Origin of the sequence: Nocardia jejuensis NBRC 103114, assembly GCF_001613145.1 — a bacterium.
Lineage (GTDB): Bacteria > Actinomycetota > Actinomycetes > Mycobacteriales > Mycobacteriaceae > Nocardia > Nocardia jejuensis.
The window spans coordinates 282,973-373,979 of the sequence record NZ_BDBU01000018.1; the positions used below are offsets into that span (position 1 = coordinate 282,973).

Sequence of the window (91,007 nt, forward strand, 5' to 3'; positions counted from 1 at the left end):
GCCGAGGCCGCCCGCCTCGGCGGGCCAGCCGTAGCGCATCCAGCCCGCGTCGTAGAGCGCACCGCGGACGCGGGCCAGCTGCGCGACCTGTCCGTCGAGCGAATGGTCGGGCCCGGGGGTCAGGTCGTTCTCCTCGAGCCAGGTCCGCAGCCCGGTTCGAAATTCGTCGATCGTCATGGGATTCGAACCGCTCATGTCCTCGAACGCTCGAAGGCGTGCGGAATGCCGGAATCGTGGACGCCGCTGCGCCGGATGAAGGTCATCCGGCGGGTCCGGATCCGCCACCCGTCCTCGGTGCGCACGAGCGCGTCGGTGTAGTACCCGATCCGCATGTCATGGGTGCTCTGGTCGACGAAGCACAGCGGCTGCGTGCCCTCGGCGGTGTCGCCGTCGATGTCGAGCACCGGTAATCCGGTGAGGAACAACCCCTTCGGGGCGGCCGCCACCAACTCCGGGAACAGATCGAGGGTGTAGGTGTCCCCGAACGCGCTGTAGGACCCGTCCGGCGTGAACACCGCCAGCAGCCCCGCGATATCGCCCTTGGTGATGGTCACCGCGTACCGGGCCAGCACCTGCTGGATCTCGAGCAGATCCTCAACTCTGGACATGGACCTTGCCGCCTTTCATGACGAACTGCACGCGCTGGGTGACGGTGATGTCCTGCAACGGATCTCCCGGTACCCCGATCACATCCGCCAGCAGCCCCTCGGCCAGCCGGCCCCGATCGGTGACGCCGATCAACTCGGCCGCGCGCACGGTTGCCGCACGGACCACATCGAGGGGAGGGAGCCCTCGCTCGACCAGGGCCACGAGCTCATCGGCATTGCGGCCGTGCGGGATCGCGGGCGCGTCGGTGCCCACCGCGATCTTCACCCCCGCCTGGTAGGCCGCCAGTACCGATGTGCGCGCCTTCGGGAACATCTCGGCGGCCTTGGCCTGTAGCGCCGGAGCCGCCTTGGACACATCCATGGCGTCGGCGAGCCGGGTGGTGGGCACCAGCCAGGTACCGGCGGCCACCATCGCCTTGATGGCTTTGTCGTCGATCAGGAAACCGTGCTCGATGCAGTCGATTCCGGCCTCGACGGCGTGCTCGACCGCCTCCGCGCCGTGGGTGTGCGCGGCCACCTTCAACCCGCGGCGGTGTGCCTCGTCGACGATCGCGCGCAGTTCCTCATCCGAATAGTGCTGTGCACCAGGCGCTCCGGTGAGCGACATGACACCGCCGGAGACACAGATCTTGATCAGCTGGGCGCCGTGCTTGATCTGGTACCGCACCGCCTTGCGCACCTCGTCGACGCCGTTGGCGATACCCTCCTCGAGCGTCAGCTTCAGCACGTCGGGAGCGAAGGCGGAGAACATGGTCGGATCCAGATGCCCGCCGGTGGGGGTGATGGCATGCCCGGCAGGCACGATCCTCGGCCCCTCGATCCAGCCGCCGTCGATGGCCCGCCCGAGCGCGACGTCCAGGAGATAGCCGCCGGTTTTCACGAACAGTCCGAGATTGCGCACGGTGGTGAATCCCGCGCGCAGCGTGCGCCGCGCATTGCCCACCGCGCGCAGCATGCGCAGTGGCGGATCGTCCTGCACGCTCGAGGCCAGGCCGGTTTCACCGCGCCCGCCCATCAGGAGGTTGACCTCCATGTCCATCAGTCCGGGCAGCAGGATCAGCTCGCCGAGATCGAGGATTTCTCCCTCGGGCTCGCCGCCCACGCCGGCGATGCGCTCACCGTCGATGCGCAGAATGCCGGGCCGGACGATTTCACCGGTGTCGACATCGAGCAGTCCCGCTGCCCGCACCGTGATCATGCTTGCGACGCTTCGCGTTTCGGCGCTTCGAAGCCGGCGACGATCACGACGTTGGTCTCGGCCGCCGCCTGACGCAGTTTCGCCGCGCGCTGATACTCCGGCGACTCGTACCACGTGCGCGCCGCCTCGACCGATTCGAATTCGAGGATGACGGTCTGATTGCCGTGCCATTCACCCTCGAGCACGCCGGGTGCGGAATCGACCGCGAGGGGACGCATCCCGCCGCTGGGCGGCACCGTCGCCGCCGCGCGGCCGTACTCGACCATCGCGTCCGGGTCCTTGATGGCCTCGGTGAAAATCACATAGCCCTTGGGCATTTCGTTCTCCTTCTGCTCGCCGGCGACCGGCTCAGACCACCGGCTCGTTGATCAGCACGGCCCAGGCCGCGCCGCTGTCGGGCACGCGCGGCTGCTTCCACACCTCGATCGGGAACGAGGCCATCACCAGCGACTGCATGAGATGGAACAGCGCACGCGCGTCCTCGGGCAGGTCCGGCCACTCGTACTTGTCGCAGTAGTCCAGCGCGGCTTCCAGGCGAGGGAACGCCGTGTCGTAGAACTCCTGCATCTGCGGCATGGTGGAGGCCAGTCGCTTGGCGTAGCGCTCCGCCTCGGTGGCCAGGCACCAGTCCGCGAACGGCTCCAGGTCGGCGAATTCAGCTGGCAGCTGCGGCATCTCGGTACTCCTTGACTTTGTTCTGTGCGATGACGTGCAGATGACGCAGGAGAATCTCCTGATCGTTGAGCGGGAATTCCGAGACCGTGCGGGTCTCGAGCATCGTCTGCGTGGCTTCCAGGGTGTTGGCGTCCTGCAGCGCGTATTCCTTGAAGGTCACCGCGGCCAGTTCCTGGGCCATGCGGTCGCGCGCGTTCTTCGGCGGTGCGAAATACAGGTTCGCCTCGAAGATGTGCTTGTTCACCGCGGTCGGCCAATAGTGATAGGTGAGGTACCAGCCCGGCGCCCAGAACAGCAGCGAGAAGTTCGGGAAGATCTCGAATTCGTCCACGCCCCAGGCTTTGTGCTGGGCGGGATTGAGTCCGGCCGGCAATTCGTCGAGACCGTCGATATCGGGGCGGTCCCACGGGCCGAACAATCCGCTGCGCAGGACCCGCTCGATCGGCTTGACCATGTTCAGGTCCTTGGGCGGGGCCATGCCACCCCAGGACGAGATCATCGAATGCGGCGAGGACAGTTCGTAATGCAGTGCCTCGTAGCCGTATCCGGCGAGCTTGTCGGCCTCGTCCTTGGTCGCCTGCTTCATGTGCAGGATCGGCGCGTGGTAGAACTCGGCGAACGCGTCGATGAACAGCTTCCAGTTGCTGCCGATCTCGGCCTTGTAGGTGTAGACCTCGGTCATCTCGTGGAACGGATAACCCTGCACGCCCTCGAGCATGGGTCCGAGGAATTCGGTGAGCGGCGCGGCGTCGGGATCGAGGTTGACGAAGATGAAGCCCTCCCAGACTTCACAGCGCACATCCTTGAGCCCGTAGTCCTTCTTGTCCAGGTCGAAGAATTCCTTCTCCTGCTGCACGAAGGTGAGCTCGCCCTCGAGGCTGTAGCGCCAGGCGTGGTATTTGCAGGTGAACTGCCGGCACGAGCCCGCGGTCTCCTCGTTCGGGAAATCGCTCCACACCAGCTTGTTCCCGCGGTGGCGGCAGATGTTGTGATATGCCCGGATTTCCTTGTCGGAGCCCCGCGCGATGATGAGAGAGGTGCCTACGCAGGACAATTCGCGGGTGAAGTAGCTGCCCACACGCGGCAGCCGTTCGACGCGGCCGACATTGAGCCAGCTCTTCTTGAAGATGGCGTTGCGCTCGTCCTCGTAGAAGGCGGGATCGATCGAGTCGGTGTAGTCGACAGGGCCGGTGCCGAGCTGTGGATACTGCTCGGTCCAGCTACCCGCTTCGGGCTTGGTGAAATGGGCCACCGGGTTACCTTTCGTTTTCGGGCGTGACGCCGAAGGTGTTGAATGCCATGGCGAGCAGGCTGTACCCGCCCACGGTGAAGACGAGATCCATGCGCTGTCGGTCGCTGAGTTCCTCGCTCAGCGCCGTCCAGGTCTGGTCGGACAGCGTGGACTTCTCGAGCAGCTCATCCGCCGCATTGATGACGACACGGTCGAATTCCGCTGCGGCGGTGCCGTTCTGGACCGCCGCGATATCCGTTTCGGACAATCCCGCTGTCTCCGCGAAGCGCGCGTGGTGTTTCCACTCGTAGGCGCAGTTGGTTCGGTGCGCGACGCGCAGGATCGCCAGTTCGCGGATCCGCGGCGGCAGCGTCGACTGGAACAGCAGGTACACGCTGAAACCCAGGAACGCCTCGGTCAGATCCGGATGGTTGGCCAGCACCGACATCGCGGGGCCCGCGCCCTCGGGATTGCGCCGGGCGACGGGCAGCAGCTGCCCGAACGCGGAGCGGGTGCGGTCGTCCCAACGTTCGGCGGGCAAGGGCGGCAGGCGCATTCGTATCCTCCTCTCATGAGAATGGGATTCTCCTAAACTGGATAACAGGTTTCCATGCCGGTCGGAATTAGTCAACGCGCAGCGGGTTCAGTCCAGGAACATGTCCGGGATCGGGTGGTCCCCACCGCCATAGCCCGACAGATCGGTCACGCCGGACTCGATGAGCAGCGGGGCGTCGACGTAGCAGTTGCCGGTGCTGTGACGCGCTGGGCGCGAGAGGATCTCGGCCGCGGCGTCGCCCATGATCCGCGGATCGCGCGAGGAGGCGAGCAACGCCTGCCCGTCGGGCATATTGGCCACCGCCGACGTCGCGATATAGGTCTGCGGCCACAGACAGTTCACCGCGATGCCCTCCGGGGCGAATTCGGCCGCCCAGCCCAGCGACAGCAGGGTCATGCCGTACTTGGACTGGGTGTAGGCGGGGTGTGCGCCCAGCCACCGCGGACTCGGGTTCAATGGCGGGGCCACGGTCAGCACGTGCGGGTTCGGGGCCCGTCGCAGATGCGGCAGGCAGGCTCGGGTCAGCAGGAACGTGCCGCGAATATTGATCTCCTGCATGAGATCGAACCGCTTGGCGGTCAGCTCGGCGGTGGGTGCGGTGGCGATGGCGCTGGCGTTGTTGACGCAGTAATCGATGCCCCCGAACCGCTCGACGCCGGTCTCGACCGCGCGCCGCACGTCCTCTTCGTTGCGCACATCGCCCACCACCGCGACCGCTTTGCCGCCGGCGGCCTCGAGTGCGGCCACCGCCGTGTGCACAGTGCCAGGCAGTCGCGGATGGGGATCGGCGGTCTTGGCCAGCACCACCACATTGGCGCCCTGCCGTGCGACCGCGTGTGCGATGGCCAGTCCGATGCCCCGGCTGCCGCCGGAGATGACCATGGTGCGGTCCGTGAAAAGTTGCTGCTGACTAGTCATTATTCTCCTCGGGCAGGTCCGTTTGCGCTTGATGGTATTGGCATTCTCTATTTCTGCAAGTACGGTATTCAACAATGAACGACCATGTCACCACCGCATCCGGCATCCCGTTGCGGCCGGTCTACGGACCGGACGATCGGCGCGCCGACCCGCCCGCGCCGGGCGCGTTTCCCTTCACCCGAGGCAACTTCTCCTCCGGCTATCGAGGCCGGCTGTGGACGTTCCGCCAGTACTCCGGTTTCGGCACCGCCGAGGAGTCCAACCGCCGCTACCGGTATCTGCTCGAACAGGGCGGCACCGGATTGTCCGTGGCACTGGACCTGCCGACCCAATGTGGTTACGACTCGGACGATCCCGAGGTGGGGGAGGAGGTGGGCCGGGTCGGCGTCGCGGTGGACACCCTGGCCGACGCCGAGGTGCTCTTCGCGGACATCCCGCTGGAGAAGATCAGCACCAGCTTCACCATCAACGGCACGGCCGCGATCCTGCTGGCGATGTACGTGGCCGCCGCCGAGAAGAAGGGCGTGCCGCGCGAAAAGCTCACCGGCACAATCCAGAACGACATCCTCAAGGAGTACGCCTCGCGCGGCACCTGGATCTGGCCGCCCGAGCCCTCGCTGCGCCTGATCGCGGACACCATCGAGTTCTGCGCGGCGGAGGTGCCGCGCTTCAACGCGATCTCGGTGGCGGGCGCGCACTTTCGCGACGCGGGCGCGAACGCGGTGCAGGAGATGGCGTTCACCCTCGCGGACGGCGTGACCTACTGCGATACCGTGGTCGAACGCGGGCGCATGAGCATCGACCAGTTCGCGCCGCAGATCTCGTTCTTCTTCTACACCCATGGCGACTTCTTCGAGGAGATCGCCAAATACCGTGCGGGACGCCGTCGTTGGGCCACCATCGTGCGTGAGCGCTACGGTGCGCAGGCCGACAAGGCCTCCATGTTCCGGTTCGGCTGTGTGGCCGGGGGCGCATCGTTGTACGCGCCGCAGGCCCAGAACAATCAGGTGCGCGTGGCGTACGAGGCCATGGCCGCGGTCCTGGGCGGTGTGCAATCGATGTTCACCGCCGCGTGGGACGAGCCGTTCGCGCTCCCCAGCGAGGAATCGGCCACCATGGCGCTGCGCACCCAGCAGATCCTCGCCTACGAAACCGGCGTCACCCGGGTCGCGGACCCACTGGGCGGTTCCTACTTCGTCGAGGCGCTCACCGACGCCACCGAGGAACGCATCATCGAGATCATGACCGACCTGGAAAACCATGGCGGCATGGTCCGTTCGATCGAGGACGGCTACCTGCAGGGGATGATCGCCGACGAGGCGTACCAACTGCACCGCGAAGTCGAACGCGGCGAGCGCCCGGTCGTCGGGGTGAACCGCTTCGTCTCGGAGGAACCCGCACCGGAGATCTCCACCTACGAATTGGACGCCGAGGGTCGCGATCTGCAATTGAAGCGGCTGGCGCGAGTGAAAGCCGAACGCGATCCCGGCGCCGTGCGCACCACCCTGGCCGCGTTGTCGCGCGCCGCGGAAGGAACCGAGAACCTCATGCATCCGCTCATCGACTGCGTCAACGCCTACTGCACGGTCGGGGAGATGACCACCGCGCTCAAGGACGTCTGGGGCGAATTCCAGCAGCCGGTGGTGTTCTGATGACCGCGCGCGTACTGGTCGCCAAGCCCGGTCTGGACGGACACGACCGCGGCGCGAAGATCGTCGCCCGCACCCTGCGCGATGCCGGATTCGAGGTGATCTACACCGGAATCCGCCAGCGCATCGAGGACATCGTGTCCATCGCGCTGCAGGAGGACGTCGCGGTCGTGGGCCTCAGCATTCTGTCCGGCGCGCACGTCGCGCTCACCACGCGGGTGGTGAACGCGCTGCGCGAGGCCGGCGCCGGTGACATCGCCGTGGTGGTCGGCGGCACCATCCCGGGCAGCGATGTCCCCAAATTGCTGGAAGCCGGTGCGGCGGCGGTCTTTCCGACCGGGACCGCCCTGGACGTACTCGTCACCGACATACGGGCACTGACCGGGACCACCGAGCCCGGACTTGAACAGGCAGTGGAGGAATCGTGCGCATCGGAGTAATGATCGGACCGGAGAAGGGCGACTCCGCACGCAAACTCTCCCGCATGCTGGCCGATATCGAATGGGCCGAATCAGCGGGGATGGACACCGCCTGGATACCCCAGATCCCCACCGACTTCGACGCCTTGATCACGGTCGCGCTCATGGGATCACGGACCAGCCGGATCGAACTGGGTACCGCCGTGGTGCCGTTGCAGGCCCAGCATCCGGTAGCGCTGGCTCGACAGGCGCTCTCCGCGCACGCCGCGGCGGGCGGACGGCTCGCGCTCGGGGTCGGGCCCTCGCATCACTGGATCGTGCGAGACATGCTCGGTCTGCCGTACGACCGGCCCGCCGCGTACACCCGCGACTACCTCGAGGTCCTGAACGCGGGCCTGAGCGGACCGGGGCAGGTGGACGTGGAGAACGACTCGTTCACCGTCCACAATCCGCAGGATCTGGGACCGGTCGCGCCACTGCCGGTGCTGGTCGCCGCGCTCGGCCCGGTCATGCTGCGCATCGCGGGCGAACAGGCCGACGGCACCATTCTGTGGATGGCCGATGAGCGCGCCATCTCCGACCACGTGGTCCCCAAGATCACCAAGGCCGCCGCCGACGCCGGGCGGCCCGCACCGCGCATCGTCGCCGGACTGCCCGTATGCCTGTGCCGCCCAGCCGAAGTCGACGAGGCCCGCGCTCGCGCCAACCGCATTCTGGGCGAGGCCGAGGTGTCGCCGAACTATCAGCGACTGCTCGAGCAGGGTTCCGCCGCCGATATCGGCGACCTGTGCATCGCGGGCGACGAGGAGTCCATCGCGGCCGGACTGCGCCGCTACGCCGAGGCCGGTGCGACCGATCTCTCGGTGCGGCTGCTGCCGCTCGGAAACGACCGCGACGAGCTGGTGGCCTCCAAGCGCCGCACTCGCGACATGATCGCCACGCTGGCAAAGGAATTGCGGTGACCGGCCCCCTGGCCGGTATCCGCGTGCTCGAGGTCGGCACCATGCTGGCCGGACCGTACGCCACCCTCATGCTGGCCGATCTGGGCGCGGAGGTCATCAAGATCGAACCGGCCTCGGGCGACATCTCCCGGCAGGTCGGCGACACCTATTTCGCCAGTCTCAATCGGGGCAAGCGCAGCGTGCGCGTGGATCTGAACACACCGGCGGGTCAGCAGAGGCTCGGCGCCCTGGCGGCGGAATCGCATGCGCTGCTGGTGAATCTGAAGCCCTCGGCGATCCACCGGCTCGGGCTCACCTACGCGGCGCTGCGAGAGTGGAACGAACGCCTGGTCTGCGTCGCGATCACCGGCTTCGGTCTGGAGGCGGGCGATCATCCCGCCTTCGACTACGTCATCCAGGCGGCCACCGGCGTCGCCGCGCTGACCGGCGATCCGGCGGGACCGCCTACGCTGCCGGGCTATTCGGCGGCCGACAACTCCACCGGGCTGACCGCGGCGCTCGGCCTGCTGGCCCAGATCGTGTCCGGCCGGGGCGGTCAGGTCGAGGTGTCACTGCGAGACGTCATGCTCTCGCAGCTGAACTATCACGCCTCCGCCTACCTGAACACCGGGACCGAGCCGCAGCGCAGGCCGTTCGGCGCGCACTCGTACTACGTTCCCGCGCAACTGTTCCCGACAGCGGACGGCTACCTGGCCCTGTTCATCACGCACGACGGCTTCTGGAAGTCCTTCTCCGGCGAAGCCGGAATCGACGGGTTCACGACCATGAGCGAACGCGTCGCCTCGCGCGCGCAGGTCCTCGACGTCGTCACCACGGCGCTGGCGGGCGACACCGCCGACAGCTGGGAGAAAAGGCTTCGGCCGCTGGGCGTTCCGGCCGCGGCGGTCCGTACGCTCCCCGAGGCGCTGAAGAGCGCGCCCGATGCCGTGGTGACGGCGGGCGACTACCGGCTGATCGGCAGCCCCATTCGAGTCGGCGGTCACAGCCCCGTGTACGGACCGCCGCCGCCCCTGGGCGAGTACGGCGATGCGCTCGCCGAGTAGGGCCGGAACATGAAGGATTCGGTGGCGCTCGCCTTCGAGGAGCGCGAATACACACTGCCCGAACTCGAGGCACTCGCCGGTGGACTCGCCGCGACCCTGCGGGCCCGGGGCGCGCGGCGCGGTGACCGCATCGCACTGATGTCCTCGAATCGGCCGGAATTCGTGATCGCCGTGCGGGCCGTCTGGCGGATCGGCGCGGCGGTCGTGCTGCTGAGCCCGGCCTGGAAGCGCACCGAGGTGGAACACGCGCTGGAGATCACCCGGCCCGCGCACGCGGTGGGCGATCACCCCGTTCTGGCCGACCTGATGCCGATGCTGTCGCTGGATGATCCCATCGTCCCGGCCCGCGGGGTGTACTCGGCGCCCGGTCCCGGAACCGACGCGGTGCTGGTGTTCAGTTCCGGCACAACCGGTTTGCCGAAGGCCGTGCGGCACACCCATGCCTCGCTCGCCGCGGCCGTCGAACAGTGGCGGGAGGCCCTGCGATTCACGGTGCGGGACCGCATTCAGGTGCTCACCCCGCCGTCGCACATTCTGGGACTCCTCAACATCCTGCTGGCGCTGCGGACCGGGGCGTGGATGCGCCTGCATCGCCGGTTCGATCTGGAGCGGATGCTGCGCCACATCGAGAAGGACCGCATCACGGTGGAAATGGCGGTGGCGCCGATCGCGATGGCCCTGGCCGCGCACGACGACCTCGAGTCCTACGACCTGTCGTCACTGCGCTACATCATGTGGGGCGCGACCCCGGTCACCGCGAGCATCGCCGAAACCGTCACGCTGCGAACGGGAGTCGGCTGGTTGCCCGCCTACGGGACCAGCGAACTGCCGGTCATCGCCTGCAATCCGATCGACCGTTCGCGCCTGGACAGCGTGGGTCGCCCGGTGCCGGGCGTGCGGGTGCGCGTGGTGTCCCCGGAGTCCGGACAGGTGCTGGGAACGGACGAGGTCGGTGAGATCCAGGCCCGCTCGGCGGCACTGATGGCGGGGTATCTGCCCGACTCCGCGACCGCGTCGGCCACCAGCGACGGGTGGTATCGCACCGGCGATATCGGCACGGTCGATGCCGGCGGGTGGCTGCGGCTGACCGACCGCCTCAAGGAAATGATCAAGGTGCGCGGTTTCCAGGTCGCACCCGCCGAGGTGGAAACCGTGCTACATGCGCATCCCGCCGTCGCCGACTGCGCGGTGTTCGGAATACCCGATTCCGCCGACGGCGAGTCGATCGTCGCGGCGGTCACGGTGTCGGCGCCGATCGACCCCGGCGAACTCGTCGCCTTCGTCGGCGCACGACTCGCCTCCTACAAACGGCCGCGCCATGTGGTGTTCGTGCCCGAGATTCCCCGTCTTCCCTCCGGCAAGGTTCTGCGCCGGGTTCTGAAGGAGCGCCATGGACGTACGTCTGACGAGTGAGCAGCGACAGCTGCGCGACGCCGCCGCGAAACTGGCCGATGATCTCGGCCCCGGATCCGTTTCGGAGCTCGAGGATCGCGCCCGGATCGCTCGGCTGGAGAAGGCCGTCGACACCGCGGGCTGGCGGGCCCTGCGCTCGGACGGAGCGTCGGGAGTCGAAATCGCGCTGGTGGCAGAGGAATTCGGCCGCCGCCTGGTCGATGTGCCGTTCCTGGGCCCGGTGCTGGCGGACGATCTGCGCGGGCACGGACTCGAGGACGACCGCCGCTGGACGATTTCGGCCGGTGATCGGGCCGTGGACGCTCGCGACTGCCACAGCGCGCTGGTCTTCGACGAACGGCATCTGCTGGCCGGTGAGGTGGGTTCGGCGCTCGAGGGAGCGGACCTCACCCGCGCGGATGCCGAGATCCGCATGCCGTTGCGCCCCATCGGTGAACTCTCCGCGGACCAGCTCGCGCAGTGGCACGCCCTGGCGCTGGTCGCCACCACCGCCGATCTGCTCGGCACCGCGCGCGGTGCGCACACGCTGGCCACCGAGTACGCGAAAGTCCGTGAGCAGTACGGCAGCACGATCGGCTCGTATCAGGCCGTCGCGCATCTGCTCGCGGAGGGGCTCGCCCTGATCGAGGGATCGATCAGCGTGCTGCGTCATGCCGCGTGGGCCGTGGACGAGCTCACCCCGTCCGAGGCGGTGCGTGCGGCGCGCATCGCCAAGCTCTACTGCGCCCGTGCCGCGCGCACGGTCTGCGAGACCGCGATCCAGGTACACGGCGGCATCGGCAATACCTGGGAATGCCTGGCGCACGTCTACCTGCGCCGGGCACTGGTCTCCACCGAACTGTTCCCCGTCCGACTGGAGGAAATCGACTGTGGACTTTCGTGATTCACCGCAGGAGGCGGCGTTCCGGTCCCGGCTGCGGGACTGGCTCGGGGAGGTGGCGGGACGATTCCCCACCTCCGGTGACGAGTACTGGGCCAGGCAGGGCGAGTGGCATCGCGCCCTGTACGAGGCCGGATTCTTCGGTCTGTCGTGGCCGAAACACCTAGGCGGACACGAACTTCCGCCGGTGTACGACGTCATTCTCGACGAGGAACTGGCCGCCGCCGGAGCTCCGCCGCGTCCCAGCCTCGGCTACCTGGTCAGTGGATTGGGTAGGCACGGCAGCGCCGAGATCCAGCAGCGGTTCCTGCCCGGCATGATCAACGGCAGTGAGCGCTGGTGTCAGGGATTCAGCGAGCCCGGCGCCGGTTCGGACCTGGCCTCGCTGCGCACGACGGCCACCCGCGAGGGCGACGAGTACGTCATCCACGGGCACAAGATCTGGACCAGCTACTCCGATATCGCGGACTGGTGCCTGCTGCTGGCCCGCACCGATCCGCACGCGCCTCGGCACAAGGGCATTTCGGCGTTCGTCATCTCGATGAAGCAGCCGGGTGTGCGACAGCGGCCGCTGCGCATGATCAGCGGAATCACCACCGAGTTCGGGCAGGTCGAGTTCGACGGAGCGCGGGTTGCGGCCGATCAGATGGTCGGCGCACCCGGTGAAGGCTGGAAACTGGCCATGACCGTGGTCGGTCACGAACGCGAGCCCGCGACCCTGGGCTATGCCGCGCGCTACGGAAAACTGGTGCGCCAGATGGCATCCCGGGTCGAGGGCGCGGCACCGGCCGAACTCGCCTGGGCGAGTGTGGAAACCGAGATGCTGCGCCTGCACGTGCGCCGGCGACTCTCGGAACAGCTGGACGGCGTCTCGCACGGCCCCGAGGGGTCGCTGGACAAGTTGCTCATGACCTGGGTCGAACAGTCGGTCGGCCATGCCGCGCTGGCCGTCACCGGCACCCGGGACCCCGAGTTGCTCGGCGCGTATCTGTACAGCCGCGCGCAGTCCGTCATGGGCGGCACCTCACAGATTCAGAAGAACATCATCGCCTCGCGCATTCTCGGATTGGAAGTGTGATCGTGTACGACCTGCCTGAAGAAATCACCGTCGACGCCGACGGACCGCTCCGCATCATCACGCTGAACCGGCCGGACGCGCTCAATGCCGTGAACGACGCGCTGCACACCGGGCTGGCGAAACTGTGGCCGCAGCTGTCCGATGATCGCGACGCCCGCGCGGCCGTGCTCACCGGCAGTGGGACCGCGTTCTCCGCCGGTGGCGATTTCACGTATCTCGCTGAGCTGGCCCGTGATTCGCGGCTGCGGTCCAAGACGATCGCGCACGGCCGGGACATCGTGCTGGGTATGGCGCGCTGCCGGGTGCCGATCGTGACGGCGGTCAACGGCCCGGCCGTCGGCCTGGGGTGCAGCCTGGTGGCGTTGAGCGACATCGTCTACATCGCCGAGACCGCGTACCTGAAGGATCCGCACGTGCAGGTGGGACTGGTCGCGGCCGACGGCGGTCCGGTCACCTGGCCGCTGCACACCAGCCTGCTGCTGGCGAAGGAGTACGCGCTCACCGGTGCGCGGATTCCCGCCGAGCGGGCGCGTGAGATGGGTCTGGTCAATCATGTGGTGGCCGACCCGATGTCGGAGGCGCTCGCGTGTGCCAAACGCATTCTGGGACTGCCGCAACAGGCGGTCGAGAGCACCAAGCGGCTGCTGAACCTGCATCTGGAGCGTGCGGTGCTGGCGACGCTGGACTACGCCACCACCGCGGAGGAGATCTCGTTCCAGCATCCGGATTTCCACGCCATCATCGAGCAGCTCAACGCCAAGAAGGGCTGAGCCGCCGCGCGACACAGCTGTCGGATACCTGTGGCCCCGGGATGGATTCCCGGGGCCACAGGCCGTTGTGACGGGTACCGGCCAGGAGAGGGGGCGGTACCCGTCACGCTTGTCGCGGCCAGGGCCGCGGTGGTGTGGAACCGCAGTGTTACTTCGGCGGGAACCGCAGTGCGCCGTCGAGCCGAATCACCTCTCCGTTGAGGTAGTCGTTCTCGACGATCGACTGCACCAGCTGTGCGTACTCGGGTGAGCGGCCCATGCGATGCGGATGCGGAACCTGCTTGCTCCAATAGGCTTCGAGCTGATCGGCCGCCTTGCCGTAGGCGGGAGTGTTGAACGTGCCCGGCGCGATGGTGACCACGCGCACGCCCAGCGGCGACAGATCCCGCGCGGCGACGAGGGTCATGCTCACCACACCGCCCTTGGCGGCGGCATACGGCAGCTGCCCGATCTGCCCCTCGTACGCGGCGATCGATGCGGTATTGATGATGACACCGCGCGAACCCTCCTCCAGCGCATCGGTTCCGGCGATCGCCGCCGCGGAGAGCCGCATGACGTTGAAGACCGCCGTCAGATAGAACTCGACGGTCGTGCGGAAGCCCTCGAGCGGCAGCGGCGAGCCGTCCTTGCCGACCAGGCGGCCACCGGTAGCGGGGCCACCGTGGGTGTCCACCGAAATCCGCAGCGGCGCCAGGGATTCCGCGAGCGCGATGGCGGCCAGTACCGATTCCTCGCTGGTCGCGTCGGTATGGATGTAGTGGATGCCGAGCTCCGCCTCGAGCTCTTTGCCCTTGTCGTCGGCGACATCGGCGACCACCACCTCGGCCCCGGCGGCGTGCAGGCGGCGCACGGTGGCCTCACCCAGACCGCCCGTGCCGCCGACCACCAGCGCCGAGTTTCCTTTGATCTGCATCTCGCGTCCTCTCTTGCAATTAACGCTCTCTGTCGGCGAGAATAGCATTCTCATGAACATCAACATGATTCTCGATATGGCGTCCTCGGGCGGTGACCGCACCGTGGTCACCGCCGCCGGCCGATCCCTGACCGCCACCGAACTGCACAGGCTGGCCCGGCGCGCCGCGGGCCGCTTCCGGGGCCATCCGGCGGTGCTCTACCTGGGCGTGAACCATCTCGCCTATCCGGTGGCGCTGTTCGGATCGGTGCTGGCCGGGGTGCCGTTCGTGCCGCTCAACTACCGGCTCGGCGCGGACCAGCTGGGTGCGCTGGTGGACCGTCATCCCGGTGCGCTGGTGCTGCGGTCCGAGGACCTGGACGCACTGGTCGACGCCCATGGGGGACAGGGCGATTCGGAGGGCGGCGACCTCGACTGGGACGGGGAGAGCGTCGCGGTGATCATCTACACCAGCGGCACCACCTCCGCGCCCAAGGCCGCGCTACTGCGCCACCGGCACCTGATGGCGTACGTGCTGAACACCCTCGAATTCGGTTCCGCCGCGGAGTCGGACGCGACGCTGGTGTCGGTGCCGCCGTATCACATCGCGGGTCTGACGAATCTGCTCTCGAACCTCTACACGGGTCGGCGCATCGTGTATCTCACGGCGTTCGAGGCCACACAGTGGCTCGAGACCGTTCGGGCCGAGCGCGTCACGCACGCCATGCTGGTTCCGACCATGCTCGCGCGGATCGTCGCCGCGGTGGACGGGCCCGATGCGGGCACCCCGAGTCTGCTGAGCCTGGCGTACGGCGGGTCACGCACTCCCCGGCCTGTGCTGGAGCGGGCGCTGCGAGTCTTCCCCGAGACCGGTTTCGTCAATGCGTACGGACTCACCGAGACGGCCTCGTCCATCGCCGTGCTCGGCCCGGAGGATCACCGCACCGCCTTCGCGTCCCAGGATCCGGCGGTGCGGGACCGGCTCGGTTCGGTGGGCCGCACCCTGCCCGGTATCGAGATCCAGATCCGCACGGAGACCGATGAACTCGCCGAGGTGGGCGAGACCGGCCTGGTGTTCGCGCGCGGCGCGCAGATCTCCGGCGAATACGGCGGGCGCAGTGCGCTCGATGCCGAAGGCTGGTTTCCCACAAGGGATCTGGGTCGTCTCGATGCCGAGGGCTACCTGTTCATCGAGGGCCGCGCCGACGACACCATCATCCGGGGCGGGGAGAACATCGCGCCCGCCGAGATCGAGGACGTACTGCTCGACTACCCGGGCATCACCGAGGCCGCCGTCATCGGCGTGCCCGATCCGGAATGGGGTCAGCGACTCGTCGCGGTCCTGGTCGGCGCCGGTGACCCGGAGGCGATCACGGCGTGGGTGAAGGCGCGGCTGCGCTCCTCCAAGACTCCCGACGCCATCGTGTTCCGCCCCGAACTGCCCAAGACAGAGACCGGAAAACTGTTGCGCCGCAACCTGGTCGCAGAAGTGGAGAGCACCAATGCCTGAAGCCGTTATCGTATCCGCGCTGCGCACCCCCATCGGCACCGCCCGCCGGGGAACACTCCGCGACACCAACGCCTTCGACCTCGCCCACCACGTCGTCGCGGCGGCCGCTGCCCACACCGGCGGGCACCCGATCGACGATGTGATCCTGGGCGAAGGCCGCTACGGCGGTGGCGTCCTGGCGCGTCACGCGGCAGTCACCGCGGGGCTCGACACCGTTCCCGGATTGGCCCACAACCGGCACTGTGCCGCGGGCATGGCCGCGGTGCAGAGCGCCGCGGCCTCGATCCGCGCGGGCATGGACGAGGTGATCATCGCCGGCGGCGTCAATTCCGACTCCACCGCACCCAAATCGCGATTCCGGACCGGCGAGGACGAATGGGCCGACCCCTGGGTCTCGCCCTCCCACCCCGACCGGCCCGACGCCCCGAACCTCGACATGTCGATCACGGTCGGCTGGAACACGGCCGTCAAGTACGGCCTGACCCGAGAAGAGATGGACGCCTGGGCATTGCGGTCGCACCGTAACGCGATCACGGCCATCGACGAGGGTCGCTTCGACGCCGAGATCGTGCCCATCGACACCCCGCACGGGCGATTCACCACCGACGAGCACCCGCGTCGCGCCACCAGCGCCGAGAAGCTCGCCTCTCTCAAACCGCTGCATCCGGAGATCGAGGGCTTCAGCATCACCGCCGGCAACGCCTCCGGAGCCAACGACGCCGCGGTCGCCCTGGTGATCGCCGGCGATTCGGTGGGCCTGCCCGCCCTGGCCACCATCCGCTCGTGGGCCTCTGCCGGTATCGATCCGGCCCTGACCGGCCTGGCCCCCATCGCCGCCATCCGCAAAACCCTTGCCCGCGCGGGAGTATCGATCGGCGAAATCGACCTGTTCGAAATCAACGAGGCCTTCACCTCGGTGCCGGTCGCCATGATCAAGGAATTCGGCCTCGACCCCGACCGGGTCAACGTGAACGGCAGCGGTTGCTCGCTCGGGCACCCCGTCGCCGCGACCGGCGCCCGCATGATCGTCACCATGGTGCACGAATTGCGGCGTCGCGGTGGGGGACTGGGCATCACCGCCCTGTGTGCGGGTGGCGGGATGGGCTCGGCAACTCTGATCGAGGTCCCCGCCCGGTGATCCACACGATCCGATGAACATCCCCGAACTGATGGCCGCCGCGCGGGCGGGCTCGATCCGTGCGGCGGGCCGACTGCTCACCCTGGTCGAAAGCCCGCGCCGCGCAGAGGTTCTGGCAGAAATCGCGCACACCCCTGTGCGCGTCGTCGGCGTCACCGGCCCACCCGGTGCGGGCAAGTCCACCACCATCGCGTCCCTGGTCGGTGTCTACCGCCGGCAGGGCCTGCGGGTGGCGGTGCTGGCCGTGGACCCCTCCTCTCCCTACAGCGGCGGCGCTCTGCTGGGCGACCGAATCCGCATGGCCGCCCACATCAACGACCCCGACGTCCTGATTCGCTCCGTGGCCACCCGGGGTCACCTCGGCGGCCTGGCCGAAGCGGTCCCCGCCGCCATCCGCCTGCTGGCAGCCCTGTCCTATGACCTGATCCTGCTCGAGACGGTCGGCGTCGGCCAGTCCGAAATCGAGATCGCCGCCCTCGCGGACCCCACCCTGGTCATTTTGAATCCCGGTGCGGGCGACGCCATTCAAGCCGCCAAGGCGGGCCTGCTGGAAGTAGCGGACCTGATCGTGGTCAACAAGGCCGACCGCGAAGGCGCCGACCAGACGGTCCGCGACCTGCACGCCGAAACCGACGCCCCCGTCCTCACCCTCAGCGCCGTCCGAGGCGACGGTCTCTCCGCCGTGGTGCAAGCCATAGAGGCGCACCACCGCACCGACACCCCCACCCGCCGAACCGCCCGAGCCCGCTCCCAAATCCTCTCGCTGGCGCACACCCGCCTTCGTATCCACCCCGACCTGGACGCCCTCGCCGCCTCGGTGGCCGCAGGCCACATCGACCCCTACACCGCCGCGGAACGACTGCTCCCAACCTCCAACGGTGCGACCCCGGCCCCCTGAATTCCGAATCCTGCCCGCTCAGTCCCAGCCCGCGCCACTGACGATGTGCGCCGCCGCTCCCCAGGGCGACAACCCGTTCCGCTCCATGCCCTGTGTCAGCCCGTCCATGACCGCCAACAGAATCCAGCGCAGGCGCAGCAGCGAGGGATCGAGCAGCCGGAATATTCGCAGGCACTCGACGATATCCTCATCGCTCGTCAGCACGCCGCTGATACCCCGCCGAATTGCCTGTTCCCCTACCTCCCAGCTCTTTTCGTCCTCGCTGGACAGGTCGCGCCACGGCCCGCGATAGGACATGGCCGGCATGAATTGCTCGACCGTTATCCCAATCCTGGCCGCGCACAACGATCCCCACGTCGCGGTCAGCCACAGCAGCCCGTACAGCACCCGGTCCGGATTCCCGGCCGCCAGTCGATCGAAGTCTTGCTCCGCACTTTCCTGGGAGGCGATACCGAACCAGGACCGCACCGACTGCTCGAGCTCGATCAGCTCGGTCGATGCCAGGTACCGCGCCAGCGGACGCGGCACCTCCGCGAAATTCCCGGTCTGTCGGTCCTCGACTCGCACTGTTTCCACGCCGCCCGACTATATCGGCCACGACCGGCGTCGACCGTTCGATTCTCCGGGGATCGGTTACCGCGGGTCCGAACTCAGGGCCGGAAGCGCAGCAGCGCCTCCTGGGCGAAGGAGGCCACGAGGGTGCCGTCGGCGGTGAGGACGTCTCCGCGTCCGAAGCAGCGGCCGTGCGCCAGGATCGGGCTGTGGTGGCGCATGAGGAGCCAGTCGTCCGCGCGGAAGGGCCGGTGGAACCAGATGGTGTGTGAGGTGGTGGCGGAGGTGAAGGCGGTGCCGTTGCCGCGCTGCCCGAACCCTTCCATCGGGCGCAGGGCGGTGCCGATGAGGTTGAGGTCGGTGGCGTAGGCGATCAGGGCTTGGCCGTGTTCGGCGCCGACTTGCGGGGTGCGCATCCACAGGTCGTAGTCGGGCGCGTGCGCGTCGAGCGAGTCCAGGTTCCCAGTGGAGCGAGTCTCCCACGGGATGAGGTCCAGGCGCACTCCGTGTTCGGGAGCCAGGATCGGTGGAACCGCTTCGGCGGTCTGGTGTTCGGGCCCGTCCTCCGCGGCGTGCATGGACACCGTCGCGGTGGCGACGACCTCACCCTTTTGCCGGGCGATGATCGTCAGAGTCGCGAAAGACCTGCCGCGGTGCTGGATTTGGACCACGTAGCGCACCGGCGCGTCGCTCTTGCCCTCGCGCGCGAAGAGCACGTGCATGGACTTGACCGCCTTGTCGGGGCAGGCGATATCGGCCGCGCGCAGGAACTGCGCGAGCAGCTGTCCACCGAACAGGCGGTGATATTCGAGCTGCTGATTGGGCCCCTCGAACGTGGCGAGCGTGCTGTGGCGATCCGCGCCTCGGGCATGCGGATCGCCTTCGCGCGTCGCGGCGGAACTCGGCCGCAGTTCGAGGCAGGCGAGCAGATCGGTCCAGAGGTCGGGCATGAACCGATGTAATCATAATTCGCAATGAATGAGAATAGGATTCTCTTCAGCCGCGTGCGGAGAAGCCTGTCGAGCAGAATTCCCACACCTCACCGGCCGTGATGGGATGCACCGTCTCCTCGTCGGTGCTGCCGCTCGACTGCGCGGTGAACATGACCGTCTGCATGACGATCGCCGCCATGCGCCGCGGCTCGATGCTCTTGCGCAACTTGCCGGCAGCCTCGGCCTCGGTCATCAATTCGGTGAACAGCGCGAGTAGCGGCGCGTGCGCGACCTTGACGTGCGCCGGATGTGAAACCAGCAGGCGCGGCGCGAAATCGGTGAACAGCGGCCGCTGCGCGGTCGGGTCGGGACGGCACAGTTCGAAAAGCAACTCGACCGCCACCTGAAGCCGGTCGAGCGGATCCTTCTTGCCCGCCGCGGCGGCCCGGATCTGGTCGGCGGCCCGGACCAGGGCGTCCTCGAACAGCGCCAGCAGCAATTCGTGTTTGCCGTCGAATTGCAGGTAGAAGCTGCGCAGCGACTGCCGCGAGCGCTCGACGACCTCCTGGACGGTGAAGTCGGTGGTGCCCTTCTCCGTGATGATCGCCTGCGCGGCATCGAGGAAGCGCTGAACCCGCTCTTCGGCCCGCAGTTTCGCACTGCGCAGCGAACGCTCCACGGCGCGCTGCTTCCACGCCGGCTCGTCATTGGGAAGGGTCACGGCGCGACCGGTCCTCTGTCATGTGTGGAGAACATGATTGCACCTTACCGGAAACGCGACTTGTTCCTACTCCTAGGGTGCGTGTCGCGTTCCCGCGCTGAGACGCTTACTTTCCTGAAACGAGAATGCTATTCTCACCCTCAATGTGCGACGAGGCATGGTGAGGAGGCCTGGATGATCTTCGAGTTCGACTCGGATCAGCGGCTGTGGCAGGAGACGGTCCGCGACATCGTCGCGAAACGGTGCCCGCCGACGGTGATCCGCGAGATCGTCGACAAGGGCGCGGATCCTGATCCGGTATGGCGGGCGTACGTCGAGCAGGGCTGGACCGAGCTCACGGATCCGGAGAACGCCGTCGAGTTGGCGATCGTGCTCGAAGAACTGGGGCGCGCCACCGATCCCACGCCGTATCTGGCGACCCTGACCCAATTCGCCCCCCTCGCACCGGACTTCGTGCGTCCCGGCGAGACCGGAGCAGCCGTGTTCGACGGCGTGCTGGCGCGACGCGAGGGCACCGGCTGGCGCTTGGACGGGACGGCCCGGCATGTCCTGGACGGCGATCGCGCCGAGCGCCACGCCGTGGTGACCGCCGCCGGAGTCTTCGTGGTGCCCGCGTCGGCCGTCACCGTCTCCCGCACCGAGATATTCGACCCCGTGGCGCATCTGGCCGAGGTGTCCTTCGACAACGTGCGGGTCGGCGACGCGGACCGAAGCGTCGTGCGGATGCGCGAGGCACGCGGTCTCGCGCTGACCGGGCTGGCTCTGACCACCGTGGGCGCCTGCCAGCGGATCCTGGACCTGGTGCTCGAGCAGGTGCGCACCCGGCAGCAGTTCGGTGTGCCCATCGGCTCGTTCCAGGCGGTCAAGCACAAGGCCGCCGATATGCACGTGGCCGTCGAAAGAGCCCGTGCGCTGGCCTATTACGCCGCTCTGACGATCGCCGAGCGCGATCCCGGCCGCGGACTCGCCGCGTCCATGGCCAAGGCGGCGGCCGGTGAATGCCAGTCGCTGGTGTTCCGTCACGGCGTGCAGCTCTTCGGCGCCATGGGGTTCACCTGGGAAAACGATGTGCAGTTCGCGCTCAAGCGGGCCAAGTTCGGCGAGCTGCTGCTCGGCGGCGCGGCCACCCATCGGGCACTGATCGCCGAGGAGTACCGTGCAGCTCACCTTTGATGCCGAGGTCGAGGCCTTCCGCGCCGAATTCGTCGACTTCCTGACCGAGCACCTGCCCGGTGCCGACGAGGTCGCGCAGCGATCCCGCTCCAGCGCCGACGTTCCCGAGTGGGCCCGCCGCTGGCAGCGCCTGCTTTTCGACAGCGGCTGGCTGCTCCCGGCCAACCCGCCCGAATTCGGCGGCCGGGACGCGACGCTGCTGCAGCAGTACGTCCACCTTCAGGAACTCTCGAAGCGCCGGATCTACCACAGCTTCAATCCGCAGGGCCTCGGCATCATCGCGGCCTCACTGCTGACCTTCGGCACGCCCGAGCAGAAGAAGCGCTGGGCCGCACCGATTCTCCGCGCCGAGATCACCGCCGCTCTCGGTATGAGCGAACCGGGAGCCGGGTCGGATCTGGCCTCGCTGCGCACCCGCGCGGTCCTGGACGGCGAGCACTTCGTCGTGAACGGGCAGAAGGTGTGGACCTCGGGCGCGCACAACGCCGATGTACTGCTCACCTTCGTCCGCACCGATCCGGACGCGCCCAAGCACAAGGGGATCAGCGTCCTGCTGATTCCCACCGACACCCCGGGCGTGACCCGGCGTCCGTTCGCATCCGCCTGCGCCCCGGACGATCTCGATTTCAACGAGGTCTTCTTCGAGGACGTGCGGGTGCCCGCGGCGAACCTGATCGGTGAATTGCACGGTGGCTGGAAGGTGGCCAACGGGTCACTCGGGCACGAGCGCACCCTGCTGTGGCTCAGTTTCGCCGACCGGCTCGAGGACCTGGTCGCGGACTCGCGGCCGCGTACCGAGCTGGACCGGGACCGCTACGCCACGCTCGTCATGGATTTACAGGCGCTGCGACTGCTCGGGTCCGCGGCTCTGGCCCGCGAAGCCCGCGGGCAGCAAGACGTTCCGGCGCTGTCGGTACTCAAACTCCTGGGCTCCGAGGCGGTGCAGTCCGCCTCGGAGGCGGCGCTGAACGCGGCGGGACAGGACGGCCTGCATCATCCCGCGATGACCGGGCCGTACACCCCGATGAGTATCGAGCACTTCACGAGCAGCTGGTTCGAGCGTTATCTGCGCAGTTTCGCCGGAACGATCGCCGGCGGCACCTCCGAGATTCAACGCAACATCATCGCCGAGCGCGTGCTCGGCCTTCCACGAAGCTGAAAAGGGTTCCACCATGCGCACTTCCCTCCGCCACGCCGTTGTCGCGTGCTGTCTCGTGACCCTCACCGCCACGGCGGTCGTCGGCTGCGGCAGCGACGACGACTCCACGGCCGCGACGACCTCCGCGGTCAAGACCTCCGCGAGTTCCGCTGCGGCGAGCGGTGGTTCGACGGCATCGGCCGCCGACACCAAGGCCGTCACCGACGCCTACGTGACGTTCTTCAACGGCCAGACCCCCGCCGCCACCCGCGCCGGACTCGTCGAGAAGGGCGCGGCCTTCCAGCCGGCGCTCGAGGGTATGGCCGTCAACCCGCAGGCCACCGGCACCAGCGTCACGGTCGCCGAGGTGAAGCTCAGCGACGCCACGCACGCCGACGTGAAATACACGCTGCTGCTCAACGGAACTCCGGCCCTGCCGGACCAGTCCGGCCAGGCCGTGAAGGACGCCGGCACCTGGAAGGTCGCGGCCGCCACCTTCTGCGCCCTGCTGTCCATCCAGAGTGGTGGTCAGACCACCGCCTGCTGAGCACCTGCGGCGGGCCGCACTGTGATGACCGCGGCGGGCCGCGGCGTGATGACCGCGGCGGGCCGCGGCGTGATGACCGCGGCGGGCCGCGGCGTGATGACTGCGGCCCGCCGCGTCTACCGATCCCGGAAATCGATTGTGAGAGTGAAGGAACCAGCGTGAAAGCGCAGCGAATACTCGTCGGCCTGGTGGTGGTGCTGCTGCTGGTCACCGGATGTGGCGGCCGCACCGGCCCCGGCACCGAGGAAACGGCGGTGGCCCAGACCGCCACCTCGGGCGACTTCGGCGATCTGAAGGGTGTGTGCGGTACGGGCAAGCCCTCCGGCACGCCCGCGCAGGGCGTCACCGCCACGGAGATCAAGGTCGGCGTCTTCACCGATATGGGGTTCACCAAGAACTCCGAATTCGTCGACGCGGCAAAGGTGTTCACCTCGTGGTGCAACGCGGCGGGCGGTATCAACGGCCGCAAGATCGTCACCGACACCCGCGATGCCAAACTGATGGAAGTCCGCCAGCGCATGCTCGACTCCTGCCGGGAGGATTTCGCGCTAGTGGGCGGCGGTGCGGCATTGGACGGGCTGGGCACGAAGGAACGTCTCTCATGCCTGCTACCCGACTTCCCCGGGCAGATCTCACAGCAGCAGAACGTGCAGTCGGATCTTCAGTACAACGCCTCGGCCAGCGCGTACGTGAACTATTTCCAGTACACCGGCTACTACCACTGGTTGCTGAAGGAGGCGTATCCGGGATCGGCGGGCGCGGTCGGCATGATCAACGGCGATTCCCCCGTCACCAAGGTCCTGGGGGACAAGTTCTCCGAGGCGATGATCGCCGGCGGTGCGAACTTCGTCTACAACGATCTGTACCCGGCCAGCGGCGTCGCGGACTGGACGCCGTACGCCCAGGCGATCAAGAGCAAAGGCGTCAAAGGCCTGATGTTCCTGGGGGACTGGCGGCAGCTGACGAAGCTCGAGGACGTCCTCACCGGCATGGACTACAAGCTGGACTGGATCGACGCGAACAACAACGCCTACAACCGATCCTTCCTCGACACCGCGGGCAAATCGCTCAGCTTCCAGAACAATCTCGCCGACCTCGGCGGCACCGTCCCGGCCGAGAGCCCGACCTCGTCGCCGGCGACGCAGCAATTGCTGGACCTGTACAAGAAGTACGCGCCGCAGGCGGATATCACCATGCCCACCCTGCGCGCCTTCTCCGCCTGGCTGCTGTTCGCGAAATCCGCGGCGAGCTGCGGTGATCAGCTCACCCGCGCCTGCCTCATCGCGGCCGCGGGCAAGGAGACCGCATGGACCGGCGGCGGGCTGAACGCGCCCAATGTCGTCGCCGATCGCGAGGTACCGCCCAAGTGCTTCAACGTGGTTCAGGCATCGGCGCAGGGCTGGAAGCCCGCCGATTTCAAGCCGAACCAGGGTGAGTTCCGTTGCGACGTACCGGCCTTCCGCTACACCGGTAGCTACGACCGCCCGCTCACCCTCGCCGATGTCGGCAAGAGCCTGAGCGACGTCAAGTAATGGAACAGTTCATCACCTTCGGGCTCGTGGGCCTGAGCACCGCGGCCATCTACGCCGTGATCGGCAGTGGTCTGGTGCTCACCTACACCACGACCGGCGTCTTCAATTTCGCGCACGGCGCGGCCGGGATGATGGCGGCCTTCACGTACTGGCAGTTGAGCATCGGCTGGGGCGTTCCGGTCGTGATCGCGCTGCCGCTCGTATTGCTGGTGCTCGCACCGCTTTCCGGGCTGGCGGTGGAGCGGGCGATGCGCTCGGTGCAACGCCTGGGTGAGGCCGAACGCCTGGTGATGACGGTGGCCCTGCTGAGCGGGTTGATCGCCGCGGCACGATGGATCTGGGATCCGAACAAGGCACGCACCCTGCCCGCCTTCTTCGCCGAGGTGACACCGCTGCATCTCGGCTCGGCCACCATCACCTGGCATCAGGCCCTGACCATGGCGGTCGCCGTCGCGGTCGCGATCGGACTGCGGCTCCTGCTGTTTCGCACCCGCACCGGCGCGGAGATGCGCGCCGGCGTGGACGACCGGGCGCTGGTCGGATTGACCGGCGCCGACCCGGTGCGCGCGAATCGGGTGGCCTGGATCCTGGGCATCGAGCTGGCCGCCATCGGTGGAATCCTCATCGCGCCGATGGTGAACCTGGATGCGGCGCAGCTGTCCCTGCTCATCGTGAGTGCCTATACCGCAGCGGTTTTCGGCCGATTGCACAGCTTGCCGATGACCTTCCTCGGTGCGATCGTGGTGGGCTGTCTGGAGAGCTACCTCGCCGGATACCTGCCGCAGAACGCGTATCTGCCCGGTCTGCGGCTGGCCGCGCCCGCGCTGCTGCTGTTCCTCGCGCTGCTGGTGTTCCCACACGGGCGCTTGCGCGGACGGGACCGGCAGCTGAGCCAGGTGCCGACGCCGACCGTGCGCGGCACCCTGCTGTTCGGCGCGGTGACGGTGACGTTCGGCCTCGTCCTGGCCACCGTGCTGGGGGAATCCGATCTGATTTCCTACGGACGGATCTTCGCCTTCGGTGTGATCGCGCTGTCGTTCGTGCCGCTGGCGGGATACGCCGGGCAGCTGTCGCTGTGCCAGTTGAGCATGGCCGGCATCGGGGCCATCGCCTACGCGCATCTCGGCCCGCACGGCCAAGCCTGGGCGCTCCCGGCGGCCGTGCTGATCGCGGCGGCGGCCGGAGCGGTAATAGCCCTTCCGGCACTGCGACTTTCGGGTGTGTACCTGGCGCTCGGCACGGCCGCGTTCGCGGTGGTGCTGGATCGCTGGATCTTCACGCTGCCGTCGTTCGAACTCCTCGGCGTCCGGATCGCACTGTTCGATCAGGGGTCGATCGAGTTGACCGGGCCGGGGATCTTCGGATTTCAGTTGGACACCACCGCGGAGATCACCGTGTTCGCGGCGATCTGCCTGGCGCTGGCCGGACTCGGCGTCGCTCTGCTGCGGCGCGGACGCTTCGGCCGCCGCCTGATCGCGCTGCGCGACAGCGAGGCCGCCTACGCCACACTGGGCGGAAACCCGTTGCTGGCCAAGGTGTCGGTGTTCGCGCTGTCCGCGGGTATCGCCGGACTCGGGGGCGCGCTGTACGGCATGCAACTGCGATCGGTCACCGCCGATCAGTTCAATTTCGTTGCGGGCCTGCCGATCTTCCTGGTCGCTGTCTTCGCCGGGCTGGGCGCGATCGGAACCGGGCTCTTCGTCGGCGTGGCGCTGTTCGGGCCGCTCACGGCGGTGCCGGTGCTGTGGCCCTCGACCCAGAACATCATCGAGGTGGTTCCCGCCCTGGCCGGCATCGCGTTCGGCGGCGGCGTGGTTCGCGCCGGCGCGGTGGCACGCATTCGTGAGGGCTGGAATCCGGCACTGCGCCACCGGCTGTCACTGGGACTGCTGCTGGGCGTACCCGTACTGCTGTGGCTGCTGCGCCTGGCCGAGGTCATCGACGGCTGGATGCTGTTCTTCGGCTCGCTGATCGCCGCGCTGGTCGTTCGCGGCTGGGCGCGCTCGCGGGAGCGACCCGCCGCGGAACCCGATGTGCCCGTGGAGTGGTGGGGTGTGCGCCGTCCGTGGCGCGCACAGGATCGGGAGGTGCTCGACCATGCCGTCACTACTGGAAGTTGAGGGCGTGCGCGTCACCTTCGGTGGCCGTCACGCCCTGGACGGCGCCGGGCTGATCGCCGAGCGTGGCCGCATCACCGGCTTGATCGGACCGAACGGCGCGGGCAAGAGCACGCTGTTCGACGTCGTCTGCGGTCTGCGCCGGCCGTCCGCGGGCACGGTCCGGCTCGACGGCCGGGACATCACCCGGATGGGTCCCACCCGGCGCGCACGTCACGGGCTGGCGCGCACCTTCCAGCGGCTGGAACTGTTCGGCCGTCTGACGGTGCGCGACAATCTGCTCGTCGCAGCCGAATTGGGGCCGAATCGCAGGCAGGCGACGGCCACCGTGACCGGCATCATCGAGCGGCTCGGACTCACCGGCGTCGCGGACACCTGCGCCGATGACCTGCCCACCGGGTCCGCTCGCCTGGTCGAGGTCGGGCGAGCCATGGCCGCGCGGCCCAGCCTGCTGCTGCTCGACGAGCCGGCCGCGGGCCAGGACGGCGCGGAGACCGAGCGTTTCGCGACCCTGCTGCGCGCGCTCGCCGCGGACGGCACCGCGGTCGTGCTCGTGGAGCACGACATGGGATTGGTCATGAGCGTCTGTGACGAGGTGTACGTGCTGGATCTGGGCAAGGTCATCTCCTCGGGCCCGCCCGAGGTGATCCGCCGCGACGACACCGTCCTGGCCGCGTATCTGGGGGACGTATGAGCGCCCTGCTCGAATTACGCGGCGTCCGTGCCGCTTACGACGCGATCACCGTCCTGCACGGTGTCGATCTGAGCGTTGAACCGGGACAGGTGGTGGCGCTGCTCGGCCCCAACGGCGCGGGCAAGACCACCACGTTGCAGGTCGCCGCGGGCGTGCATCCAGTGGCGTCGGGCCACCTGCTGCTGGGCGGGCGCGAGGTCACCGGTGCGAGCCCCCGTGACCTGGCGCGCGCCGGCGTCTGCCTGATACCGGAGGGCCGGGGCGTGTTCCCGAACCTCTCGGTGCGGGACAACCTGCTGATGATGACCTTCACCGGTCACCCGCTCGAGCGGATCGAGGAGATCGCGTACGCGCGGTTCCCGATCCTCGCGCAGCGGGCGAATCAGATCGCGGGCACCATGTCCGGCGGCGAGCAGCAGATGCTCGCGCTGGCCCGTGGTCTGGCCACCGAACCGGCGGTGCTGCTGCTGGACGAATTGTCCATGGGCCTGGCCCCGCTCGTGATCGGGCAGCTCTACGACCAGGTCGCCGAGATCGCGCAGACGGGTGTCGCGGTGCTGATCGTCGAACAGTTCGCGGCCGCCGTTCTCGATATCGCCGACCACGCCGCGGTTCTGGTGCGCGGGCAGATCGAACACCAGGGCAGTCCGGGCGACGGACTGCGCGAGGAATTGGCCGCTCTCTACCTAGGAAGTTCCGTATGACCGAGACACGCGCGGACCGCTTCGTCCGCGAGATAGCCGAACTGAAGATCCCGGATCCGGCCGCCGGCCGCAACGGCCTCTGGTTGCGACTGGGCGTCACTCTGCTGGTGGGTGGGCCGGTACTGGCGCTGCTGGCGTACCTGATGTCGCACAACACCTCCGATCCGCTGGTGCAGCGGGACGCGATCACCATCGCCCTGGCGGGTGTCGCGGTGAGCGTGGTGGGCGCCGCGGTGTTCCTGCGCTATTCGCTGACCGGCGTGCTGCGTTTCTGGATGGCCCGGCAGTCCTTCGATCTGGCCCAGCTCGCGGATCGGTTGCCCGGGAAGGAGATCGAGCATGACGACATCGCCACTGCGGCCCGGTGAGCAGCTCGCCAGCACCGTCTGCGGTACCAGGGTGGTCACCGTGCGGGTGCCCGCCGCCGCGGCTCCCACGCTGACCTGCGGTGGCGCCCCGATGGTTGCGGCCAACGGCGCGCCCAAGGTCCCGGATTCGGACCCGGCGGTGACCCTCATCGGCAAGCGGTATGTCAACGCCGACGAGTCGGTCGAAGTGCTGTGCACCGCACCCGGATCGGGTGCGCTGAGCTGCGACGGCGAACCGATGACCATCAAGGCCGCCAAAGCCCTGCCCGCATCGGACTGATGGCGCGATCGCGAGAATGAAGGAGCCGATATGTCCGGGGGCATGAGTTTCGAGCTGACCGAGGATCAGCAATTGATCCGGAAATCCGTCGGCGAACTGCTCAAGAAGTTCGACGACCACTACTGGTCGGAAAAGGATCGGGCACACGAATTCCCGACCGAGTTCTACGAGACGGTCGCACGCGGCGGCTGGCTCGGCATCACCATTCCCGAGGAGTACGGCGGCCACGGTCTCGGCATCACCGAGGCGTCGCTGCTGGCGGAGGAGGTGTCACGCTCCGGCGGCGGAATGAATGCCGCGAGCTCCATCCATATGTCGATCTTCGGCATGCAGCCGGTGGTGGTGCACGGGTCACCCGAGCTCAAGCAGCGCACGCTGCCTCGCATCGCGCGCGGTGAACTGCATGTGTGTTTCGGAGTGACGGAACCCGGCGCGGGTCTGGATACCACCCGCATCACCACCTTCGCGCGCCGCGACGGCGATCACTATGTGGTGAACGGTCGCAAGGTGTGGATCTCGAAGGCGCTGGAGTCGGAGAAGATCCTGCTGCTGACCCGCACACAGCACTATGACGACGTGGCCAAGAAGACGGACGGCATGACGCTGTTCCTCACCGATCTGAACCGCGACCATATCGATATCCGGCCGATCGCGAAGATGGGCCGCAATGCCGTCAGCTCGAACGAGCTGTTCATCGACGATCTGCGAATTCCGGTGGAGGACAGAATCGGCGAAGAGGGCCGGGGCTTCGAGTACATCCTCGACGGCCTGAATCCGGAGCGCATGCTCATCGCCGCCGAGGCGCTGGGCCTGGGCCGGGTCGCGCTCGACCGCGCCGTGAAATACGCGAACGAGCGCGAGGTCTTCGGCCGGCCCATCGGCATGAACCAGGGCATTCAATTCCCGCTGGCCGATTCGCTGGCCCATCTGGACGCCGCGGAACTCGTACTGCGCAAGGCGACCTGGCTCTACGACAATGGAAAGCCCTGCGGGCGTGAGGCGAACACCGCCAAATACCTCTGCGCCGAAGCCGGATTCACCGCGACAGATCGCGCACTGCAAACACACGGTGGCATGGGCTACGCCGAGGAATACCACGTGGCCCGCTATTTCCGTGAGGCGCGCGTCATGAGAATCGCGCCGATCAGCCAGGAAATGATCCTGAACTACCTGGGATCGCACACTTTGGGAATGCCGAGGAGTTACTGAATGCCAAGCAGGAATGGACTTTTCGATCTGACCGGCCGCGCCGCGCTGGTGACCGGCGCGGCCGGCGGTATCGGCTCGGCCGTCGCGGCGGCGCTGGCGCACGCCGGGGCCGCGGTCCTGGTGACCGATATGAACGGTGCCGGGGCGGCGTCCGTCGCGGAGAAGATCGTCGCGAACGGCGGTGTGGCACAGAGCTTCGCGCTCGATGTGTCCGACCGTGCGGCCGCGGACGCGGCGGCCGCACAGGCCGCCGCCCTGGCCGACGGCACCCTGCACATCGTGGTCAACAACGCGGGCGTGACCGATCCGGCCATGTTCGCCGCCACCACAGCGGATTCGGTGCGGCGGCTACTGGAGATCCACGCGATCGGCACGTTCACCTGTTCGCAGGCCGCCCTGCCCTTCCTGCCGACCGACGGCACCGGTCGCATCATCAATGTGACCTCGTCGGCGGGCATCGTCGGCACGCTGGGTCAGATCAACTATTCCGCGGCCAAGGCCGCCATCATCGGCATCACCAAATCGCTGGCGCGAGAACTGGCGCGCAAGCAGATCCTGGTGAACGCGCTCGCGCCGTTGGCCGCGACTCCGATGACCACCACCATCCGCACCGACGAGAAGTTCGCGGCCCAGATGCTGAATCGAATCCCGTTGCGGCGCTGGGCGGAACCCGAAGAGGTCGCGGGCGCGTTTGTCTTCCTGGCCTCCGATGCCGCGTCCTTCATCACCGGCCAGGTGCTGCCGGTGGACGGCGGCATGGTGATGTGATGGGTGAACCCGACCCCTCGGCCGGGCTTCGGTCACCGCGTTCGGATGCGCGCGGACCACTGGCGGGCGTCACCGTGATCGCCCTGGAGCAGGCGGTGTCCGCGCCGATGTGCACGCGCACCCTCGCCGACTTCGGCGCGCGGGTGATCAAGATCGAGAACCCCGAGGGCGGTGATTTCGCCCGCCACTACGACGACGTGGTGCACGGGCAGGCCGCGCATTTCGTCTGGGTCAACCGTGGCAAGGAATCGGTGACGCTGGATCTGAAATCGACTGCGGGCGTGGATATCCTGCACCGTATGCTGGCGAGTGCGGACGTGCTCGTCTCGAATCTCGCGCCGGGCGCGACAGGTCGTCTGGGCATCGCGCCCGACGAACTGTCCGTGCGGCATCCGCATCTGATCGCCGTCGAGATCGACGGCTTCGGCGCGGGCGGCCCGCTGTCGCACAAGCGCGCCTACGACCTGCTGGTGCAGGCCGAGGCGGGCGTCTGCGCGGTGACGGGTTCCCCGGGCGCTCCCGCCAAACCGGGACCGCCCATCGCGGACGTCACGACGGGACTGTATGCGGCACTGACGATTCTGGCTCAATTGTGCGAGCGCATGCGATCGGGTCCCGGGGTGGGCACGCGCATCGCGGTCAGCCTGTTCGACACCATGGCCGAGGTGATGGGCTATCACCTCACCTATGCCCGGCATACCGGGGTGGATCAGCAGCCGCTCGGCATGAGCTCACCCGCGGTGGCGCCCTACGGCTCCTACGCCACCGCCGACGGGCAGACCGTGGTGCTCGGCACGACGAACGATCGCGAGTGGCAGCGGCTGGCCCGGGAGATCCTGCGCCGTCCCGACCTGGCCGAGGACGACCGCTTCGGGACCAACTCCGGCCGGGTGCGGCACCGCGCCGAACTCGACGCCGCCATCGGCGCATGGTGCGCCCGGCACGATCTGGCCCGGATCCAGAAGGTCGCCGACGCCGCGGGCATCGGCAATTCCCGCTACAACCTGCCCAGCGAAGTCCTCGACCACCCCCAGTTGGTGGAACGAGATCGCTGGCGCACCGTCGACACACCCGGCGGACCGATTCCCTCCCTGCTGCCGCCCGCCATTGTGGAGGGCTTCGCCCCGCCCATGGGCGCGGTGCCCGGGCTCGGCCAGCACACCGACGCCGTCCTGGCCGAATGCGGTTTCGGCAGTGCGGAAATCGAGCAGCTGCGCGCGCAGGGCGCGATCGGCCGCGCTTATCGCTGACGCCGGCGCTCTTCTTCGGGAGGGCGCCACGACGTCACGCGCCGACATCGAGAGTGCGAGAGAAGATCATGACCGATGAACCCGATCTGCTGGTCGGTGACCATGACGGCGTGCGGACCCTGACTCTGAACCGTCCACGCCGCAAGAACGCCGTCACCTGGGACATGTGGGCACGACTGCGGGATGCCCTGATCGCCGCGGGCGATGATCGTGAGGTCCGCGCGCTGGTGATCACCGGAGCGGGTGGCGCGTTCTGCTCCGGAGCGGATGTCTCGGTGCTGACCGCCGGGCACCCGGCGCGAAAGATGCGGTTGCTGACCCAGGTCGCACTGCAACTGCACGAGTTGCCGATGCCCTCGATCGCGAAGGTGAACGGCGTCGCCGTCGGGGCGGGCTGGAACCTCGCGCTGGGATGCGATTTCGTCGTGGCCACACCGGAGTCCACCTTCGCGCAGATCTTCGCGCGCCGCGGTTTGTCGCTGGACCTGGGCGGCTCCTGGCTGCTGCCGCGGCTCGTCGGCCTGCAACAGGCCAAACGTCTTGCACTGCTGGCCGAGACGATCGACGCGAACCAGGCACGCGAGCTGAACCTCGTCACCCGGGTGGTGCCGGGCGCGGAGATCGACAATTACGTCACCGAACTGGCCACCCGTCTGGCCTCTGGCCCACCCGTGGCGCTGGCACAGACCAAGGCCCTGCTGAACGAAGGCGCGTCGGGCAGTCTGCGTGACGCACTCGCCGCCGAGGCCAGAGCCCAGGGCGTCAATTTCGCGACAGTCGATGCGCCGGAGGCGTTTTCGGCCTTCACGCAGAAGCGGGAGCCACGCTTCACCGGCGGCTGGGCTCTGGACGACCTCGCGAGCACCACACAGATTCCGGAACAGGAGAGCACACATGCGTGAAGTAGTCATCGCCGAGGCGGTCCGCACCCCCGTGGGCAAACGCAATGGGGGACTGTCCGCCACGCACGCGGCGGACCTGTCCGCGGTCGTGCTCGGCGCCCTGATCGAACGGACCGGCCTCGACCCGGCAGTGATCGACGACGTGGTGTGGGGCTGCGTCTCGCAGATCGGGGATCAATCCAGCAATATCGGCCGCTACGCGGTGCTGGCCGCCGGTTGGCCCGAGAGCATTCCGGGCACGACCGTGAACCGCGCGTGCGGATCCAGCCAGCAGGCTCTGGATTTCGCGGCGCAGGCGGTCATGTCCGGGCAGCAGGACGTGGTGGTCGCCGGCGGTGTCGAGGTGATGAGCCGGGTGCCACTGGGCGCGGCCAAGGCGGGTGGCAGCCCGTACGGTCCGAAAGCCCTTGCACGGTATGAGGACTTCTCGTTCAACCAGGGCCTGTCCGCCGAACTCATCGTCCGCAAATGGGGATTCACCCGGACACAACTGGACGAGTTCGCGGCCGTGTCGCACGAACGCGCCGCCGCCGCGCAGGACCGGGGCGCGTTCGAGTCCCAGATCGTTCCCGTCACCACCGAGACCGGAACCGTGACGGTGGACGAGGGCATTCGCCGCGGCACCACGGCGGAGAAACTGGCCACACTGAAGCCCGCGTTCGACGACGACGGAACCATCCACGCGGGCAACTCGTCCCAGATCTCGGACGGTGCCGCCGCACTCCTGGTGACCACGCCCGAACGCGCCCGGGAACTCGGCCTGCGACCCCTGGTGCGATATCGCGCGGGCGCCGTGGCGGGCTCGGATCCGGTGCTCATGCTCACCGGGCCGATTCCGGCGACCGAGAAGGTGCTGGCCAAGGCCGGGCTCGCGCTGGGCGAGATCGGCGTCTTCGAAGTCAACGAGGCGTTCGCTCCGGTTCCCCTGGCCTGGCTCGCCGAGACCGGCGCCGACCCGGCCAGATGCAATCCGCTCGGCGGTGCGATCGCGCTCGGGCACCCGCTCGGCGGATCCGGGGCGGTACTCATGACCCGCATGGTCAATCACATGCGCGACAACGGTATTCGCTACGGCTTGCAGACCATGTGCGAGGGCGGCGGCACCGCCAACGCCACCGTCGTCGAGCTCGTGTCCTGAAGGAGACCCCATGCGCAGGGATATCTACACTCCCGATCACGAGGCGTTCCGGCGGCTCGCCCGGGATTTCATCGACAAAGAAGTGGTGCCGAACTATCCGGCGTGGGAGAAGGCGGGGCAGATGCCACGCGAAATCTTCGAACGACTCGGTGCGCTGGGTCTGCTCGGCACCGCGATTCCGGAGGAGTTCGGGGGAGCCGGGCTGCCCGACTACCGCTACAACGCGGTGCTGCAGGAGGAAGCCCAGCGCGCCCTGGTCACCCTCGGCACCGTGCGCACCCAGATCGACGTGATCCTGCCGTACTTCCTCGAGTACGCGAACGCCGAACAGCGGCAACGCTGGTTCCCCGGTCTGGCCACCGGACAACTGCTCACGGCCGTGGCGATGACCGAGCCCGGCACCGGCTCCGATCTGGCGGGGATGCGCAGCACCGCCGTCCGCGACGGGGACGAGTACATCCTCAACGGCGCGAAGACCTTCATCACCGGCGGCCTGCTGGCCGATCTGGTGGTGGTGGTCGCCCGCAGCTCCACCGATCCGGACAACCGTCGCGCCGGACTCACCCTGCTGGTGGTCGAGGACGGCATGCCCGGCTTCGACAAGGGCCGGGTCCTGGAGAAGATGGGCTGCAAGGTGCAGGACACCGTCGAGCTGTCGTTCGACAATGTTCGTGTGCCGGTGGCCAATCGACTGGGCGAGGAGGGCGCGGCCTTCGGCTATCTGGGACACAATCTGCCCCAGGAACGGATGACGGTCGCGGTCGGATCGGTGGCCCAGGCTCGTGCGGCACTCACCGCCACCATCGAATACGTCAAGGAGCGCAAGGCTTTCGGCACGCCGGTGGCCTCGTTCCAGAACACCAAGTTCGAGCTGGCCGCCATGTCCACCGAGATCGAGGCCGCCCAGGCGATGGCCGACAACGCGGTTCTGGAACTGGTCGACGGCCGGCTCTCGGGTCCCGACGCCGCGCGGGTGAAACTCTTCGCGACCGAGGTCCAGGCCCGCACCGTCGACCGCTGCCTGCAACTGTTCGGCGGCTACGGCTACATGATGGAATACCCCATCGCCCGCCTGTACACCGACGCCCGTGTGGCCCGAATCTACGCCGGGACAAGCGAAGTCATGAAGGTCATCATCGCCAAGTCGCTGGGCGTCTGACGCGTGCGAGTGTCCGTGGCTTTCGTGGCCCGGACACCACAGCGCGGCACCTGACTGCGTCTGCCACACACAGGTTCCGTTCCGTGGCGATCCCTCCGCGGACGACGGTCGCCGGAATCGCAGGCGGCGGACCGTACCTCGCAACCGATCTGGGGTTGGTTCACCAGGAGGGCGACGGTCGGCCGTCGGTGTCGATCCGATGTGCGGGCCGCTCGAGTGCGCAGGCGTCGATGAGCGGGTCGAGTGCGCCGAGATCTCCGCCGAGCCGGGCCATGGCGGCGCGCACCTCGGCGACATCCTTGGTGAGGAAATCGGCGACCGCCGAGACGAATTCACCGATCGAGCCGCGCGCGGCAGCGCCGGCGAGGGCGCGACCGCCGGCGCTGCCGTGGGGGAGCGCGCGCAGTACGGTGGCCTCCTCGAGGCCGAGCCGGTCCGCGAGACGTGCGATTTCGGCGACCACGCCGAGTTGCGCCGCGAAGGCGGCGTTGTTGAGCAGTTTCACGCGCTGGCCCGCACCGAGCGGGCCGACATGCAGGATCGGATCGGCGTAGCAGGCCAGCAGCGGCCGGACCCTGCGCACCACGTCCTCGGCGCCGCCCGCGAACACGGTCAGCGTGCCCGCCTCGATATCGTGTGGCCCGCCGCTCACCGGAGCGTCCACGACATCGACGCCGTGATCTGCCGCGCGTTCGGCCACCGCCGTCATCGTGTGCGGTCCGGCAGTCGTGTGCACGATGAGCGTGGAGCCCGGCGGCATGGCCGAGAGCAGATTACCGTCGAGGCATACCGCCCGCACCTGTTCGTCGGTGAACACGCACAGGACGACGGCGTCGGCTCCCGATCCGGTCTCGGACGCCCGAGACACCACCGTCGCTCCCGACTCTGCCAGTGCCGCATGCTTTTCGGGGGTGCGACCGAGCGCCTGAACCGCGTGCCCCGCGGCGATCAGGCGCCGGATCATGGGAACACCCATGCGCCCGGCCCCGACGAATCCGATTCGCGTCACGGCGTCCTTCACTTGCCGAGCAGCCGATCCATGACGGCCAGGGTGTCGTGTGCGGCATCGAATACGATGCCGTCCTTCGTCCCGGCTCGTGCGGCGAGATCGGCGGCCAGGCCGACGTCCTTGCGCAGCAATCCGGACGCATGCGCGGCGATGCTACCCAGTCCGCTGCCCGCGATCACCCGGCCCAGCGCGAAGCTGTTCGCCGTGCCGTGAGAGATCAACTCTCCCAACCGCTTCGGATCGAGACCGAGGCTCTCCCCGAGTTCCAGGGTGCTCACCGCCGTGGCGAGATTGGCGGTGAAGAGCAGATTATTGATGATCTTGGTGACCTGTCCCGCCCCGACCTCGCCGAGACGGACCACCAGCCGCGCATAACTGTCGAACACCGGGCGGCACCGCTCGACGACCGCGTCCTCGCCGCCAACCATGACCAGCAGCGTGCCCTCGGCGGCGGCCGGACCGCCGCCGCTGACCGGGGCGTCGATCAGCGAAACACCGTGGGAGCGGGCAGTTTCGGCGAGTTCCGCGCAGGTGTCCGGATGGATGGTGCTGTGCACGGCGATCACCCCGCCGGGCGCCAGTCCGGCGAGAATGCCGTCGGGCCGGGTGACGATGTCGCGGACATCGTCGTCGGAGACCACGCACAGGCACACCAGATCGCTGGCGGCCGCGAGCTCGGCGGGCGAGCTCGCGAACCCGGCCCCGCTGTCGCGGAACGGCTCCAGCGCCTCCGGCCGGCGTGCCCACAGGGTGGTGGGATGTCCCGCCTCGGCGATCCGGCGCGCCATCGGCCCGCCCTGGATGCCGAGCCCGATGAATCCGACCCGCATCAGTGTTCCTCCGTGATCGACTCGATGTGTGGTGCAACGGATTCGGTGGGGTGCTCGCCCTCGGGCGCGTCCGTCTCGGGCCGCCAGCACACGGCCAGCAGCCCCGCCGTCGCCGCGACGCCGATTCCCAGCGCGAGGGCTCCGCCGCTCCATCCGGTGACCTCGATATCGGCGAGCCGGTCCACGGAGAACCGACCAGGACCCAGCACCGCGATGGCCAGCGCCGCGGTCCCGAGCACCAGCACGTACTCGTATCCCTCACGGAAGACGAAGAATCCGTTGGCCCGGTGCGCGAGCAGTCCCGCGACCAGCATCACCGAGATCACGGCCGCGCACGCCAGGGGAGTCAGCAGCCCGAGCGCCAGCAGTGCGCCCGCGCCGATCTCGGTTATCACGCTGAACCACGCCTGGGCGATCGGGTAGCGCAGCCCGAGTCCGCCGAACCACCTCGCGGTGCCGACGATCCGGCCACCTCCGAGCCAGTGATTGACCCCGTGAGCGGCCATCGTGCCGCCCACCACCAGTCGAACCAGCAGCAGCGCGAGATCCGCCGCCATGGGCTCACCTCCACTCACGCTAGGTATTCCGGCCGCCGTTGACGCCGAGGATCTGCCCGGTGATGTACCCGGCCTCCTCCGAGATGAGGAAGGCGCACGCGGCGGCGATGTCTTCGGGTTGACCGACCCGGCGCACCGGTGTCCGTTTGATGTGGTCCTCGACGCTCCCGCCGAGCAGCCGCTTCTGTTCCGCCCCACGCAACATCGGGGTATCGATGAAGCCCGGCGGTACGGCGTTGACGGTGATGCCGGCCGGGCCGAGCTCCAGAGCGAGCGCTTTGGTCAGTCCGTTCACCGCCGATTTGGCCGAGACGTAGTGCGCCATGAACGGCTGCCCCGAATGTGCGCTGGAGGACGAGATATTGACGATTCGGCCCCAGCCCGCGTCCAGCATATCGGGCAGCACGGACTGGACGCAGTGAAAGACGCCGTGCAGGTTCACATCGATGACGCGCTGCCACTCCTGGAAGGACAGGTCGGCGAACCGCTTGAACCCGTCCAGCCCCGCCGCGTTCACCAGAACCGTGACCGGGCCGAGCTTTTCGCGGACGGCGGCGTGCGCGGCGAGCACCGCGGTGGCGTCGGTGACGTCGGCGGTGAAGGCCAGGTCGTCGTCGTGGACCGGGCGCAGATCCAGTGTGGCGACCGAATAGCCGTCGGCGCGAAGCCGTTTGGCGATGGCCTGGCCGATGCCCGAGCCGCCGCCGGTGACGATCGCGGTCTTGGTCGGAGCCGTCACGCCCAGGCCTCCTCGCCCGCGATGGTGGTGCGGTGCATCGTGCGCTGCGAAGCCGGATCGTAGGGCAGCGCGCGATGCAGCATGCCGGTGTTGTCCCAGACCACCACGTCGTCGACGGCCCATTCGTGGGTGTAGCGGAACCGCTCCTGCGAGGTCCATTCCAGCAATTCGTCCAGCACGGAACGGCTCTCGGCCGCATCCATGCCGACGATGTGATCGGCGGTCGCGCCGATCACGAGCGAGCGGCGGCCGTCACGGCGCTGCCAGACCAGGGAGGTCTCGTGGCTGCGCAGTTGCCGCCACGCCGCCAGCTCCTTCTCCGACGGGTCCGGATGCGTGAGCCGTTGCGCCGCTTCGAAACTGTGCACCACCCGCAGCTGCTCGTAGCGCTTCTGTTCCTGTTCGGGCAGTGCCTCGAACGCGGCATAGGTGCTGGCGAACTCGGTACCGCCCCCGACCATGGCCACGTGCCGGGCGGTGAGCATGGTCGCCTTGGCGGGGACCTCGTTGGTGGTGTCGTCGATGTGCCAGTGGAACGTGCTCTTGAGGTATTCGGCCGAGGGCTGCACGGCCGGGTCGAGCGAGATCTTGAAGATCTCCCGGCCCGCCGGCGCCAGGACCGCGCCGAGTCGCCGGCTGAAGGCCAGTTGCGACTCGTCGTCGAGGTGCAGGCCCCGGATCAACAGGACGCCTCGCCAGGTCAGGGCCTCCAGGCAGCGGCTGATCACGGCTTCGTCGAGCAGGTCCTCGACGCCGGTGACCTCCACGCCCAGAGCTGGGCTGAGCGCTCTCGTCTGAATCACAAGAATCTCCCTTCCATCATAGGAGAACGGTACTCTCGCAAATTGCTCGACGGCAAGTCCCGTCTGGTCCGCTGCGTACCGGCCGGTTGCGAGGGTGGGCGGTGATCGCTCTCGACTGTGATGGGGGTTACGGAAAGTGGGTTCGCTGGCTAGAGTTCCCGAAAGTGATTGTCTGATTCTCCAGCTATGAGAATCTAGTTTTCAGAGATCCAGGAGGCGGGATGCACACGCAGGACCAGGCGCCGTCGGGCACCGGACAGACGGACGACCAGGCGCGGGGTCTGGGGCGGAGACTGCTCATCGACGGGCAGCTCGTGGAAGCGGAGCGCACCTTCGCCTCCCTCAACCCCGCCACCGGTGCGGTCCTCGGCCACGCTCCCGACGCCACCGTGACCGACGCGCGGACCGCCATCGCCGCGGCCCGCCGGGCCTTCGACACCACCGACTGGGCCACGAACACCGAACTGCGCGTGCGCTGCCTGGAACAGCTGCACCGAGCGCTGCTCGATCATCGGGAAGAGTTGCGCGAGTTGACGATCGCGGAGGTCGGCGCGACCCGCACACTCACGCTCGGCAATCAGCTCGACATTCCGATCGGCCTGGTGAGCTACTACGCCGATCTGCTGAAGAACCATGCGCTGACCGAGGAACTCCCCGAGATCGAGGCCCGCGGACAGCGGCACCGGCGCTGGGTCGAGAAGGAGGCGGCCGGCGTCGTCTCGGCGATCGTGGCCTACAACTACCCGAATCAGCTGGCGCTGGCGAAGCTCGCCCCCGCGCTGGCCGCGGGCTGCACCGTCGTACTCAAGGGTGCGCCCGACACCCCGCTGATCACCCAGGCGCTGGGCGAGCTGATCGCCCGCTACACCGAGATTCCCGCGGGCGTGGTGAATGTCCTGTCCTCCTCGGAGGTTTCGGTCGGCGAGGTGATGACCACCCATCCGGACGTGGACATGGTGACCTTCACCGGTTCCACCGTGGTGGGCCGCCGCATCATGGCCGCGGCCGGCGACAGCCTCAAGAAGGTATTCCTCGAACTGGGCGGCAAGTCCGCCATGATCGTGCTCGACGACGCCGACTTCGACACCACCGCGATGTTCGCGGCCTTCAGCGTCGCCACCCACGCCGGGCAGGGCTGCGCGCTCACCACCCGCCTGCTGGTGCCGCGCGAGCGCCACGACGAGATGGTCGCGAAGGTCGCGGCGATGTTCGGCAACGTCCGCTACGGCGATCCCAGCGATTCGAAAACCTATATGGGACCGCTCATCAGCGCGCGTCAGCGCGACAAGGTCGACGGCATGGTGCAGCGCGCCGTCACCACGGGCGCGACCCTGGTGACCGGCGGAACCAAGGTCGACCCGGGCTTCTTCTACACCCCGACCCTGCTGGCCGGTGTGGATCCGGACAGCGAGATCGCGCAGGAGGAGGTCTTCGGACCGGTGCTCGTGGTGATCCCGTTCGAGGACGACGAGGAGGCGGTGCGCATCGCCAACAACTCCATCTACGGACTCTCCGGTGGTGTGTTCAGCGCCAGTGACGAGCGCGCGCTCGCCGTCGCCCGCCGGATCCGCACCGGCACGATGAGCATCAACGGCGGCAACTACTTCGCCGCCGACGCGCCCTTCGGCGGATACAAGCAGTCGGGCATCGGTCGCGAGTCCGGCGTGGCGGGGCTCGAAGAGTTCTTGGAGCGCAAGACTTTCGCGGCGGTGATCCGATGAAGCCGCTGGAGGGTTTCCGGATACTCGAGGTCGCGATGTACGGATTCGTTCCCTCGGCGGGCGCGGTGCTCGCCGAATGGGGCGCGGAGGTGATCAAGATCGAGCACGCGGTGACCGGCGATCCGCAGCGCGGATTGCGGCGCACCGGAGCGTTCGAGGTGCGGGGCGATCCGAATCCCAACTGGGAGCACGCCAATCGAGGCAAACGCAGCGTCGGGCTCGACATGTCCGCACCCGAAGGGCGCGAAGTCCTCTATGAGCTGGTCCGTCGGTCGGATGTCTTCCTGACCAGCTTCCTGCCCGAGCATCGGCGCAAGTTCGGCATCGACGTGGACGATATCCGTGCGGTGAACCCGAACATCGTCTACGCGCGCGGCAGTGCGCTCGGCCCGCGCGGTGCGGAATCGGGCCGCGGCGGGTACGACATGACCGCGTTCTGGGCGCGTGGCGGCATCGCCGCCAGCCTCACGCCCGCCGGGGTGGAGGGCATGGTGCCGCCGCCCGGTCCGGCCTTCGGCGACACCATTTCCGGGACGAATCTCGCCGGGGGCATCACCGCGGCGCTGCTGAAGCGCGAGCGCACCGGCGAACCGTCGATCGTCGATGTGTCCCTGCTGGGCAGTGGCGTGTGGTCGATGGGCCACGGGGTCGCGCTCTCGGTGCATCTGGACAAGCCGATGGTGCCGCCCCCGCTGGGTGCGCACGGATCGCCGACCAATCCGCTGTCGGGGCTGTATGCCACCGCGGACCGGCGCTACCTCTCGTTCGTCATGATGCAGCCCGGCAAGTTCTGGGCCGACGTGTGCAAACACATCGACCGCCCGGAGTTGGCGCAGGATCCGCGCTTCGCGACCGGTGAGCAGTTGGCCGCCAATACCGCCGCGGCCGTGCAGATCCTGCACGAGGTGATCGCCACGCGCACCCTCGCCGAATGGTCCGAGCGCTTCGCCACCCTGGCCGGACCGTGGGCGCCGGTGCAGGATTCGCGGCAGGTGGCCGACGACGCGCAGGTGCGGGCGAACGAATACCTGGTGCGGGCAGGCGAATTGGAGCTGGTCGCCAACCCCGTGCAGTTCGACGTCACCGCCCCGGTCATCGGCCCGGCCCCGGAGTTCGCGGCCCAGACCGAGGAAGTGCTGATCGAGCTCGGTCTGGATTGGGACCGCATCATCGCGTTGAAGACCGCCGGCGCGGTCACCTAGCCGTGCCGGCGCAGTAGGAGAGTGGAGTAGCCCGATGCCGTACATCGCCGCGATGGGAACATATCTGCCGTGCTGGGGGACCGCCGGGCACCGGGTGCCCGGCGACGACGAGGACGCGGTGACGCTGGCCGTGGAGGCCGGGCGGGCCGTCCTCGACGCCGGGGCGGGCGCGGCGCACGTGGTGGTGCTGGTGAGCCGGGACCTGCCACTGCTGGAGGGCGGCAACGCCGCAGCGCTGCTCGCGGGGCTCGGGCTCGATCCCGAATTGGAGGTCGTGGAGCGCCTCGGCGGCGCGCCCGCCGCGCTGGACGCGGTGAGCTCGGCGCGGCCGCGCACACTCGTCATCGGCGTGGATCTGGAACCGGCCGGTGCGGTGGCGGTGCTGACCGCCGATCGCGGCCTGGAAGTGCGTACGGCAGCGCGTATCTCGCGCAGTCTGCCGGTGCGCACCCGCAGCGCCGCCGGTGATGTGCACGACTACGGCGATCCGCGGCTGCTGCACGCGCGGGGGCTGCTGGCCTCGTTCGAGGCGGCCTGGCTGGACGTGCCCGTCGCGGTGGCGGGCGTCGAGCACGAGCGCGCGGTCGCGCTCTGCGCCGGAGATCCGGTGCCGCTGCCCACTTTCGGCGCGAGCGCGGGTCTTTTCGCACTCGCGGCCTTGGCGGAGGCGGGCACGACCGGGCCGCTGGTCGGCGTGGAGCAGGGGAGTCTGTCCGGCGTCGCGGTAGCGGGCGGCACCGCGGTCGTGCACCGCCGTGAACCGGCCGCCCGGCCCAAACCCGAGAGCGTGCAGCGCCCCGGGGCCGAGCTGCTCATCTCCCTGGCGGCCTACGAGCGGGCCTTCGAGGCCAAGGTGCGCTGGGTCGCCGGAAAGCACCAGGACAGTGCGGAATTGGATTTCCCGCCGCGCTATCGCGTGGGGGAGGACGGCGCCCTGAGCACCCATTACACCCTCGAACCGCTGCCCCGCACCGGCACCGTCTACACCGAGGTGACCGTCCACGTCCCGGTCCCCGGCCTCAAGACCCCCTACTCCCTGGTCATCGTCGAACTCGACGAGGTCGGGGTGCGCGCCCTGGCCAAGGTGACGGGCACCGAGCCGGGCACCGTCGATATCGGCGACCGCGGCCGCATGGTGCTGCGCCGGGTGGCGGTGCGCTCGGGTGTTCCGGACTACGGCTACGCCTTCGAACCGGATCAGCGGGTTCCGGCATGACGAGCGCGGGGTGGAACCGCGGGAACACGAGTGGTCGGTGCGCTGGGCGGCGGCAGCGCACCTGTGGCGGAAAGGACACGGTATGAAGAAGGTCGCGATCGTGGGCGCGGGTATGACCGCGTTCGCGGAGCATTTCGCACTGGGAATCAAGGATCTGTTGCCGATGGCGTTCGCCGAGTGCGCAGCCACGGTCGACAAGGGTTTGGCCAAGGCCGACATCCAGGCCGCCTGGTTCGGCGAATGCGGTACCGCGGACGGCTTCCCATCCGGGATTCTGGCCGACACGCTGGGACTGCCGCACATTCCGGTCACGCGCATCGAGAACGCCTGTGCGACCGGGCATGACGCACTGCGGAACGCGCTGTTCGGAATCGCCTCCGGCGCATGTGATGTGGCGCTGGTGCTGGGTGCGGACAAGCTGCGCGAGTCGGCCTCGAAGGACATGCTCTGGGGCTGGGAGGCGATGTCGCGCGACAACGCCTGGGACTACCCGCTGGGGCTGGTGTCGCCCGCCGAATTCGCGCTGCACGTCACCCGGTACCTGCACGAGTCGCCCGCGACCCGGGAGCACCTCGCCATGGTGGCGGTGAAGAACCACCGCTTCGGGGCTCGTAATCGCAAGGCGCGCTTGCAGTTCGAGATCACCATGGAGCAGGCGCTCGCCGCGCCGACGGTGGTGACCCCGTTCGGGCTGTACGACTGCGCGCCCCAGAGCGACGGCGCCGCCGCGCTGGTACTGGCCTCGCAGGACGTGGTGGATCGCTATACGGATCGGCCGGTGTGGGTGCGCGGCGTGGGCTTGGGGCTGGATTCGGTGATGCACCAGCACAAGCGGGACATGACGACGTTCCCGGCCAGTGTGCGGGCCGCCCGGCACGCCTTCGGCATGGCCGGTCTGACTCCCTCGGACGTGGATGTGGCGGAGGTGCACGACTTCTTCACCGGGGTCGAGCTGATGAGCTATGAGGACCTCGGTTTCGCCGAACGGTTCGAGGCGTACAAGCTCGTCGAGTCCGGCGCGACCGGGCCCGGCGGCTCACTCCCCGTGAACACGAGCGGCGGTCTCAAATCCAAGGGACATCCGCCGGGGGCCACCGGCGTCGCACAGTGCGTCGAGCTCTTCGAGCAGCTGCGCGGCACCGCCCGCAACCAGGTGGACGGAGCGCGAATCGGTCTGGCTCACAACGTCGGCGGGCCGACCGCCGTGGCCGCTGTGACCCTGCTCGAGGGACCGGGGCGGTAGCCGTGGGTGAGGTGGTCGCTCTGGTCCGCGGCGGCACGGGCCGGCGGCGTGCGGTACTTCAGCAGGCCGGACGGCACGCCGGTCCCGACGGGTCGGTGCACGTGGTCTGCGACGGCTCGCTGACGGTGAAACTGTCCGGCGCGTTCGCGCTCAGCGGCCTCGTGATCGATGCCGAACACTTGGAGTGCGCGAACTTCGTGCAGACCGCGGACACGCTCGCGCCGTACGGGTGCGGATGGACCTGGTCACATGTGGTGCTGGGAGCGCGGGCCGAAGCGTTCGCGCTGGCGGCGCGGCTCTCCGCGCCGCTGGTGCTGCCCGGTCGATACGGCCTCCGACCCTGGATGCCGAAAGCCTTGTCCGCGAGGCTCGTCGGCTGAGTCCGTGCGCGAGGCTCAGCCACCGATCGCGTCGTCGGCGAAGCCGGATTCGAGGGCTCGCAGGGCCGATTCCAGATAGGTCGTCAGCGGAATCTCGTACTGTTGAATCCAGCATTCGTACGCGGCGCGGCAGGCCGCGAGCGTGGCCCGGCCGACCGTGAGCGGATGAATCGAATCCGCCGGTTGTCCCGTGCGCGCCGCGACGAAGTCGCTGATGGCCCGTTCCCAGGTGTCATAGCGCAGGGCGGCGCTCGCGATCAGGTCCGGAGTGGAGGTCAGCAGCCGAATGCGCTGGCGCAGTTCGGGTTCGTCCTGGGTGCGCGTGTGATTGACCGCCATGACCGCTCTTCGGATGGAGGTCATGATTCCCGCCTCGGGAGTCGTCTGTGCCAGGGCCGCGCGAATGGCCGCGACCTCCCGTTCGAAACCGTGCCAGAGCACATCCGGCTTGGAGTCGAAGTAGCGGAAGAAGGTGCGCCGGCTCACCCCGACCGCCGCGGCGATCTGGTCCACGGTCGTGTGCTCGAACCCCTGCTCGCTGAACAGTCCCAGGGCCACGAGTTCGAGGCGGCGGCCGCTCGTGCCGGGCGGGCGGCCCCTGCGAATAGTGCTTGTCACATCGTAAGAATCACATTATCTTGAGTGAGAACGCAATTATCGTCACGGGGTGCCACAACGCGAACCGTGACAGAACCCGCAGGGAGTTGCCATGAGCAGGAATGTGTCCGACAGCAGCGGCGAGGACTCCGTGCTGGCCGATGAGGTTCTCGTGGAAGAGGTGTCGATCGACGGAATGTGCGGTGTCTACTGACCCGCGGCGGACCTTCGAGCTGGACGTCGCCTGGGGGCTGTCGGAGCAGGTCTCGGTGCGGCCGGAGCGGTTCGGCGCACTGCTGTACCACTTCGGCACCCGGCGACTGTCGTTTCTGAAGAGCCCCATGCTGTTTCAGGTGGTCCGGACGCTGGCCGACTCCGCGTCCGCGCGGCAGGCGTGCGTGCTCGCCGGGGTCACCGAGGCCGAACTTCCCGCCTATCGCAACGCCCTGGCCGGACTGGCCGCCACCGATATGATCCGGAAGAGGGATGCCGCATGACCGCCGCACCACTGCCTCTGGTCGAGCAATTCCAATCCGGCCTCGACGCGCCGATCTGCCTGACCTGGGAACTCACCTACGCCTGCAATCTGTCCTGCGTGCACTGCCTGTCGAGCTCGGGGCGACGAGATCCCCGGGAATTGACCACGGCCGAATGTCTCTCGCTCATAGACGAATTCGAGCGGATGCAGGTGTTCTACGTGAACATCGGCGGCGGCGAGCCGACGGTGCGGCCCGATTTCTGGGAGATCGTCGACTACGCCACCGACCACCACGTCGGGGTGAAGTTCTCCACCAACGGGGTGCGGATCAACCCGGCCGCGGCCGCGCGCGTCGCCACCAACAGCTATGTGGACGTGCAGATCTCGCTGGACGGCGCCACCGAGGCGGTGAACGACGCGGTGCGCGGCACGGGCTCCTACGCCACCGCGATCCGGGCCTTGGAACTGCTCGCCTCCGCGGGCGCGCAGGGTGTCAAGCTCTCGGTCGTGATGACCCGGCACAATGTCGGCCAGCTGGACGGCTTCCTGGCCATCGCCGACCTGTTCGACGCGCAGTTGCGGCTGACTCGTCTGCGGCCCTCGGGGCGGGGCGCGGACAGCTGGGACGATCTGCATCTGCGGCCCGAACAGCAACGCACACTGTACGACTGGCTGCTCGAGCACGGTGATCGAGTCCTCACCGGTGACTCGTTCTTCCACCTCGCCGCCTATGGTGAAGCCCTGCCGGGCCTGAACCTGTGCGGCGCCGGTCGAGTGGTGTGCCTGGTCGATCCGATCGGCGATGTGTACGCCTGCCCGTTCGCCATCCACGACGAGTTCAAGGCCGGGAACATCCGCACCCCGGGCGGTTTCACCCGGATCTGGCGTGAATCGGAGCGATTCGCCGATCTGCGCCGTCCGCAGACAGGTGGCGCGTGCACCTCCTGCTCGGCGTTCGACAGTTGCCGGGGCGGCTGCATGGCCGCGAAGTTCTTCACCGGCCTGCCGCTGGACGGACCCGATCCGGAATGCGTTCGCGGACACGGGGAATCGGCGCTGCTGGCGGCGGACCGCGCCCGCGCCCCGCGCCCGTCGCAGGATCACTCCCGCAAGGGCCGCTCGGTGGCGATCGGCATGCCCGGCCTGCTCGGCAGACCCACGATACCGGCGCGCGCGTGTGACGAGAGCCCGCTGGCCGGGTTGCGCATCCCCGGACGTCCATCGTGACCGCGGTACGGCGACTCGCCGACCTGGCGTGGCCCGAGGTTCACGAGCTGGCCGCGAACGGCGCCCTGCTCGCGATTCCGCTGGGCGCCACCGAGCAACACGGCCCGCACCTGCCGCTGTCCACCGATACCGAGGTGGCGATCGCCCTGTGCGAGGCGCTCGCGCACTCGCGAGACGATGTGGTCATCGCACCTGCCGTACCGTACGGATCGAGCGGCGAGCACATCGGATTCGCGGGCACACTGTCCATCGGCCAGGATGCCACCGAGCTGGTAATCACCGAATTGGGCCGCTCGGCGTGCGAAACCTTCGCCCACGTGCTGTTCGTCTCCGCGCACGGCGGCAACGCCGGACCCCTGACCCGCGCGGTCGCACGCCTGCGCGTCGAATCCCGCGACGTGCGCGCCTACACCCCGGCCTGGGACGGCGACCCGCACGCCGGTCACATCGAGACGGCCATCATGCTGACCCTTCGCCCGACCACCGTTCGCATGGACCGTGCGGAGACCGGCAACACCAGACCGCTGCGGGAACTCATGCCACAGCTGCGCGAGCACGGTCTGCGAGCGGTCACCGAGAACGGAATCCTCGGCGACCCCCTTGGCGCGACCGCGTTCCACGGTGATCTTCTCCTGGGCCGCCTGGCCGCCGCCCTGTCGAGGGAAGTATCGGCTTGGCGTGCAACGGAACCCGCATGACCGGCCGCGTCGCGATCGTCACCGGTGCGGGCCGCGGCATCGGTGCGGCCACCGTCCACCAGCTCGCCGACGCGGGCTGGTCCGTCCTGGCCGTCGACCGGGGAACCCCGGACCCCGACCTGCCATATGAACTCGGTAGCGGCACGGACCTCGAAGCCGTTGTAGCGGAGGCGAACCGGCGGGCGAGTGCGGCGCACGCGGGTGCTGCGGGACGCTCGCGCACCGAGCGGGGCGAACGCGCTGCCGATCGGTTGTCTCCGGCGGGACACCCGGTGCGGGCATGGTTCGCGGATGTCCGCGATCCGAACGCACTGGTCGAGGCCGTGGCCGCCGCGGAATCCGAATGGGGCGGTGTGGACGCCGCCTTCGCGGTGGCCGGGGTGATCGCCGGCGGGGTGCCGTTGTGGGACATGCCGATCGAGCAGGAACGCGCCGTGCTGGACGTCTGCCTCGGCGGGGTGATCAACCTGGCTCGGGCCGCTGTTCCGGCGCTGCTGCGTCGTCCGGAGCCGCGCTCGGGCCGGTTTCTGGCCGTCGCGTCCGCCGCGGCGACCAAGGGGTTGCCGATGCTGGCTGTGTACTGCGCCGCGAAAGCCGGTGTGGCCGGGCTGGTCCGGTCCCTGGGCGCGGAACTGGGCGGCACGGGGATCACCGCGAACGCGGTGAGTCCGGGTTCCACCGACACCGCGCTGCTGACCGAGACCGCCCGGCTGTACGGGCTGCCGACCGCGAAGGGGTTCGCCATGCAGCAGCCGATCGGCCGACTGCTCGAGCCCGGTGAGATCGCCTCGGTGCTGACCTTTCTGGCCGGAGCCGGTGCCGATGCCGTGACGGGTGCGACGGTGGCCGTGGACGGGGGACTGGCGCTGTGACGACCCCACTGCCCGAGGGCTTCCGGATCATCCTCGATGCCGACGTGCGGACGCTCGGCGATCGGCTCTGGTGGGGTGGATCGCCGAGTCGGCTGCTGCGGTTCACCGAGGCGGGATACGGCGCGTGGCAGGAACTTCGGGCCGGAGCGGTACTGACCCCGGCGATGGGAAGGCTGGCACGGCAGCTCACCGACGCGGGCCTGGCGCATCCGCGCCCACCGCGCAGGGCGGCACCGGCCGATATCACCGTGGTGATTCCGGTGCGGGATCGCCCGGAAATGCTCGGCCGCTGCCTGGACGCGCTGGGTGACCGCTATCCGGTCGTGGTGGTCGACGACTGCTCCGCCGATGCCTCGGCGGTGGCGAGGGTCGCGGCCCGGCCGGGTGTGACGCTGCTGCGGCACGAGATCAACCAGGGCCCGGCAGTCGCCCGAAATACCGCTTTGCACAGGGTGCGGACCGATCTGGTGGCGTTCCTCGACAGTGATTGCGTACCGGGCCCGGAGTGGCTCGAACGGCTCGCCGAGCATTTCGCGGATCCGATGGTAGGGGCCGTCGCCCCGCGCGTGACCGCCCTGCACCCAGACGAACGATGCGCACTCGATCGTGGTGTCCGCGCGGCGCGGGTGCTGCCGAACGCGCGCGTGTCCTTCGTTCCCGCCGCGGCCTTGCTGGTCCGCCGAGGCGCACTGTACGACATCTCCACACCCGACGGTGTCTTCGACCCGGATCTGCGCTATGGCGAGGACGTCGATCTGGTGTGGCGACTGCACGCGGCCGACTGGCGGGTGCGCTACGACCCGAGTGTGCGAGTGGCGCACGAGGAACCGATGGGATCGCGGCGATTGCTCGCACGCCGATTCCGCTACGGCGGCTCGGCCGCGCCACTGGCATCGCGACACCCCACCGCGCTCTCGCCGCTGATCGTCTACGGGTGGTCGGCAGCGACGGTGCTCGCGCTGCTGCATGGGCGGCCGGTCGCGGCCCTGGCGCTGTTCGGCGGATGCCTGGCCGGTACCGGCTCGACCCTGCGCCGAGCGGGCGTGCCGACCGGGCACGCGCTGCGACTGACAGCGGGCGACGTGTTCCGCACCTGGACCGGAATCGCCCGGTACAGCACACAATTCACTCTCCCGCTGCTGCTGATCGCCGTCCCCGCACGCGGCCGCCGAGCGCTGTTCTGGTGGTCGATGGGCGCTCTGCTGCTCGGGCGCATCGCGGGCGAACCCACCGCGGGCAACCCGTTGCGGACCACCCCGGCCGTCCTGGCCGACGACCTCGCCTACGGCCTGGGCGTCGTCGCCGGATGCGTACGCGAGAAGACCACGATCCCGCTGCGGCCCACAGTGATTCACCGCTGGCGTCGTACCGAACAACGAACCGTACCGAGGAGTTCCCGATGACCGACAGCTGGATCGAATCCGTCGAGGAGGCGCGGCGCCGCGCCCGCAAACGCCTGCCACCCTCGGTGTACAGCGCCCTGTGGGCCGGATCGGAGAAGGGCGTCACGCTGCGTGACAATGTCGAGGCGTTCGCGGAGATCGGGTACGCCCCGCGCACGGCCGGACTGTCGGACAAGCGTGATCTGGCGACAACCGTGCTGGGCCAGGATATTTCGCTTCCGGTCCTGATCTCACCGACCGGGGTGCAGGCCGTCCATCCCGAGGGGGAGGTCGCCGTCGCGCGCGCCGCCGCCGCCCGGGGCACGGCCCTGGGATTGAGCTCGTTCGCGAGCAAGCCGGTGGAGCAGGTCCTCGAGGCCAACCCCAAGACCTTCTTCCAGATCTACTGGATCGGCACCCGCGACGACATGCTGCGCCGCCTCGAGCGCGTCCGCACCGCCGGTGTCGCCGGAGTGATCCTCACCCTGGACTGGTCCTTCGCGCACAGCCGGGATTGGGGGAGTCCGCACATTCCGGAGAAGGTCACCGTTCGCGAGGCGCTGCGTTTCGCGCCCGAGGCGCTGCGCCGCCCGCGCTGGCTGGCCACCTACGCCCGCAGCGGCGGCGTGCCGGACCTGACCGTCCCGAACATGGCCGACGAGAACGGCACGGTGCCCACGTTCTTCGGCGCGTACGGGCAGTGGATGGGTTCACCACGCCCGACCTGGGAGGACGTGGCCTGGCTCCGTGCGCAGTGGGCGGGGCCCTTCCTGCTCAAGGGCGTCATCCGGGTCGACGAGGCGCGCCGGGCCGTCGATGCCGGAGTCACCGCCATCTCCGTGTCCAACCACGGTGGCAACAATCTCGACGGAACTCCCGCCGCGATCCGCGCACTGCCCGCCATCGCGGAGGCCGTGGGCGATCAGATCGAAGTGCTGCTGGACGGTGGCATCCGGCGAGGCAGCGACGTCGTGAAAGCGGTCGCGCTGGGTGCGCGCGCGGTCATGATCGGCCGGGCCTACCTGTGGGGCCTCGCCGCGAACGGCCAAGCGGGCGTCGAGAACGTGCTCGACATCCTGCACGCCGGAATCGACTCGACGCTACTGGCGCTGGGGCACAGCTCGATTCACGATCTCGGTCGCGACGACGTGCTCCTGCCTCCGGGCTTCGAGCGCGTACTCGGGGCGGAGGCCCGGGGTCGATAGCCCTCCCGCGTCCCTCACCCGCCACGTCGATCACGGCATCGGCTCCTCGACCATCGAGAGGCCGATGCCGTTCGTCGTCGGCGGGGACCTGCTCACCGTGCCGCGAGATACACCGGCCGCCCGCCGACGATGGTGGCGGCGACCAGTTCGGCGCCGGAGGCGGGGTGCGCGGTGATGTCCTGTGGCGACGCGGACAGCAGGGTGAGATCGGCCACCACGCCCGGCGTCAGGGTCCGGGGCACCGCGGGCCGGTCCGGACGTCCGAAGAACATCTGGAGGGCGCGCAGCAGCGGAACTGCCTCTCCGGCACCGGAATTCACTTGGCGTGTGGTCGCGGCCGCCAGGATGCGCCACGGGTCGGGTGCGCCGAACGGTGCGTCGCTGCCGGCGGCTATCGCGACACCGTGCTTCACGAGCGAGCCCAGCCGCCACAGATCCGGCCGGTCCTCCTCGGGAACGTCGCGGGCGTACTGCACGGCTCGCTCGATCGGAAAGTGCGGCTGTGTCACCACCGTCAACGCATGGGCGCGCAGATGATCCACCACCGAATCCGGCACTATCGCACCGTGTTCGATGCGGTCGCCCGGTCGTGAACCCACCGTGTCGAGCGCCGCGAGGGTGAGCACGAGCTGTATTCGCGTCACGCAGTGCACGGCCACCGGGCGGCCCGACTCGTGTGCGTCGCGGATGGTGCCGGCCAGATCGTCGAGCGCAGGGAGGGTCGTGTCGTCCAGCAGAATCTTGGTGGGCCCCAGCGTGAAGCGCTCGACCCGTGGGTCGGCGGTCGCCGGGGGAGCCATGCAGTGCAGGCGCTGCACGATCCTTCCGTCGTGCACCGCCGCCGCCAATCCCGTCACCTCGTGCTGCGCGAGACCTGGTGTGGCATCGGTGAATCCGGTGATTCCGTACCGCGCGGCCCGGTCGCTGACGGCCGCGAGATCCAGGGGCAGCGAGGGGATCCGCTCACCCAGCCAGGAATCCATCCGCCAGAGTCGACCCGTGAGCCGCCCCGCCGCGTCGCGTTCGACGCCGGGGACCTCGCACCCGTCGAGATCGATCTGCGCGCACGCGGCCGAGTTCAGTATCCACAGCGCCCCGCTGCGATGCTGGATCCGGACCGGACGACCCGGCAGGGCGCGATCGAGCACCCGCCGATTCAGCGACCCGGCCACCGATTCGTGATAGCCGATTCCCCGAATCCATTGCCCCGCGGGCAATTGCGCGTCCACCCGGTGCAGCTCGGCGATCAGACCGCCCAGATCCACGATCCGTTCCGGTCCCAGCGGCACCGAATCCTGGAGCGCGGCCAGTGCGCGCAGATGAATGTGATGATCGTGCAGCCCCGGCAGCAGCCAGCCGCCGCGTGCGTCGATATCGTCCTCGCCGGGAAGCGGCCGCAATGACGTCCCGCACTCGACGATGTGTCCGCCCGTGCACCGGACGTCGGTATGGCCGCCACCGAAGACCTGAGCGCGGCGTATCAGCATCGAATGCTGTGTGGCCGAACGAGATACGGTCATGATGCGGTCGGAGGCCGTGGCGGCAGCACGGGCTGATCGCGTTCGAGGAAAGCGCATTCCACGATCCATCCATCGCCCTGCGGCAATACCCGGTGCGGCCCGTGATCGATCGGCGCGGCGGTCGCGAATGCCGCCGAGGTATCGCACATCGACAGATCGATCAGCACCCCGCCGCCCGCTCGCACCGCGGTCGACACGGCCAGCGCCGCACTCATTCCGGTCAGCGGATCGGCGATCGCGTCACCACAGAACACGGGCTCCTCACCACACCACCCGACCAGCCCGCCCGCCGCCGCGGCGTCATCACCGAACGCGACCCGCATCGGGTTGTCCCGCCCATATCCGGTGAGACTCAACCACACCCGCCCGGGCCGATGCGCGAGCTCCTGCGGAGCGAGCCCGAGTTGCGCCAGCGCGCGCGGCCGAGACGCCTCGATCACCACATCCGCCGCCTCGATCAGCCCCGCCAACTCGCTCCGGCCGGCGGCGGACCGGAAGTCGACAGAGCGGAACTCGTGTCCCTCGTGCAGGTAGCCGAACAACTCCGGGCTTCCCGCCCGCGCGCCGTCGGGCCGATGCGTACTCTCCACCTTCACGACCCGGGCTCCCGCCGCCCCGAGCAGCCGCGCACACAGCGGTCCCGCCCACAGCGACGACAGATCGACCACCAGGCAGTCCCGCAGCGTCGCCGCCGGATCCACTTCGGCGATGCGGGACGACCTCCACGGCAGAGTATTTCGCTCCCCGAACGGCGAATCCGCACCTGGCCTCGACGGCACGGCGAACCGTCGCCGGGAGGCGAACTCGATACCGGCGAGTGGTGGCACCACCACTCGCCGGTGTGCCGGGGGTTCTCCGGCAGGGGTCTGCCTCGGCGACGTGGTTCGAGAGTCGGTCGACGGCGATGTCGGGGAAGTGAGTATTCGTGACCTCGGCGGTACGGCGGCCGCGGGCACACCGAGCAACTGGGCACGCTCGGCGAGGGCCTGCGCCGGCCAACGCCGTGCCTCGGACATCAGCGATGCCCACGCGTCCGCTCGCGCAGCGGTGCCGAGCATCGCCGGAACCGCGTCGAAATCCTCCGGCCGGGACAGCGTCATCGCACACCAGCCGTCCTTGGTCCGGAGCAACCTGCTCGCCCCGCCCGGCGAGCGCCTGCCGTCTCTGACGTTCCCAGACCACCCGGCCCGCCCGAATACCGTCGTCGCCGGGTCGATCACCACGGGCGCTCCGACGTCTCCGGTCACACCGGCGATACCGCGCGCGACCGCGCGGATCATCTCGTAGGCCGATGCCGGCGACATCAGCGGCACGCCGTCCCGGTGCCCGGTGAGCGCCATGCCCCCCGAAGCCGCCCAGCTCAGGACCGGACATCCGTGATCGTCGCCCCGGTGCGGAATCGAGTTGACGGACGACGTCGCCGCCGATTCGAACGGGTGCACCGAGTCCACCGTCCGGGCTGTCCGCTGAGCATCGAACCCGTTGCGGGGCAGGGGAGCTTCGATCGTTCGGTCTGCCTCGCTGCTCACATCACGCATCGCGTTCGTGAGTCTGGCACGGGCATCGGTGTGGCGGAGGCGGTGCGGTGCAGTGTGTTTCGCATCATTCACTCCGTGGAGTCCGAGACGTCGTCGACAAGCCCCCACCGAAGTGCTTCGCCCACGGACAGCGGCGTTCCGGTCAGCATGAGCCACGCGGCGCGCCACCGGCCGATTCGGCGCGGAACGCTGACAGTTCCGCCCGCGCCGGGAATCAGTCCCATGGCGACTTCCGGGAATCGGAACCAGCTGTCCGGCGAGGCGCAGACACGACCGCCGAACGCGGCCATCTCGACTCCCGCGCCGATACACGCTCCGTGCACCCGCACGGTCGACCGGTCGGCAATCCGATCCAGCACCCGCCATGGTGCACGATCCAGCCGCACCAGGTACGCGGCGACAGGGTCGACGGCAGCGCCGAATTCCCTCAGATCGCCACCACTGCAGAAAGCCGGCCCCGCACCACGGAGTTCGACCGACTCGATATCCGCATCCGCCTCGGCCACGGTCAGCGCAGCGAGCAACTCTTCACGCATTCGAATACTCAGCGCATTTCGCCGCGCGGGATTATTCAGCACGATCGAGAGGTGCGAACCCGCACGCCGTACCCCAACCATGTGGCCTTCCGGCGCCATTTCGCTTACTGGAATGGCGCTACCGGCCGCTGGTTCGCTGTCGACCAGTGGGTCGGTGCCGGTGGTGACGACGCTGTGCGGGAGCGGGCCGCGAACTGGAACGATATCGCCGCCCACGATCAGCTTTCCGCCCGCGGCAACACGTTGCCCGGCTGAATCTCGCTCGATCAGCCAGCGTTCGAATTCGTTGCCGCCCAGCAACATCGAGTAGGCCGCGGCCTCGGCGGCGAGCGCCGAGGTGATGCTCGCGCCGCCGCCGGTGCGACGCAGCAGGTGTCCGCAGGTCAGCGCGGTCTGAGGCGAACGAGCGACCGCGGCGGCAAGCTGAACGAGGGCCGCGTCGATATCGGGCACCGGCACAAGATGGCGTGGTGGATTCTCCGCGTGGAAGCCGGTGGGCGCCGGTGTTCGGGTGTCGGTGAGCGTCAGAGTGAGCGCGTCCAGCAAAAGGGAGAGGTCCGCAGTGGCCGTGTGCCGGAGCACACCCACGGTGAGCGGAAGGCATTCGTGCAGAACCGCGGCCGCGCGCGCGATGGTTGCGGGGTCGGACGCTGCCAGGTGATCGAGTTCGATTATCAGCAGCGGCGATTCGGGAACACCGGCGGAGGAGAGTTCCAAACCCGCGTGCAGCAACTGTGCGCGGATCGCTTCGACCTGGTCGGATCCCGTCGCGTGCGTGAACATCGGCGGGACCTCCTCTGACCGCTGGGCCGGTTGTCGATTCACGGTGAGAATTATGTTTGCTGATTGGGAGAGCTATGTTATCGCGACGCTGTTCCACTGGGAAGGGGTAGTCATTCGCGCTGTGAAACCCCACGCGAGCACAGATTCCACACCTCGTCCGCGGAGATCGCGTGCGGCCCGTTGCGGTCGGGATTGCCGGGGGACTGGGCGGTGAACATGACCGTTTGCATGACCAGGGCCGCCATGCGACGCGGTGTGATGTCCGGGCGCACATCGCCGGTGGCTTGGGCCTGGGTCATGAGATCGGTGAACAGTGCCAGCAATCCGGCATGTGCGATCTTGACCTGCGCGGGATGGGTGGCCAGCAGCTGTGGTGCGAAGTCGGTGAACAGGGGACGCCGGGTTTCGGGATCCGGTCGGCAGCGCTCGAACAGCAGCTCGACGGCGATTCGCAGGCGGTCCAAAGGTTCCGCCGTGTCCGCGGTGTCGGCTCGGATCTGCTCCGCGGACTGATTGAGGGCGTCTTCGAAGAGTGCCAGCAGCAATTCGTGTTTGCCGTCGAACTGGAGGTAGAAGCTGCGCAGAGACTGGCGGGAACGGTCGACGACCTCCTGGACGGTGAGGTCGGTGGTGCCCTTTTCGTTGATTATCGCGCGGGCGGCATCGAGGAAGCGTTGAACACGTACCTCGGCGCGCAGTTTGGCGGTGCGCAGCGAGCGCTCGACGGCCCGCTGTTTCCAGGCCGGCTCGTCGGTTGGACTGGTGGTCACGGTCGCTTCGCTCCTCCACCTATGAGATCCTAGATTTCGTAATGAGAGAATCTAATTCTCCGATTGTTGCACACGGCCACGGTCCCGGACCGGCCTATGAGGAGCTCCCGATGAATATTCGCTACGAGGTCGCGGACAAGGTAGCGACGATTACGCTCGATCGCCCCGAGGTGGCCAATGCCCAGAATGCGGCACTGCTGGACGAGCTCGATGCCGCCTGGCAGCGCGCCGCGTACGACGACGACGTCGCCGTCATTCTGCTGCGCGCCGAGGGCAAGCACTTCTCCTCCGGTCACGATATGAAGGGCGACAGCTCCGCGCCCCGGCCGGACAAGATCACCCTGGATCTGCTCTACAACATCGAATCCCGCCGCTACCTGGAGTATTCGCTGCGCTGGCGGAATGTGCCCAAGCCCTCCATCGCCGCGGTGCAGGGCCGGTGCATCGCGGGCGGGCTGCTGCTGTGCTGGCCGTGCGATCTGATCATCGCCGCCGACGACGCGCAGTTCTCCGACCCGGTGGTGCTCATGGGCATCGGCGGTGTCGAATACCACGGGCACACCTGGGAACTCGGGCCGCGCAAGGCAAAGGAGATGCTGTTCACGGGTCGGTCCGTGAGCGGCGCCGAGGCCGAGCGGTTCGGGATGGTGAACAAGGTGGTGCCGCGCGCGGAACTCGATGCCGAGGCGCTCGCGCTGGCACACGAGATCGCGAGGATGCCCACCTTCGGACTGCGCCAGGCCAAGCGCGCGGTGAATCAGACGCTCGATGTCCAGGGCTTCTACGCCGCGATCCAGTCGGTGTTCGACATCCACCAGACCGGACACGGAAACGCGTTGAGCGTCAACGGCTTTCCGATCCTGGTTGATCTGGAGCGGATGAAGGAATCCAACCGCTGAGGGGCCCGCGGTCCGGGTCGCCGAGACCCGGACCGGTCAGCGTCCGCGTTTGACCTGCGTGAACGGCACGTCCCGGTCGGCGGCGAACTCGCGCGGCATGCCCAGCAGGCGTTCGCTGATGATGTTGCGGGACATTTCTGTACTGCCGCCGGCCAGGCTCCACGCGGCGCGGAACAGGTAGTCCAGGCCGATACGATGCTCCGGATCGTGCGCACCCGCGGTGGCGGCCGCGGCTCCGGCGATCTTGACCGCCGTATCCGCCTGCAGCGACGCGTTCTCGGCGCTGAACACCCGCACGAGCGAACCGGCTGTCGGGGGCATCTCGCCCGTCGCTATCGCCTGCGAGACATGGGCGATGAGCTGATCGCGGACGATGCTGCGGGCTCGTGCCGCCCCGATGTCCTCGCGCACCCGGGGATCCTGGAGCCCGCCCACCGCGCGCGCCAGCTCGACGAGCGCCGTGACGTCGCCGCCCAGATGCGGCCGCGCGCCGCTGGTGTAGGGCGAGGTGCCCCCGACCGCGGCACGCTCGTGATTCAGCAGTCGCTGGGTGGCGGCCCACCCGCCGTCCACGGTGCCCAGCACCGCATCGGCGGGGAGCCGCACGTCGTCGAAGAACTCTTGGCAGAACTCGGTGGACCCGGTGACCTGTTTGATCCGCTGGATCGTCACGCCGGGCGCGTGGCACGGCACCAGGAACAGCGTCAGCCCATTGTGTTTGGGGACATCCCAATTCGTGCGCGCCAGACACAGGCCGTAGTCGGAGCCGTACGCGCCGGAACTCCAGATTTTGGAGCCGTTGAGCAGCCATTCCTCCCCGTCGCGGTCCGCGCGGGTGGTGAGACCGGCCAGATCCGAGCCGCCGCGCGGTTCGGAGAGGAACTGCGAGAGGATCTCCCGCCCGCGCAGGACCGCCGGCAGGTGGGCCAGTTTCTGCTCCTCGGTGCCCAGATCCAGGATGGTGGCCGCGCAGATCGCCAGCGTCGGCACATTGAGCACCAGCGGCATCTCGTAGCCGAGCGACTCCTCGGTGAAGGCACGCTGATGGGCGGGCGTGAGCCCTTGCCCACCATAGGCTTTCGGGAAACAGATCCCCGCGAAGCCGCCGTCGTACAGCAGCCCCTGGATCTCGCGAGCGCGCTCCCAGATCGCGTCGTCGTCCGCGCCGGTATAGGCCTTGGTCGTGGGCGCGAGAGTGTCCTTCAGCCAGCGCCGCGCCCGCTCACGGAACCCCTCGACGGATTCGATGACAGCATTCGGACCCTCACTCTCGGAGCCCCCGGCGGTGGGTCCTCCGCTGCCGCTTGCCGGACTCCCGATCTCCGGGGTCCGATCGTCCGTGGTGCCCATTGCGTCCGTGGTGTCCGTGGTCTCGTTGTCGATGGCGCTCATGCGGCGGTCTGCTCCAGGAATTCGGTGATGCGGCGGTACTGCTCCTCGGGCGTTCCGTACAGCGACCGTCCGAGGGTGACGCGCCGCAGGTACAGGTGCAGGTCGTGTTCCCAGGTGACCCCGATCCCGCCGTGCAGCTGCACACAGTCCTGCACGATGGCCGGGGTGCGTTCTCCGACATAGGCTTTCGCGACGGCGGCGCATTCCGGTGCGGAATCCGCGCCTTCGTCCCATGCCGCGGCCGCGGCCCACGCGGTCGCGCGGCAGGCCTCGAGCCAGGTCTTGTTGTCGGCCATCCGATGCTTGAGCGCCTGATAGGACGCCAGCGGCCGGCCGAAGGTGTACCGGTCGAACATCCACGCCACGGTGGCGTCGAAGGCACGATCGGTCGCGCCGACCATCTCGGCGGCGGTCAGGGTCGAGGCGACCTGCAGCTGCGCTCGGGCGGTCGCGGCGGCCTCCGGACCCCGCTGCACCACGGCGGCCGAACCGACGGACACATCGACGAATTCGACACTCGCCGTGGTTCGCACGAGATCGAGGGTCCAGGTCTCGGTGACGCTCACCCCCGGTGCGCTCGCGGGAATCAACAGCTGCACCGGTCCGTCCGGATCGTGCGCGGTGACCAGGAACAGATCGGCGTCGCGGCCGTACTCGACACGATCCTTGATCCCGTTCAGCCGGAAGCCTTCTCCGTCAGGGACGGCCACACACCCGGGAGCATTCAGATCGAGGCCGTGCCCCGGCTCGTAAACAGCCCAGGTGGCGATGGAGGCACCCGCCACGATGCCCGCGATCGCCTCGGCGAACCGCTCGCCGGCGCGCGCCAACCCGGCGAGCACGGCGCTGGTCGAGGCGAACGGACCGGGCGCACACGCCCTGCCGAATTCGCCGGAGAGTCCGGCGAGTTCGGACAGCGGCCGACCGGAAACACTCCCGCCGCCGAGGCTTTCGGGCACCAGCGGAGCGGTCCACCCGAGTTCGGCCCCGCGCCGCCACCATTCGCGATCGAGGCCGTGCGTGCTCTCGCCGAGCGCCCGCACGGTACCGAGTGGAACGGTGTCCGCGAGGAAATCCCGGGTGGTCTCCTGGAAGAGCCGCTGATCGGGGGTGAGTACGAGGTTCATGGATGCGGTGTCCTCCGAAAGCGCTGAGCGACTGGTCGATTCGGCTGGGTGGTCAGGCGGCGGACCAGGCGGCATCGACCGGGACTATCGCGCCGTTCACGAACGACGCGGCGTCCGAGGCGAGAAAGACCGCAACCTCGGCCATCTGCTCGGGCAGTGCCAGCGCCTGGGGGATCGCGATGATCGGCTGGTAGCGCTGCACGCCGACCGGGTCGAGTTTCGAGACGGCCTCGGCCAGACCGGTGAGAGTGGGACCGGGGAGAATGGCATTGCAGCGAATTCCCTTGTCGGCGTACGACCATGCGACATTGCGCGTGACTCCGACCACGCCGTGCTTGGAGGCGGTGTACGCGACCCCGGAGGCTCCGCCGCGGATTCCGGCCTCGGACGCGGTATTGACGATGGCCCCGCGTCCCCGCTCGAGCATGTGCGGGAGCACCGCCCGGGTCACCAGGAAGGTGCCGGTCAGATTCACCCGGATCACCCGATCCCACTCGGCCACGGACATCTCGGCGGGCAGCGCCATGGTGTCGATGATGCCCGCGTTGTTGCACAGCACGTCGATACGATCGAAGGCCGCTACGCCTCGGGCCACCAGCTGTTCCACGGAGTCCGCGTCGGCGATGTCCACTCGCACCGCGAGCGCGGCCGCACCGATGCTCGCCGCGGTCTTCTCCGCGCCGTCCGTATCCAGATCCGCCACCACCACCCGCGCGCCCTCGCGGGCGAAGGCGACCGCCATGGCCCGCCCGATCCCGGATCCGGCACCGGTGACGATGACGACTCGATTCTCGAAACTGGTGTGCACGAGAGTTTCCTTTCCGACGGTGTCAGGTTCCGCTGCGGAGCAGGATCGCGCCGCCCGGGGTGAGCCCACCGCTGGAGACCACACCGACCCGCGCGCCAGGGACCTGACGATCCCCGGCTTCGCCGCGCAATTGGGTGATCGCCTCGTGCAGCAGTCCCATACCGTGGGTGCGGCCGTGCGAGAGCTGACCGCCATGAGTGTTCAACGGCAGCAAGCCGTCTCGCGCGATGTTCTTGCCGCCCTCGAGGAAGTCCCCGGCTTCGCCGATTCCGCAGAAGCCCAGCGCCTCGATCCAGGAGAGGCAGTTGAAGCTGAAGCCGTCGTAGAGCTCGGCGACGTCGACATCACTGGGACGCAGCGTGGTTCGCGTCCACAGGTGCGCCGCCGGGCCGAGCACCTGTGGCTCATGGGTGAGCGTGCTCTGATCCCATTCGATCCGTTCGATGATCTGCGTGCCCACGGCCTCCACGAGCACCGGTGGTTTGGGCAGATCCCGCGCGGCGTCGACCGCCGAGACGATCACCGCCACCGCGCCGTCGCACGGCACATCACAGTCGTAGAGTCCGAACGGCGTGGTGATGGTGCGCGCGGCGAGGTAGTCGTCCATGGTCATCGGATCCCGGTACACCGCGGTGGGATTGAGCTCGGCATTGGCGCGCTGATTCAGCGCGATCCAGCCCAGGCTCTCCCTGGTGGTCCCGTAGCGATGGAAATGCCGCTGGGCGTTCTGCGCCAGCGTGTGCGCGGCGGAGGTGGCTCCGAACGGCGCCATCCACCCGGTGCTGCGCCCACCGGACGGCGTGATGCGCCCGCTGCGCACGAGTTCGTTGAACGTGGCCTCCCACACGGTGCGGAAGCACAGCACGTGCCGCGCCAGCCCGCCCGCGACCGCCAGCATGGCCGCGATGACCGACCCGCCGGGACCGAAGGTCTCGATACCGCCGTTGTGCCAGGTGGGCCGAATCCCCAGCGCGGCTTCCAGAGCCGTGACGCCGCCCTCCCCGAACCCGCCCATGTTCCCGCCGCCGGGATAGGACGAGATGCCGTCGATGTCCCGCATCGTCAATCCGGCATCGGCGACCGCGTGTTCACACGCTGTCACGGTCAGCTGGAGCGGGGGCACCATGAGCCGCCGGCCGATCTCCGACATGCCCACCCCGGTCAGCGCGACCTCGTCCTCGAACTTGCGCTGTCCGATCATCGGGCGCACGTGCCGCCGGATCTCCTGCGGCGCAATCTCGTCCACCGGAAGCGGTGCGGGCTCGGGCTGATCCTCGACGGGCCGGAACAGCGGCAGCCAGACGTCGCCGTCGGCGTGGAACTTCACCCGCATCCGCAGCCCGAGAACGAGATCGGCCGGATCGCAGTCGATCACGTTGGTGGTCAGCCGAACTCGCGGATCATCCTCGAGCGCCACCTGCGCCACCACATAGGGCGCGGGCATACCGGGCACGCCGAACCGCTCGTTGACGGTGAACCCGGCCAGCGTCCCGAACCCGGACACCACCCGCACCCCCAACTCGTGACCCCGGCAATACCGGCACACCGGCTGCGGCGGATGGATCAGCGCCGCGCAGGACAGGCACTCCTGAATGCGCAAACGCCCGTCTTCGCCGGAAGTCCAGAAGAACTCGTTGTCCAGCGTGAGCAGCGGCAGCGGTCGCCCCGAAGCCTCGGCCACATTTCCTCCTCGCATTGTTCTCGGCGCACACGGCTACCGTCCGACCACGCACTGTGCCGATGCACCACGGACCGGGTCGCGCCGAGCGGCGTGCGCACGGGCCGAATCCAGGTCCCGGCGCCACACGCACGACCGGGTCCTCAGATCTGGGCGGCGTCCCTGTGGACCGTCACCGGTTCGGCGAGCCGCTGCTCGTCGCAGATCTGCTGCAGTTTCTCGAGGGTCTCGTCGAGTCCGGGGCCGAGTCGCGGGCCGGGGGTGAACGTGGCCGGGAGATGCCGCATGCCCTGAATGACCGCGATGGTGTCGTAGTGCACGGTGGTCTCGGGATCGCAGCGGAAGTCGGGCATCCGATCGAACACCGCGATCAGCATTCGCTTGAACACCGTGCGCGCGACATTGGAGCCGATGCATCGGTGCACGCCGAGGCCGAAGCTGTAGTGCCGATTGCCTTTTCGATCGAGAATCAGCTGTTCCGGATCCTCGAACACCTGCGGATCGCGATTGGCCATCGCCCAGGACAGCCAGACGCGGTCGCCCTCCAGGAACTGCTTGCCGGCGACCTCGCAGTCCTCGGCGATGGTGCGGCCGTCGCCGGGGGCGGGCGTGTAGTAGCGCAGGAACTCCTCGGTGGCCGCGTCGAGCAGCACATCGCGTTCCTTGCTGAGGGTTTCGCGCTCGCCCGGATTCTGGGAGAGCCACTCCAGCGAGTGCGCGGTGAGCGCCGTGGTGGTGTCGAAACCGCCGCCGATGAGCAATGCGAGCATGCCCAGGGCTTCGATATCGGGCAGTGGTTCGCCGTTCAGCGTGGCCTGGGTGAGGGCATGGATCAGTCCGGGGCGTGGCGTCTCCCGGATCTCGATCATGTTCGTCAACAGATCCAGGCCCATGGTCCGATGCATCTCGGCCACTCGCGGATAGTCCTCGGACATCGGCGGCGTGTAGACGGCGGCGTGCACGGGCTCGTTGTAGACGGTCCACTTGTGCAGCGGGACGCCGAGCATGCCCAGCGTCAGCACGGCGGGCACGATATTGGCCAGATCATCGACGAAATCGATGCGCCCGCTCTCGATCTTCTCGTCGATCGACGCGCGCACCACCTCGTCGATGAACGGGATCCAGCGCTTGACGGCCGCCGGTGACAGGTACGGGTTCAGTACCGAGCGCAGTTCACGATGCTCGGGCTCGTCCATCTCCAGAATGCCGCCGCGAATACCCCGCGCTCGCGGTGACGGTGGGATGCTGATGCCCCGGTATCCACGCCGAACCCCTTGCGGGTCATGGTCATTGGAGGTGTACGGGCAGCGGGAGAGTTCGAAGACCTCCCGATTGCCCGCGGCCACCCAGTGGCCCTCGTGGGTGTCGGTCCAGGCGATGGGGCACTCGTCGTGCATCTCCTCGGTGATGGCCTGGAAATTGTCGCGATAGTCCGGCGCGAACCGGTCGAAATGAAAATTGGGCTGCTTGCGCTCGGTCAGCTGGTCGGTGTGCTCTGCGGTCATGATCTGCCCTCTATTCGCTGATGGAGATCGCGCGTTCGGGGCACGAATGCACGGCCTCGCGCACCTCGGCCTCCTGGTCGGCGGGGACGTCTTCGCTGACAGGAGAGGAGTGGCCGTCGATTTCGCTGAGCTCGAAGGCTTTCGGGGCGATCATGGCGCACAGCGTGTGACCCTGGCAGCGGTCCGGATCGACTCGGACTTTCACGATGTCTTTCCCTTCAGATGTGGTAGTCGTACCACTTCAGGTAGCCGCCGGCGTCGACGCGGATCTGCGAACCGGTGATGAAGCGGGATTCGTCGGAGGCCAGGAACAGCACCGTGTCGGAGATGTCCGAGGGCTCGACATAGGGGACCGGCATCGCCTGCTGGACATGGAATGCGGGCTCGGCGTCGGCGCGGGTCGGGTTTTCCAGATCGGGCCGGAACGACCGGTACATCGGCTCGCTCTGCAACATGGGGGTATTGCAGTTCGTCGGATGCACGACATTGGCGCGAATCCGCTTGGGCGCGAGGTGCGTCGCGATCTCGTGGACGTACTGCGACAGCAGTCGCTTGGCGACCATGTACGCGACGCCGCCGGGGTCCTTACCCGGCTGATCCACCTTGCTCACGTCCATTAGCGCTGCCACCGAACCGGTCGCGATGATCGAGGAGCCGTCCGCGAGATGCGGCAGCGCGGCCTGTACCGCGTTGATCACGCCGACCAGGTTGGTGTCGATGACGTCGGACCAGGCCTGCCACTGCGGCTGCCCCTTCATTCCGGCGATACCCGCTTGCGCGACCACGATGTCGAGCCGGCCGAACTCGGCCACACCGCGCTCGAGTACGGCGCGCAGAGCGGCGGCATCGCGCACATCGGCCTGCTCGGCGATGATCCGGCGACCGGTCTTCTCCACCAGCTGGACCGTTTCCTGCAGATCCTCCGGGGTGGACAGCGAGTAGCCGATGCTGTCGATATCCCGGCAGATATCGACGGCGATGATGTCCGCGCCCTCTTCGGCCAGCCGCACGGCGTGGCTGCGGCCCTGGCCGCGGGCTGCCCCGGTGATGAAGGCAACCTTGCCCTCGACTCTTCCCACGGGACTTTCCTTTCGATCGGTGAAGTGTGTGTCTCGGCGCGCGTGTCTCAGTGCGCGCGCTGGGCGTACAGCTCGGCGTATTCCTTGCGCGAGCGGGTCGAGATGTCGACGTCCTTCGCCAGGGCCCGCAGCGCGCCGACGGTGGCCTGCTCGCGCGGAGTCTCGGCGAAGGGGTCGATGCCGAAGAAGCGGCAGGCGTTCTGCCAGGTGATCTTGTCGATATCGGTGTCGTCAGCCCCCGCGCCCTGGAGTTCGTTCAGCACGAATTCGGGAGCGTTGGGCCACAGCGAATCCGAATGCGGGTAGTCGCATTCCCAGGCGATGTTGTCGATGCCGATGTCGTGGCGCAGCTTGAGCGAGGTCTTGTCGGTGACGTAGCAGGCCAGTACGTGCTCGCGGAACACCTCGCTGGGCATCTTGCCGCCGAAGTCGCGGCGCAGCCAGCGCTGATTGGTGTAGTGCCGGTCGGAGCGGTCCAGGAAGAACGGAATCCAGCCGATGCCACCCTCGGACAGCGCCACCTTCAGCTTGGGGAAGCTGCGGAAGGCGGGACCCCACAGCAGGTCCTGGGCCGCGAGCTGGGAAATGCTGGGCGCCAGCACCATCAGCGCGTCGATGGGGGAGTTGGGGGCGAGCTTGAGCGCGCCGAAGCCCTGCCCGATATGCAGGTTCATCACCGTGTCGTTGTCGGACAGCGCGGTGAATACCGGCCCCCAGTAATCGATGTCGTGATAGCTGGGCAGTCCGTCGATGTGCGGCAGCTCGGCCATCGTCACCGAATGGCAGCCGCGGGCCGCGAGGCGCTCGATCTCGGCGACGGCGAGCGCCGGATCCCACAGCGGCAGAATGGCATTGGGGATGAACCGGTCGGGATACGCCCCGACCCAGTCCTCGATATGCCAGTCGTTGTAAGCCTGGATCATGGCCACGGTGATCTCGTCCTTGAAGTGGCTGAGATGTCCCGCGCTGAATCCGGCAAAGGTGGGGAAGCACATCGAGATGTGAATACCGTTGGCGTTCATATCCTTGATGCGATCGTGGATGTCGTAGACCGCCGGGCGCATCTCGGCGTAACCGGCGGGGTCGCGGCCCCACTCCTCCGGCGGCCAGGACACCACGGCGTTGAGGCCGGCGACGCCGGTGGGCCGTCCTCGGTACATCCAGCGGTCGACCCCCTTCTCGTCGACCACGACGCGGGGAGTCTCCTCGGCCCATTTGCTCGGGACCCGGCCGTCGAACATGTTGTGCGGCTCGACGACGTGGTCGTCGATGCTCACCAGAATCATGTCGTCGATGTTCATGTGATTCCTCGCTGCTGTGACTGGGTCGGCGGGGTGTACGCACCGGTCCCGTATGGGTGAGATTGTAAATCTCACATATGGAGAATGTCACTCTCCAATGACAATAACAGTGCAGTCGGCACTGTGCGAGAGCCGAATCGGCGCGAGGCCGATCCGGCGCTATCGCAGTCGGTCCTTCTGCACTTTTCCGGTCGCGTTGAGCGGCAGTTCGTCCAGGAACCGCACCGATCGGGGCACCTTGTACCCGGCCATGTGGTCGCGGGCCCACTCGATCAGGTCCGGTTCCGACACGGCGCTCGTCGTCACGACGAACGCACGGCCGACCTGCCCGAGGCGTTCGTCGGGGACGCCGATCACCGCGACCTGGGACACGGCCGGATGTTCGAGGAGCGTGCCTTCGATCTCGGCCGGGTAGGCGTTGAAACCGCCGACGATGAACATGTCCTTCTTGCGGCCCGCGATCCGGAGCCGCCCGTCGGGATCGAGGCTGCCCAGATCGCCGGTGTGCAGCCAGCCCTCGGGGTCGACGGCCTCGGCCGTGGCCACCGGATCGTCGAGATAGCCCTGCATGACGGAGTACCCGCGCACGAGGATCTCGCCGTCCTGGGCGATGCGCACTTCGACTCCGTCGCACGGAGTTCCGACCGTGGTGGCGATCTGTTCGAAGGTGTCGTCCGGTCGCGACGCGGTGGCCGTGCCCGCCTCGGTGAGCCCGTACCCGGTCATGATCGACCGGAACGGCAGTTCCGTTCGGATCCGCCGGATCAACTCGACCGGAATGTCCGCGGCTCCGGTCACCGTGGTGCGCAAGGAGGACAGGTCGTGCGAGCCGCGCGCCTGCAGCAGCGAGGAGAGCACGGTGGGCGGCCCGGGCAGCATGGTCACGCGTTCGCGTTCCACCAACTCCATTACCCGCTGAACGTCGAAGACCGGCACCGGCAGGATCGTCGCGCCCCGGATCAGCGCGGCGATCACACCGGCCTTGTAGCCGAAGGTATGAAAGAAGGGGTTCACGATCAGGTAGCGATCGCCCGCACGCAGATCGGCCAGCGCGCACCATTCGGAATACAGGCGCAGGGTCTGGACGTGATTCATCATCACGCCCTTGGGTTTTCCGGTGGTCCCGGAGGTGTAGACGATGTCGGCGATGTCGGTGCCGCTCACCTCGCGCTCGAAAGGCGCTCCGCTGCCGAGGAACTCCGATTTCAGGTCGATCACCGGGACGTCGTCCGGTGCGGTGTGTTCCACGCCGAGGAAACCCTGTTGGACCAGAACGAGTTTCGCGCCGCTGCGCCGGATGATGTCGGCGGCTTCGGCGGTCTTGAACCTCGTATTGACCGGCACCAGCACGCCGCCCGCGGTCAGCAGGCCGAAGGCGGCGATGATCCATTCGGCCGAATTGGGCGCCCAGATCGCGACCCGATCGCCCTTGCCGATCCCCGCGCCGGCGAACGCGCCGGCCGCGCGTCGCACGCGGTCGGCGAGATCGACGAAGCTCAGCCGCAGCGGCCCGTCGACGACCGCTTCGGCATCGCCGAAGCGGTCGGCCGCACTCAACACCAGCTGTGGGATGGTCTCCCAGGTGGCGCTGCGTCTCGTTGTGCGAGAACCGGATTCGTTCATACGCCCAGCAGTCGCGCGAGATTTCCGCCCATGATCTTGGCCTGATCCTCGACCGGCAGGTGGGTGAGCATATCGGCGAAGTGGGTGGGCTCGGCCAGACCCTCCGGATGCGGGTAGTCCGAGCCGAACAGCACCTTGTCCACCCCGACCAGATCGATCAGTTCGGTGACGCCCTCCTCGTAGAACGGGCTGACGTGGATGCTCTTCTTGATGGCCGCGACCGGATCCTGCATGCCGAACCCCTCCGGCGCCTTCTTGTAGACGTCGGCGAGGGTCTCGAGCAGCGGCTTGAGCCAGGCCGAACCACTCTCGATGACAGCGAGTTTGAGCTCGGGGAAGCGGAACAGCGCGCCGTGGCACACCCAGGAGGCGACGGTGTCCTGCACCGGCCGCCACTCGTTGACCATGCGGAAGGCGTTGGTCTGGAACGGCAGCATCTCGGTCTTGCTGCCCTCCCATTCGGCGTCGAAGCGGGAGTAACCGCTGTCGGAGGAGTGCATCGCCACGAGAATGTCGTGCTCGACGACCCGCTTCCAGAACGGGTCGAACTCCGGCAGTGCGAACGAGCGCGGGCCCTGGAATCCGGGGACCGGCGCGGGGCGCACGAGGATGGCCTTCGCGCCGTTGGCGACGACCCAGTCCAGTTCCTCGATGGCCTTGTCCAGGATCGGCAGGGTGATCACCGGGGTGGTGAAGATCCGGTCCTTGTAGTTGAACTGCCAAGTCTCGAGCAGCCATTCGTTGAGCGCGTGCACGACGGCGTGGATCAGTTCCGGATCATCACGCATGCGCTCCTCGACCAGGCTGGCGAGGGTCGGGAACATGAGACTGCGATCCACGCTCAACTCGTCCATGAGCGCCAGGCGGGCGGCGGGTTCGCGGAAGGCAGGCACTGCTTTCATGGACTTGCCGAAGATCTCGCGCTTGCTCTTGCCCTCGGGATTGCCGTTCTTGAAGTAGTCCTCCATCGCGCCCGGTCGCGCCACCACCTCGAAGGTGGGGTTGGGAATGTATTCGCTGATGTGGCCGCGCACAGCGATCTTGGTGCGGCCGTTCACCTGCACGTACTGGATCGCCTTCTTGTACCTCTCGGGCAGGTACTTGGTGAGCGAGTCCTCGGTCTCGTAGAGGTGATTGTCAGCGTCGAACAGCGGGTACGGCAGGGTCTTCGCCGTCATGGAATCCTCCTTCGCGGTTTGCGAGAATCATATTCTCGCTCGGCAGGTGTGGCAATGCCCGGTTGTCGATGCGGTTGTCGCCCGGGACTGCGGACCGTGCGGTTAGGTTATTCTCCGTTGAGGAGAATCAAGATTTCGGATTGGAGTGCCAGACATGGTCGACCTGGAGCTGGACGCGGGCGTAGCGATCATCACGATCGATCGCCCGCACGCCCGCAATGCCATCGCCCCGGCCACGATGGATCAGCTGGAGAAGGCCATCGGCGCGGCGGAGGGCGCGCGGGCCCTGGTCATCCGGGGTGCGGGTGACAAGGCATTCGTCTCCGGCGGAGATCTCAAGGAGCTCAGCGCCTTACGCACCGAGGCCGACGCCGAGGCGATGGCCTGGCGGATGCGCGGAATCTGCGACCAGCTGGCGGAATTCCCGGCCCCGGTGATCGCCGTGCTGAACGGTCACGCGTTCGGCGGCGGCGCGGAAGTCGCGGTGGCCGCGGACATTCGAGTGGCGGCCGATGACATCAAGATCGGCTTCAACCAGGTGACGCTCGAGATCATGCCCGCCTGGGGTGGGGCCGAGCGACTCGCCACGCTGGTGGGCCGCAGCCGGGCGCTGCTGCTGGCGGGATCCGGTGTGCCGCTCGACGCCTTCGAGGCCGAACGGGTGGGTCTGATCCAGAAGGTGTTCCCGCGAGCGGATTTCGAGGGCGGATGGCGTGCCCTGGCCCGCTCGCTGGCCAATCGGCCGGCGGGGGAGATCAAGCGTGTCCTGGCCGGGGTCTCGGCGCAGGAGGCCGTGACGGCGTTCGCGCGGCTCTGGGTGCAGGACGAGCACTGGGCCGCCGCGGACCGGGTCATGAATCGAAGCAGATAGTGCGAGAAGGGCGGAAAGCCATGACACTCAGCGAATTCGATCTGCGTGAGGTGGGCGACGATCAGCCGCATCCGGTGATCACGCGGATCGATGGCATCGCGATATCGGGTCTGCTGGCGCAGGCCCGTGAGCCGCGTGCGGTGCTGGTGGCGCTGCACGGAGGTCAGACCACCTCCGTGTATTTCGACTGCCCGGGCCACCCGCGACTGTCGCTGCTGCGGACGGCTGCGCGTCTGGGATACACCACGCTCGCGCTGGACCGACCCGGATACGGCGCCGGCGCGAAGCATTCGCGGGGCATGGCGGATCCGCGGCGGCGCGTCGATCTGATGTACGCCGCGACGGACGCGATGCTGGGATCGCTGCCGCGCGGGAAAGGCGTTTTCCTGCTCGCGCATTCGGCCGGGTGTGAACTCGCGGTGCGGATGGCCGCCGATGCGCGCGGCGCACACCTGCTCGGCATGGAGCTCGGCGGCTCGGGCGCGGAGCCGAATCTGGGGTCGCCGGTCCCGCCGGGGCAGACTCCGAATGTGCGGCATCTGGTCTGGCATCCGGAGGACGCCTATCCGCCGGAGCTGGTCGGCGGCAGCGTGATCGGCGCACCCCGCCCGGAACACGAGAGCATTGCCGCGCACCTGCGCTCCCGGGAGGAGTTTCCCGATCTGGCTGCGCGCGTACGCATTCCGCTACACATCACGATCGGTGAGCACGAGCGGGTGTGGCGCACCGACGAGCAGGCTTTGAACGCCTACGCCGGGATGTTCACCGCCGCGCCCCGCCGGATACTGGAGATGCAGCGCGGCGCGGGGCACAATCTGAGTCTCGGCCACACCGCGACGGCCTACCACCTGAAGGCGCTGGCCTTCGCGGAGGAATGCGTGACCGGGGTCGCCGGCGGTTCGGGCCGGAATGTCACCGGCGATGCGGGGGACCGCTGATCGCCGGTGTCGCCACTCCCACCTCGACGGAGACCCGGTCCTGGTAGAAGCCGACGTGCCCGCGCAGCAGAGCCACCTCCGGGTAGGGGTCGTGGTACTCCCAGGCCACCGGATCGGGGCTCGTCACCGGCCGCCAGTATCGGGCAACGCCCTTGAACGGGCAGCGTGAGGTGTGCTCGTCCGCGACGAGCAGATCGAAATTCACCTCGTCCTCGGGCAGGTAGAACACGATGCCGTGATCCTGTTCGGCCACCAGCAGGCCCGAACTCGACTCCGCGAGCGTCACCCCCGCATGCGTCACCGTGATCGAATTGCGCACGCGCTGGACGGTGACGCGGTAGTCCGGCCACTGCGTGAAACCCGATTGTTCCATCGGCTGTTCCTCTCTAGAGAACGGAGCCGGATGCCTTACCGCCCTTCACTTTCGAGCGGTCGAATCCGCGCACCATGGCATGCACGGCATACGAGGCGACCAGGCCGCCGTCTTCGGTGTAGACCCGGCCCTCGCTCTGGGCGTGGCCGCGTCCGGCATAGGTGACCCGAGTGGCGTACAGCAGCCACTGCGTCACATCGGCCTCATCGTGGAATGTGATGGTGGCCATGGTGATTCCACTCGATATCGAGTGATGCGCCATCGACTGGCTCAGGTTCGCGTGCGGGCGCAGCGCCGCGGCGACCGTCCAGTGGGTGGTGGACTGGGTCAGGAGCGCGGCGTGCAGGTACTGATGTGCCGGCTTGTCCTGAAATCTGGTCCACACGAACAGTTCCGGCGGACCGACCCGGGCGGCGTCATCGGTGTAGGCGTCATCGACCACGCGGATCTCCCGGCCCGCGACGACGGCACCCGCAAGCTCGTGTGGCCGTAGCCGTTCGGGCCGGTCCACCTCCGGCATGGGCGCTACGGAGCGAATGAGATCGGGCGCCTCGGCATCCAGCAGCACGAGGCCGGCGCTGCGCATGGAGCGCCCCTGATCCACTCGCACCTGCGCGGTGCTGAAGCTGCGTCCCCCGCGCAGCACATCCACGTGGACCGACAGCGGGGCCTCGTGCTCGGCCGCCCGCGAGAAGATCATCGACGCCGAGACCACCCGCTGCTGCGGCACTTCCTTGGCGGCCGCCACGACCGCACCGCCCAGCAATTGCCCCGCCTCCACGACATTGCGCTCCGTCGGCCCGTGGGCGGGCGCGTGATATCGCCCCGCCCCCTGCGGCCGGACATCCATCAGTCGCAGCAGTTCGGCCTGACTCCACATGTCGTCTCGTGTCCTTGTCTCAGGCGTGCTGGGTGATCGGGTTACCGATGGGCCGGCAGATGGGGGATGAGGCCTGGTTCGGGCTCCACCTCGAACGAGCGCAGCGCCATGGCCACCAGCGCGTAGGTGCCGACCGTGAACACGATGTCCATCAGCTGGCGCTCCTGGAACTCCGAGGCCAGCGACGTCCAGGTCGGGTCGGTGATCGTGCCGTCGGCGAGCAGTTCGTCGGTGGCGCGCAGCAGCATTCGTTCGATGGGCCCCCAGCCGGGAGCATCGGGGCCGTCGGCCACCCTGGCGATGTCCTGCGGGGTGTGGCCGGCGGCGGCGGCCATCACCGCGTGCTGTGCCCATTCATAGTCGCTGCCGCGCAGATGCGCCACTCGAAGGATCAACAGTTCACGATGTGGGATCGAGAGCGAATTGCCTTGAAGCAGATGGCGATTGAACATGAGGAACGGTTTGGCGAGGGCGGGATAGCGGGCGAGGGTGCCCAACAGGTTGGCCCCGCTCTGGCGGCCCGTCCGGGGCTTGCCCGCGCGGGCGGCCCCGCGGAACTCCTCGATGAAGGTGGTCATGTCCTGCGACCAGTCCGGTTCGGGTGTGGGCGGGATACGGGGCATCGCGACTCTCTCGGTGCGTAATCGGGTGAGGGGCTGTCCGGGTCAGGTATTGCGGCCGCCGTTGACCCCGATGATCTGGCCGGTGATGTAGGCCGCCTCCTCGCTCACCAGGAATGCGCAGGTGGCGGCGATGTCCTCCGGCCTGCCCACGCGGCCCACCGGGGTCCTGGACACCTGCAGGTCCATATCGAACACGCCCTTGCGCAGGCTCTCGCGCATCATCGGCGTCTCGATGAAGCCGGGCGGAATCGTATTGACGGTGATGCCTCGACGGCCGAACTCGAGCGCGAGCACCTTGGTCAGGCCGACCATGCCCGCTTTCGAGGACACATAGGCCGCCATCCCGGGCACACCGCTGTGCATGCTGGAGGACGAGATGTTCACGATGCGGCCCCAGCCCCGCTCGATCATGTCCGGCAGCACCGCCTGACAGCACTCGAAAGTCCCGGTGAGGTTGACCGCCAGGACCCGATTCCAGGTCTCGGCGGTGAGTTCGAGAAACGGCCCGGCGACGGTGATTCCGGCGCTGTTCACGAGAATCGCCGAGGCGCCGAGGGTCGCGCGCACCTCGGCGACGGCACTGTCGATGGCGAGTCGGTCGGTGACGTCGACGCCCAGGCCGAGGGCTTTGCCGCCCTCGGCCTCGAGGGCCGCTGCCGCGTCCCGTGCGGCCTCGGCGTCGAGATCCATGAGCGCGACCGATGCGCCGTCGGCGGCCAGCCGCCTGCCGATCGCCAACCCGATGCCGGACGCTCCACCGGTGACAATCGCTGTGCGGGAGCTCATTTGATCGACTCCTCACCCACGACGGTCGAGCGGTGCATGCGCCGCGGCTGCGAGCGGTCGAATTCGCAGGCCCGGTGCACCAGCCCGGTGTTGTCCCACAGCACCAGATCACCGACCGACCAGGCATGGGTCAGTACGCGGTCCGGCGTGGTGGCCCGCTGCTCCAGATCATCGAGCAGCGCCCGGCTCTCTCGCGGGTCCAGTCCGACGATATGGGAGGCGCTGGCCCCGAAAACCAGTGATTTGCGCCCGGATTCATGGGTCCAGACCAGCGGATGGACCCGATCGGTCCAGCGCGACCAGTCCGCGAGTTGCTCGGGGGTGGGGTCGGGGTAGCTCAGGCGCTGGATCCGCTCCATCCGATGCACGACCCGCAGCCCGGCGAAGCGCTCCTTCTCCGTTCCGGACAGCTCGTCGTAGGCGGCGTAGGTGCTGGCGAAGGCGGTTTCGCCGCCCTCGTCGGTGATGACGTGCGCACTCAGGACGGATGTCTTGGCCGGAACCTCGTCCATCGACCCGTCGATATGCCAATAGTCGTTGCTGGGAAAGTATTTCGCGTTGGGGTTGTCCGGATCGAAGCTGATCTCCATCACGTTCGGATTCGCGTACTTCCCGAACTGCACCAGCTCACCGAGCTTTCGCGAGAACGCGACCTGCGCCTCGTCGCCCGCGTGCAGCTGCCGGAAGAGCACGACGCCGTGCTCCTCGAGCAGCTCCGCACAGCTCGCGGCGACCTCGTCGTCGTTCAGCAGTCGCTCGACATCGACGTCGAGCACTTCCACCCCGACCCGGGTGGTCAGTTCCTTCGTGGTGATGGCGGACATGCGCCGCTCCCGTCCGTATCCGGTCACGCATCCTCGGGCGCGTACCCGAGAATGCCCTTGGTCTCCAGGTATTCCTCGAAGCCGAATTCGCCCCACTCCCGGCCGTTTCCGCTCTTCTTGTAGCCGCCGAACGGACTGGCGAAGTCGAATCCGTCATTGATCGACACGTACCCGGCCCGGATTCTGCGGGCGACGGCACGCGCCTGATCGAGGTCGGCCCCGGCCACATTGGCGGCGAGCCCGTACTCGGTGTCGTTGGCGATCGACACCGCCTGGTCGAGGTCGTCGTACCCGAGGATGCTGAGCACCGGCCCGAAGATCTCCTCGCGCGCGATGGTCATGTCATTGGTGACATCGGCGAATACCGTCGGCTTGACGTAGAAGCCGCGCATGAGACCCTCCGGCCGGCCCACACCGCCGGTCACCAGTGTCGCGCCCTCGTCGATGCCTGTCTGGATGAGCGATTGGATCCGCTCGAACTGCGAGCCGGACACCACGGGACCGAGTCCGGCATCACCGGTCGGATCGCCGACGGTGACCTGTTCGGCCGCGGCGCGCGAGACCTGGGCGGCCTCGGCCATCCGGGAGCGGGGGACCAGCATTCGCGTGGTGGCACTGCATGTCTGACCGGAGTTGAGCGTCACCGCGGCCACGCCCTTGCCGACGTTGACGGCGAAGTCCGCGTCGTCCAGCAGGATGTTGGGGCTCTTGCCGCCCAGCTCCTGGGTCACCCGCTTCACCGTGGGCGCGGCATCGCGCGCGATCTCGATACCCGCGCGGGTGGATCCGGTGAAGGAGATCATGTCCACCTGCGGATGCGCCGACAACGGCGCGCCGGCCCCTGGCCCGTCGCCCTGCACCAGATTGAACACGCCGGCGGGAACGCCTGCGGCTTCGAGGATTTCGGTGAATATCCGACCGGTGAACGGCGAGCGCTCGGACGGTTTCAGCACCATCGTGCACCCGGTGGCCAGCGCCGGGAACACCTTGACCGCGATCAGGCTCAGGGGCCAGTTCCACGGTGTGATGAGGCCGCAGACCCCGATCGGCTCCTTCACGACGAGGGTCCCGCCGCGCTGCTCACTGAAGACGTAGTTCTCGAGCACCTCGATCGCCTTCGCCAGATGACCTGCCGCCAGATCCAATTGGAATCCGTGCGCGAGCGCGGTGGGCGCACCCATCTCCTCGGTGAGCGCCGTGCCCAGGTCGTCCCGGCGCTTGTGATACGCGTCCGCGATGGCGCGCAGCACCTCGCTTCGCTCGGCGACGGTGGTCGAGGACCAGGCCGGAAACGCCGTACGGGCCGCGGTGACGGCGCGATCGATATCGGCTGCCGTACCCGCGGCGACGATCCCGGCGACCTCCTCGGTGGCCGGGTTGATCACCTCGAAGGTGCCCGGTTCCGCCGGATCCACCCATGCACCACCGATATAGAACGTCGAGTAGTCGCGCATCACTGCATTCCTTCCGCGTACCAGGTACGGAATTCGTCGTAGCTGGGCATCTCCTCCGAATTGGCTTTCGGATCCACCGCCACATGGATGACGCCGGGCTTGCCGCTGGCGTACGCGCGTTTGATGGCGGGCGCGATGTCCTCGTCCCGCTCGACGTACTCCCCGTAGCAGCCGAAGCCCTCCGCGACCTGGTCCAGCCGGGTCGCGGTGCTCCAGTGCACGCCGGTCTCGAGCGAGCCCTGACCGAAGGTGCGTTTGTAGACGCCGACTTCCAGGCCCCAGGCGTAGTCGACCGCGACCACGCACACCAGCGGCAGGTTCAGGCGTGCTGCCGTCTCGAGCTCCGCGATATGGAACTGGAAGGACGAGTCGCCGGTGACCAGCATGACCGGCCGGGTGCCGCCCTGGGCGACGGAAGCGCCCACGGCATAGGGGAGTCCGGTGCCCAGATGGCCGAAGTTCTGATTCCAGATCACGTCGTGCGGCTTGGCCTGGGAGTAGGTCCAGCCGAAGATCGTGGTGGCTCCGCCGTCGCGGACCATGATGCCGTCGGGCGGAAACGCCTGTGTCGCTTCGACGATCAGGCGCGCGGGATGCACCGGCGACGTGCCCGAGGGCGCGGAGACCGCCAGTTCCGCGAGCCGGGCCGCGTCCTGTTCGATCCAGCCCGCGAGTTCGGCGGTGGGCGTGCGCGGCGAATCCTTCAGCGCGGCGGTCAGTTGCGGCACGATCGCGCGCAGATCACCGACCAGGGGCACATCGATCGGACGGTTCACGCCGATGGCGGTCGGGTCCTGCTCGATCATGATCCACCTGCGCGCGTCCTCGCCCTGGACCCAGTGCCGGCCACGGCCGTAATGCACCGGTTCCCCGAGTTCGGTGCCGATCGCCAGGCACAGATCCGAGGTCACCACCGCCTCCACCGCGGAGGGCGAGAATCCGTACGGGAAGGTGCGATCCTCCAGACCCTCGATATACGAAGTGCCGCCGGAGGTTTGGATGACCGGGCAGGCCATGACCTCGGCGAGCGCGCGCACCGCCTGCCCCGCGCGCGAGGTGTGAATCCCGTGTCCGGCCAGCAGGATGGGCTGCTTCGCGGCGCGGATGAGAGCCACCGCCTCGGCCACCAGGTCCGGTCCGGCGGTCTGTCCGATCAGGCGATACCTGTTGGGCGGCAGTGCCGCGGGGACGTCGAGCTCCTCCTGGATGACGTGCGACGGGTACTCGATGTACACCGGCCCGGGCGTCCCCGAGAGCGCCTTGCGCAGACCCTCGCGGATGATCTCGTCGGTTTGGTCGGCGTATTCGATGCTCGCTGCGTATTTCACCGAGGGCTCGAACAAGCCCGACTGCTTCACGAACTGGATGCGGCCGCGCCGCACCCGCTGCTCGGTGATTCTGGAGCGCTGTCCGCCCAGAAAGATGACCGGCGAATTCTCGACCTTCGCGCACATCATCGCGCCCGCCAGGTTCGCGACGCCGGGGCCGAGCGTTCCGATGCACACGGCGGCCTTGCCGGTCATGCGTGAGACGGCCTCGGCCATGAATCCGGCCGATTCCTCGTGATGCGGTGCGACCACAGTCCAGCCGCGCTCCTGCGCGAGATGGAACAGATGCACGAAATTCGGGTCCGGAATGCCGAAGAGGGTGGTGATTCCCTCGGCTTCGAACAGGTCCAGAATGCGTTCGTAGACTTTGACTCCCATAGTCACTGCCCTTCCTCGGCCAAGGCGAAGCTCTTGACGATGTGGTCGATGTGTGCGGACGGGACGACAGGCAGAATCCAGTCGTCCCGGGAGGTGTCGCGAATGTCGCCCAGGCGCGTGGCGATCTGCTCGATGGTCCAGGACGGCTGGTACACCCCGGGCGTCTCGGCGATATAGGCGCGAGCCACACGACCGGCGATGGCGATCAGCATTTCGCCGGTGACGGAACAGGATTCGTGCGCGAGCCAGCCGACCGCGGGCGCGACCAGTTCCGGTTGCATCGGTGGATAGGCGGACGTGTCGATGCCCTCGGCCATCCGGGTCAGCGCGGCCGGCACGATGACATTGGAGGTGACGCCCACCGCCGCGCCTTCGAGCGCGATCACATTGGACAGTCCGATCATCGCAGATTTGGCGACCGCGTAATTGGCGACATTCCGATTGCCGTAGAGCCCGCCGATGGAGGAGGTGAGCACGACTCGCCCGTATCCGGCCTGGCTCATCGCGGGGAAGGCGGCGCGCACGAGATGAAACGCGCCTCGGAGATGGACATCGATGACGGCTTCGAAGTCCTCGAAGCTCAATTCCGTGAGCGACCCCGGGCGAACGGTGCCCGCATTGTGGATGAGAATGTCGATGCGGCCGTACGTGTTCAGCGCCGTATCGATGATCGCCTGTCCGCCGGTCGGCGTGGCGACGGACTCGGTGGAGGCGACCGCGTCGCCACCGGAATCTCGGATCGCGCGCACCACCTGTGCCGCGACATCGGCCTCCAGCACGTCTCCGCGCATCGTGCCGCCGGAATCGTTGACGACCACGCGCGCACCCCGGGCGGCCAGCAGCTCGGCGTAGGCGCGTCCCAGTCCCCGTCCCGCTCCGGTGATCACGGCGACACGATCGTCGAATCTGAGTTGGCTCATAGGACGGATCCCTACGTGCCGAGCGTGAGGCCGGGCAGTTCACCGGTCGCGCGCCAGGCCTCGAGCAGATCCTCGAACGCGTGGAAGCCGGGCCAGTAGGGATCGCCGAGATGCGATCTGATCTGCTGCTCGCCCTCGTTGTTGTAGTAGCCGGGCGTGCATTCGCGCTGGAAATTGGAATTGTCGACAGCGGTCTCGCGCACCGTGGTGCACCACTGGTCGACCGCTTCGGCGGTCGGTTCGACCATCGTTGCCCCGGTTTCGAACGCGTGAGCCACGATGTACGCGATATGGCCCGCCTGCTGGTCGAACATATCGGTGGTGCTGGCGGTGACGCCACCCTGAATGAAGCCGGTGAAGAAGGCGTTCGGGAAGCCACGCGTGGTGAGTCCGTGCAGGGTCCGGTATCCGCTCGCCCAGTGCTCGTAGAGCGAGAGTCCGTCACGGCCGGTGAACGGTGCTATGCCCAGGCGACGGTCCAGATCGGTGGTGATCTCGAAGCCGCTGGCGAAGATGATGCAGTCCACCTCGTGCTCGACGCCGTGCGCGACGATCCCCTCGGCGGTGATGCGCTCGACGCCCTTGGTCGCGGAGACATCGACGAGGGTGACGTTCTCGCGATTGAACGTCGGCAGGTATTCGTCGCTGAAACACGGTCGCTTGCACAGGAATCGGTAATAGGGCTTGAGCGCGGCCGCGGTCGCCGGATCGCTCACGACCTCGTCGACGCGAGCGCGGACCCGCTCCATCGCCTTGTAGTCCTCGATTTCGCGCAGCTCCATGAACTTCTCGGGAGTCAGCGTCGCCCAGCCGCCGGTGGCGCTCAGATGCGCCTCCAGATTGCGGCTGACCTCGGTCCAGCCGTCGCAGATGAGATCGGGCTGACCGGGTGCGAAGGCCTCGAAGGCGGCGGTGTGGAAATTGCGCTTGCGCTCGCGGGTCCAGCCCGGCCGCAGCGAGGCGGCCCATTCCGGATCGGTGGGCACATTGCCGCGGTCGTAGATATAGGAGGGTGTGCGCTGGAAGACGAAAAGCTGCTCGGCGGACCGCGCGATATGCGGAATCACCTGGATGCCACTGGCTCCGGTGCCGATCACCGCGACCCGTTTGCCGGCCAGCCTGTCCAGCCCGCCCTTGACGGTGCCTCCGGTGTAGTCGTAATCCCAGCGCGCGCTGTGGAACGTATGCCCCCGGAATTCGTCGATGCCCTCGATTCCGGGCAGTTTGGGCTTGTTGAACGGACCCTGCGCCATGATGACGAACCGCGCGCGAATATCGTCGCCGCGATTGGTGCCGATCCGCCAGCGGTTGATCTCCTCGTCCCACTCCAGCGATTTCACCAGCGTGCTGAAGACCGCCCGTTCGTAGAGATTGAAATGTTTGCCGATCCGCTGGGCGTGCTCGAAGCATTCGTCACCGTGAGAATACTTTTCGGACGGGATGTAGCCGGTCTCCTCGAGGAGTGGGAGATAGCTGTAGCTGTCGGTGTCGACCTGGATGCCGGGATATCTGTTCCAGTACCAGGCGCCGCCGAAATCACCGCCGAGTTCGATGATCCGGAAATCGGTGACGCCGGCCTGCTCGAGCCGCGCCGCGGCGATCAGGCCCGCCCATCCGCCGCCGAGAATCGCCACGCCGATCTCGGCGCTGATCGGCTCGCGCGGGAGGACCGCGGTGTACGGATCGGATTCGTAGAACTCGGTGAAGCCGTCCTCGGTGACCAGATATTGACCCTGACCCTCGTCGCGCAGGCGCTTGTCGCGTTCGGCGAGGTATCGATCCCGGAGTGCGGTCAGATCGATCTCGGGAGTCTGGGTGGGCGCACACTCGTGCATTCGAACGTCCTTGCTGGGGTGGGTGATTCAGGCCAGATCGCGGGGCTCGCCGGTGCCCATGTACGCGGCGAGATTGTGGTGCAGGTTCACGACGCTGCGTTCGCGATAGGGATTGGGTTTCGGGCCGGAGAAGCCGCGACTCTTCATGCCCCGCTGGACCGCGGCCATATTGTCGAAGTCCTGCGGCAGGACCGAACGCCAATTCGGATCGCCGACCGGGGTGTATTCCCATTCGGTGTACGGTTCCTCGCCGAGCGGGAAGAGCTCGAACACGGCGGCCTCGAAAATGCACTTGTCGGGATCCTGGCCGTAGGGCCGGAATCGGTAGCAGAGCATGTTGTTGAGCGCGTGGCCGATCTGGAAATTGGGGAAGATCTGCCAGGCCGTGCCCGCCTGAGCGACGATGGACGGCTCGATCTTGGGCCAGACCACGCCGCGCGCCTCGTCCTCGGCCCGGGCGGTGTCGAGCCAGTACCGCAGCACCTCGGGAGCCGGTGTGCCCTCGGGCAATTCGTCCACCAGGCGGTTCGCGACATCGACCAGCGTGCGCGTGGTGTTGGTATTGGCGTTCTCCCAGGTGAAGTTCTGCAGCGTGGCGGTGGAGACGCGGGCGTCGGGGCCGCTGCCCAGGCGCACCTTGGCCTGGTTCTCCTCCATGCCCTTGGGTGCGTCGTAGCCGATATTGCTGTGTATGCCCTGCACCCGCGCCCAGCCCAGGAATTGGCCGAAATTCATGAATTCCGGATGTGTGTAGGGCACGTGGTAGGTCTCCATGAATGCCTCGAAGGCGACCTTCCAATTGCAGTCGAAACTCAGCCAGCGGCGCCAGCGGTATCGCATGTTCTCGAGCTCGAAATGTTCCAGGAGGCTCGCGGCCGGTTCCAGGAATTCGCGCAGGGGTCGGCATTCGGGGTCCATATTGATCCAGACCCAGCCGCCCCAGGTGTCGAGCTGAACGGGAGTCAAGCCGTCATTGCGCGCGGTCAGTCCACACGGCCAGTCCTCGCGCTCGGCCGCGAAGGTGTTGCGGCCCTCCAGGTCGTACCGCCAACCGTGGAAACCACAGACGAACTGCTTGCGGCCGCCCCGGGCGTCGTGCGCACCCGCGGGGGTGTCGATCAGCCTGCGGCCACGGTGGGCACACACATTGTGGTGGGCGCGAATGGTGTCCGGTGCGGTGCGCACCACGATGATCGAGTCGTTCACGATCTCGTAGGTGAGGAAGTCGCCCACCTTCGGGATCTCCTCCACCCGGCAGACCTGCTGCCACACCCTGGCCCACAGCTTGTCGCCCTCGGCGCGGGCGTACTCGGGAGAGATGTAGGCCTCGACGCCGATCGTCTTCGGTGTGGAGAGCGGTTCTGTTGCCACGGAGGCGGTTTCAGCGGCGTTGTCGACGGTTTCGGTCATGACATCCTCCTGGTGGAAACCGTGGTGTCAGTGGGTGATGGCGGCGCGGAAGCCGTCGTCCTCGAGGAACAGGGACGTGTGGTCCGCGCCGAGGTGGGTCCACTTGAGATTCAGACCGCCGTCCACGAGCAGGGTCTGCCCGGTGATGTAGCCGGCCAGCTCGGACAGCAGGAACAGCACCGCGCCCGCCTGCTCCTGCGGACGGCCGCGCCTGCCCATGGCGATGGCGCGGCGATCGCGCTCGGCATCCTCGCCGACGTACGCCCGGGACGCGGGGGTTTCGGTGACGCCCGGCGCGATCGCGTTGACGCGAATGTTGTTCTGCGCCAACTCGACCGCGAGGGTGCGGGTCGCGGCGACCAGGGCCGCCTTGGCGGTGCCGTAGCCGATGTGGAACGGCGCGGTGTTCAGGCCGCTGATCGAGGAGATCGACACGATCGACCCGGGCAGGCCGTGCGACGACAACTCCGCCGCCACCGCCTGGCTCATGAAGAACATGGTTTCGAGGTTCTGGGTGAACAGGGCGCGCCAGTCCTGGCGGGTGACCCGGGTGGCGGGCATCCAGGTCGCGGGCGCCGCGCCGCCCGCCACATTGACCAGGCCGTACAGCCGGCCTTCGGCACTGCGCGCGTGCGTGAGCACCGTTGCGATGCCCTCGTCGGTGGACGCGTCTGCCGCCACCGGAATCACCGGAAGTCCCTCGGCGGCGAGCGGTTCGATGTGAGTGCCGAGATTCTCCTTCGACCGGCTCACCGCGATGACCGTCGCGCCCGCCTCGGCGACCATGCGCGTCACCGCCGTGCCTATTCCGCCGCCGCCCGCACCCGAGACGATGACGATCCGTCCGTCCAGACCGGGAAATCCACTGTGCGCCATGGCTTCCCCTACTCCGCGAAGCGCAGCGCCAAGACGCTGCCCTCGGCGTCCGCGGAGAGGTAGACGGTGCCGTCCGGTCCGGCGGCGATCCCCGCGAACGGACCCATCGGACCGGAGAACGGGGGAGTGCCGCGCAGGGGTTTGGCCTCGACTCCGGGCGGTGCGCCGACGGGGAGATTCTCCGCCAGACTCTGGCGCGCCCCGGTCTCGAGATCGACCCCGACGAGCGCCTTCACACCGACATCGACGATCAGCAATCGATTGCCGCGCACCAGGATTCCCTGTGGCGTATGCAATCCGTCCACCACGGTCTCGACGCCGCTGCCGCTGATCGAGACGATCCGGCCGCCCCCCGATTCGGAGACCAGGACGGTGCCGTCCGGACCGAACGCGACGCCCATCGGGGCGTCGAGACCAGAAGCCAGCACCGAGACCTGACCCGATCGAATCGAGAGGACTCGACCGGTGCCGAGTTCGGCGGCGACGATCACGCGGCCGGCGGTGGCCGCCACGCCGTAGAGCTGATCGAACCCCTGGGCCACGACCTCGGTTTCCGCGTCGGGGCCGGGACGATAGTAGGAGACCTCGCCGGTGGAGGTGGTGCACAGCAACTCGCCGGGGCCGACGGCGGTGACGCCGCGGACGTAACCGGGCGTGCCGGGGCTGAAAAGCGAAGCGATCTGCCGCAATTCACCATCGCGCAGCACGTACAGGTAGGTGCCGTCCGCGAGGTAGAGAGCGCCATCGTGCCCGACGGTCATATCGAGGGGCCACATCAGGCCGCCCTCGAGAATCTCGCGGGTCTCACCGCCGGTGAGGATCTCGGTGATCTCCCCGGTGAAGGTGGAGACGAACAGCCGATTGCCGACGAAGGTGCAGTTGTCCAGGCCGGGAGCCATGCGCGCGAGCACCTGCCGATCACCCGTGCGCGGGTCGATGCGCAGCACCTCGCCGGTCTGCACCTGGGTGGAGACGATGAACCCCTCGGCGTCGAACTTGACCGAGTCGGGCACGCCCAGATCGCCCGCGACCCGTTCCGGCGCACCGCCTTCGGGGTCGATGCGCCAGATGTCGTTGGTGCCCATGACCGGGTAGTACAGGAGGCCGTCGGGACCGACCTCCATGGCATTGGGCATCGGCAGGTTGTCCTGGAGAATGCGCGGCGCGCTGCCGTCCAGGGGCAGCTCCATGAGCCGGCCGCCGATGCGGCACTCGTTGACGAACAACCGGCCGCGGTGCACGGTGATGCCGTTCGCGCCCGGGACGTCGTCGCGGATGACTCGGGTGCGACCGTCCTTGCCGCGCATGCTGACTCGCGCGTCCATGTACTCGGTGGCGATGAGGTTGCCGTCGTTGTCGAAGGCGATGTCGTCCGGGGCGATGATGTCGCTGCCCTTGGCGCTGATGGTTTCCAGATCGCCGGTGGTGACGTCGAGGGCGCTGATCTGGCTGCCGGCCACCTGCGCGACGTAGATGCGATTGTCGGCCCCGGTGCGCAGGCCGTTCGCGCCGAACAATCGGCTCGGTGGGGTGAGTCGTTCGATGCGTACCCCCTCGGCGAGGGTGATGGCTGTGGTGCTGCTGTAGCGCGCGCCCTGACTCAAGGCGGCCTCCCTGAACGGTGAGAACGTCGATGTGCGTGGCGATCTGCGCGACGGCCGGATCGGTCCGTTTCGTGATGCAGGCCACTGGCTTGTCGGGCCACAGTACGACAATCCTCATAAGGATAGCAATACTTGACATTTAGATTGCCGGGCACGAAAAAGCCTGGCTCGCGAAAGGATTCGCGGGCCAGGCCGGGGAGTTGCTGTGGGAGAGGACGTTCGCGGGGCTAGATGCTCATGCCCCGGCTCGACTGCATGGCCTGACGGACCACATCGGCGGAGGCGTTGACGACCCCGTTGTCGAAACGGTCGAGCACCAGGGTTTGGGTGGCCGCGAGGTGGACGCGATACAGACGTTCGGCCTCCACGTCGTCACCGGCCGCGATCGCCTCGGTGATGCGGACGTGGGTGCGCACGGCCTCGGTGGAGTCGGTCGGCGACGGGTATTCACCGCGCTTGGTGAGCACTTCGGCCCACGCCTCCTCCTGTGCCGACCAGAGCGCGACCAGGCTGCTCACGACGTAGCGCACCGTGGCGTTGGGGGTGAACGACACGACCAGGTCGTGGAATTCGCGTGCGGTGTGGGTGAATTCGATGCCCTCGCCGATCAACGCCTCACATGCCGCGATATTGGCCTGCAGGGCGGGCACCACGGCCTCGGCGCGGTCCTCGCGGCGTGCGCATTCCGCGGCGCACATCGGTTCGAGGGTGCGCAGTCCCGAGGCCAGATCGCCGAGTGTGACGCGCGCGCCCTGAAGCGCCAGCCCCAGGTGATACGCCGCGGAGGATTCGTTCGGGCGGTGCACCTCCGCGCCGCCGACGTTCCCGCGCCGGACGGTGACCAGACCCTCGGTCTCGAGGATGCGCAGGGCCTCCCGGATCGAGGGATAGCTGACCCCGAAGTCCTGAACGAGCTGGTCCTGGGTGGGGAGCCGGTAGTCGTCCTCGCCGGTCAGGATGCGGGTGCGCAGTTCCGCGGCAACGGTTTCCGCGATGCGGCGTTGCGGGATCCGGCCACGCCGGGGGTTGGTCACGCAGACCCCTTTCCTTGCGTTCTCACGCAGTGCCGCTGTTGTCGATCTCGCGAGTTTACCCACAGCCCACTGACCATTCAAACATTGCTATCCTTATGAGGATTGAAGTACGGTTCGCCGCATGGACTTCGACATGGGCGAAGCGGCGGCGCGCCTGCGCAGGGAACTGCGTGAGCTGGTGGCGGCGCAGGTGCCCGCGGACTTCCTCGGGGCGTTCACCGACGATCCGGCCGATCTGGCTGTGGCACAGCGCTTCTGCGGAGAGCTTGCCGAGCGGGGATTGCTGTGTGCGGCGTGGCCGCAAGAGTTCGGGGGGCGGGCGGCCTCGGTCTGGGAGCAGACGGTGGTACGCGAGGAGATGTGGGCGCATCACGAGCCGCGGGGCGCGCAGTACATGGGTGTGAACTGGGTGGGACCGGCGCTCATGCGGCACGGGAGCGCCGAGCAGCAGCGCGCGCACCTGCCGTCGATAGCGCGCGGGGAAGTGATCTGGTGTCAGGGCTTCAGTGAGCCCGACGCCGGATCCGATCTGGCGTCGCTGCGCACGTCCGCGCGGCAGGACGGCGACGGATGGTCGATCTCCGGACAGAAGATCTGGACCTCCTACGCGGGGATGGCGCAGTGGTGCTTCCTGCTCGCGCGCACCTCGCGGGAGGACCGAAAGCAGCAGGGCCTCACCGTCTTCCTGTTGCCGATGTCGAGCCCCGGCATCGAGGTGCGGCCGATTCGGTCCATGCTCGGACCGCATCACCTCAACGAGGTCTTCCTCGACGGCGTCCGGGCGACCGAGGCGGATGTCCTGGGTCGAGCCGGGGACGGCTGGCAGGTCGTGCGCGAAGTGCTGGCTTTCGAACGCGTGGGTATCGCCCGGTACGCCCGTTGCGAGCGGCTGTTGCACGCCGCCCCCGAGATCCTCGGGGCGCGCCGCTGGGACGAGTTGGTACCGCAGCTGCGCGGCAGGTGGGCGCGCATGCTGACCCACTGCCGGCGTGCGCGGCTGCTTGCCTATCAGGTCTTGGCGGTACAGGCCGAGGGCCGGATAGCGCCGAGCGATGCCGCCGCCTACCGCATCGCGGTCACCCGACTCGATCAGGACAGCGCGGCCGTGCTCGCGGAGATCGCCGCCGCGGCACCGGACGACGACTCCGGCCGCCGCTATCGGCGCGCCGTGGCGGATCACTGGCGATACGCCCAAGCCTCGACGGTGGCCTCGGGCAGCATCGAGATGCAGCGAATCCTCTTGGCGCGGAACCTCTTGGAGGCAGCCTGATGGACGTACAGCTTTCTCCCGAAGCGCTCGAATTCGGCCGCCAAGCCCGCCGCGCGTGGGAACTCGCCGGCGGCGACACCCTCGTACAGCACGCCGAACAGAATCCGCATCTGCGGCAGGGGCTGATCGAACCGATTCTCGAGAGTCTCGGCGCATGGGACCTGTCTCCACGCCGGGACGCGGACGAACTGGACGCGGCCGCGGCACTGTGCCGAAGCGCGGGCTACTGGGCCGTTCCGTATCCGGTGGCAGAGCGCCTCGCCCGCCCCGACCGCGCGGGGTCGGACGGACTCGTCGCGGACGGACTCCTCGTCGTCTCCGCGCACGATCCACGCGGTCCGGTGGCGGGACTCGACTTCCACTGGGCAGCAGTGACACTGGACGGTACGCCAGGCAACGTCACAGTGACGCACGATGATTCGCCTCCCCGGCAGACCGCGTTCACCGCGCCACTGCACTGGCGACCGGCCGGACACGCCACCGTCGCGGGTGTTCGTGCCGGGACCGAGCATGCGGCCGTCGGTGGGGAACTGGTCGCGGCTGGTCGCGGACGAGCCACCGACGGCCGGGCGAATGGCGCTGGAACCGAAGCCCCTGCGAGTGTGGAGGATACCGCGCGGGATCTGGCGCTCGGGTTGGTGCTGCCGTGCTGGACATTGCTCGGAATGCTCGACCGGGCGATGGATCTGGCTCGGTCGCACGTGCTGGTGCGGGAGCAGTTCGGGCGGCCGCTGGCGGAGTTTCAGGCGGTGCAGTTTCAGCTGACCGAGGCCGAGGTGGAGCGGCGCGGGGTGGACATGCTGGCGCGATACGCGCTGTGCGGGATCGCCTCCGGTGATTCCGGAGCGGTGGACGACGGGCTGGCCCTGCGGCTCGCCGCGCTCGAGGCGGCGGAGGTCGTGTTCCGGGTGGCCCATCAGCTGCACGGTGCGCTCGGGTTCTGTGACGAGTCGCCGCTGTCGTGGCTCTCGCGCTACAGCCTGCCGCTGCGCAGACTGCCGCTCGGCAGCGCTGCCACGGAGGAACTACTGGCACGGCGCATCGGACGCCGAGGCCTGACCGGACTGTTCTCGGCACCAGGAAACGCGAAGGGGGCGTAGGGGTATGGAATACGAACTGCCGGACGTGGTGAAGATCCGGGTCGACGGGGCGATTCGGGTGGTCGTACTGGACCGGCCCGATGAGCTCAATGCAGTCGATGAAGACATGCACTGGGCGCTGGCCAATGTCTGGCGGCAACTGGCCGCGGACCATGAGGCGCGAGTGGTCATTCTGACCGGGGCGGGGCGTGCCTTCAGCGCCGGCGGTGACCTGGAGTGGATCACCTCGTTTCTCGAGGACCCGGTGGCTCGGGACGAAAGCATCAGGGAGGGTGCGCAGATCATCGAGGAGATGCTGCGCTTCCCGCTGCCGGTGATCGCCGCGGTGAACGGCGCGGCGGTGGGACTGGGTGCGAGCCTGGCGATCCTGAGCGATATCGCCCTGATCTCCGAGCGCGCGTATCTGGCCGATCCGCATGTCGCGGTGGGGTTGGTCGCCGGGGACGGCGGTGCGGCGTTCTGGCCGCTGCTCACTCCGATTCTGCGGTCTCGCGAGTACCTGTTCACTGGCGACCGCATCGACGCCCCGACCGCGGTGCAGCTGGGATTGGCCAGCCGGGTTGTGCCCCGGGAGGAGCTGCTGCCCGCCGCGCACCGGCTCGCCGAGCGCCTGGCCGCGCAACCGGCCGAGGCGCTGCGCAGCACCAAACGAGTGGTCAACATGCATCTTTCGCAAGCGCTGGCGGGTCCGCTACAGGCGGGATTCGCCGCCGAGGTGGTCACGATGCAGTCGGCCGAACACCGCGAACGGCTGATGGCGCTGCACCAGCGGGCGACCAGCCGATGACCGCTGTCGCCGCTCACGAGGACCTGATCGCGTTCCGGGCCGAAGTGCGGGACTGGTGTCGTGCGCACATCCCACCCGACTGGCGTGCGACGCAGACCGGGGCATCGAGCGCGGAGTTCGCCGCCTTCCAGCGAGACTGGTTCCAGGCCCTGCGCGGCGCGGGCTACGCGGTGCCGCACTGGCCCCGGGAATGGGGCGGCGGCTTGTCCGTTCCCCGGCAGGTCGTGCTGTATCAGGAGCTCGCCGCCCACGACGCACCCCGACTGGTCCTGGCCTTCGTGGCCATCCACCATGCGGCCGCGACCCTGCTCGCCGCCGGGACCGACGCCCAGCGCAATCGTCACCTGCCCGCGATCCTCGACGGCGAGATCTGGGTGCAGGGCTTCTCCGAACCCGAAGCGGGATCGGACCTGGCAGCGCTGTCCACCATCGCCCACCGGGACGGCGACGAGTATGTGGTGAGCGGGCAGAAGGTGTGGGCCAGCGGAGCCCAGTACGCGGACTGGTGCCTGCTCCTGGCCCGGACGGACCCGAATGCGCCCAAACGCAAGGGCATTTCGTATTTCCTGATGGACATGCGCACCCCGGGCATCGACGTTCGCCCGATCCGCCAGGCCACCGGCGAATCGCACTTCTGCGAGATCTTCCTCGATGAGGTCCCGATCCCCGCCGCGAACCTGATCGGTGCAGAGCATGCCGGGTGGCAGGTCGCGCAGCGAACCCTGGGAGCCGAACGCGGCCTGACCATGCTGGAACTGTCCGAGCGCCTGGGCAATGCCGGATTTCGCCGGCTGCTCGAATCGTGCGCACGATCGAATCGGCAGGGCAGACGGCCGATCGATGATCCTGCGGTGGCCGATCGGCTGGCCGTCTTCGACACCGAGATCACCGGCCTGCGCGCACTGTGCCTGGATCTGGTGCAACGCCACGACCGCGATGCCGTCGGTCCGGCCGATGCGTCGATCGTCAAGCTGTACTACAGCGAATTACTCCAGCGGATGACCGATTTCGGCGCCGAGATCGGGGGAGTGGCCGCCCATGGTGTGCTGCGCAAGCCGATGTCGGGAGGCTGGGAGTCGGGGGCCTGGGTACTGGACTTCATCGGGTCCTGGGAGTGGACCATCCCCGGGGGCGCCAGCGAGATCCAGCGCACCATCATCGGCGAACGCGGCCTGGGCCTGCCACGGGAACCCGTCTTCGGATCATGAGCGAGACAACTGACCCGGAATTGATCGAGCAGGGGAACGGTGTGGGTCGATGACCGAAACAGAGTGTCCTGATGTCGAATTCGCCGCACTGCACGCAGAGTTGCGTGGAGTGACTCGCAGTCTGCTCGCGCGAATCGGCGTGCATGAGCGGGTAGAGCGGGAGGTCGCGGCCCGCCAGGGTTGGCTCGGTTTGGAGGTGCCCGAGGAATTCGACGGCGCCGGAGCCACATTCGCCGAAACCGCTGTCGTCGCACAGGAATGGGGACGGGCCGTGGCAGCGGGCTCGCAGGCCAGTGCCGCACTCGCTGTCGGAGTCTGCCTGCTGCTCGCTTCCGGGCCTACCCGGGATGGCCTGCTACGTGCCATCGCCGCCGGTCAGTCCACTGTCGCGGTGGCCTTCGCCTCCGATGCCGACGCCTGCCACCCCGCCGGGTTGCCGTTCCACCTCCACGGTTCCGGAGCGCACCGGATGCTCTCGGGCAGCGCCGAATTCGTGCTCGATGCGCCGGCAGCGGAGCAGCTGCTGCTCTTCGCCGCCGACGAGGGAGGTGTTCCGGTCGTAGTGTCGGTGCCGACGCACGCAGTCGGTATCGCTCGGACCACGCAGCCGGTACTGGACCGAAGCCGCGCATTCGGTCGGGTCGTGGCCGAGGAACTCACGGTGCCGGCGAATTCGATCCACCGCTTCACTGATGACCCGGGCACCGCTGTTCGCCGGATACGCGACCGAGCCGCAGTCCTCATCGCCTGCGACAGTATCGGTCTCGGTGAAGCGATGCTCGCCGCGACCGTCTCCTATGCGGGAACGCGCAGCCAGTTCGGTCGCCCGATCGGGTCTTTTCAAGCGGTGAAACACGCTTGCGCCGACATGCTCGTGCAACTCACGGTCACTCGTCATCTGGTGGATGCCGCGGTGCGTGGGGTGGTGGCGAACGGCCCGGAATCCGAAGTCGCCGTCGCCATGGCGAAATCCCATGCCTGCGCCACGGCGGTCGACATCGCCGGTAAGGCAATGCAATTGCACGGCGGATACGGATATACCTGGGAGAGCGGTATTCACCGCTATTTGGAGCGCGCCACTCTCAACCGCGCGCTTTACGGCTCACCTCGCGACTACCGTCGCCGGATCGCCGACCGCTACAGCCGTTCGTGAGGTCGCGGTGGTTCTTTCCGGCGCAAAGGTTTTGGCGGGCTGTGGATAAGTAGGGGCAATGCGAACAGGCATATATTCTGAATAACCGCAGATCAGATACTGTTTTCGGTTCCATTTCGTGATCGTTCGCGATAGAATTAGCACATGCATTCGAACGAGATGGACACGGTGAGCGACACCGCTGGAGCCACACTGGCTGCCGCGGTCGATGCGCTCCTGTGCACCACCTTGTCCGAACTTCCCGAAGCCTCGATCGTGGAAATGATGCGGGAAATCGAGACCAGTGAACGACGCCTCGCGGTCATGTGGAACCGGTTGATCGTGCAGGTCGAAGAACGCTGCATGCCCCAGCACGCTGGTGTCCGGAGTGCGGTGCGGTTCCTGGAAGAGACGTTGCGGATTTCGCATATCGAAGCGTTCTCCCGGTTCAAAGCCGC

Annotated in this window: 91 protein-coding genes and 2 pseudogenes (1 of these 93 running past the window's edge); 48 read left to right on the plus strand and 45 right to left on the minus strand. The window is 68.0% G+C overall.

Translation table 11 applies throughout. From position 1 onward, the window contains the following. From NJ1_RS14995 to NJ1_RS15030, 8 genes are all read right to left on the minus strand, one after another. Positions 1 to 177, minus strand: the 5' portion of a protein-coding gene (locus tag NJ1_RS14995) for an acyl-CoA dehydrogenase family protein (RefSeq protein WP_067693999.1). The gene continues 960 nt to the left of window position 1, outside the view; only the first 177 of its 1,137 coding nucleotides appear in the window; it begins with the start codon at positions 175 to 177; its stop codon lies off the left edge, out of view. 14 nt (positions 178 to 191) lie between these two features. After that, positions 192 to 608, minus strand: coding sequence for a nuclear transport factor 2 family protein (locus NJ1_RS15000; protein WP_067693622.1), 417 nt, complete (start codon positions 606 to 608; stop codon positions 192 to 194). After that, positions 595 to 1,806: a metal-dependent hydrolase family protein gene (locus tag NJ1_RS15005; protein WP_067693625.1), complete on the minus strand. Its 1,212-nt coding sequence runs from the start codon at positions 1,804 to 1,806 to the stop codon at positions 595 to 597. Before NJ1_RS15005 ends, NJ1_RS15000 begins: the two co-directional genes overlap by 14 nt. Continuing rightward, positions 1,803 to 2,123: a DUF1330 domain-containing protein gene (locus tag NJ1_RS15010; RefSeq protein ID WP_067693628.1), complete on the minus strand. Its 321-nt coding sequence runs from the start codon at positions 2,121 to 2,123 to the stop codon at positions 1,803 to 1,805. The genes NJ1_RS15005 and NJ1_RS15010 overlap by 4 nt, the downstream gene beginning before the upstream one ends. Positions 2,124 to 2,154: 31 nt before the next feature. Beyond that, positions 2,155 to 2,481 (minus strand): hypothetical protein, encoded by a 327-nt coding sequence (locus tag NJ1_RS15015; protein WP_067693631.1) that lies wholly within the window; start codon positions 2,479 to 2,481, stop codon positions 2,155 to 2,157. Beyond that, the gene (locus tag NJ1_RS15020) at positions 2,462 to 3,733 is read right to left on the minus strand and encodes an aromatic ring-hydroxylating oxygenase subunit alpha (protein WP_067693634.1); all 1,272 of its coding nucleotides are present in this window, start codon (positions 3,731 to 3,733) and stop codon (positions 2,462 to 2,464) included. The genes NJ1_RS15015 and NJ1_RS15020 overlap by 20 nt, the downstream gene beginning before the upstream one ends. Before the next feature lie 4 nt (positions 3,734 to 3,737). Then, positions 3,738 to 4,268 (minus strand): carboxymuconolactone decarboxylase family protein, encoded by a 531-nt coding sequence (locus NJ1_RS15025; protein WP_067693638.1) that lies wholly within the window; start codon positions 4,266 to 4,268, stop codon positions 3,738 to 3,740. Positions 4,269 to 4,355: 87 nt separating this feature from the next. Next, entirely contained in the window at positions 4,356 to 5,186 is an 831-nt protein-coding gene (locus NJ1_RS15030; protein WP_067693641.1) for an SDR family oxidoreductase, read from the minus strand. A gap of 74 nt (positions 5,187 to 5,260) precedes the next feature. Here NJ1_RS15030 and NJ1_RS15035 point away from each other — a divergent pair, with 74 nt between their 5' ends. The 8 genes from NJ1_RS15035 to NJ1_RS15070 are packed head-to-tail and all read left to right on the plus strand — an operon-like array spanning position 5,261 to position 13,400. Beyond that, positions 5,261 to 6,838 carry a methylmalonyl-CoA mutase family protein gene (locus NJ1_RS15035; RefSeq protein ID WP_067693643.1) on the plus strand — a complete coding sequence of 526 codons (1,578 nt, stop codon included), beginning with the start codon at positions 5,261 to 5,263 and terminating at the stop codon, positions 6,836 to 6,838. Beyond that, complete coding sequence (locus NJ1_RS15040) at positions 6,838 to 7,275, plus strand: cobalamin B12-binding domain-containing protein (protein WP_067693646.1); 438 nt, start codon at positions 6,838 to 6,840, stop codon at positions 7,273 to 7,275. The genes NJ1_RS15035 and NJ1_RS15040 overlap by 1 nt, the downstream gene beginning before the upstream one ends. After that, positions 7,260 to 8,216, plus strand: coding sequence for an LLM class F420-dependent oxidoreductase (locus NJ1_RS15045; RefSeq protein ID WP_067693649.1), 957 nt, complete (start codon positions 7,260 to 7,262; stop codon positions 8,214 to 8,216). Before NJ1_RS15040 ends, NJ1_RS15045 begins: the two co-directional genes overlap by 16 nt. Further along, a complete protein-coding gene (locus NJ1_RS15050) occupies positions 8,213 to 9,259 on the plus strand; it encodes a CaiB/BaiF CoA transferase family protein (protein ID WP_084478215.1) in 1,047 nt (348 codons plus the stop codon). Before NJ1_RS15045 ends, NJ1_RS15050 begins: the two co-directional genes overlap by 4 nt. A 9-nt stretch (positions 9,260 to 9,268) precedes the next feature. Further along, complete coding sequence (locus NJ1_RS15055) at positions 9,269 to 10,672, plus strand: class I adenylate-forming enzyme family protein (protein WP_067693651.1); 1,404 nt, start codon at positions 9,269 to 9,271, stop codon at positions 10,670 to 10,672. Next, positions 10,650 to 11,555 carry an acyl-CoA dehydrogenase family protein gene (locus NJ1_RS15060; protein WP_067694002.1) on the plus strand — a complete coding sequence of 302 codons (906 nt, stop codon included), beginning with the start codon at positions 10,650 to 10,652 and terminating at the stop codon, positions 11,553 to 11,555. Before NJ1_RS15055 ends, NJ1_RS15060 begins: the two co-directional genes overlap by 23 nt. Beyond that, a complete protein-coding gene (locus NJ1_RS15065) occupies positions 11,542 to 12,630 on the plus strand; it encodes an acyl-CoA dehydrogenase family protein (RefSeq protein ID WP_067693654.1) in 1,089 nt (362 codons plus the stop codon). Before NJ1_RS15060 ends, NJ1_RS15065 begins: the two co-directional genes overlap by 14 nt. 2 nt (positions 12,631 to 12,632) lie before the next feature. Beyond that, positions 12,633 to 13,400, plus strand: coding sequence for an enoyl-CoA hydratase/isomerase family protein (locus NJ1_RS15070; RefSeq protein WP_067694008.1), 768 nt, complete (start codon positions 12,633 to 12,635; stop codon positions 13,398 to 13,400). Positions 13,401 to 13,548: 148 nt separating this feature from the next. Here NJ1_RS15070 and NJ1_RS15075 read toward each other — a convergent pair whose 3' ends face one another. Beyond that, positions 13,549 to 14,313: an SDR family NAD(P)-dependent oxidoreductase gene (locus NJ1_RS15075; protein ID WP_067693657.1), complete on the minus strand. Its 765-nt coding sequence runs from the start codon at positions 14,311 to 14,313 to the stop codon at positions 13,549 to 13,551. Between the two features lie 52 nt (positions 14,314 to 14,365). Between NJ1_RS15075 and NJ1_RS15080 the strand changes: the two genes are divergently transcribed. From NJ1_RS15080 to meaB, 3 genes are read left to right on the plus strand one after another with little or no spacing between them, the layout of a single operon-like run. Continuing rightward, entirely contained in the window at positions 14,366 to 15,802 is a 1,437-nt protein-coding gene (locus tag NJ1_RS15080; protein WP_067693660.1) for a class I adenylate-forming enzyme family protein, read from the plus strand. Next, positions 15,795 to 16,940, plus strand: a complete 1,146-nt coding sequence (locus NJ1_RS15085; protein WP_067693663.1) for a thiolase family protein — start codon at positions 15,795 to 15,797, stop codon at positions 16,938 to 16,940. Before NJ1_RS15080 ends, NJ1_RS15085 begins: the two co-directional genes overlap by 8 nt. A 13-nt stretch (positions 16,941 to 16,953) precedes the next feature. Next, on the plus strand, positions 16,954 to 17,838 hold the full coding sequence (meaB, locus tag NJ1_RS15090) for a methylmalonyl Co-A mutase-associated GTPase MeaB (protein ID WP_067693666.1): 885 nt from the start codon (positions 16,954 to 16,956) through the stop codon (positions 17,836 to 17,838). Positions 17,839 to 17,856: 18 nt separating this feature from the next. On the opposite strand, the gene NJ1_RS15095 is transcribed toward meaB, so the two are convergent. The 3 genes from NJ1_RS15095 to NJ1_RS15105 all read right to left on the minus strand — a co-directional run bounded on the left by NJ1_RS15095 (position 17,857) and on the right by NJ1_RS15105 (position 20,043). Further along, on the minus strand, positions 17,857 to 18,414 hold the full coding sequence (locus NJ1_RS15095) for a hypothetical protein (protein WP_067693669.1): 558 nt from the start codon (positions 18,412 to 18,414) through the stop codon (positions 17,857 to 17,859). A 74-nt stretch (positions 18,415 to 18,488) separates the two neighbouring features. Further along, on the minus strand, positions 18,489 to 19,340 hold the full coding sequence (locus NJ1_RS15100) for an acyl-CoA thioesterase (RefSeq protein ID WP_067693671.1): 852 nt from the start codon (positions 19,338 to 19,340) through the stop codon (positions 18,489 to 18,491). A gap of 46 nt (positions 19,341 to 19,386) precedes the next feature. Further along, complete coding sequence (locus tag NJ1_RS15105; protein WP_067693674.1) at positions 19,387 to 20,043, minus strand: TetR/AcrR family transcriptional regulator; 657 nt, start codon at positions 20,041 to 20,043, stop codon at positions 19,387 to 19,389. Between the two features lie 174 nt (positions 20,044 to 20,217). Here NJ1_RS15105 and NJ1_RS15110 point away from each other — a divergent pair, with 174 nt between their 5' ends. The 15 genes from NJ1_RS15110 to NJ1_RS15180 all read left to right on the plus strand — a co-directional run bounded on the left by NJ1_RS15110 (position 20,218) and on the right by NJ1_RS15180 (position 35,022). After that, the gene (locus tag NJ1_RS15110; RefSeq protein ID WP_067693677.1) at positions 20,218 to 21,216 is read left to right on the plus strand and encodes an acyl-CoA dehydrogenase family protein; all 999 of its coding nucleotides are present in this window, start codon (positions 20,218 to 20,220) and stop codon (positions 21,214 to 21,216) included. Continuing rightward, complete coding sequence (locus NJ1_RS15115; protein ID WP_067693680.1) at positions 21,200 to 22,375, plus strand: acyl-CoA dehydrogenase family protein; 1,176 nt, start codon at positions 21,200 to 21,202, stop codon at positions 22,373 to 22,375. Before NJ1_RS15110 ends, NJ1_RS15115 begins: the two co-directional genes overlap by 17 nt. 13 nt (positions 22,376 to 22,388) lie before the next feature. Continuing rightward, on the plus strand, positions 22,389 to 22,901 hold the full coding sequence (locus NJ1_RS15120) for an MTB12 C-terminal domain-containing protein (protein ID WP_067693684.1): 513 nt from the start codon (positions 22,389 to 22,391) through the stop codon (positions 22,899 to 22,901). 158 nt (positions 22,902 to 23,059) lie between these two features. Then, positions 23,060 to 24,433 (plus strand): ABC transporter substrate-binding protein, encoded by a 1,374-nt coding sequence (locus NJ1_RS15125; protein WP_067693686.1) that lies wholly within the window; start codon positions 23,060 to 23,062, stop codon positions 24,431 to 24,433. Next, complete coding sequence (locus NJ1_RS15130; RefSeq protein ID WP_067693691.1) at positions 24,433 to 26,553, plus strand: branched-chain amino acid ABC transporter permease; 2,121 nt, start codon at positions 24,433 to 24,435, stop codon at positions 26,551 to 26,553. The genes NJ1_RS15125 and NJ1_RS15130 overlap by 1 nt, the downstream gene beginning before the upstream one ends. Then, positions 26,531 to 27,244, plus strand: a complete 714-nt coding sequence (locus tag NJ1_RS15135; protein ID WP_067693694.1) for an ABC transporter ATP-binding protein — start codon at positions 26,531 to 26,533, stop codon at positions 27,242 to 27,244. The genes NJ1_RS15130 and NJ1_RS15135 overlap by 23 nt, the downstream gene beginning before the upstream one ends. Beyond that, positions 27,241 to 27,948: an ABC transporter ATP-binding protein gene (locus tag NJ1_RS15140; RefSeq protein WP_067693697.1), complete on the plus strand. Its 708-nt coding sequence runs from the start codon at positions 27,241 to 27,243 to the stop codon at positions 27,946 to 27,948. Before NJ1_RS15135 ends, NJ1_RS15140 begins: the two co-directional genes overlap by 4 nt. Continuing rightward, a complete protein-coding gene (locus NJ1_RS15145) occupies positions 27,945 to 28,316 on the plus strand; it encodes a hypothetical protein (protein WP_067693700.1) in 372 nt (123 codons plus the stop codon). Before NJ1_RS15140 ends, NJ1_RS15145 begins: the two co-directional genes overlap by 4 nt. Further along, positions 28,288 to 28,596, plus strand: coding sequence for a hypothetical protein (locus NJ1_RS15150; protein WP_067693703.1), 309 nt, complete (start codon positions 28,288 to 28,290; stop codon positions 28,594 to 28,596). The genes NJ1_RS15145 and NJ1_RS15150 overlap by 29 nt, the downstream gene beginning before the upstream one ends. Before the next feature lie 30 nt (positions 28,597 to 28,626). Next, entirely contained in the window at positions 28,627 to 29,805 is a 1,179-nt protein-coding gene (locus tag NJ1_RS15155) for an acyl-CoA dehydrogenase family protein (RefSeq protein WP_067693706.1), read from the plus strand. After that, positions 29,806 to 30,573: an SDR family NAD(P)-dependent oxidoreductase gene (locus NJ1_RS15160; protein WP_067693709.1), complete on the plus strand. Its 768-nt coding sequence runs from the start codon at positions 29,806 to 29,808 to the stop codon at positions 30,571 to 30,573. Further along, a complete protein-coding gene (locus NJ1_RS15165) occupies positions 30,573 to 31,823 on the plus strand; it encodes a CaiB/BaiF CoA transferase family protein (protein WP_067693712.1) in 1,251 nt (416 codons plus the stop codon). The genes NJ1_RS15160 and NJ1_RS15165 overlap by 1 nt, the downstream gene beginning before the upstream one ends. A 68-nt stretch (positions 31,824 to 31,891) precedes the next feature. Beyond that, on the plus strand, positions 31,892 to 32,725 hold the full coding sequence (locus NJ1_RS15170) for an enoyl-CoA hydratase/isomerase family protein (protein ID WP_067694011.1): 834 nt from the start codon (positions 31,892 to 31,894) through the stop codon (positions 32,723 to 32,725). Continuing rightward, positions 32,718 to 33,863 carry a thiolase family protein gene (locus NJ1_RS15175; protein WP_067693716.1) on the plus strand — a complete coding sequence of 382 codons (1,146 nt, stop codon included), beginning with the start codon at positions 32,718 to 32,720 and terminating at the stop codon, positions 33,861 to 33,863. Before NJ1_RS15170 ends, NJ1_RS15175 begins: the two co-directional genes overlap by 8 nt. Before the next feature lie 10 nt (positions 33,864 to 33,873). Further along, positions 33,874 to 35,022 carry an acyl-CoA dehydrogenase family protein gene (locus NJ1_RS15180; RefSeq protein WP_067693719.1) on the plus strand — a complete coding sequence of 383 codons (1,149 nt, stop codon included), beginning with the start codon at positions 33,874 to 33,876 and terminating at the stop codon, positions 35,020 to 35,022. A 160-nt stretch (positions 35,023 to 35,182) separates the two neighbouring features. Here the strand turns inward: NJ1_RS15180 and NJ1_RS15185 are convergent, their stop codons facing one another. From NJ1_RS15185 to NJ1_RS15205, 5 genes are read right to left on the minus strand one after another with little or no spacing between them, the layout of a single operon-like run. Next, positions 35,183 to 36,031 carry an NAD(P)-dependent oxidoreductase gene (locus NJ1_RS15185; protein WP_067694014.1) on the minus strand — a complete coding sequence of 283 codons (849 nt, stop codon included), beginning with the start codon at positions 36,029 to 36,031 and terminating at the stop codon, positions 35,183 to 35,185. A gap of 8 nt (positions 36,032 to 36,039) precedes the next feature. Next, the gene (locus NJ1_RS15190) at positions 36,040 to 36,861 is read right to left on the minus strand and encodes an NAD(P)-dependent oxidoreductase (RefSeq protein ID WP_067693722.1); all 822 of its coding nucleotides are present in this window, start codon (positions 36,859 to 36,861) and stop codon (positions 36,040 to 36,042) included. Next, entirely contained in the window at positions 36,861 to 37,418 is a 558-nt protein-coding gene (locus NJ1_RS15195) for a DoxX family protein (protein WP_067693725.1), read from the minus strand. Before NJ1_RS15195 ends, NJ1_RS15190 begins: the two co-directional genes overlap by 1 nt. Before the next feature lie 19 nt (positions 37,419 to 37,437). After that, positions 37,438 to 38,157, minus strand: a complete 720-nt coding sequence (locus NJ1_RS15200) for an SDR family NAD(P)-dependent oxidoreductase (RefSeq protein ID WP_067693728.1) — start codon at positions 38,155 to 38,157, stop codon at positions 37,438 to 37,440. Continuing rightward, positions 38,154 to 38,960, minus strand: a complete 807-nt coding sequence (locus tag NJ1_RS15205; RefSeq protein WP_067693731.1) for a TauD/TfdA dioxygenase family protein — start codon at positions 38,958 to 38,960, stop codon at positions 38,154 to 38,156. Before NJ1_RS15205 ends, NJ1_RS15200 begins: the two co-directional genes overlap by 4 nt. 221 nt (positions 38,961 to 39,181) lie before the next feature. On the opposite strand from NJ1_RS15205, the gene NJ1_RS15210 reads away from it, so the two are divergent. The 5 genes from NJ1_RS15210 to NJ1_RS15230 all read left to right on the plus strand — a co-directional run bounded on the left by NJ1_RS15210 (position 39,182) and on the right by NJ1_RS15230 (position 44,722). Beyond that, positions 39,182 to 40,681, plus strand: a complete 1,500-nt coding sequence (locus NJ1_RS15210; protein WP_067693734.1) for an aldehyde dehydrogenase family protein — start codon at positions 39,182 to 39,184, stop codon at positions 40,679 to 40,681. Beyond that, on the plus strand, positions 40,678 to 41,883 hold the full coding sequence (locus tag NJ1_RS15215; RefSeq protein WP_067693737.1) for a CaiB/BaiF CoA transferase family protein: 1,206 nt from the start codon (positions 40,678 to 40,680) through the stop codon (positions 41,881 to 41,883). The genes NJ1_RS15210 and NJ1_RS15215 overlap by 4 nt, the downstream gene beginning before the upstream one ends. Positions 41,884 to 41,917: 34 nt before the next feature. After that, positions 41,918 to 43,099, plus strand: a complete 1,182-nt coding sequence (locus tag NJ1_RS15220; protein WP_067693740.1) for a Zn-ribbon domain-containing OB-fold protein — start codon at positions 41,918 to 41,920, stop codon at positions 43,097 to 43,099. 82 nt (positions 43,100 to 43,181) lie between these two features. Then, a complete protein-coding gene (locus NJ1_RS15225) occupies positions 43,182 to 44,342 on the plus strand; it encodes a thiolase C-terminal domain-containing protein (RefSeq protein ID WP_067694017.1) in 1,161 nt (386 codons plus the stop codon). A gap of 2 nt (positions 44,343 to 44,344) precedes the next feature. After that, the gene (locus tag NJ1_RS15230; RefSeq protein WP_067693743.1) at positions 44,345 to 44,722 is read left to right on the plus strand and encodes a hypothetical protein; all 378 of its coding nucleotides are present in this window, start codon (positions 44,345 to 44,347) and stop codon (positions 44,720 to 44,722) included. 15 nt (positions 44,723 to 44,737) lie between these two features. Here the strand turns inward: NJ1_RS15230 and mftR are convergent, their stop codons facing one another. After that, positions 44,738 to 45,340 carry a mycofactocin system transcriptional regulator MftR gene (mftR, locus tag NJ1_RS15235; RefSeq protein ID WP_067693746.1) on the minus strand — a complete coding sequence of 201 codons (603 nt, stop codon included), beginning with the start codon at positions 45,338 to 45,340 and terminating at the stop codon, positions 44,738 to 44,740. 91 nt (positions 45,341 to 45,431) lie between these two features. On the opposite strand from mftR, the gene mftA reads away from it, so the two are divergent. Genes mftA through mftD form a run of 7 tightly spaced genes read left to right on the plus strand, consistent with a single transcriptional unit; the run spans position 45,432 to position 51,181 of the window. After that, complete coding sequence (gene mftA, locus NJ1_RS15240) at positions 45,432 to 45,533, plus strand: mycofactocin precursor MftA (protein ID WP_067693749.1); 102 nt, start codon at positions 45,432 to 45,434, stop codon at positions 45,531 to 45,533. After that, complete coding sequence (gene mftB, locus NJ1_RS15245) at positions 45,523 to 45,816, plus strand: mycofactocin biosynthesis chaperone MftB (RefSeq protein WP_067693752.1); 294 nt, start codon at positions 45,523 to 45,525, stop codon at positions 45,814 to 45,816. Before mftA ends, mftB begins: the two co-directional genes overlap by 11 nt. Next, complete coding sequence (gene mftC, locus NJ1_RS15250) at positions 45,813 to 47,024, plus strand: mycofactocin radical SAM maturase (RefSeq protein WP_067693755.1); 1,212 nt, start codon at positions 45,813 to 45,815, stop codon at positions 47,022 to 47,024. Before mftB ends, mftC begins: the two co-directional genes overlap by 4 nt. Continuing rightward, entirely contained in the window at positions 47,021 to 47,722 is a 702-nt protein-coding gene (mftE, locus tag NJ1_RS15255) for a mycofactocin biosynthesis peptidyl-dipeptidase MftE (RefSeq protein ID WP_067693758.1), read from the plus strand. The genes mftC and mftE overlap by 4 nt, the downstream gene beginning before the upstream one ends. Next, positions 47,719 to 48,594, plus strand: coding sequence for an SDR family oxidoreductase (locus NJ1_RS15260; RefSeq protein WP_067693761.1), 876 nt, complete (start codon positions 47,719 to 47,721; stop codon positions 48,592 to 48,594). The genes mftE and NJ1_RS15260 overlap by 4 nt, the downstream gene beginning before the upstream one ends. Next, positions 48,591 to 49,997, plus strand: a complete 1,407-nt coding sequence (mftF, locus tag NJ1_RS15265; protein ID WP_067693764.1) for a mycofactocin biosynthesis glycosyltransferase MftF — start codon at positions 48,591 to 48,593, stop codon at positions 49,995 to 49,997. Before NJ1_RS15260 ends, mftF begins: the two co-directional genes overlap by 4 nt. After that, the gene (mftD, locus tag NJ1_RS15270; protein WP_067693767.1) at positions 49,994 to 51,181 is read left to right on the plus strand and encodes a pre-mycofactocin synthase MftD; all 1,188 of its coding nucleotides are present in this window, start codon (positions 49,994 to 49,996) and stop codon (positions 51,179 to 51,181) included. Before mftF ends, mftD begins: the two co-directional genes overlap by 4 nt. Before the next feature lie 92 nt (positions 51,182 to 51,273). Here mftD and NJ1_RS15275 read toward each other — a convergent pair whose 3' ends face one another. The 4 genes from NJ1_RS15275 to NJ1_RS15290 form a co-directional block, all read right to left on the minus strand. Beyond that, entirely contained in the window at positions 51,274 to 52,668 is a 1,395-nt protein-coding gene (locus NJ1_RS15275; protein ID WP_169813142.1) for an amidohydrolase family protein, read from the minus strand. Positions 52,669 to 52,697: 29 nt separating this feature from the next. Continuing rightward, positions 52,698 to 54,143: a CoA transferase gene (locus NJ1_RS15280; protein WP_218025200.1), complete on the minus strand. Its 1,446-nt coding sequence runs from the start codon at positions 54,141 to 54,143 to the stop codon at positions 52,698 to 52,700. Between the two features lie 164 nt (positions 54,144 to 54,307). Then, on the minus strand, positions 54,308 to 55,558 hold the full coding sequence (locus tag NJ1_RS40500) for an enoyl-CoA hydratase/isomerase family protein (RefSeq protein WP_067693776.1): 1,251 nt from the start codon (positions 55,556 to 55,558) through the stop codon (positions 54,308 to 54,310). 110 nt (positions 55,559 to 55,668) lie between these two features. Then, positions 55,669 to 56,328 carry a TetR/AcrR family transcriptional regulator gene (locus NJ1_RS15290; protein ID WP_067693778.1) on the minus strand — a complete coding sequence of 220 codons (660 nt, stop codon included), beginning with the start codon at positions 56,326 to 56,328 and terminating at the stop codon, positions 55,669 to 55,671. A gap of 110 nt (positions 56,329 to 56,438) precedes the next feature. Between NJ1_RS15290 and NJ1_RS15295 the strand changes: the two genes are divergently transcribed. Next, positions 56,439 to 57,227 carry an enoyl-CoA hydratase gene (locus NJ1_RS15295; protein WP_067693781.1) on the plus strand — a complete coding sequence of 263 codons (789 nt, stop codon included), beginning with the start codon at positions 56,439 to 56,441 and terminating at the stop codon, positions 57,225 to 57,227. 36 nt (positions 57,228 to 57,263) lie between these two features. Here NJ1_RS15295 and NJ1_RS15300 read toward each other — a convergent pair whose 3' ends face one another. The 10 genes from NJ1_RS15300 to NJ1_RS15345 all read right to left on the minus strand — a co-directional run bounded on the left by NJ1_RS15300 (position 57,264) and on the right by NJ1_RS15345 (position 68,918). Beyond that, complete coding sequence (locus tag NJ1_RS15300; RefSeq protein ID WP_245717395.1) at positions 57,264 to 58,619, minus strand: acyl-CoA dehydrogenase family protein; 1,356 nt, start codon at positions 58,617 to 58,619, stop codon at positions 57,264 to 57,266. Beyond that, positions 58,616 to 59,746, minus strand: coding sequence for an acyl-CoA dehydrogenase family protein (locus NJ1_RS15305; protein WP_067693784.1), 1,131 nt, complete (start codon positions 59,744 to 59,746; stop codon positions 58,616 to 58,618). The genes NJ1_RS15300 and NJ1_RS15305 overlap by 4 nt, the downstream gene beginning before the upstream one ends. Before the next feature lie 52 nt (positions 59,747 to 59,798). Further along, complete coding sequence (locus NJ1_RS15310; protein ID WP_067694023.1) at positions 59,799 to 60,554, minus strand: SDR family NAD(P)-dependent oxidoreductase; 756 nt, start codon at positions 60,552 to 60,554, stop codon at positions 59,799 to 59,801. 22 nt (positions 60,555 to 60,576) lie between these two features. After that, entirely contained in the window at positions 60,577 to 62,250 is a 1,674-nt protein-coding gene (locus tag NJ1_RS15315; protein WP_084478219.1) for a thiolase C-terminal domain-containing protein, read from the minus strand. A gap of 125 nt (positions 62,251 to 62,375) precedes the next feature. Continuing rightward, a complete protein-coding gene (locus NJ1_RS15320) occupies positions 62,376 to 63,737 on the minus strand; it encodes a cytochrome P450 (protein WP_067693790.1) in 1,362 nt (453 codons plus the stop codon). Positions 63,738 to 63,747: 10 nt separating this feature from the next. Next, entirely contained in the window at positions 63,748 to 63,942 is a 195-nt protein-coding gene (locus NJ1_RS15325) for a ferredoxin (protein WP_067693793.1), read from the minus strand. A 13-nt stretch (positions 63,943 to 63,955) separates the two neighbouring features. Continuing rightward, positions 63,956 to 64,816 carry a mycofactocin-coupled SDR family oxidoreductase gene (locus NJ1_RS15330; RefSeq protein ID WP_067693796.1) on the minus strand — a complete coding sequence of 287 codons (861 nt, stop codon included), beginning with the start codon at positions 64,814 to 64,816 and terminating at the stop codon, positions 63,956 to 63,958. Positions 64,817 to 64,863: 47 nt separating this feature from the next. Continuing rightward, positions 64,864 to 66,117, minus strand: coding sequence for an amidohydrolase family protein (locus NJ1_RS15335; protein WP_067693799.1), 1,254 nt, complete (start codon positions 66,115 to 66,117; stop codon positions 64,864 to 64,866). Between the two features lie 159 nt (positions 66,118 to 66,276). Then, complete coding sequence (locus tag NJ1_RS15340) at positions 66,277 to 67,740, minus strand: FadD3 family acyl-CoA ligase (RefSeq protein WP_067693802.1); 1,464 nt, start codon at positions 67,738 to 67,740, stop codon at positions 66,277 to 66,279. Continuing rightward, positions 67,737 to 68,918: an amidohydrolase family protein gene (locus NJ1_RS15345; protein ID WP_067693805.1), complete on the minus strand. Its 1,182-nt coding sequence runs from the start codon at positions 68,916 to 68,918 to the stop codon at positions 67,737 to 67,739. Before NJ1_RS15345 ends, NJ1_RS15340 begins: the two co-directional genes overlap by 4 nt. A gap of 154 nt (positions 68,919 to 69,072) precedes the next feature. On the opposite strand from NJ1_RS15345, the gene NJ1_RS15350 reads away from it, so the two are divergent. Both NJ1_RS15350 and NJ1_RS15355 read left to right on the plus strand, forming a co-directional pair. Beyond that, positions 69,073 to 69,789 carry an enoyl-CoA hydratase/isomerase family protein gene (locus tag NJ1_RS15350; RefSeq protein WP_067693808.1) on the plus strand — a complete coding sequence of 239 codons (717 nt, stop codon included), beginning with the start codon at positions 69,073 to 69,075 and terminating at the stop codon, positions 69,787 to 69,789. Positions 69,790 to 69,809: 20 nt separating this feature from the next. Next, positions 69,810 to 70,727: an alpha/beta hydrolase gene (locus NJ1_RS15355; RefSeq protein WP_067693811.1), complete on the plus strand. Its 918-nt coding sequence runs from the start codon at positions 69,810 to 69,812 to the stop codon at positions 70,725 to 70,727. On the opposite strand, the gene NJ1_RS15360 is transcribed toward NJ1_RS15355, so the two are convergent. From NJ1_RS15360 to NJ1_RS15420, 13 genes are all read right to left on the minus strand, one after another. After that, positions 70,702 to 71,100: a DUF427 domain-containing protein gene (locus NJ1_RS15360; protein WP_067693814.1), complete on the minus strand. Its 399-nt coding sequence runs from the start codon at positions 71,098 to 71,100 to the stop codon at positions 70,702 to 70,704. The two genes, NJ1_RS15355 and NJ1_RS15360, sit on opposite strands and share 26 nt — an antisense overlap. A gap of 13 nt (positions 71,101 to 71,113) precedes the next feature. After that, entirely contained in the window at positions 71,114 to 71,980 is an 867-nt protein-coding gene (locus NJ1_RS15365; RefSeq protein ID WP_067693817.1) for an acyl-CoA thioesterase, read from the minus strand. Between the two features lie 41 nt (positions 71,981 to 72,021). Next, positions 72,022 to 72,603 (minus strand): carboxymuconolactone decarboxylase family protein, encoded by a 582-nt coding sequence (locus NJ1_RS15370; protein WP_067693819.1) that lies wholly within the window; start codon positions 72,601 to 72,603, stop codon positions 72,022 to 72,024. A gap of 42 nt (positions 72,604 to 72,645) precedes the next feature. Continuing rightward, the gene (locus tag NJ1_RS15375; RefSeq protein ID WP_067693822.1) at positions 72,646 to 73,389 is read right to left on the minus strand and encodes an SDR family NAD(P)-dependent oxidoreductase; all 744 of its coding nucleotides are present in this window, start codon (positions 73,387 to 73,389) and stop codon (positions 72,646 to 72,648) included. After that, positions 73,386 to 74,213 carry a TauD/TfdA dioxygenase family protein gene (locus NJ1_RS15380; RefSeq protein WP_067693826.1) on the minus strand — a complete coding sequence of 276 codons (828 nt, stop codon included), beginning with the start codon at positions 74,211 to 74,213 and terminating at the stop codon, positions 73,386 to 73,388. The genes NJ1_RS15375 and NJ1_RS15380 overlap by 4 nt, the downstream gene beginning before the upstream one ends. Before the next feature lie 23 nt (positions 74,214 to 74,236). Beyond that, a complete protein-coding gene (locus tag NJ1_RS15385; protein WP_067693829.1) occupies positions 74,237 to 75,667 on the minus strand; it encodes an aldehyde dehydrogenase family protein in 1,431 nt (476 codons plus the stop codon). Continuing rightward, positions 75,667 to 77,373, minus strand: a complete 1,707-nt coding sequence (locus NJ1_RS15390; protein WP_067693832.1) for a thiamine pyrophosphate-binding protein — start codon at positions 77,371 to 77,373, stop codon at positions 75,667 to 75,669. The genes NJ1_RS15385 and NJ1_RS15390 overlap by 1 nt, the downstream gene beginning before the upstream one ends. A 2-nt stretch (positions 77,374 to 77,375) precedes the next feature. Further along, on the minus strand, positions 77,376 to 78,293 hold the full coding sequence (locus NJ1_RS15395) for an SDR family NAD(P)-dependent oxidoreductase (RefSeq protein ID WP_067693835.1): 918 nt from the start codon (positions 78,291 to 78,293) through the stop codon (positions 77,376 to 77,378). A gap of 11 nt (positions 78,294 to 78,304) precedes the next feature. Next, positions 78,305 to 80,128, minus strand: a complete 1,824-nt coding sequence (locus NJ1_RS15400; RefSeq protein WP_067693838.1) for a flavin-containing monooxygenase — start codon at positions 80,126 to 80,128, stop codon at positions 78,305 to 78,307. 27 nt (positions 80,129 to 80,155) lie between these two features. After that, on the minus strand, positions 80,156 to 81,538 hold the full coding sequence (locus tag NJ1_RS15405; protein WP_067693841.1) for an aromatic ring-hydroxylating oxygenase subunit alpha: 1,383 nt from the start codon (positions 81,536 to 81,538) through the stop codon (positions 80,156 to 80,158). 27 nt (positions 81,539 to 81,565) lie between these two features. Then, the gene (locus NJ1_RS15410) at positions 81,566 to 82,414 is read right to left on the minus strand and encodes an SDR family NAD(P)-dependent oxidoreductase (protein ID WP_067693844.1); all 849 of its coding nucleotides are present in this window, start codon (positions 82,412 to 82,414) and stop codon (positions 81,566 to 81,568) included. Between the two features lie 8 nt (positions 82,415 to 82,422). Beyond that, positions 82,423 to 84,018 carry an SMP-30/gluconolactonase/LRE family protein gene (locus NJ1_RS15415; RefSeq protein ID WP_067693847.1) on the minus strand — a complete coding sequence of 532 codons (1,596 nt, stop codon included), beginning with the start codon at positions 84,016 to 84,018 and terminating at the stop codon, positions 82,423 to 82,425. Positions 84,019 to 84,245: 227 nt separating this feature from the next. Next, entirely contained in the window at positions 84,246 to 85,052 is an 807-nt protein-coding gene (locus NJ1_RS15420; RefSeq protein ID WP_067693850.1) for a FadR/GntR family transcriptional regulator, read from the minus strand. Positions 85,053 to 85,173: 121 nt separating this feature from the next. Here NJ1_RS15420 and NJ1_RS15425 point away from each other — a divergent pair, with 121 nt between their 5' ends. The 7 genes and pseudogenes from NJ1_RS15425 to NJ1_RS15450 all read left to right on the plus strand — a co-directional run. Further along, entirely contained in the window at positions 85,174 to 86,322 is a 1,149-nt protein-coding gene (locus tag NJ1_RS15425; protein WP_067693853.1) for an acyl-CoA dehydrogenase family protein, read from the plus strand. Then, positions 86,322 to 87,422 (plus strand): acyl-CoA dehydrogenase family protein, encoded by a 1,101-nt coding sequence (locus tag NJ1_RS15430; RefSeq protein ID WP_067693856.1) that lies wholly within the window; start codon positions 86,322 to 86,324, stop codon positions 87,420 to 87,422. The genes NJ1_RS15425 and NJ1_RS15430 overlap by 1 nt, the downstream gene beginning before the upstream one ends. A gap of 4 nt (positions 87,423 to 87,426) precedes the next feature. Continuing rightward, positions 87,427 to 88,209, plus strand: coding sequence for an enoyl-CoA hydratase/isomerase family protein (locus tag NJ1_RS15435; protein ID WP_067693859.1), 783 nt, complete (start codon positions 87,427 to 87,429; stop codon positions 88,207 to 88,209). Beyond that, positions 88,206 to 89,417 (plus strand): acyl-CoA dehydrogenase family protein, encoded by a 1,212-nt coding sequence (locus tag NJ1_RS15440; RefSeq protein WP_067693861.1) that lies wholly within the window; start codon positions 88,206 to 88,208, stop codon positions 89,415 to 89,417. The genes NJ1_RS15435 and NJ1_RS15440 overlap by 4 nt, the downstream gene beginning before the upstream one ends. A 49-nt stretch (positions 89,418 to 89,466) precedes the next feature. Further along, positions 89,467 to 89,736 (plus strand): annotated as a pseudogene (locus NJ1_RS40980) (acyl-CoA dehydrogenase family protein); the annotation flags it as partial. Between the two features lie 72 nt (positions 89,737 to 89,808). Next, complete coding sequence (locus NJ1_RS15445) at positions 89,809 to 90,570, plus strand: acyl-CoA dehydrogenase family protein (RefSeq protein ID WP_339380966.1); 762 nt, start codon at positions 89,809 to 89,811, stop codon at positions 90,568 to 90,570. 144 nt (positions 90,571 to 90,714) lie between these two features. Next, positions 90,715 to 91,007: pseudogene (locus tag NJ1_RS15450) on the plus strand (hypothetical protein); the annotation flags it as partial.

Excerpts from the sequence above, each read along its gene's own strand:
- NJ1_RS15000 (WP_067693622.1), bottom strand. The coding sequence starts at position 608 with ATGTCCAGAGTTGAGGATCTGCTCGAGATCCAGCAGGTGCTGGCCCGG.
- NJ1_RS15005 (WP_067693625.1), bottom strand. The coding sequence starts at position 1,806 with ATGATCACGGTGCGGGCAGCGGGACTGCTCGATGTCGACACCGGTGAA.
- NJ1_RS15010 (WP_067693628.1), bottom strand. The coding sequence starts at position 2,123 with ATGCCCAAGGGCTATGTGATTTTCACCGAGGCCATCAAGGACCCGGAC.
- NJ1_RS15015 (WP_067693631.1), bottom strand. The coding sequence starts at position 2,481 with ATGCCGCAGCTGCCAGCTGAATTCGCCGACCTGGAGCCGTTCGCGGAC.
- NJ1_RS15025 (WP_067693638.1), bottom strand. The coding sequence starts at position 4,268 with ATGCGCCTGCCGCCCTTGCCCGCCGAACGTTGGGACGACCGCACCCGC.
- NJ1_RS15030 (WP_067693641.1), bottom strand. The coding sequence starts at position 5,186 with ATGACTAGTCAGCAGCAACTTTTCACGGACCGCACCATGGTCATCTCC.
- NJ1_RS15035 (WP_067693643.1), top strand. The coding sequence starts at position 5,261 with ATGAACGACCATGTCACCACCGCATCCGGCATCCCGTTGCGGCCGGTC.
- NJ1_RS15040 (WP_067693646.1), top strand. The coding sequence starts at position 6,838 with ATGACCGCGCGCGTACTGGTCGCCAAGCCCGGTCTGGACGGACACGAC.
- NJ1_RS15055 (WP_067693651.1), top strand. The coding sequence starts at position 9,269 with ATGAAGGATTCGGTGGCGCTCGCCTTCGAGGAGCGCGAATACACACTG.
- NJ1_RS15060 (WP_067694002.1), top strand. The coding sequence starts at position 10,650 with ATGGACGTACGTCTGACGAGTGAGCAGCGACAGCTGCGCGACGCCGCC.
- NJ1_RS15075 (WP_067693657.1), bottom strand. The coding sequence starts at position 14,313 with ATGCAGATCAAAGGAAACTCGGCGCTGGTGGTCGGCGGCACGGGCGGT.
- NJ1_RS15080 (WP_067693660.1), top strand. The coding sequence starts at position 14,366 with ATGAACATCAACATGATTCTCGATATGGCGTCCTCGGGCGGTGACCGC.
- NJ1_RS15085 (WP_067693663.1), top strand. The coding sequence starts at position 15,795 with ATGCCTGAAGCCGTTATCGTATCCGCGCTGCGCACCCCCATCGGCACC.
- meaB (WP_067693666.1), top strand. The coding sequence starts at position 16,954 with ATGAACATCCCCGAACTGATGGCCGCCGCGCGGGCGGGCTCGATCCGT.
- NJ1_RS15100 (WP_067693671.1), bottom strand. The coding sequence starts at position 19,340 with ATGCCCGACCTCTGGACCGATCTGCTCGCCTGCCTCGAACTGCGGCCG.
- NJ1_RS15110 (WP_067693677.1), top strand. The coding sequence starts at position 20,218 with ATGATCTTCGAGTTCGACTCGGATCAGCGGCTGTGGCAGGAGACGGTC.
- NJ1_RS15120 (WP_067693684.1), top strand. The coding sequence starts at position 22,389 with ATGCGCACTTCCCTCCGCCACGCCGTTGTCGCGTGCTGTCTCGTGACC.
- NJ1_RS15130 (WP_067693691.1), top strand. The coding sequence starts at position 24,433 with ATGGAACAGTTCATCACCTTCGGGCTCGTGGGCCTGAGCACCGCGGCC.
- NJ1_RS15135 (WP_067693694.1), top strand. The coding sequence starts at position 26,531 with ATGCCGTCACTACTGGAAGTTGAGGGCGTGCGCGTCACCTTCGGTGGC.
- NJ1_RS15140 (WP_067693697.1), top strand. The coding sequence starts at position 27,241 with ATGAGCGCCCTGCTCGAATTACGCGGCGTCCGTGCCGCTTACGACGCG.
- NJ1_RS15145 (WP_067693700.1), top strand. The coding sequence starts at position 27,945 with ATGACCGAGACACGCGCGGACCGCTTCGTCCGCGAGATAGCCGAACTG.
- NJ1_RS15150 (WP_067693703.1), top strand. The coding sequence starts at position 28,288 with ATGACGACATCGCCACTGCGGCCCGGTGAGCAGCTCGCCAGCACCGTC.
- NJ1_RS15155 (WP_067693706.1), top strand. The coding sequence starts at position 28,627 with ATGTCCGGGGGCATGAGTTTCGAGCTGACCGAGGATCAGCAATTGATC.
- NJ1_RS15160 (WP_067693709.1), top strand. The coding sequence starts at position 29,806 with ATGCCAAGCAGGAATGGACTTTTCGATCTGACCGGCCGCGCCGCGCTG.
- NJ1_RS15165 (WP_067693712.1), top strand. The coding sequence starts at position 30,573 with ATGGGTGAACCCGACCCCTCGGCCGGGCTTCGGTCACCGCGTTCGGAT.
- NJ1_RS15170 (WP_067694011.1), top strand. The coding sequence starts at position 31,892 with ATGACCGATGAACCCGATCTGCTGGTCGGTGACCATGACGGCGTGCGG.
- NJ1_RS15175 (WP_067693716.1), top strand. The coding sequence starts at position 32,718 with ATGCGTGAAGTAGTCATCGCCGAGGCGGTCCGCACCCCCGTGGGCAAA.
- NJ1_RS15180 (WP_067693719.1), top strand. The coding sequence starts at position 33,874 with ATGCGCAGGGATATCTACACTCCCGATCACGAGGCGTTCCGGCGGCTC.
- NJ1_RS15190 (WP_067693722.1), bottom strand. The coding sequence starts at position 36,861 with ATGCGGGTCGGATTCATCGGGCTCGGCATCCAGGGCGGGCCGATGGCG.
- NJ1_RS15195 (WP_067693725.1), bottom strand. The coding sequence starts at position 37,418 with ATGGCGGCGGATCTCGCGCTGCTGCTGGTTCGACTGGTGGTGGGCGGC.
- NJ1_RS15210 (WP_067693734.1), top strand. The coding sequence starts at position 39,182 with ATGCACACGCAGGACCAGGCGCCGTCGGGCACCGGACAGACGGACGAC.
- NJ1_RS15215 (WP_067693737.1), top strand. The coding sequence starts at position 40,678 with ATGAAGCCGCTGGAGGGTTTCCGGATACTCGAGGTCGCGATGTACGGA.
- NJ1_RS15220 (WP_067693740.1), top strand. The coding sequence starts at position 41,918 with ATGCCGTACATCGCCGCGATGGGAACATATCTGCCGTGCTGGGGGACC.
- NJ1_RS15225 (WP_067694017.1), top strand. The coding sequence starts at position 43,182 with ATGAAGAAGGTCGCGATCGTGGGCGCGGGTATGACCGCGTTCGCGGAG.
- mftA (WP_067693749.1), top strand. The coding sequence starts at position 45,432 with ATGAGCAGGAATGTGTCCGACAGCAGCGGCGAGGACTCCGTGCTGGCC.
- mftC (WP_067693755.1), top strand. The coding sequence starts at position 45,813 with ATGACCGCCGCACCACTGCCTCTGGTCGAGCAATTCCAATCCGGCCTC.
- NJ1_RS15260 (WP_067693761.1), top strand. The coding sequence starts at position 47,719 with ATGACCGGCCGCGTCGCGATCGTCACCGGTGCGGGCCGCGGCATCGGT.
- mftD (WP_067693767.1), top strand. The coding sequence starts at position 49,994 with ATGACCGACAGCTGGATCGAATCCGTCGAGGAGGCGCGGCGCCGCGCC.
- NJ1_RS15275 (WP_169813142.1), bottom strand. The coding sequence starts at position 52,668 with ATGCTGATACGCCGCGCTCAGGTCTTCGGTGGCGGCCATACCGACGTC.
- NJ1_RS40500 (WP_067693776.1), bottom strand. The coding sequence starts at position 55,558 with ATGTTCACGCACGCGACGGGATCCGACCAGGTCGAAGCGATCCGCGCA.
- NJ1_RS15295 (WP_067693781.1), top strand. The coding sequence starts at position 56,439 with ATGAATATTCGCTACGAGGTCGCGGACAAGGTAGCGACGATTACGCTC.
- NJ1_RS15300 (WP_245717395.1), bottom strand. The coding sequence starts at position 58,619 with ATGAGCGCCATCGACAACGAGACCACGGACACCACGGACGCAATGGGC.
- NJ1_RS15305 (WP_067693784.1), bottom strand. The coding sequence starts at position 59,746 with ATGAACCTCGTACTCACCCCCGATCAGCGGCTCTTCCAGGAGACCACC.
- NJ1_RS15315 (WP_084478219.1), bottom strand. The coding sequence starts at position 62,250 with ATGCGAGGAGGAAATGTGGCCGAGGCTTCGGGGCGACCGCTGCCGCTG.
- NJ1_RS15320 (WP_067693790.1), bottom strand. The coding sequence starts at position 63,737 with ATGACCGCAGAGCACACCGACCAGCTGACCGAGCGCAAGCAGCCCAAT.
- NJ1_RS15335 (WP_067693799.1), bottom strand. The coding sequence starts at position 66,117 with ATGAACATCGACGACATGATTCTGGTGAGCATCGACGACCACGTCGTC.
- NJ1_RS15340 (WP_067693802.1), bottom strand. The coding sequence starts at position 67,740 with ATGAACGAATCCGGTTCTCGCACAACGAGACGCAGCGCCACCTGGGAG.
- NJ1_RS15345 (WP_067693805.1), bottom strand. The coding sequence starts at position 68,918 with ATGACGGCGAAGACCCTGCCGTACCCGCTGTTCGACGCTGACAATCAC.
- NJ1_RS15350 (WP_067693808.1), top strand. The coding sequence starts at position 69,073 with ATGGTCGACCTGGAGCTGGACGCGGGCGTAGCGATCATCACGATCGAT.
- NJ1_RS15355 (WP_067693811.1), top strand. The coding sequence starts at position 69,810 with ATGACACTCAGCGAATTCGATCTGCGTGAGGTGGGCGACGATCAGCCG.
- NJ1_RS15360 (WP_067693814.1), bottom strand. The coding sequence starts at position 71,100 with ATGGAACAATCGGGTTTCACGCAGTGGCCGGACTACCGCGTCACCGTC.
- NJ1_RS15365 (WP_067693817.1), bottom strand. The coding sequence starts at position 71,980 with ATGTGGAGTCAGGCCGAACTGCTGCGACTGATGGATGTCCGGCCGCAG.
- NJ1_RS15370 (WP_067693819.1), bottom strand. The coding sequence starts at position 72,603 with ATGCCCCGTATCCCGCCCACACCCGAACCGGACTGGTCGCAGGACATG.
- NJ1_RS15375 (WP_067693822.1), bottom strand. The coding sequence starts at position 73,389 with ATGAGCTCCCGCACAGCGATTGTCACCGGTGGAGCGTCCGGCATCGGG.
- NJ1_RS15380 (WP_067693826.1), bottom strand. The coding sequence starts at position 74,213 with ATGTCCGCCATCACCACGAAGGAACTGACCACCCGGGTCGGGGTGGAA.
- NJ1_RS15385 (WP_067693829.1), bottom strand. The coding sequence starts at position 75,667 with ATGCGCGACTACTCGACGTTCTATATCGGTGGTGCATGGGTGGATCCG.
- NJ1_RS15390 (WP_067693832.1), bottom strand. The coding sequence starts at position 77,373 with ATGGGAGTCAAAGTCTACGAACGCATTCTGGACCTGTTCGAAGCCGAG.
- NJ1_RS15395 (WP_067693835.1), bottom strand. The coding sequence starts at position 78,293 with ATGAGCCAACTCAGATTCGACGATCGTGTCGCCGTGATCACCGGAGCG.
- NJ1_RS15400 (WP_067693838.1), bottom strand. The coding sequence starts at position 80,128 with ATGCACGAGTGTGCGCCCACCCAGACTCCCGAGATCGATCTGACCGCA.
- NJ1_RS15405 (WP_067693841.1), bottom strand. The coding sequence starts at position 81,538 with ATGACCGAAACCGTCGACAACGCCGCTGAAACCGCCTCCGTGGCAACA.
- NJ1_RS15410 (WP_067693844.1), bottom strand. The coding sequence starts at position 82,414 with ATGGCGCACAGTGGATTTCCCGGTCTGGACGGACGGATCGTCATCGTC.
- NJ1_RS15425 (WP_067693853.1), top strand. The coding sequence starts at position 85,174 with ATGGACTTCGACATGGGCGAAGCGGCGGCGCGCCTGCGCAGGGAACTG.
- NJ1_RS15430 (WP_067693856.1), top strand. The coding sequence starts at position 86,322 with ATGGACGTACAGCTTTCTCCCGAAGCGCTCGAATTCGGCCGCCAAGCC.
- NJ1_RS15435 (WP_067693859.1), top strand. The coding sequence starts at position 87,427 with ATGGAATACGAACTGCCGGACGTGGTGAAGATCCGGGTCGACGGGGCG.
- NJ1_RS15440 (WP_067693861.1), top strand. The coding sequence starts at position 88,206 with ATGACCGCTGTCGCCGCTCACGAGGACCTGATCGCGTTCCGGGCCGAA.